This is a genomic window from Cryobacterium sp. N19 (assembly GCF_002929595.1).
GTDB classification, from domain to species: domain Bacteria; phylum Actinomycetota; class Actinomycetes; order Actinomycetales; family Microbacteriaceae; genus Cryobacterium; species Cryobacterium flavum.
In genome coordinates this window covers 1-112874 of record NZ_PJJR01000045.1, presented here as the reverse complement: position 1 = coordinate 112874, position 112874 = coordinate 1, and the positions used below count along the sequence as shown (strand labels likewise).

General features: G+C 65.4%; 114 protein-coding genes, 2 tRNA genes, 1 pseudogene and 1 riboswitch (1 of these 118 running past the window's edge). Of the genes and pseudogenes, 71 read left to right on the top strand and 46 right to left on the bottom strand.

Translation table 11 applies throughout. The features are described 5' to 3' along the window. Nucleotides 1-445, top strand: partial view of a signal recognition particle-docking protein FtsY gene (gene ftsY / locus CXY78_RS04500; RefSeq protein WP_104088250.1) — the 3' portion only. Its footprint begins 431 nt before the window's first position; the window shows 445 of its 876 coding nt (coding positions 432-876); its start codon lies off the left edge, out of view; it ends in the stop codon at nucleotides 443-445. Nucleotides 446-467: 22 nt separating this feature from the next. Continuing rightward, entirely contained in the window at nucleotides 468-971 is a 504-nt protein-coding gene (locus tag CXY78_RS04495; protein ID WP_092341209.1) for a DUF2004 domain-containing protein, read from the top strand. Nucleotides 972-1087: 116 nt separating this feature from the next. Here the strand turns inward: CXY78_RS04495 and CXY78_RS04490 are convergent, their stop codons facing one another. Then, nucleotides 1088-2581 (bottom strand): MFS transporter, encoded by a 1494-nt coding sequence (locus CXY78_RS04490; protein ID WP_104088249.1) that lies wholly within the window; start codon nucleotides 2579-2581, stop codon nucleotides 1088-1090. 70 nt (nucleotides 2582-2651) lie between these two features. On the opposite strand from CXY78_RS04490, the gene CXY78_RS04485 reads away from it, so the two are divergent. The 4 genes from CXY78_RS04485 to CXY78_RS04470 all read left to right on the top strand — a co-directional run bounded on the left by CXY78_RS04485 (nucleotide 2652) and on the right by CXY78_RS04470 (nucleotide 6783). Then, a complete protein-coding gene (locus CXY78_RS04485; protein WP_092341207.1) occupies nucleotides 2652-3251 on the top strand; it encodes a TetR family transcriptional regulator in 600 nt (199 codons plus the stop codon). Nucleotides 3252-3258: 7 nt separating this feature from the next. Further along, nucleotides 3259-4848 (top strand): signal recognition particle protein, encoded by a 1590-nt coding sequence (gene ffh / locus CXY78_RS04480; protein WP_092341206.1) that lies wholly within the window; start codon nucleotides 3259-3261, stop codon nucleotides 4846-4848. A gap of 155 nt (nucleotides 4849-5003) precedes the next feature. After that, nucleotides 5004-5801, top strand: coding sequence for an LLM class F420-dependent oxidoreductase (locus CXY78_RS04475; protein ID WP_104088247.1), 798 nt, complete (start codon nucleotides 5004-5006; stop codon nucleotides 5799-5801). Between the two features lie 163 nt (nucleotides 5802-5964). Then, entirely contained in the window at nucleotides 5965-6783 is an 819-nt protein-coding gene (locus CXY78_RS04470; protein WP_092341204.1) for an SDR family oxidoreductase, read from the top strand. 145 nt (nucleotides 6784-6928) lie between these two features. Here the strand turns inward: CXY78_RS04470 and CXY78_RS04465 are convergent, their stop codons facing one another. From CXY78_RS04465 to CXY78_RS04450, 4 genes are read right to left on the bottom strand one after another with little or no spacing between them, the layout of a single operon-like run. After that, nucleotides 6929-7246 (bottom strand): hypothetical protein, encoded by a 318-nt coding sequence (locus CXY78_RS04465; protein ID WP_104088246.1) that lies wholly within the window; start codon nucleotides 7244-7246, stop codon nucleotides 6929-6931. Further along, the gene (locus CXY78_RS04460; RefSeq protein WP_092341202.1) at nucleotides 7243-7509 is read right to left on the bottom strand and encodes an NmrA family NAD(P)-binding protein; all 267 of its coding nucleotides are present in this window, start codon (nucleotides 7507-7509) and stop codon (nucleotides 7243-7245) included. Before CXY78_RS04460 ends, CXY78_RS04465 begins: the two co-directional genes overlap by 4 nt. Nucleotides 7510-7560: 51 nt before the next feature. Continuing rightward, nucleotides 7561-7962: a DUF2256 and DUF3253 domain-containing protein gene (locus CXY78_RS04455; protein WP_199181886.1), complete on the bottom strand. Its 402-nt coding sequence runs from the start codon at nucleotides 7960-7962 to the stop codon at nucleotides 7561-7563. A gap of 4 nt (nucleotides 7963-7966) precedes the next feature. Further along, the gene (locus CXY78_RS04450) at nucleotides 7967-9103 is read right to left on the bottom strand and encodes a glutamate--cysteine ligase (protein ID WP_092341200.1); all 1137 of its coding nucleotides are present in this window, start codon (nucleotides 9101-9103) and stop codon (nucleotides 7967-7969) included. A gap of 201 nt (nucleotides 9104-9304) precedes the next feature. Here CXY78_RS04450 and rpsP point away from each other — a divergent pair, with 201 nt between their 5' ends. The 3 genes from rpsP to rimM are packed head-to-tail and all read left to right on the top strand — an operon-like array spanning nucleotide 9305 to nucleotide 10598. Further along, a complete protein-coding gene (gene rpsP, locus CXY78_RS04445) occupies nucleotides 9305-9709 on the top strand; it encodes a 30S ribosomal protein S16 (protein WP_092341199.1) in 405 nt (134 codons plus the stop codon). Nucleotides 9710-9712: 3 nt separating this feature from the next. Further along, a complete protein-coding gene (locus CXY78_RS04440; RefSeq protein WP_092108900.1) occupies nucleotides 9713-9949 on the top strand; it encodes an RNA-binding protein in 237 nt (78 codons plus the stop codon). Nucleotides 9950-9968: 19 nt separating this feature from the next. Then, complete coding sequence (gene rimM, locus CXY78_RS04435) at nucleotides 9969-10598, top strand: ribosome maturation factor RimM (RefSeq protein ID WP_233197231.1); 630 nt, start codon at nucleotides 9969-9971, stop codon at nucleotides 10596-10598. A gap of 75 nt (nucleotides 10599-10673) precedes the next feature. On the opposite strand, the gene CXY78_RS04430 is transcribed toward rimM, so the two are convergent. Genes CXY78_RS04430 through nirB form a run of 3 tightly spaced genes read right to left on the bottom strand, consistent with a single transcriptional unit; the run spans nucleotide 10674 to nucleotide 15353 of the window. Next, complete coding sequence (locus tag CXY78_RS04430) at nucleotides 10674-11870, bottom strand: uroporphyrinogen-III synthase (protein ID WP_092341197.1); 1197 nt, start codon at nucleotides 11868-11870, stop codon at nucleotides 10674-10676. Beyond that, complete coding sequence (gene cobA / locus CXY78_RS04425; protein WP_104088243.1) at nucleotides 11870-12709, bottom strand: uroporphyrinogen-III C-methyltransferase; 840 nt, start codon at nucleotides 12707-12709, stop codon at nucleotides 11870-11872. Before cobA ends, CXY78_RS04430 begins: the two co-directional genes overlap by 1 nt. Before the next feature lie 4 nt (nucleotides 12710-12713). Next, nucleotides 12714-15353 (bottom strand): nitrite reductase large subunit NirB, encoded by a 2640-nt coding sequence (gene nirB / locus CXY78_RS04420; RefSeq protein WP_092341195.1) that lies wholly within the window; start codon nucleotides 15351-15353, stop codon nucleotides 12714-12716. Between the two features lie 290 nt (nucleotides 15354-15643). On the opposite strand from nirB, the gene nirD reads away from it, so the two are divergent. The 9 genes from nirD to CXY78_RS04375 all read left to right on the top strand — a co-directional run bounded on the left by nirD (nucleotide 15644) and on the right by CXY78_RS04375 (nucleotide 22068). After that, the gene (nirD, locus tag CXY78_RS04415) at nucleotides 15644-16030 is read left to right on the top strand and encodes a nitrite reductase small subunit NirD (RefSeq protein ID WP_092341194.1); all 387 of its coding nucleotides are present in this window, start codon (nucleotides 15644-15646) and stop codon (nucleotides 16028-16030) included. Continuing rightward, nucleotides 16027-16824, top strand: a complete 798-nt coding sequence (locus tag CXY78_RS04410) for a sirohydrochlorin chelatase (RefSeq protein WP_104088242.1) — start codon at nucleotides 16027-16029, stop codon at nucleotides 16822-16824. The genes nirD and CXY78_RS04410 overlap by 4 nt, the downstream gene beginning before the upstream one ends. 9 nt (nucleotides 16825-16833) lie before the next feature. Then, the gene (gene trmD / locus CXY78_RS04405; protein ID WP_104088240.1) at nucleotides 16834-17571 is read left to right on the top strand and encodes a tRNA (guanosine(37)-N1)-methyltransferase TrmD; all 738 of its coding nucleotides are present in this window, start codon (nucleotides 16834-16836) and stop codon (nucleotides 17569-17571) included. Between the two features lie 66 nt (nucleotides 17572-17637). Then, on the top strand, nucleotides 17638-18174 hold the full coding sequence (locus CXY78_RS04400) for an MFS transporter (RefSeq protein WP_140425482.1): 537 nt from the start codon (nucleotides 17638-17640) through the stop codon (nucleotides 18172-18174). 174 nt (nucleotides 18175-18348) lie between these two features. Continuing rightward, nucleotides 18349-18690 (top strand): 50S ribosomal protein L19, encoded by a 342-nt coding sequence (gene rplS, locus CXY78_RS04395; RefSeq protein ID WP_092341190.1) that lies wholly within the window; start codon nucleotides 18349-18351, stop codon nucleotides 18688-18690. A gap of 80 nt (nucleotides 18691-18770) precedes the next feature. Then, complete coding sequence (gene lepB / locus CXY78_RS04390) at nucleotides 18771-19553, top strand: signal peptidase I (RefSeq protein WP_092341189.1); 783 nt, start codon at nucleotides 18771-18773, stop codon at nucleotides 19551-19553. Next, on the top strand, nucleotides 19553-20197 hold the full coding sequence (locus CXY78_RS04385; RefSeq protein ID WP_104088238.1) for a ribonuclease HII: 645 nt from the start codon (nucleotides 19553-19555) through the stop codon (nucleotides 20195-20197). Before lepB ends, CXY78_RS04385 begins: the two co-directional genes overlap by 1 nt. A 12-nt stretch (nucleotides 20198-20209) precedes the next feature. Next, complete coding sequence (locus CXY78_RS04380; RefSeq protein ID WP_022886464.1) at nucleotides 20210-20533, top strand: DUF2469 family protein; 324 nt, start codon at nucleotides 20210-20212, stop codon at nucleotides 20531-20533. Nucleotides 20534-20595: 62 nt separating this feature from the next. Continuing rightward, a complete protein-coding gene (locus CXY78_RS04375; RefSeq protein WP_092341187.1) occupies nucleotides 20596-22068 on the top strand; it encodes a glyceraldehyde-3-phosphate dehydrogenase in 1473 nt (490 codons plus the stop codon). Between the two features lie 38 nt (nucleotides 22069-22106). On the opposite strand, the gene CXY78_RS04370 is transcribed toward CXY78_RS04375, so the two are convergent. Next, nucleotides 22107-22550, bottom strand: coding sequence for a nitroreductase family deazaflavin-dependent oxidoreductase (locus CXY78_RS04370; protein ID WP_092341186.1), 444 nt, complete (start codon nucleotides 22548-22550; stop codon nucleotides 22107-22109). Nucleotides 22551-22589: 39 nt separating this feature from the next. Between CXY78_RS04370 and CXY78_RS04365 the strand changes: the two genes are divergently transcribed. The 4 genes from CXY78_RS04365 to dprA all read left to right on the top strand — a co-directional run bounded on the left by CXY78_RS04365 (nucleotide 22590) and on the right by dprA (nucleotide 27053). Then, nucleotides 22590-23729 (top strand): alcohol dehydrogenase catalytic domain-containing protein, encoded by a 1140-nt coding sequence (locus CXY78_RS04365; RefSeq protein WP_104088236.1) that lies wholly within the window; start codon nucleotides 22590-22592, stop codon nucleotides 23727-23729. Nucleotides 23730-23830: 101 nt separating this feature from the next. Continuing rightward, entirely contained in the window at nucleotides 23831-24187 is a 357-nt protein-coding gene (locus CXY78_RS04360) for a YraN family protein (protein WP_092341184.1), read from the top strand. Continuing rightward, the gene (locus CXY78_RS04355) at nucleotides 24187-25722 is read left to right on the top strand and encodes a YifB family Mg chelatase-like AAA ATPase (protein WP_092341183.1); all 1536 of its coding nucleotides are present in this window, start codon (nucleotides 24187-24189) and stop codon (nucleotides 25720-25722) included. Before CXY78_RS04360 ends, CXY78_RS04355 begins: the two co-directional genes overlap by 1 nt. Next, on the top strand, nucleotides 25719-27053 hold the full coding sequence (gene dprA / locus CXY78_RS04350) for a DNA-processing protein DprA (RefSeq protein WP_092341182.1): 1335 nt from the start codon (nucleotides 25719-25721) through the stop codon (nucleotides 27051-27053). The genes CXY78_RS04355 and dprA overlap by 4 nt, the downstream gene beginning before the upstream one ends. 3 nt (nucleotides 27054-27056) lie before the next feature. Here dprA and CXY78_RS04345 read toward each other — a convergent pair whose 3' ends face one another. Next, nucleotides 27057-28544: a pyridoxal-dependent decarboxylase gene (locus CXY78_RS04345; protein WP_104088235.1), complete on the bottom strand. Its 1488-nt coding sequence runs from the start codon at nucleotides 28542-28544 to the stop codon at nucleotides 27057-27059. A 121-nt stretch (nucleotides 28545-28665) separates the two neighbouring features. Here CXY78_RS04345 and CXY78_RS04340 point away from each other — a divergent pair, with 121 nt between their 5' ends. The 3 genes from CXY78_RS04340 to CXY78_RS04330 are packed head-to-tail and all read left to right on the top strand — an operon-like array spanning nucleotide 28666 to nucleotide 31911. Beyond that, nucleotides 28666-29988, top strand: coding sequence for a YncE family protein (locus tag CXY78_RS04340; RefSeq protein ID WP_140425654.1), 1323 nt, complete (start codon nucleotides 28666-28668; stop codon nucleotides 29986-29988). Nucleotides 29989-30038: 50 nt separating this feature from the next. Then, nucleotides 30039-30962, top strand: coding sequence for a phosphodiesterase (locus CXY78_RS04335; RefSeq protein WP_092341179.1), 924 nt, complete (start codon nucleotides 30039-30041; stop codon nucleotides 30960-30962). Nucleotides 30963-30975: 13 nt separating this feature from the next. After that, nucleotides 30976-31911, top strand: coding sequence for a tyrosine recombinase XerC (locus CXY78_RS04330; RefSeq protein WP_233197230.1), 936 nt, complete (start codon nucleotides 30976-30978; stop codon nucleotides 31909-31911). Between the two features lie 19 nt (nucleotides 31912-31930). Here CXY78_RS04330 and CXY78_RS04325 read toward each other — a convergent pair whose 3' ends face one another. Next, nucleotides 31931-32464 carry a M23 family metallopeptidase gene (locus CXY78_RS04325; RefSeq protein ID WP_104088230.1) on the bottom strand — a complete coding sequence of 178 codons (534 nt, stop codon included), beginning with the start codon at nucleotides 32462-32464 and terminating at the stop codon, nucleotides 31931-31933. A 325-nt stretch (nucleotides 32465-32789) separates the two neighbouring features. Here CXY78_RS04325 and rpsB point away from each other — a divergent pair, with 325 nt between their 5' ends. The 9 genes from rpsB to CXY78_RS04280 all read left to right on the top strand — a co-directional run bounded on the left by rpsB (nucleotide 32790) and on the right by CXY78_RS04280 (nucleotide 39682). Next, nucleotides 32790-33734: a 30S ribosomal protein S2 gene (gene rpsB / locus CXY78_RS04320; protein WP_092341176.1), complete on the top strand. Its 945-nt coding sequence runs from the start codon at nucleotides 32790-32792 to the stop codon at nucleotides 33732-33734. Between the two features lie 10 nt (nucleotides 33735-33744). Continuing rightward, nucleotides 33745-34572 (top strand): translation elongation factor Ts, encoded by an 828-nt coding sequence (gene tsf / locus CXY78_RS04315; RefSeq protein ID WP_092341175.1) that lies wholly within the window; start codon nucleotides 33745-33747, stop codon nucleotides 34570-34572. A 124-nt stretch (nucleotides 34573-34696) separates the two neighbouring features. Next, a complete protein-coding gene (gene pyrH / locus CXY78_RS04310) occupies nucleotides 34697-35452 on the top strand; it encodes a UMP kinase (protein ID WP_092341174.1) in 756 nt (251 codons plus the stop codon). A gap of 30 nt (nucleotides 35453-35482) precedes the next feature. Next, a complete protein-coding gene (frr, locus tag CXY78_RS04305; RefSeq protein ID WP_092108831.1) occupies nucleotides 35483-36037 on the top strand; it encodes a ribosome recycling factor in 555 nt (184 codons plus the stop codon). Nucleotides 36038-36046: 9 nt separating this feature from the next. Next, on the top strand, nucleotides 36047-37060 hold the full coding sequence (locus tag CXY78_RS04300; protein ID WP_104088228.1) for a phosphatidate cytidylyltransferase: 1014 nt from the start codon (nucleotides 36047-36049) through the stop codon (nucleotides 37058-37060). A 47-nt stretch (nucleotides 37061-37107) separates the two neighbouring features. Then, a complete protein-coding gene (locus tag CXY78_RS04295; RefSeq protein ID WP_104088227.1) occupies nucleotides 37108-37851 on the top strand; it encodes a DivIVA domain-containing protein in 744 nt (247 codons plus the stop codon). Between the two features lie 54 nt (nucleotides 37852-37905). Next, nucleotides 37906-38568: a lytic transglycosylase domain-containing protein gene (locus tag CXY78_RS21535; protein WP_233197229.1), complete on the top strand. Its 663-nt coding sequence runs from the start codon at nucleotides 37906-37908 to the stop codon at nucleotides 38566-38568. A gap of 50 nt (nucleotides 38569-38618) precedes the next feature. Then, nucleotides 38619-38924: a hypothetical protein gene (locus CXY78_RS04285; RefSeq protein WP_092341171.1), complete on the top strand. Its 306-nt coding sequence runs from the start codon at nucleotides 38619-38621 to the stop codon at nucleotides 38922-38924. Beyond that, a complete protein-coding gene (locus tag CXY78_RS04280; protein ID WP_104088225.1) occupies nucleotides 38921-39682 on the top strand; it encodes an alpha/beta hydrolase in 762 nt (253 codons plus the stop codon). The genes CXY78_RS04285 and CXY78_RS04280 overlap by 4 nt, the downstream gene beginning before the upstream one ends. Nucleotides 39683-39698: 16 nt before the next feature. Here CXY78_RS04280 and CXY78_RS04275 read toward each other — a convergent pair whose 3' ends face one another. Both CXY78_RS04275 and CXY78_RS04270 read right to left on the bottom strand, forming a co-directional pair. Continuing rightward, a complete protein-coding gene (locus CXY78_RS04275; protein ID WP_092341169.1) occupies nucleotides 39699-40748 on the bottom strand; it encodes an AI-2E family transporter in 1050 nt (349 codons plus the stop codon). A 22-nt stretch (nucleotides 40749-40770) separates the two neighbouring features. Continuing rightward, nucleotides 40771-42378, bottom strand: a complete 1608-nt coding sequence (locus tag CXY78_RS04270) for a hypothetical protein (RefSeq protein WP_092341168.1) — start codon at nucleotides 42376-42378, stop codon at nucleotides 40771-40773. 245 nt (nucleotides 42379-42623) lie between these two features. Between CXY78_RS04270 and CXY78_RS04265 the strand changes: the two genes are divergently transcribed. After that, nucleotides 42624-44465 carry a hypothetical protein gene (locus tag CXY78_RS04265; protein WP_104088224.1) on the top strand — a complete coding sequence of 614 codons (1842 nt, stop codon included), beginning with the start codon at nucleotides 42624-42626 and terminating at the stop codon, nucleotides 44463-44465. After that, on the top strand, nucleotides 44462-45454 hold the full coding sequence (locus tag CXY78_RS04260) for a tetratricopeptide repeat protein (RefSeq protein WP_092341166.1): 993 nt from the start codon (nucleotides 44462-44464) through the stop codon (nucleotides 45452-45454). Before CXY78_RS04265 ends, CXY78_RS04260 begins: the two co-directional genes overlap by 4 nt. Nucleotides 45455-45480: 26 nt before the next feature. On the opposite strand, the gene glgB is transcribed toward CXY78_RS04260, so the two are convergent. Continuing rightward, the gene (gene glgB, locus CXY78_RS04255) at nucleotides 45481-47799 is read right to left on the bottom strand and encodes a 1,4-alpha-glucan branching protein GlgB (RefSeq protein ID WP_104088222.1); all 2319 of its coding nucleotides are present in this window, start codon (nucleotides 47797-47799) and stop codon (nucleotides 45481-45483) included. Next, nucleotides 47796-49838 carry an alpha-1,4-glucan--maltose-1-phosphate maltosyltransferase gene (locus CXY78_RS04250; protein WP_199182587.1) on the bottom strand — a complete coding sequence of 681 codons (2043 nt, stop codon included), beginning with the start codon at nucleotides 49836-49838 and terminating at the stop codon, nucleotides 47796-47798. The genes glgB and CXY78_RS04250 overlap by 4 nt, the downstream gene beginning before the upstream one ends. Before the next feature lie 179 nt (nucleotides 49839-50017). Between CXY78_RS04250 and glgP the strand changes: the two genes are divergently transcribed. Beyond that, nucleotides 50018-52585, top strand: coding sequence for an alpha-glucan family phosphorylase (glgP, locus tag CXY78_RS04245; RefSeq protein ID WP_092341164.1), 2568 nt, complete (start codon nucleotides 50018-50020; stop codon nucleotides 52583-52585). A gap of 4 nt (nucleotides 52586-52589) precedes the next feature. On the opposite strand, the gene glgX is transcribed toward glgP, so the two are convergent. Next, a complete protein-coding gene (glgX, locus tag CXY78_RS04240) occupies nucleotides 52590-54668 on the bottom strand; it encodes a glycogen debranching protein GlgX (protein ID WP_092341163.1) in 2079 nt (692 codons plus the stop codon). A gap of 100 nt (nucleotides 54669-54768) precedes the next feature. Between glgX and CXY78_RS04235 the strand changes: the two genes are divergently transcribed. From CXY78_RS04235 to CXY78_RS04220, 4 genes are all read left to right on the top strand, one after another. After that, entirely contained in the window at nucleotides 54769-55962 is a 1194-nt protein-coding gene (locus CXY78_RS04235; RefSeq protein WP_092341162.1) for a cysteine desulfurase family protein, read from the top strand. A 37-nt stretch (nucleotides 55963-55999) separates the two neighbouring features. Further along, nucleotides 56000-57190, top strand: a complete 1191-nt coding sequence (gene mnmA, locus CXY78_RS04230) for a tRNA 2-thiouridine(34) synthase MnmA (RefSeq protein WP_194088293.1) — start codon at nucleotides 56000-56002, stop codon at nucleotides 57188-57190. Continuing rightward, nucleotides 57183-59444 (top strand): NAD-dependent DNA ligase LigA, encoded by a 2262-nt coding sequence (gene ligA / locus CXY78_RS04225; protein ID WP_104088219.1) that lies wholly within the window; start codon nucleotides 57183-57185, stop codon nucleotides 59442-59444. Before mnmA ends, ligA begins: the two co-directional genes overlap by 8 nt. Nucleotides 59445-59661: 217 nt before the next feature. Then, complete coding sequence (locus CXY78_RS04220; RefSeq protein ID WP_199181880.1) at nucleotides 59662-60174, top strand: hypothetical protein; 513 nt, start codon at nucleotides 59662-59664, stop codon at nucleotides 60172-60174. 180 nt (nucleotides 60175-60354) lie between these two features. Here the strand turns inward: CXY78_RS04220 and CXY78_RS04215 are convergent, their stop codons facing one another. The 4 genes from CXY78_RS04215 to CXY78_RS04205 all read right to left on the bottom strand — a co-directional run bounded on the left by CXY78_RS04215 (nucleotide 60355) and on the right by CXY78_RS04205 (nucleotide 63588). Next, nucleotides 60355-61497, bottom strand: coding sequence for a glutathione-independent formaldehyde dehydrogenase (locus CXY78_RS04215; RefSeq protein WP_104088217.1), 1143 nt, complete (start codon nucleotides 61495-61497; stop codon nucleotides 60355-60357). A 241-nt stretch (nucleotides 61498-61738) separates the two neighbouring features. Continuing rightward, nucleotides 61739-62560 (bottom strand): aldo/keto reductase, encoded by an 822-nt coding sequence (locus CXY78_RS04210; protein WP_104088216.1) that lies wholly within the window; start codon nucleotides 62558-62560, stop codon nucleotides 61739-61741. A 39-nt stretch (nucleotides 62561-62599) separates the two neighbouring features. Then, the gene (locus tag CXY78_RS22055; RefSeq protein WP_369827247.1) at nucleotides 62600-62689 is read right to left on the bottom strand and encodes a hypothetical protein; all 90 of its coding nucleotides are present in this window, start codon (nucleotides 62687-62689) and stop codon (nucleotides 62600-62602) included. After that, nucleotides 62653-63588, bottom strand: a complete 936-nt coding sequence (locus CXY78_RS04205; RefSeq protein ID WP_198412700.1) for a zinc-binding dehydrogenase — start codon at nucleotides 63586-63588, stop codon at nucleotides 62653-62655. The genes CXY78_RS22055 and CXY78_RS04205 overlap by 37 nt, the downstream gene beginning before the upstream one ends. Before the next feature lie 246 nt (nucleotides 63589-63834). On the opposite strand from CXY78_RS04205, the gene gatC reads away from it, so the two are divergent. From gatC to CXY78_RS04180, 5 genes are read left to right on the top strand one after another with little or no spacing between them, the layout of a single operon-like run. After that, a complete protein-coding gene (gatC, locus tag CXY78_RS04200; RefSeq protein ID WP_092341157.1) occupies nucleotides 63835-64131 on the top strand; it encodes an Asp-tRNA(Asn)/Glu-tRNA(Gln) amidotransferase subunit GatC in 297 nt (98 codons plus the stop codon). Nucleotides 64132-64133: 2 nt separating this feature from the next. Continuing rightward, nucleotides 64134-65681 carry an Asp-tRNA(Asn)/Glu-tRNA(Gln) amidotransferase subunit GatA gene (gene gatA, locus CXY78_RS04195; protein WP_092341156.1) on the top strand — a complete coding sequence of 516 codons (1548 nt, stop codon included), beginning with the start codon at nucleotides 64134-64136 and terminating at the stop codon, nucleotides 65679-65681. After that, nucleotides 65678-67183, top strand: a complete 1506-nt coding sequence (gatB, locus tag CXY78_RS04190) for an Asp-tRNA(Asn)/Glu-tRNA(Gln) amidotransferase subunit GatB (protein ID WP_199181884.1) — start codon at nucleotides 65678-65680, stop codon at nucleotides 67181-67183. The genes gatA and gatB overlap by 4 nt, the downstream gene beginning before the upstream one ends. A gap of 3 nt (nucleotides 67184-67186) precedes the next feature. Then, nucleotides 67187-67453 carry a hypothetical protein gene (locus tag CXY78_RS04185; protein ID WP_134344282.1) on the top strand — a complete coding sequence of 89 codons (267 nt, stop codon included), beginning with the start codon at nucleotides 67187-67189 and terminating at the stop codon, nucleotides 67451-67453. A 2-nt stretch (nucleotides 67454-67455) separates the two neighbouring features. After that, nucleotides 67456-68559, top strand: a complete 1104-nt coding sequence (locus CXY78_RS04180) for a VIT1/CCC1 transporter family protein (RefSeq protein WP_104088280.1) — start codon at nucleotides 67456-67458, stop codon at nucleotides 68557-68559. Here CXY78_RS04180 and CXY78_RS04175 read toward each other — a convergent pair. Then, nucleotides 68556-69350, bottom strand: a complete 795-nt coding sequence (locus CXY78_RS04175) for a cache domain-containing protein (protein WP_092341153.1) — start codon at nucleotides 69348-69350, stop codon at nucleotides 68556-68558. The genes CXY78_RS04180 and CXY78_RS04175 overlap by 4 nt on opposite strands. After that, nucleotides 69347-70168: a FadR/GntR family transcriptional regulator gene (locus tag CXY78_RS04170; RefSeq protein ID WP_092341152.1), complete on the bottom strand. Its 822-nt coding sequence runs from the start codon at nucleotides 70166-70168 to the stop codon at nucleotides 69347-69349. The genes CXY78_RS04175 and CXY78_RS04170 overlap by 4 nt, the downstream gene beginning before the upstream one ends. 119 nt (nucleotides 70169-70287) lie before the next feature. Here CXY78_RS04170 and CXY78_RS04165 point away from each other — a divergent pair, with 119 nt between their 5' ends. The 6 genes from CXY78_RS04165 to CXY78_RS04140 are packed head-to-tail and all read left to right on the top strand — an operon-like array spanning nucleotide 70288 to nucleotide 75944. After that, entirely contained in the window at nucleotides 70288-71334 is a 1047-nt protein-coding gene (locus CXY78_RS04165; RefSeq protein ID WP_092341151.1) for an ABC transporter ATP-binding protein, read from the top strand. Between the two features lie 39 nt (nucleotides 71335-71373). Next, nucleotides 71374-72573, top strand: coding sequence for an ABC transporter substrate-binding protein (locus CXY78_RS04160; protein ID WP_104088211.1), 1200 nt, complete (start codon nucleotides 71374-71376; stop codon nucleotides 72571-72573). A 33-nt stretch (nucleotides 72574-72606) separates the two neighbouring features. Then, on the top strand, nucleotides 72607-73533 hold the full coding sequence (locus CXY78_RS04155; RefSeq protein ID WP_092341149.1) for an ABC transporter permease: 927 nt from the start codon (nucleotides 72607-72609) through the stop codon (nucleotides 73531-73533). A gap of 10 nt (nucleotides 73534-73543) precedes the next feature. Continuing rightward, on the top strand, nucleotides 73544-74344 hold the full coding sequence (locus CXY78_RS04150) for an ABC transporter permease (RefSeq protein ID WP_092341148.1): 801 nt from the start codon (nucleotides 73544-73546) through the stop codon (nucleotides 74342-74344). A 33-nt stretch (nucleotides 74345-74377) separates the two neighbouring features. Beyond that, nucleotides 74378-75592 carry a DNA polymerase IV gene (gene dinB, locus CXY78_RS04145; protein ID WP_092341147.1) on the top strand — a complete coding sequence of 405 codons (1215 nt, stop codon included), beginning with the start codon at nucleotides 74378-74380 and terminating at the stop codon, nucleotides 75590-75592. A gap of 25 nt (nucleotides 75593-75617) precedes the next feature. Next, on the top strand, nucleotides 75618-75944 hold the full coding sequence (locus tag CXY78_RS04140) for a hypothetical protein (protein ID WP_092341146.1): 327 nt from the start codon (nucleotides 75618-75620) through the stop codon (nucleotides 75942-75944). 77 nt (nucleotides 75945-76021) lie between these two features. Here the strand turns inward: CXY78_RS04140 and CXY78_RS04135 are convergent, their stop codons facing one another. After that, entirely contained in the window at nucleotides 76022-76288 is a 267-nt protein-coding gene (locus CXY78_RS04135; protein WP_092341145.1) for a hypothetical protein, read from the bottom strand. A gap of 43 nt (nucleotides 76289-76331) precedes the next feature. Next, nucleotides 76332-76441, top strand: a riboswitch (TPP riboswitch). Nucleotides 76442-76473: 32 nt separating this feature from the next. Between CXY78_RS04135 and CXY78_RS04130 the strand changes: the two genes are divergently transcribed. From CXY78_RS04130 to CXY78_RS04110, 5 genes are read left to right on the top strand one after another with little or no spacing between them, the layout of a single operon-like run. Then, nucleotides 76474-77127, top strand: a complete 654-nt coding sequence (locus CXY78_RS04130) for an ECF transporter S component (protein WP_092341144.1) — start codon at nucleotides 76474-76476, stop codon at nucleotides 77125-77127. A 4-nt stretch (nucleotides 77128-77131) separates the two neighbouring features. After that, nucleotides 77132-78655, top strand: coding sequence for an ABC transporter ATP-binding protein (locus tag CXY78_RS04125; RefSeq protein ID WP_104088209.1), 1524 nt, complete (start codon nucleotides 77132-77134; stop codon nucleotides 78653-78655). A 5-nt stretch (nucleotides 78656-78660) separates the two neighbouring features. After that, entirely contained in the window at nucleotides 78661-79446 is a 786-nt protein-coding gene (locus tag CXY78_RS04120) for an energy-coupling factor transporter transmembrane protein EcfT (protein ID WP_174774944.1), read from the top strand. After that, the gene (locus CXY78_RS04115) at nucleotides 79439-80008 is read left to right on the top strand and encodes an AAA family ATPase (protein WP_233197226.1); all 570 of its coding nucleotides are present in this window, start codon (nucleotides 79439-79441) and stop codon (nucleotides 80006-80008) included. Before CXY78_RS04120 ends, CXY78_RS04115 begins: the two co-directional genes overlap by 8 nt. 10 nt (nucleotides 80009-80018) lie before the next feature. Then, nucleotides 80019-80279 carry a hypothetical protein gene (locus CXY78_RS04110; RefSeq protein WP_092341140.1) on the top strand — a complete coding sequence of 87 codons (261 nt, stop codon included), beginning with the start codon at nucleotides 80019-80021 and terminating at the stop codon, nucleotides 80277-80279. A gap of 2 nt (nucleotides 80280-80281) precedes the next feature. On the opposite strand, the gene CXY78_RS04105 is transcribed toward CXY78_RS04110, so the two are convergent. The 4 genes from CXY78_RS04105 to orn all read right to left on the bottom strand — a co-directional run bounded on the left by CXY78_RS04105 (nucleotide 80282) and on the right by orn (nucleotide 82779). After that, nucleotides 80282-81571: a hypothetical protein gene (locus CXY78_RS04105; protein ID WP_092341139.1), complete on the bottom strand. Its 1290-nt coding sequence runs from the start codon at nucleotides 81569-81571 to the stop codon at nucleotides 80282-80284. Nucleotides 81572-81595: 24 nt separating this feature from the next. Then, the gene (locus CXY78_RS04100; RefSeq protein ID WP_092341138.1) at nucleotides 81596-81946 is read right to left on the bottom strand and encodes a metallopeptidase family protein; all 351 of its coding nucleotides are present in this window, start codon (nucleotides 81944-81946) and stop codon (nucleotides 81596-81598) included. 39 nt (nucleotides 81947-81985) lie between these two features. Continuing rightward, nucleotides 81986-82061: transfer RNA gene (locus CXY78_RS04095), tRNA-His, on the bottom strand. Between the two features lie 43 nt (nucleotides 82062-82104). After that, entirely contained in the window at nucleotides 82105-82779 is a 675-nt protein-coding gene (orn, locus tag CXY78_RS04090) for an oligoribonuclease (protein WP_104088207.1), read from the bottom strand. Between the two features lie 124 nt (nucleotides 82780-82903). On the opposite strand from orn, the gene CXY78_RS04085 reads away from it, so the two are divergent. Continuing rightward, complete coding sequence (locus CXY78_RS04085) at nucleotides 82904-83122, top strand: thioredoxin (RefSeq protein WP_233206079.1); 219 nt, start codon at nucleotides 82904-82906, stop codon at nucleotides 83120-83122. A 17-nt stretch (nucleotides 83123-83139) separates the two neighbouring features. Here CXY78_RS04085 and CXY78_RS04080 read toward each other — a convergent pair whose 3' ends face one another. Continuing rightward, entirely contained in the window at nucleotides 83140-83898 is a 759-nt protein-coding gene (locus CXY78_RS04080) for a FadR/GntR family transcriptional regulator (protein WP_104088206.1), read from the bottom strand. Nucleotides 83899-84119: 221 nt separating this feature from the next. Here CXY78_RS04080 and CXY78_RS04075 point away from each other — a divergent pair, with 221 nt between their 5' ends. From CXY78_RS04075 to CXY78_RS04055, 5 genes are read left to right on the top strand one after another with little or no spacing between them, the layout of a single operon-like run. Then, complete coding sequence (locus CXY78_RS04075; protein ID WP_104088279.1) at nucleotides 84120-85631, top strand: ABC transporter substrate-binding protein; 1512 nt, start codon at nucleotides 84120-84122, stop codon at nucleotides 85629-85631. A gap of 52 nt (nucleotides 85632-85683) precedes the next feature. Further along, nucleotides 85684-86631 carry an ABC transporter permease gene (locus CXY78_RS04070; RefSeq protein WP_104088204.1) on the top strand — a complete coding sequence of 316 codons (948 nt, stop codon included), beginning with the start codon at nucleotides 85684-85686 and terminating at the stop codon, nucleotides 86629-86631. Further along, nucleotides 86628-87488, top strand: a complete 861-nt coding sequence (locus CXY78_RS04065; RefSeq protein WP_092341133.1) for an ABC transporter permease — start codon at nucleotides 86628-86630, stop codon at nucleotides 87486-87488. Before CXY78_RS04070 ends, CXY78_RS04065 begins: the two co-directional genes overlap by 4 nt. Then, nucleotides 87485-89254, top strand: coding sequence for an ABC transporter ATP-binding protein (locus CXY78_RS04060; protein WP_104088202.1), 1770 nt, complete (start codon nucleotides 87485-87487; stop codon nucleotides 89252-89254). Before CXY78_RS04065 ends, CXY78_RS04060 begins: the two co-directional genes overlap by 4 nt. Nucleotides 89255-89281: 27 nt before the next feature. Further along, entirely contained in the window at nucleotides 89282-90715 is a 1434-nt protein-coding gene (locus CXY78_RS04055; RefSeq protein WP_104088201.1) for an amidase, read from the top strand. A 46-nt stretch (nucleotides 90716-90761) separates the two neighbouring features. On the opposite strand, the gene CXY78_RS04050 is transcribed toward CXY78_RS04055, so the two are convergent. From CXY78_RS04050 to CXY78_RS04015, 8 genes are all read right to left on the bottom strand, one after another. Then, on the bottom strand, nucleotides 90762-91550 hold the full coding sequence (locus CXY78_RS04050; RefSeq protein ID WP_092341130.1) for an IclR family transcriptional regulator: 789 nt from the start codon (nucleotides 91548-91550) through the stop codon (nucleotides 90762-90764). 122 nt (nucleotides 91551-91672) lie between these two features. Continuing rightward, nucleotides 91673-92134 (bottom strand): RbsD/FucU family protein, encoded by a 462-nt coding sequence (locus CXY78_RS04045; protein ID WP_092341129.1) that lies wholly within the window; start codon nucleotides 92132-92134, stop codon nucleotides 91673-91675. An 11-nt stretch (nucleotides 92135-92145) separates the two neighbouring features. After that, a complete protein-coding gene (locus tag CXY78_RS04040) occupies nucleotides 92146-92904 on the bottom strand; it encodes an SDR family NAD(P)-dependent oxidoreductase (protein WP_092341128.1) in 759 nt (252 codons plus the stop codon). Nucleotides 92905-92942: 38 nt separating this feature from the next. Then, complete coding sequence (locus CXY78_RS04035) at nucleotides 92943-93875, bottom strand: carbohydrate ABC transporter permease (RefSeq protein ID WP_092341127.1); 933 nt, start codon at nucleotides 93873-93875, stop codon at nucleotides 92943-92945. After that, nucleotides 93872-94762 carry a carbohydrate ABC transporter permease gene (locus CXY78_RS04030; RefSeq protein WP_158252779.1) on the bottom strand — a complete coding sequence of 297 codons (891 nt, stop codon included), beginning with the start codon at nucleotides 94760-94762 and terminating at the stop codon, nucleotides 93872-93874. Before CXY78_RS04030 ends, CXY78_RS04035 begins: the two co-directional genes overlap by 4 nt. Before the next feature lie 71 nt (nucleotides 94763-94833). After that, a complete protein-coding gene (locus CXY78_RS04025; protein WP_104088199.1) occupies nucleotides 94834-96123 on the bottom strand; it encodes an ABC transporter substrate-binding protein in 1290 nt (429 codons plus the stop codon). A gap of 243 nt (nucleotides 96124-96366) precedes the next feature. After that, complete coding sequence (locus tag CXY78_RS04020; RefSeq protein WP_092341124.1) at nucleotides 96367-97140, bottom strand: SDR family NAD(P)-dependent oxidoreductase; 774 nt, start codon at nucleotides 97138-97140, stop codon at nucleotides 96367-96369. Between the two features lie 27 nt (nucleotides 97141-97167). Continuing rightward, a complete protein-coding gene (locus CXY78_RS04015) occupies nucleotides 97168-98616 on the bottom strand; it encodes an aldehyde dehydrogenase family protein (RefSeq protein WP_233206078.1) in 1449 nt (482 codons plus the stop codon). Nucleotides 98617-98750: 134 nt separating this feature from the next. Between CXY78_RS04015 and CXY78_RS04010 the strand changes: the two genes are divergently transcribed. Then, a complete protein-coding gene (locus CXY78_RS04010; RefSeq protein WP_092341123.1) occupies nucleotides 98751-99881 on the top strand; it encodes a 3-isopropylmalate dehydrogenase in 1131 nt (376 codons plus the stop codon). 31 nt (nucleotides 99882-99912) lie between these two features. On the opposite strand, the gene CXY78_RS04005 is transcribed toward CXY78_RS04010, so the two are convergent. Further along, nucleotides 99913-100299, bottom strand: a complete 387-nt coding sequence (locus CXY78_RS04005) for a hypothetical protein (RefSeq protein WP_092341122.1) — start codon at nucleotides 100297-100299, stop codon at nucleotides 99913-99915. Nucleotides 100300-100368: 69 nt separating this feature from the next. On the opposite strand from CXY78_RS04005, the gene CXY78_RS04000 reads away from it, so the two are divergent. Then, nucleotides 100369-100444 (top strand) — tRNA-Arg (locus CXY78_RS04000). Between the two features lie 196 nt (nucleotides 100445-100640). After that, nucleotides 100641-100745, top strand: a pseudogene (locus CXY78_RS22050) (helix-turn-helix domain-containing protein); the annotation flags it as partial. A gap of 276 nt (nucleotides 100746-101021) precedes the next feature. Here the strand turns inward: CXY78_RS22050 and CXY78_RS22045 are convergent. From CXY78_RS22045 to CXY78_RS03985, 3 genes are all read right to left on the bottom strand, one after another. Beyond that, a complete protein-coding gene (locus CXY78_RS22045) occupies nucleotides 101022-102455 on the bottom strand; it encodes a DDE-type integrase/transposase/recombinase (RefSeq protein WP_104088197.1) in 1434 nt (477 codons plus the stop codon). 49 nt (nucleotides 102456-102504) lie between these two features. After that, complete coding sequence (locus CXY78_RS03990) at nucleotides 102505-102891, bottom strand: hypothetical protein (RefSeq protein WP_104088196.1); 387 nt, start codon at nucleotides 102889-102891, stop codon at nucleotides 102505-102507. Nucleotides 102892-103243: 352 nt separating this feature from the next. Next, nucleotides 103244-103801, bottom strand: a complete 558-nt coding sequence (locus tag CXY78_RS03985; RefSeq protein WP_158253264.1) for a TetR family transcriptional regulator — start codon at nucleotides 103799-103801, stop codon at nucleotides 103244-103246. Nucleotides 103802-103838: 37 nt separating this feature from the next. Here CXY78_RS03985 and CXY78_RS03980 point away from each other — a divergent pair, with 37 nt between their 5' ends. From CXY78_RS03980 to CXY78_RS21200, 3 genes are all read left to right on the top strand, one after another. Next, nucleotides 103839-105023, top strand: coding sequence for an FAD-dependent oxidoreductase (locus CXY78_RS03980; protein ID WP_092341117.1), 1185 nt, complete (start codon nucleotides 103839-103841; stop codon nucleotides 105021-105023). A 358-nt stretch (nucleotides 105024-105381) separates the two neighbouring features. Further along, nucleotides 105382-105786, top strand: coding sequence for an NUDIX domain-containing protein (locus CXY78_RS03975; protein WP_104088193.1), 405 nt, complete (start codon nucleotides 105382-105384; stop codon nucleotides 105784-105786). 273 nt (nucleotides 105787-106059) lie between these two features. Next, nucleotides 106060-106317: an LOG family protein gene (locus CXY78_RS21200; RefSeq protein ID WP_199181878.1), complete on the top strand. Its 258-nt coding sequence runs from the start codon at nucleotides 106060-106062 to the stop codon at nucleotides 106315-106317. A gap of 162 nt (nucleotides 106318-106479) precedes the next feature. Here CXY78_RS21200 and CXY78_RS03965 read toward each other — a convergent pair whose 3' ends face one another. After that, nucleotides 106480-107379 carry an arginase family protein gene (locus tag CXY78_RS03965; RefSeq protein ID WP_104088191.1) on the bottom strand — a complete coding sequence of 300 codons (900 nt, stop codon included), beginning with the start codon at nucleotides 107377-107379 and terminating at the stop codon, nucleotides 106480-106482. Nucleotides 107380-107615: 236 nt separating this feature from the next. Here CXY78_RS03965 and CXY78_RS03960 point away from each other — a divergent pair, with 236 nt between their 5' ends. Continuing rightward, the gene (locus CXY78_RS03960) at nucleotides 107616-108158 is read left to right on the top strand and encodes a hypothetical protein (RefSeq protein WP_104088190.1); all 543 of its coding nucleotides are present in this window, start codon (nucleotides 107616-107618) and stop codon (nucleotides 108156-108158) included. Between the two features lie 467 nt (nucleotides 108159-108625). Here CXY78_RS03960 and CXY78_RS03950 read toward each other — a convergent pair whose 3' ends face one another. The 3 genes from CXY78_RS03950 to CXY78_RS03940 form a co-directional block, all read right to left on the bottom strand. Next, nucleotides 108626-109456, bottom strand: a complete 831-nt coding sequence (locus CXY78_RS03950) for an alpha/beta fold hydrolase (RefSeq protein WP_104088186.1) — start codon at nucleotides 109454-109456, stop codon at nucleotides 108626-108628. Next, complete coding sequence (locus tag CXY78_RS03945; protein WP_104088278.1) at nucleotides 109456-110610, bottom strand: RNA polymerase sigma factor; 1155 nt, start codon at nucleotides 110608-110610, stop codon at nucleotides 109456-109458. Before CXY78_RS03945 ends, CXY78_RS03950 begins: the two co-directional genes overlap by 1 nt. Nucleotides 110611-110672: 62 nt before the next feature. Then, nucleotides 110673-111005, bottom strand: coding sequence for a YciI family protein (locus CXY78_RS03940; RefSeq protein WP_092341111.1), 333 nt, complete (start codon nucleotides 111003-111005; stop codon nucleotides 110673-110675). A 145-nt stretch (nucleotides 111006-111150) separates the two neighbouring features. Here CXY78_RS03940 and CXY78_RS20955 point away from each other — a divergent pair, with 145 nt between their 5' ends. After that, nucleotides 111151-111489 carry a YciI family protein gene (locus CXY78_RS20955; RefSeq protein WP_233197237.1) on the top strand — a complete coding sequence of 113 codons (339 nt, stop codon included), beginning with the start codon at nucleotides 111151-111153 and terminating at the stop codon, nucleotides 111487-111489. Between the two features lie 28 nt (nucleotides 111490-111517). On the opposite strand, the gene CXY78_RS21845 is transcribed toward CXY78_RS20955, so the two are convergent. Both CXY78_RS21845 and CXY78_RS21520 read right to left on the bottom strand, forming a co-directional pair. Next, nucleotides 111518-111706 (bottom strand): DUF4913 domain-containing protein, encoded by a 189-nt coding sequence (locus CXY78_RS21845; protein ID WP_338061590.1) that lies wholly within the window; start codon nucleotides 111704-111706, stop codon nucleotides 111518-111520. A 201-nt stretch (nucleotides 111707-111907) separates the two neighbouring features. Next, entirely contained in the window at nucleotides 111908-112768 is an 861-nt protein-coding gene (locus CXY78_RS21520) for an SRPBCC domain-containing protein (RefSeq protein ID WP_233197222.1), read from the bottom strand. Nucleotides 112769-112874 lie beyond the last annotated feature (106 nt).

Genomic DNA, 112874 nt, shown 5'->3' with positions numbered 1-112874 from the left:
CGCCGGTGCGCAAATCGTCAAGCCGCAGATGACCGGGCAGGATCCGGCATCCGTCGCCTTTCAAACCGTCGAGAAGGCGAAGAATGAGGGCATCGAAATCGTGCTCATCGACACCGCCGGGCGGTTGCAGACCAAGGGCGGCCTGATGGACGAGCTCACCAAGATTCGCCGCGTCGTCGAGAAGCAGGGCTCGATCGCCGAGGTGCTGCTCGTGCTCGACGCCACGACCGGTCAGAACGGACTCGCCCAGGCCGAGGCGTTCATCGAACATGCCGGAGTGACCGGGCTCGTGCTGACCAAGCTTGACGGCTCAGCCCGCGGCGGCTTCGTGCTGGCCGTGCAGGAGAAAACGGGCATCCCGATCAAACTCGTCGGGCAGGGTGAGGGCATCAACGACCTCACCGGGTTCACCCCGCACGTCTTCGCGCAGAAACTCGTCGGCTGATGGATAATATTAAGGGAGCGATATGAGCATCGAACACGATTTCTTCGGAATTCTCGGCGACGAAGACGAGGGCGAGGTCTACTGGTCGGAGTCGGCGGAACTCGGTGACCAGAGCGTCGAAATCGATCTCAGCTCGCCCGATGAAGAATCGGTGACCGCCGAGGCTCTTGATATTGCCGCAGCCATGATCGGCGCCATGGAGGACCTCGACTCGCAGGTGCGCGAGTCCCTGGTAGCCGACCTGTCGGCTGAGGTGTCGGTGACCAGCCAATACATCGCCGAGCAGCTCGACGAGATGGACCAGGAGGCGATTGAGAACGCCATCATCTGGGATTCCGGCGACCAGCAGATCGACTTTCTGCGCTCACTGCGCCTGCAGCGCATCGGCTTTCACCCGCACCACAACGGCAGCGAGGCGCACTTCGCGGTGCTCGAGTACGCCATCAGCCCCGACGACACCGACGGCCTGCTGGTCGTGACGATCGACGTGCACGGCGACACGGTTCTGGTAGCCCTCGACAGCTGACCCTGCACGAGGTGCTTTATGGCCGGGTCCTTCAGGGACGGGGCCCGGGCCCCGTCCCTGGGCCCAGCTTATAAACTGGGCCCGTGGCTGGAAGGTGGGCCCGGAGCCCCGGACGGCTACCCCAGGTGCACCGCAGATCCCGCGCCGAGCAGGTCCTCCTTGCGCGGGCGCACCAGGAAGAACGCAATCGGCGCCGCCGCGAAGATGATGATGGCCGCCCACAGGAAGGCGGACTGGTATCCGCTCACGAGGGCGCCGAACTGCGCGGCCTGTGACGGTTCCTTATCGGCCAGATACGAGCTGACGGCTGCGGTGTACAGCGCGGTGAACAGGGCCGTTCCGAGCGATCCGCCGATCTGCTGCATGGCCGTCACTGCCGCGCTCGCAGCCCCGGCGTCGTGGTCGACGATTCCCGACAGTGCCACGTTCTGCAGTGGCACGAAGATCATCGCGAGGCCGGCACCGAGCAGGATCAGCCCGGGCAGCACCTCGAGTGTATAGTTGCCGCCCACCGTGATGCCGGTCAGCCAGAGCAACCCGGCCGCGCCGACGACCGGTCCGACGGTCATCGGAATGCGCACTCCGGTGCTGGCCAGAAACTTCGACAGCACGCCGGCACCGATCATGATCGTCACGGTCATCGGCAGCGAAGCAAGGCCCGACTGGATCGGGGTGTAGCCCAGCACGATCTGAAAGTAGAGCGTGAGAAAGAGCAGCCCGCCGAGCAGCGCCGCGCCCGAGAGCAGCGCGGTGAGAAAGGCGCCGCCGCGCACCTTGTTCGCCATAACGCGAAGCGGCAGCAGCGGATGATTAGACCGGCTTTCCACCAGCACGAACAGTCCCAGCAGCACGAGTCCCAGCGGGAGGCAGACGAGCACGGGCCACGTGCCCCACCCGTTCTCAGCCTGCGCGAAGCCGAAAACCAGGGATCCCAGGCCGAGTGCCACGAGAACAGCCCCCGGCACGTCATACCGCGTGTTGCCGTGCGCTTTGCTCTCGCCAATGACCGGGATCGCGGCCGCGATGGCCACGATGGCGATCGGTACGTTCACGTAGAGGCACCAGCGCCAGCTCGCATACTCGGTCAGCACGCCGCCGAGAATGAGGCCGACGGCCGCGCCGCCGCCGGCGATTGCGCCATAGACGGCGAATGCCTTGATGCGGTCCTTGCCGCCGGGAAAGTTCACCGTGAGCAGGGCGAGCGACGCCGGTGCGAGCAGCGCGGCGAACAGTCCCTGCAGACCGCGGGCGGCGAGTAGCTCCCAGGTGCTCTGGGCGGCACCGCCGAGGGCGGAGGCGATGGCGAACCCGGCCATGCCCACGATGAAGGAGCGCTTGCGTCCCCAGAAGTCGGCGATGCGCCCGCCGAGCAGCAGAAGGGCGCCGAACACGAGCGAGTACAGGGTGACGACCCAGGTGCGGTCGCCGTCGCTCATGCCGAGCGCTTCCTGCGCTTGGGGGAGCGCGATATTCACGATCGTGCCATCGAGCACCACGGTGAGCTGGGCGAGCGCCACGATGGCGAGCAGCAGCCACTTTCTGGGGTGGGGCGCGGTGGCCCTCGACGCGGGCGGAGCGGAACTGGACTGATTTGTGCTGATACCGGGCATGGGACCGACTCTATCGCGCAAACCGAACGAACCAGTTCGTTTTGAGTGAATATTTCGCTATGATCGAGATATGGCACGCGACGGAGCAGACCCCCAGACCCGGATTCTTGAGGCGGCACGCACGGAATTCGCCGCCTACGGCCTCGCCGGGGCGCGCATCGATCGCATCGCGAAGCGTGCGTCGGCGAGCAAGGAGCGCTTGTACGCCTACTACTCCAACAAGGAACGGTTGTTCCTCGAGGTGCTGGAACTGAACCTCCGTGAGTTCGCGAGCGACGCCGTACTCACCGACCACGATGTGCCGGCCTTCGCCGGCGCGCTCTTCGACCATGCGGTGCTGCACGGCGACCACCTGCGCATGATCGACTGGGCGCGGCTCGAATCCGACGGCACATGGCGGCCGGCCCTCGAAGTCATGCTCGGCTATCGCGACGAGCAGGTGCGCCGCATCCGCTTGGCGCAGGAGGCGGGACGGGTCGACGCTGCGTGGGACCCGGTTGAGCTCATGACGCTCATCTTCGGTATCGCCTCGGCCTGGGTGCACGAGCCTGGCGCTTCCCCGGCCCCCGGCGGCATTCCCGACCCGGCAGCCATGGCGGGCCGCCGCACCAACGTCATCCGCGCGGTCGAGCGCCTGATCGCACCGAGTGCAATTCGGCCGATAAACTGACACCATCATGGCAACTTTTGGAAACCTCTCAGATCGTCTTGCCGAGACGTTCAAAAACCTCCGCACCAAGGGCAAGCTCAGCGCAGCGGATGTCGATGGCACAGTCCGCGAGATCCGTCGCGCCCTGCTCGACGCCGACGTGGCCCTCGAGGTCGTCAAGGACTTCACCGGCAAGGTGCGCGAGCGCGCCCTCGGCGACGAGGTCAGCAAGGCCCTGAACCCGGCCCAGCAGGTCGTGCAGATCGTCAACGACGAGCTCATCACGATTCTCGGTGGCCAACAGCGTCGGCTCGAATTCGCCAAGAAGCCGCCGACCATCATCATGCTCGCGGGCCTGCAGGGTGCCGGTAAGACCACCCTCGCCGGCAAGCTCGCCAAGTGGCTCGCCAAAGACGGCCACACCCCGCTGCTCGTCGCCGCCGACCTGCAACGCCCCAACGCCGTCACGCAGCTGGAAGTCGTCGCGAAGCAGGCCGGCGTCGCCGTGTACGCGCCCGAGCCCGGCAACGGCGTCGGCGACCCGGTCAAGGTGGCCCGCGACGGCGTGAAGTACGCCCTGCAGAAGGTGCACGACGTGGTCATCGTGGACACCGCGGGACGCCTCGGCGTCGACGCCGAGCTCATGAAGCAGGCCGCAAATATCCGCAAGGCGATCGATCCCGACGAGGTGCTCTTCGTCATCGACGCCATGATCGGCCAGGACGCCGTCGCCACGGCGAAGGCCTTCCAGGACGGTGTCGACTTCACCGGTGTCGTGCTGACCAAGCTCGACGGTGACGCCCGCGGTGGCGCGGCCCTCTCGGTCGCGTCGCTCACCGGCCGCCCGATCATGTTCGCCTCGACCGGTGAGGGACTCGACGACTTCGAGCCGTTCCACCCCGACCGCATGGCCGGTCGTATCCTCGACCTCGGTGACATCCTCACCCTGATCGAGCAGGCGCAGGGCGCGTTCGACGAGGACGAGGCCCGCAAGGTCGCCGAGAAATTCGCGACCGACACCTTCACCCTCGACGACTTCCTCGGCCAGATGCAGCAGCTGCGCAACATGGGTTCGATCAAGAAGATGATGAGCATGCTCCCCGGCGCCGGTGCCATGAAGGCGCAGCTCGAAAACTTCGACGAGCGCGAGATCGTGCGCACCGAGGCCATCATCCAGTCGATGACCAAGCTCGAACGCACCACGCCGAAGCTGCTCAACGGCTCCCGCCGCCTGCGCATCGCGCGCGGATCGGGCTCGAGCGTCACCGAGGTCAACCAGCTCGTGCAGCGCTTCGAGCAGGCCGCCAAGATGATGAAAACCGTCGCCAGGGGCGGCATGCCCAACATTCCCGGAATGGGCCCGATCCCCGGCGCCGGCTACGGCGGCAAGCCCAAGCAGGTGGCCAAGAAGAAGGGCTCCAAGTCGGGCAACCCGGCCAAACGGGCCGCCGAGAACGCCGCGATCGCCTCGGGCGTCAAATCGACCGGAGAATCCGTCAAAGCGGATGCCGTCGGTTCCGGCTTCGGCCTCGGCTCCGGCGCCCAGCCCGGCAAGGGTAAAGCAGGCGGGCCGACGGAAGAGGAAATGGCCGCGCTTCAGAAAATGCTCGGCCGGTAGCATCCGCTCGTGGACGGGGCCCAGGCCCCGTCCACGGGCCCAGCTTATAAACTGGGCCCGTGGCCATAGGGTGGGCCCGCGAAAGGCTGGGAACCCGCGCTGAATTCGGCGCCGGGCGTCGCGACCAGCACTGGGCCCGGTCCTAGGCTTGAACCATGACTTCGACGACGAACCAGACGAACCGCAGCATGCGCCTGGGCGTACAGATCGCCCCGCAGCACGCCCAGTACTCCAAAATTCGTGACACGCTCACTGAAGTGGAGGCGCTCGGCGCCGACATCGCCTTCAACTGGGACCACTTCTTTCCGCTCACCGGCGAACCCGACGGCCTGCACTTCGAATCATGGACCATCCTTGCCGCCTGGGCCGAGCAGACCACGACCCTCGAATTCGGTGCCCTGGTCAACTGCAACAGCTATCGCAACGCCGACCTGCAGGCGGACATGGCCCGCACGATCGACCACATCAGCGGCGGACGCTTCATCTTCGGTACCGGCGCCGGCTGGTTCGAACGCGACTACCAGGAGTACGGCTACGAGTTCGGCACCCCAGGCACCCGCCTGAACGCGCTCGACGACAGCCTGAACCGCATCGAGGCCCGCTGGGCCAAGCTCAACCCATTGCCCACCCGCGATATCCCGGTGCTCATCGGCGGTGGCGGCGAGAAGAAAACCCTGCGCATCGTCGCCCAGCACGCCGACATCTGGCACTCGTTCTCGAACCCCGAAGTGCTCGAGCACAAGCTCGGCGTGCTCGGCGCCTGGTGCGACGAGGTCGGCCGCGATATCAGCGAAATCGAGATCTCCACGGAACTGCGGGGGCGCACGGTGGAAGACGCCAACGCGCTCTATGACCTCGGCACCCGCCTGTTCACGGTCGGCATCACCGGCCCCGACTACGACCTCGGCCCGGCGACCGACTGGCTGGCCTGGCGCGACAGCAAGAACGCCTGATTCGACTCGGCCCAGAAGCTGGACCAACGTCGGGCGTTGTAGGTTCGCAACCAGTAAAGCGGTCGGAGCGCGTGAGCGACAGCGGACGCCCCGTGCCGGCGGGAAGTCTTTGCCCTCGTCGAACGTTATCCGTGTAGGTCAGCCAATTGAAAGGAATATACCCATGAGCAAGACTTGGTTTATTACTGGCGCGTCCAAGGGGTTTGGCCGCCAGTGGACGGAAGCTGCGTTAGAACGTGGCGACAGCGTTGCAGGCACCGCACGAAAATTGGAAACTCTCGATGCTCTCGTTGAGAAGTACCCGAATACTTTTTTGCCGATGCGGCTCGACGTCACGGACCGGGACGCGGATTTCGCGGCCGTGCAAGAGGCGGCCGAGCACTTCGGCCAGCTCGATATCGTCGTCAATAACGCTGGGTTCGGTCACTTCGGCATGGTTGAAGAGTTGACCGAAGACGAGGCCCGAGCTCAAATCGAGACGAACCTGTTCGGCGCGCTCTGGATCACACAGGCGGCGGTGCCCGTCATGCGAAAGCAGGGTTCGGGTCACATCATCCAGGTCTCGAGTATCGGCGGTATTAGCGCCTTTCCCACCGTCGGTATCTACCATGCGTCGAAGTGGGCACTCGAGGGCTTTTCACAGTCGCTTTCCCAGGAGATCGCGGGCTTCGGCATTAACGTGACGTTGGTGGAACCCGGTAGCTTCTCGACCGATTGGTCGGGTCCCTCCGCCTCGCGCAGCGACGAGATGGCGGAGTACGCCGATGTGCGACAGGCGGCGGCGCGTCGTCCCTCTGCAAACGATCCCGGTGACCCGAAGGCTACCAGAGGTGCGATTCTCAAGGTCGTCGATGCACAGAAGCCGCCACTGCGCATCTTCTTCGGCAAGGCGCCCCTGGGCATCGCGACGAAGGACTACGAGTCACGACTGGCCACGTGGAACGAATGGCAGCCGGTGTCGATTGAGGCACACGGTGCCTGAGTCTCCAGGACCACCGCGCACTCAACGGTGAGCTGACGGAACCTTCAAGCGTATGAAATTTTCCCAGCCGCAGCGGGTGAATCAGCAAACTCTGCGTGCGGTTCCGGGATATTCGGCGACGAAACGAGGGCCAGAGTCGGGATTGTCAGGTGGTGGGCAGGGCGGCTGTCGTCTGTGCGGGATTCCAGACCGCGCGCTCGCGGTGGGCGAATTCGGCGAAGCGAATGGGCTCCCGGCCAAGGACCCCGCGCACCGTGTCGGTCAGCTCGCCCGCCATGCCGAGGCGGGCGGTGGTGTAGATCGCGGCAGTGACCAAAACCATTCCCCACGGCATGCCGAGGGTGCGGCGTGCGTGTTGGAGGTATCGCATGATGCCGGGCCGTGCATAGCGAATGGGGCGGCCGAGTTCGTCCGTCAAGATCTGGGCAACCTGCTGGTAGGTGAGGGCTTCACTCCCCGTCACCGTGTAGGCGGTGTCGGCGTGGGACGATGGTCGAGCAGGGCAGCCGCGGCGATCGCGCCGATGTCTTCCACATCGACGAATGCGGTCGCGCCCCGCCCGGCCGGAACCATGATCTCGTCGCGATCACGGATGTCGGTCAGGTGGGTGGTGGAGAGGCTCTGGTGGAAGAACGAGGCGCGAACGAACGTCCACGCGACCCCAGATGTGCGAAGCCAGGTTTCGATGGCGGCATGCGGTACGACCAGGATTGGATCGTTCGCCATTCAAAAACCTCTCGTATTGCTTCCCTACCCAAATTTTATCCGTCGTGATCGCTAGCGCACCCGCCGTAGCCGAATCGGGCCTTTCGCTGTCGACGGGTCGACCACGGCGCCGCCTTGGGTGATCTGCAGTTCACCGCGGGAGACCATGCGGCGGGCGGCTCGCCTGGCCGGTTCGATGAGATCGCGCCATTCCTCATTGCCGACAGCCTTCGCCGCGTCGGACGGACAGATCGTGGCGGTCTGTGCCCGGGCAGTGAGCAGGGTCGTGATCGATTCTTCCAACCGCAGATCGATCGCGGTGACCCCGCGGTTACGGCATGAGTCCGAGCAGTATTTCACCGAATCCCAGTCGCGCGCCCACTTCACGCGCCACTCGATCCGGCGTCCACACGACGCGCAGGTCTTCTCCGGGACGCGATCCGCAGGGGTCGAATCGGCCCGTCGATGGTGCATCATTCTAGCGGCCCAGCCCCTCGGCCAGCTCGTGGCTGAGCGCCGCAACGACCGCGGGCAGGCTGCCGCCGTGGGTGGCAGCCACGGCGAGCTGCCGCTGGTAGCTGCCGCCGTCGTCGATGATGCGGTGGAGGCCGAGCAGCTCCGGCAGGCAGCCGAGGCGCTCCGCGGTGGGGGAGAGCGTCTCGATGAGGCGACGCACGTCATCCGTTACCAGGCATTCGGCGCCCATTGCATCGAGGATGATCTCGGCGCCCAGCCCATAGCGGGCCGCCCGCCACTTGTTCTCACGCACGAACCACGGCTGCATGCGCGGTACGTCTTCGCCTTGGTCGAGGCGGGTGGACATCCACTCGACCAGGCACTGGATGAACGCGGCGATCGCGGCGAGTTCCACGGCGGTGGAGACTCCATCGCAGACGCGCACCTCGATCGTGCCCCAGCGCGGTGACGGGCGAATATCCCAGCGCACCTCGGTGACGTCCTCGATGATGCCGGTCACCGCCATGTCGTCGACGTAACGCTCCCAGGCGTCCCAGTCGGGCAGGTCCCACGGCAGGCCGGCGGTTGGAAGCTGCTGGAACATGAGCGAGCGATTGCTCGCGTAGCCGGTGTCGACGCCGGCCCAGAACGGGCTCGATGCGCTGAGCGCCTGCAGGTGCGGCACATAGGTGAGCAGGCCGTTCATGATCGGAATCACTTTGGCCTTGTTCTCGATGCCGACGTGCACGTGAATGCCCCAGATCATCATGTTGCGCCCCCACCACTGCGTGCGGTCGATGAGCTTGTGATAGCGAGCCTTGTCGGTGATGGTCTGGTCAAACCACTGCGCAAACGGATGCGAGCCGCTACAGATCACGTCCACCTCACGACCTTCCAGAACGCGACGTACCTCACCGAGCTGGCCGGCGACATCCGCTACCGCGTGGCCGACGGTGTCGTGCACGCCGGACACCAGCTCGACCGTGTTGAGCAGCAGCTCACCGGTGATCGTGGGGTGGACCGAACCGTCGGGACCGCGCAGGGCGTCGAGCACCTGGTCGGCGATATTTGCCAGATCGCCGGTCTCGCGGTCGACGAGGGCGACCTCCCACTCGATGCCCACGGTCGAGCGGGCGGATCGGGCGAAGTCGAGTGGCACGGGTGCTCCTTGGGTGGACCGGTGACGGCCGTTGAGGTTCGATTATCACAATGACAGCAATCTCTGACACAATGATTAGTCGCGATCCGTTGTGCCCGACCCTCTATCTCGGTGCAACGTGATCCTATAGAGCTTATGCCGAGTGTGCCCCCACGCTCACGGCCCAAGGTTCGCCAAACAACGAATTAACACTGGAGAATTGTGGCTGTCAAAATCCGTCTAAAGCGCATGGGCAAGATCCGTGCACCGTACTACCGCATTGTCGTTGCCGACGCGCGCACCAAGCGCGACGGTCGTGTCATCGAAGAAATCGGCATCTACCACCCCACGGAGGAGCCCTCTGTCATCGAGGTTAAGTCCGAGCGTGCGCAGTACTGGCTCAGCGTCGGCGCTCAGCCGACCGAGCAGGTTGCTGCACTCCTCAAGCTCACGGGCGACTGGGGCATCTTCAAGGGCGACAAGAACGCCAAGAGCACCGTCAAGGTGAAGGAACCGAAGGCTGCTTTCGTCGCTGACGAGAAGAAGAAGCCGGTTCTCAAGCCCAAGGCTGAGAAGCCGGTCGCCAAGGCCCCCGAGGTCGCTGCAGAAGCAACCGAAGAGGCGTAACTGTTGCTTGCTCCCGCGCTCGAACACCTTGTCAAGGGGATCGTTGATCACCCGGACGATGTGCACGTTGCAGAAAAGAATTCTGCAAGAGGCGAGGTGCTCGAGGTTCGTGTGAACCCCGAGGATCTCGGCCGGGTCATTGGTCGTGCGGGTCGCACCGCCAAGGCCCTGCGCACCCTCGTTGCAGCTCTGGCCGATGGTCGCCGCGTTCGCGTCGACGTCGTCGACACCGATTTCTAGTTCAGTGAACGATGCAACTGTGGACGACAGCGAGAAGGACCGCACCCAGCAGTTACGGGTGGGGCGCCTGACCAAGGCTCACGGGCTCAAGGGAGCAATCAAGCTCGAACTGTTCACGGATGACCCGGGACGACGTTTCGTCCCGGGCGCCGTGTTCACCCTGCAGGTTCCGACCGGTTCGGCCTGGCACGGCAAGACGATCGAACTCGTCGAGCTCCGCTGGTATAACCAGCACGCGGTCGGTTTTTTCAAGGATGTCGTCGATCGCAGCGCGGCGGAAACGCTCGCGAAGGCGATCCTCTGGATCGACGCGGACGTCGCCGAGCAGTCGGATGAAGAAGACGCCTGGTACGACCACCAGCTGGTCGGCCTCGCCGTCATGCGTGACGGTGTGCGCATCGGTACCATCGGTCGCCTCGAGCACATGCCCGCGCAAGACTTGTTGATCGTGAAAACGCCCACCGGCGACGTCATGATCCCGTTCGTGAAGGCCATCGTGCCGAGCGTCGACGTGAAAAACGGCGTAGTCACGATCACGCCGCCGCCCGGGCTGCTCGAAGAGTTGCCCGAGGACCCGGCTGACGCTGAGCCCACTCTCGAAACTGACTCTGACACGGATGCCGCGGCATCCGCTCTTAAGACAGACTAAGACTCAGACCGCACCCCTGCCGGACTGTACCGATGTGTTTCACACGGGAACAGCCCGGCATCTGTGCGCCGAGGGCTAGACGTTGAGGCGGTAGCCGCGCTTGACCACCGTCGCGACCAGCCCGGGAATGCCGAGCGTCTGCCGCAGCCGGCTGAGCGAGACCTCCATGGCATGGTCGTCGGAGTCGCCGGACAGGGCCAGCGTGAGGTCCTCACGGGAGACGACCGCCCCGCGTGCCCGCATGAGCGCCCGCAGAATGGCGAGGGCCGTCGGCGGCAGCTGCACACGTTCCTCGCCGACCTGCACGAGCGAACCGCGCAGCTGCACGAGCCCGTTCTGGGTCTCGACCCGCTCGATCATGTTCTGCTCGAGGTGTTCGCAGACCAGCCGAATCAGCGCGCCCATGCGAAAACGGGTCGGCTGAATGGGTGCGATCCCCGCGGCGATCAGCGGGGCACTGGTCACCGGGCCGACCGCTGCCGCGCAGACCTGAGTCTGCAGCGCCTTGAGTAGCTCGGGGTAGACCTCCATGCCTTCCGCCGCGGTGAACAGCGCGTGCACGGCCGGCGCACTCGTAAACGTGACGCAGTCCAGCTGGCGGGCACAGATTGCCTCGACCAGCTTGTACACCCGCTCGTCGGTGTCGTCGACGGCGATCCACCGGTACGGCGCGACGACGAGCACGCGCTCGTGCACCGCGCGCAGCCGGTCGAGCTGCTGTTCGTCCGTGGCTCCGTGCACCTGGATTCCGATCGTGAGCCCGGGCGGGTACTCGGCCAGAACCTTGTCAACGAGCGAGGCCGTCGTCTCCGAATCGCTCATCCCGGAGTCACCCAGCCCGGTCGCCCGAATGCCCCCACGCGCTTTCGGCCCGCGCACCAGGATGGTCGTCTCGGCCAGGGCGTCGGTCAGGTCGGAGCCGAGACCATCGGCCTCGGCCACCTCGAACCAGCGGCGCACTCCGTAACCGGTGGTCGCGAGCAGAATATCGGGCCGCGCGGCGATCATGGTGCGGGTGTCATCGAGCAGCGGGCCGTCCTGCTGCGAGTGCGCGATGCGCAGGGTCGGCGCGTGCACAACGCGCGCACCGCGCCGCTCAAAGGCGTCGATCAGGTCGCTGGAACGCCGATCGCTCGTCACTCCGATGCGAAACCCCACGAGCTGGTTCGGCTGCAGAAACGGTGCCGCGACCTCGATCGGCTCGACGGCACCCGGCAGGCGCACGTGGTGCACGTACAGATCGGGTGCGGGTACATCGTTCGTTTCCGTCATCAGTCGGTGCCCGCAAACTCGGCCGCTCGGGCCACGAGGTCCTCGGCGGCGGCGTCGCCGCTGTAGGCGAGGCGTACGACCTCGCCGACGACCAGCACGGCGGGGCTGCGCACGCTGGCGGCAGCGGCATCGGCCAGCACCGCCGACAGTGTGCTCACGGTGGTGCGCTGGGTGGCGCTGAACCCGCGTTCAATAATGGCCACGGGCATCTCGGCCGACATGCCGCGTCGGAGCAGCCCCTGACTGAGGGTCGGCAGGGTGCCGACGCCCATGAGTACCACGATGGTGCTGCCGAGCAGGGTGAGTCCTTCGAGTTCGTTGTCGGTGAGTGGTGCGTGGCCGCTGATCACGGTGAAGGCGTGGCTGATGCCGCGGTGGGTCAGCGGGATTCCGGCCGCGGCCGGCACCGCAAGCGCACTCGTGACGCCGGAGATGACGGTGACGGCGATGCCATTGCGGTGGCAGGCGAGCACTTCTTCACTCCCGCGACCGAAGACATAGGGGTCGCCGCCCTTGAGCCGCACGACGCGTTTGCCGGCGAGGGCATGCTCGACCATGAGTTCTTCGATTCCGGTCTGCGAGACCGGGTGGCTGCCGGCGCGTTTGCCGACGTCGATGAGCGTCGCCTGGGGTGCGAGGGAGGCGAGGTCGTCGCTCGGCGCGAGGCGGTCGAACAACACGACATCCGCTTGCGCGAGGGCGGTCACCGCGGCCACGGTCAGCAGTTCAGCGGCACCGGGGCCGCCACCCACCAGGGTGACGGGACCGGTGGTCACTGGGCCGGCGGCTACTGAACTGGAGCTGACTGACCCAGCCGTACGGGAACTCTGGGCTGTCATCTGCCTACTCTTTTCGAACGGGAATGCGGCTTCCACTTAGGAGAACAGTACTCGACGAGGCCCGTTCGGCCGGAGTCGCCGGCCTTATTTGGTCACGCTCCGTAACGAGCGCGATGCTCGGGTCGGGTTCGGCCGGAGCGTTCACGAAGGAACGAAACCGGCGCAGTCGTTCCGGGTCGGCGAGCGTCGCCGCCCACTCGTCTTCGTAGTTGTCGACGTGGGCGAGCATGGCCTGCTCGAGCTCCTCGGCCAGTCCAAGCGAGTCGTTGATGACGACGTCGCGCACGTGCTCGAGGCCTCCCTCGAGGTCCTCCATCCAGCGGGCGGTGCGCTGCATCCGATCGGCCGTGCGAATGTAGTACATCATGTAGCGGTCGATGTACTTGATCAGGGTTTCTTCGTCGAGGTCGGTCGCGAGCAGCTGCCCGTGCGCCGGCTGAAAACCGCCATTGCCGCCGACGTACATGTTCCAGCCGTTGTCGCTCGCGATAATGCCGACGTCCTTGGCCCGGGCTTCGGCGCACTCGCGGGCGCAGCCCGACACCCCGAACTTGAACTTGTGCGGCGCGCGCAGGCCGCGATAGCGCAATTCGAGCCGAATCGCGAGGCCGACGGCATCCTGCACGCCGAACCGGCACCAGGTGGAGCCGACGCAGGACTTCACGTTGCGCAGCGCTTTGCCGTAGGCCTGCCCCGACTCGAAGCCAGCGTCCACCAAAATGCGCCAGATGTCGGGCAGCTGTTCCAGCCGGGCGCCGAACAGGTCGATGCGCTGTCCGCCGGTGATCTTGGTATACAGGTCGAAGTCGAGCGCGACCTGGGCGATCACGGCCAGTTTGGTCGGGGTGATCTCGCCACCCGGAATGCGGGGGACCACCGAGTAGGTGCCGTCCTTCTGCATGTTGGCCATGGCGCGGTCGTTGGTGTCCTGCAGGGTGCCGCGGCCGGCATCAAGAATGTAGGAGGTGTTCTGGCTGGCCAGGATGGAGCCGACGGCTGGCTTGCAGACATCACAGCCACGACCGGTGCCGAAGCGGGAGAAGATCTCGTCGCTCGACGTGAGCCCCAGCACCCGCACCGATTCGAACAGCTCTTGGCGGCTCAGCTCGAAGTGCTCGCACAGGGCGTGCGAGACCGTTTGACCGGATGCCGTCAGCTCGGCCTCAAGGATCTTCTTGACCAGCGGCACGCACGAACCGCACTGGGTGCCGGCCCGGGTGCAGACTTTGAGCGCGCCGAGCTCGGTACAGGCATCGGTGTGGTCGTCGCCGCGAACGGCATTTCGCACCGCGCCGGCCGAGACCATGTTGCAGGAGCAGACCAGGGCGTCGTCGGGCAGTTCGTCGCCAGCCGGGGCCTCGGCGCCCGCGGCTGAGAGGTAGGCGGCGGGCTCGCTGCTGAGCTGTCGGCCCACCATCGGGCGGAGTGCCGAGTAGGGCGTGGCGTCACCGACGAAGATGCCGCCGAGCAGGGTTTTGGCGTCGTCGGTCATGACAAGCTTTTGGTACAGCCCACGGGCCGGGTCGGCGTAGACGATTTCCAGCGAGCCGGGCGTCGTCGCGAGGGCGTCGCCGAAGCTCGCGACGTCGACGCCGGACAGCTTGAGCTTGGTGGCATCGTCGACGGTCGTGAACTCGGCGATGCCGCCGAGCAGACGGTCGGCGACGACCTCGGCCATGGCGTTGGCCGGGGCGACGAGGCCCACGCAGCGATCGTTCCAGCTGGCGACCTCGCCGATCGCCCAGATGCTCGGGTCGCTGGTGCGGCAGTCGTTGCCGATCGTGACGCCGCCGCGGGTGCCCACGGTGAGCCCGGCATCGCGGGCCAGTTCGTCGCGAGGCGAGATGCCGATCGCGTAGACGACCATGTCGGCGGCGATGTCGCGGCCGTTGCCGAGCTGCAGGCCGGTCACGGCGGTGTTGTCGTCGTTGGTGAGGATGGTGCGGGCGCGGGTGCCGAGGTGCAGTTCGATGCCCTGGGCAACGATGAGCCGGCCGAGCGACTGTCCGCCGCCCTCGTCGAGCTGGGCGGACATGAGCCAGCCGCCGGAGTGCACGATGGCCGATTCGGCGCCGAGCTTGTGCAGTCCGCCGGCCGCTTCGAGGCCGAGCAGACCGCCGCCGGCCACGACGACCTTGGGGGTGCGGCCGAGTGAGGCGGTTAGAGCGGCGAGTTCGTCGACGAGGGCGTCGACGTCGTCGAGGGTGCGGTACACCCGAATATGTTCGCGGCCGGGCAGCTCCGGTACGGGGGCACTGGAACCGGTGGCGAGCACGAGGTCGTCGTACTGCAGCACCGCGCCGGTCGACGTCGTGACCGTGCGGGCGAGCCGGTCGATGCTTGTGGCCCGTTCGTTGATGCGCAGCGCGATGCGTTCGCTGTTCCACGGGGCCGTGGGCTCGAGGGTGAGGTCGATCAGGCCGGCCAGGCGCTGGCTCAGCGCGACCCGGTCGTAGGGTCGGTGGTTTTCTTCGGCCAGCACGGTGATCGAGAGGGCGTGCTCGGTGTCGCGGGAGTGCAGCGCGTCGGTGAGGCGGTGCGCGGCCGGGCCGCCGCCGATAACGATGACGCGGCGCGGGGCGTCTGGATCGGCGCTGGCGGCATCCGCTGGGGTCGTCGATGTGACGGCGTGCGTCAAATCCATAGCGGGAACCGCAGGGTCTGGGGCAGAATACGCGGAGGCGGTTTCACGAGAAGCTGGCATCAGCATCCTTTCAAAGCGGGGCGATCATGAGCGTAGTTCGGGGCAGTTTCACCCTCGTGTCGCACGTGTGTCCCGTACTGGTCGAAAGCCCCACAGTGCGGCGTTCCCGCTGTGAGGCGGGTTTCACTCGGGGGAAACATAGGGGGCGACTGGCCGAAATATGGCTCGCCTACCGTGGTACCAACGCACAAACGCGACAACCCCCGATAGAAACCCCCTGGGAGCGCACCATGACGATGACCGACATGACAACGACCATGACCCGCCCCACAGTGGTCTGGGAGCGCGCCTGCGCCGTGACCGATCTGGAACCCAGCTGGGGCGAAGCCGCACTGATCCGCATGAAGCAGATCGCCTTATTTCTGCTCTCGCCCACCGAGATCTACGCCGTCGACCACCGCGACCCGCACACCGAGGCCAACGTCATGGCCCGCGGCATCGTCGGGTCCAAGGGAGACCGCCCCACCATCGCTTCACCGCTGCACAAAGAGGTCTACGACCTCGGTACCGGCGAATGCTTCACCAACCCGACCCTCGTGCTGAACACCTACGAGACCCGCATTGTCGGCGGCTATATCGAGGTCGCGGTCGAGACTGAACTACTCGCTGCGGCATGACCCTGCTTGGGGAACGGCGCGACACTGAACGGCGCAGCACCTTCGGGCGCCGCGCTGCGATCAGCACGCCGCTGCCCGCCGCGCTCGTCGCCATCTCGCACGGCACCAACTCGCCTGACGGCCAGGCGGCCATCGCCGCTCTCGTCTCAGCCGTCTCCCTCGCCCGCCCCGATCTGGCTGTGACCGGGGGTTTCGTTGATGTGCAGCAACCGGATGTCGCGGCGAGCCTTGGCGCGGTACGCCCGGACTGCGCCGCTGTCGTGGTGCCCCTGCTGCTCTCGGCCGGGTACCACGTCCACGTCGACCTCCAGCGTGAAACCCGCGAGCACGACCGCGTGACGACGGTATCGCGCGCGCTCGGCCCGGACGACCGACTCATCGACGTGCTGGTGCAGCGCCTTCTGGCCGACGGGTTCGACAGGCGGGTACGCGGCCAGGAGATCGTGCTCGCCGCCGCCGGCTCGAGCGATGCACGCGCAGTGCACGACTGCCGCACGGTCGGCGCCCTGCTGGAACAGCGCCTCGGCGTGCGCGTCACCGTAGGCTTTCTCTCGGCCGCAACGCCGCGACTGGCCTGCGCCGTCACCGGGGCCCGGCTCCGGGGCGCCAACGTCACCGTCAGCACCTATCTCGTGGCTCCCGGATTCTTCTTCGACCTGACCCGCGCCCAGAGCGTCGGCGCCGACCTGGTCACCGCTCCGCTGCTCCTGCCGGGGGAATCCGCCCCCGCTCCGTTGGTTGATCTGGTCCTCGACCGGTACCTCGAGGCGAAAGAGAGCGCCGGACTCTTCTAGAATTTGACCATGCGCATCGATATTGTCACCATTTTTCCCGAATTCTTCGATGTGCTCGATCTGTCTCTGCTCGGCAAGGCCCGGCAGAGCGGACTGATTGATCTGGGCGTGCACAATCTGCGCGACTCCACCATTGACCGGCACCACTCGGTCGATGACACCCCCTACGGCGGCGGTGCCGGAATGGTCATGAAGGCGGAGCCGTGGGGCGCGGCCCTGGATGCCATTCTCGGTTCCGATGCGCCCGCTGCTGCGCCCGCTGCTGCGCCCGCTGCACAGGCCGAGGGCGGCCCCATCCTCATCTTTCCCTCACCGGCGGGCGACCAGTTCACCCAGGCGATGGCCCGCGAGCTGTCCCTCGAGCAGCACCTCGTCTTCGGCTGCGGCCGCTACGAGGGCATCGACCAGCGTGTGGTCGACCACTACTCACAGCGCGGCCGGGTGCGCCTGGTCAGCCTCGGCGACTACGTGCTCAACGGGGGAGAGGTCGCCGTCATGGCCATGATCGAAGCGATCGGCAGGCTCATTCCCGGTGTCGTCGGCAATCCCGCGAGCCTCGTCGAGGAATCCCACGAAGACGGCCTGCTCGAATACCCGAGTTACACCAAGCCGGCCAGCTGGCGCGGCCTCGAAGTGCCGCCGGTGTTGCTCAGCGGCAACCACGGCGCCATCAGCACCTGGCGGCGCCAGCAGCAGATCGAACGCACCGAACGGGTGCGCCCCGATCTATTGCCGCGCACAATCTAGAGCACAACCTTCTGCCTCCAGCGAACGCCAAGGTTAGTGTCAGTCCCCGTCGATAAACTCGGGGTCGTGATCATCCGCCGTGCCTTCTACCACTGGCAATTTATTGCCGCCGGAGCCCTGCCGCTCTGGCTTCTCGTCGGTTCCGCCATATTTGGCTCCGGTGCCTGGGCGGTCCTGGGCATCTTCTTCGGAGCCGTTCTGATCGGCCTCGGGCTACTGCTGGTGGCACTCGTCATCTACGCGCGCAAAGAGGTCCGCGAAACCCGGGCGGTCTCCTATGCCGATGTCGGCGTGCTTGCACTCTGGCACCTGCTCATCATCGCAATTCCCTTTTCAACGGATGCCGCCGGCTGGCTCAGTGTGCTCGTCATCATCGGCGGGCTGGCCGTGTTCTGGTTCGCCGTCTGGGAGCTGTTCGCCGCTGCCCGGCGTCGCATGCGCGCCATGGTCGACCTGGTGGAACAGCAGGCGCGCGGGCAGTCTGCGCCGGGCCGGCCTTCACCGGCCGGGCCGCAGCATCCACTGCCCGGCCGCGGCGCACCCTTCGGACGACCCGGCACCCCCGAGACCATCATTATCGAAGAAAAGCGCGACCGGCCCTAACCTGCCCGCCCCGCTTTGCAGTGCGCGCCAGTTCATGGCAGAATAGGCGATTGTGCCGCTGCAGGACTCTGCCACAGGGGAGCCTGCTTTGTGCGGCGCACATCCTCATACTGATTGCTTCGAATGAAGCACCTAGCGTAGTCGACCTGTGGCGGGTACAGAGAGCGAAACAACATGCATATTCTCGACGCGGTAGACGCCCCATCGCTGAAGACAGATCTTCCTGACTTCCGTGCCGGCGACACCGTCAAGGTTCACGTCAACATCATTGAGGGAACCCGCTCTCGTATCCAGGTCTTCCAGGGAGTCGTCATCGGCCGCTCCGGCGAAGGCGTGCGCGAAACGTTCTGCGTTCGCAAGGTCAGCTTTCAGATCGGCGTCGAGCGTACCTTCCCGGTGCACTCCCCGGTCATCGACCACATCGAGATCGTGACCCGCGGCGATGTTCGTCGCGCGAAGCTGTACTACCTGCGCGACCTGCGTGGCAAGAAGGCCAAGATCAAGGAAAAGCGCTAACTCTCGCGCCTACTAAGATCCAACCGGATTCTTCACTGAGCTCCCCATCACCTAAACTGATGGGGAGCTCAGGCGGTTAAATGACAGATGAAGTGCTCGCCTCCAGGTCCGATCATCGGGTGACAGGGTCGAAGAAGTCTCGCAGTAAGAAGGCGTCCAGCAAGAATCGCAGCGTCTTACTGTTCATCCGCGACCTCCTGATCATTTTCGTGGTCGCACTGCTCATCTCCTTCCTGATCAAGACCTTCCTGATCCGGTCGTTCTATATCCCCTCCGGGTCGATGGAGAACACCTTGCAGATCAACGACCGCATCATCGTGAACCAGCTCGAACCGGAGCTGATTCCGATCACTCGCGGCGACGTCATCGTGTTCAAGGATCCGGGCGGATGGTTGCTGCCCCAGGCGGACGTGGTGCAAAACCCGATCGTGGCCGGCGCCGACTGGCTGCTCTCGGTCGTTGGACTCTCAGCTCCCGACAGCAATGATCACCTCATCAAACGCGTCATCGGGCTGCCCGGCGACCACGTCGTGTGCTGTAACGCCCTCGGCCAGATGAGCGTCAACGATGTTCCCCTCGACGAGTCGGCCTACGTGCTGCTGCCGGCCGGCGAGACCACGGTGTCCAAGGACGACTTCGACGTCACCATCCCGGCGGACTCGCTCTGGATGATGGGCGACAACCGCTACAACTCCAAGGACTCCCGCTACAACGGTGACACCGCCGGCAAGGGCTACGTCCCCATCGAAAACGTGGTCGGTCGTGCCCTCGTCGTGAGCTGGCCGCTGGCCCGCTGGGCCTGGCTGGATGACTACCCCGATGTGTTCCGCGAGGTGGAACAAGCCGGCAAAGGCTCCGAGTAGTGGCCGTGTCCGACCCCACCCTCGAGGTGGAGTTCGACCTGCTGCGCACCGGCGCCAGCTTCGTGATCGGCTGTGACGAGGTGGGCCGCGGCGCTCTCGCCGGGCCAGTGGCCGTAGGATTTGCCGCGGTGAACGCATCCGTTCTGGCCATGCCGGTGGGACTACGCGATTCCAAGATGCTCAGCGAACCGCGCCGGGAACTTCTCGCCCCCCTCGCCTCGCAGTGGGCGACGCACTCGGCCGTCGGGCTCGCCTCGGCCGCCGAGGTCGATGAACTCGGCATCATCGCCTGCCTCGGGCTGGCCGGTAAGCGTGCCCTGTCCGATCTATACCTGCAGGGTGTCGATGTGGCCGGCAGCATCGTGCTGCTCGATGGCAGCGACGACTGGCTGAACAAGGCCCTGGCCACCCCGTTGAGCGTCGTGACCCGCATCAAAGCTGACCGGGATTGCGGGTCGGTGGCGGCGGCATCCGTTATTGCGAAGGTGCACCGCGACCGCCTGATGATCGCCGCACACGATGGCGCTCCCGGCTACGGCTGGGCGTCGAACAAGGGCTACGGCAGCTCGGCGCACATGAGCGCGATCGACCTGCTCGGGCCGAGCCCTCTACACCGAAAATCGTGGCTCAAAATCTCAGCGTAAGATGAGATCACCATGGAAGAAGACGAATTCGAGGACTACGACCGCGAGGTCGAGTTGGCCCTGTACCGGGAATATCGAGACGTCGTTGGTCAGTTCCAGTACGTCGTCGAAACCGAACGACGCTTCTACCTCGCGAACGAGGTCGAACTGGTGCGCCGTGACACGGAACACGATTTCTACTTCGAACTGACCATGAAGGACGTCTGGGTCTGGGACGTCTACCGCTCCGATCGATTCGTGAAATCGGTGCGCGTGCTGACCTTCAAGGACGTCAACGTGGAAGAGCTCGCGTCGAAAGACTTCGAACTTCCCAAGGAACTTGCGCTCGACGAGTGAGGAATGACTCCGGGGCCTCGGGTGGCCGGACAGGACCGACGAAGGTTTAGGAAGGCAACCCTGTGATCCAGGACGCTGATCGTGCCCGTGCTCTGTGGAGCAACCGCGAGGCTCTCGCCGAGGCGATGATTCCTCTGATCGGGCGCCTCTACCGGGACAACACCGTGGTGACGAGCGTCTACGGACGCGGTCTGGTCAACAAATCGGTCGTCGGCCTGCTCAAAGCACACCGCTTCGCCCGTCACATAGCGGATGTCGAGCTTCCGCTCGAAGAGACCCTCCCCATTTTGCAGGCCATCGATGGCCTCAATCTGGGGGCTGCGTCGATCGACCTCGCGCGCCTCGCGCTCGGTTTTCGCGAGCAAAACGGCCGCGTCACCCTGGAAGAATACCTCCGCGCTGAACTCGCCGACGTCGTCGGCCAGCACGGACTCGACGGTCGCACCAGCACCGACGTTGTGCTCTACGGTTTCGGCCGTATCGGGCGCCTGCTCGCGCGCATCCTGATCGAACACGCCGGCGGCGGGCAGGGCCTGCGCCTGCGCGCGATCGTCGTGCGCCGCGGTTCGGCCAACGACCTGGTCAAGCGGGCCAGCCTGCTGCGCCGCGACTCGGTGCACGGCCCGTTCGAGGGCACGATCACCATCGACGAGGAGAACAACACCATCCTCGCCAATGGCACACTCATCCAGGTGATCTACTCCGGCGACCCGGCCAGCGTCGACTACACGCAGTACGGCATCCACGATGCCATCGTCGTCGACAACACCGGCAAGTGGCGCGACGAGGAGGGCCTCTCCCAGCACCTGAAATGCCCCGGCGTTGCCCGGGTGCTGCTCACCGCGCCGGGCAAGGGCGCGCTCAAGAACATCGTGCACGGCATCAACCACGGGGACATTCTGCCGACCGACCGCATCATCACCGCGGCGTCCTGCACCACGAACGCGATCACCCCGGTCCTGAAGGCCGTCAACGATCGCTACGGAATCATCGACGGCCACGTCGAAACCGTGCACTCGTTCACGAATGACCAGAACCTCATCGACAACTTCCACTCCGGTGACCGTCGGGGCCGTTCAGCCGCGCTCAACATGGTGATCACCGAGACCGGTGCCGCCAAGGCCGTGGCCAAGGCCCTGCCGGAGCTGGCCGGTAAGCTCACCGGCAACGCGATCCGCGTTCCCACGCCCGACGTGTCGATGGCTATCCTCAACCTGAACCTGGCCAGCGCGACCGACAAGGAGGAGCTCAACACCTACTTGCGCACGATGTCCTTGCACTCCTCGCTGCACCGCCAGATCGACTTCATCGACTCGCCCGAGGTGGTCTCGAGCGACTTCCTCGGCTCGCGTCGCGCTGGCATCGTCGATGGCCTGGCCACCATCGTCACCGACCAGAAGGCCGTGCTCTACGTCTGGTACGACAACGAATACGGCTACAGCTGCCAGGTGATTCGGGTGCTCGAGGAGATGTCCGGCGTGCACGCGCCGATCTTCCCGCCCATCCTGGTCGAGGCGCTCGAGCCGGTCGCCTAGTGCTCTGAGTCGGACGGGGCCCAGGCCCCGTCCGTATTTTAGGGGCGGGGGTCGCAGATGACCACGGGGATGTCGCGGTCGGTTTTCGTCTGGTACTTCCGATAACCGGCGTAGGCGGCGACGATGCGCGGCCACAGCTCGGCTTTCTCGGTGGATGTCGCGGTGCGCGCCCGAAACGGCCGCGTCACTCCGCGAATGGTGAGCTCTACATTGGGCTGGGCCACGAGATTGCTGTACCAGAACGGATGCCGGTCGTCGCCGCCCTTGGACGCCACGAGCACATACCTTCCGCCCTCGTGCACCGGTGCTGTCAGCATCGTCGACCGACGCTGCCCGCTTGTGCGGCCGATCGTGTGCAGCTCGACGGCGGCCATGGTACCGATAGTCCAGCCGAGGCGTCCGCCGGAGACGAAAAGCAGCATCCGGTGTACGCCGTTCATCGCGCGCATGCCCAGATCGGTCAGCCGGTTGCCCACAGTCATAAGCCCAGCGTACGTCGCGTCGGGCGTTAGGTTGGAACAATGACTCCAGCAACGATGCTCAGTACGATTCTTCGCGAAGCCGGCACCTCGCGCCCCTATGCACAGAGCCGACCGCTGACGCTCGAACGGATTCCGGTGCCGACGCCGCGGACCGGCGAGGTGCTTGTGCGCATCGAACGCGCCAGCCTGTGCCACTCCGACCTTTCGGTCATCGATGGGTCGCGCCTACGCCCGCTGCCGATGGCGCTCGGCCACGAGGCCGCCGGCACAGTGACGGCACTCGGCGACGGCGTCGACGATCTGGCCATCGGCGACCGGGTCGTGCTGGTCTTCGTGCCGAGCTGCGGTGACTGTCGGGCCTGCCTGGCTGGGCGCCCGGCGCTGTGCCACCGCGGCGCCGAGGCCAACGGATCCGGCGACCTGTTGCACGGACCGGCCGTGCTGATCGGCGGCGAGGGCGAACGCGTCAACCACCACCTGGGGGTCTCGGCGTTCTCGCAGTACGCGGTCGTCGCCCGCGAATCGGTCGTGCCGATCGACCAGGATGTTCCGTTCGACATCGCCGCCATGTTCGGCTGCGCGGCCCTCACCGGCATCGGCGCCGTGCTCAATACCGGCGCCCTCACGTCCGGCCAGTCCGTGATCGTGTTCGGACTCGGCGCGGTCGGCCTGATGGCTGTCATGGCCGCCGCCCAGGTCGACGGCACCACCGTCATCGCGATCGATCCGCTGCCCGAAAAGCAGGCGCTGGCCATCCGCTGCGGCGCCGACCATGCCGGCTCGCCCCAACAGGCCGCCGAACTGGTGCGTGAATACGCGGGCGACGGCGTCGACCTCGCGATCGAGGCCGTCGGCAGCGCCCGGGTGATGGAGGCGAGCCTCGCCCTGCTCACCCGGGGCGGCGCGCTCGTCTCGGTGGGCCTGCCGCACCCCGAGCAGACCATCACCACCCCGGCGTTGCAGTTCGCCGGGCTAGGCCGCCGGCTGCTCGGCTCGTACATGGGCGACTCCGTGCCCAGCCGCGACGTCCCGGCCTACCTGCAGCTGTGGCGGGACGGCAAACTGCCGGTCGAACTGCTGCACACCGACACCCGACCGCTCACTGACCTCAACGAGAGCCTCGACGCGCTCGTTGCCGGCGACGTCGTGCGCCGCCTGTTCGTCATGCACGACGAATAGCCTCTCCTCCACAGGGGCCGGGCCGCGCGACTGTCCACGAATGTGGCGGCGGCCCACCCTCGGCCACGCGTGAGCGCGCACTCTGGTGTTCGGAGGCACTCGTGGCGCGCAAGGACGAACTCGGCAAACTCGGCGAAGAGCAGGCCGCGCTTTTTCTTCAGGGTGCCGGCTACACCATCCTCACCCGCAACTGGCGGTGTGCGGAGGGAGAGATCGACCTCGTCGTACAGCGCGGCGCGGCAGTCGTCTTCGTCGAGGTGAAGACGCGCAGTAGCCTGCGCTTCGGGCATCCGTTTGAGGCGGTCACCGTGAAAAAGCTGGCCCGGATGCGCCGACTCGCAGCCGCCTGGTGCGCGGCGGCCGAGCGCTGGCCGCGCCAGATTCGGCTCGACGTCATCGCTGTGATCGCGCCGAGGGGCCGTGAACCGGTCATCGAACACCTCGAGGGTGTGTTCTGATGGGAATCGCCCGCACCCACGCCGTCGCGATGCTCGGCCTGACCGGAGCACTCGTCGAGGTCGAGGCCGACATCTCCGCGCAACTACCGGGCATGATTTTGATCGGTCTGCCCGATGCCGCCCTGGCGCAGGCGACTCAGCGGGTGCGCGCCGCGGCGGCCAACAGCGGATGCCCCCTCACCGTTCACCGTCTCACCATCAATCTGTCGCCGGCCGCGTTGCCCAAGCACGGCGCCGGCTTCGACCTCGCGATCGCGTTGGCTTGCCTGGCGGCTGACAGCACCGTTTCGGGCGAATCGGTCGGTAAGGTCGTGCATTTCGGCGAACTCGCCCTCGATGGTCGGCTGCGGCCGACGCCGGGCATTCTTCCCGGGGTGATGACGGCCGCCCGCCTCGGTCACACCACTGTGATGGTGCCGATCGGCAACGAGGCCGAGGCCCGACTCGTGCCCGACGTTCGGGTGATCGGTGTCACGTCGCTGCGCGATGCGGCGATCTTTCACGGCGCCCAACTGCCCCCGATACCGGTTGAGCCGATTCTGGCCGCAACAGTGCCGACCGATCTGGTTGCCGAGCCCGACCTGGCCGACGTGATCGGCAACGACGACGCCATTTTGGCCCTGCAGATTGCCGCCGCCGGCGGTCATCACGTGTTTCTGCTCGGCCCGCCCGGAGCCGGAAAGACAATGCTTGCGGCCCGCCTGCCCGGGCTGTTGCCTGACCTCGACCCGGCGAGCTCGCTCGAGGTCAGCTCGCTGCGCTCGCTCAGCGGCCTCGGACTGGGCGACACCCTGATTACTCGGCCGCCGTGGGAAGCACCACATCACACCGCGACAGCCGCCGCCATGGTGGGCGGTGGCAACGGGCAGATTCGGCCGGGGGCCGCGTCGCAGGCCTCGCACGGCGTTCTGTTCCTCGACGAGGCTCCCGAATTCGCCTCACCGGTGCTTGACGCCCTGCGTCAGCCGCTGGAATCCGGCTGGATCAGCATTCACCGGGCCAATGCCGTCGCGCACTTTCCCGCCCGGTTTCAACTGGTCATGGCGGCCAACCCGTGCCCGTGCGGGCAGTATGGCGCTGGCGATCTGAGCTGCACCTGCCCGCCGAACGCCCGCCGCCGCTACCTCGCCCGCATCTCCGGGCCGTTGCTTGACCGCATCGACATTCAACTCAACGTCAAACGAATCACCGCCGCCCAGCTGCGCCTCGCCGCGGGCACCCTGCGGATGACGAGTGTCATCGCCCGAGAGCGGGTGGTCACCGCGCGGGCTGCCGCGGCCGAGCGGCTTCGCAGCACCGCCTGGAGTCTGAACTCCCAAGTTCCGGGCCCCTGGCTGCGCGGCGCGGCGGTGCGCCTGGCCCCGAGCACCACCGCCGGCCTCGACCGCGCGCTTGAACGTGGCGGAATCACCATGCGCGGCTACGACCGGGTGCTGCGAATCGCGTGGACCCTGGCCGACTACGACGGTCTTACCATTCCCGGCCCTGACCAGGTCGGCCAAGCCCTCTACCTACGCAAAGGAATGACATCATGACGCTGTTCGGGCTCGACGAAACCCGGGTGAGTCAGCTCACTGCCGGCGTACGCCGTGGAATGCCGGTTGACGCTGGCGACAACGCTGACTCCGCCGCGGCCGGCGAGGTCTTCGCCCGCGCGGCCTGGTCGGGCATTGCCGAACCCGGTGACGGTACGGCGGGCTTGCTCGTGGCGAGCCTTGGCGCGAGCGTGGCCCTGACCGCCATTCTCGAGTCGTGGAGCCCGGTGCGCATCGGCGCGCTCGTGCGAGACGCGCTCGGCGAAGACCCGGACGGGCCCGATCTCGTCTTTGCGGCCGGTCCCAGCGCCGATCCCACCGAAGCGGATGCTCACACCAGCGCCGAGCTGGAGCTGGCTCTCGACGCGGGACTGCAGCGCTGGCGGCCGCGGCTCAACTCGGGTGACGTCATCCGCTCGCTGCAGCAAGCGGCCCGCGTCGATGCACGGTTGCTGCTGGCCACGGATGCCCTGTGGCCGTCTTCGCTCGGCGACCTCGAACAGCATGCGCCGCTCGCGTTGTGGTGGCGCGGCGTACCCGGTGCCCTCGCCGCGCTGCCTAACTCGATCGCGCTGGTCGGGGCGCGGGCGGCCACCGGCTATGGCGAGCACATCGCCATGGAAGCCTCGGCCGGGTTGGTCGACCGCGGATTCGCGGTCGTCTCCGGTGCCGCCTATGGCATCGATGGGATGGCCCACCGGGCCGCACTGGCCAGCGACGGCGTGACCGTGGCCTTTCTGGCTGGGGGAGTCGACCGGTTCTACCCGAGTGGCCACGACTCCCTGCTCACCCGAATCGTCGCCTCCGGGGCGGTGATCTCCGAGCTGCCCTGCGGCGCCGCACCCACGAAGTGGCGCTTTCTGCAGAGAAACCGGTTGATCGCCGCAGCGAGCGCGGCGACGGTCGTACTGGAGGCGGGCTGGCGGTCGGGCTCCCTCAACACGGCCGGACACGCCTCCGCGCTGGGTCGGCCGCTCGGCGCCGTACCGGGTCCCATCACGAGCCCCACCTCGGCCGGCTGCCACCGTCTCATTCGCGAATTCGCCGCGGTCTGCGTGACCAGCCCGACCGAGATGGCCGAGCTCGTCGGGGAGCGGTCGATCCAGGTGCCCCTCGACTTTGCTGTCACCGATGCCGGGCCGGGTCCGATACCGCGCACGAGCGACCAGATCCGCGTGTTCGATGCCCTGAGCGGACGCTCGCCGCGCACGGTCGCCGACCTGTCCCGTCGGGCCGGGCTGTCAAGCGCGGCAGTGCGCGGTGCCCTCGGCGGGCTCGATCTCGACGGGGCTGCCCAGGAGCGGGAGGCCGGCTGGGTGCGGCGGGCCTAGGGCTCAGTCTTGATCGTCGGTCGCGTGGGGAGTGCTCGCTGCTGTCGGCTGGGGCGGGATCGCCTTCGCGTCCGCTGATCGTGCAGGGTTAGCATCCACTGCCGCGCAGGCCCGCGCCACTGCGGCGAGGGAGAGCGCGACGTCCGCGGCATCCGTCGACCAGTTGCTCACCGAGATGCGCAGGATGTCCCGGTCGTGCCAGCGCGACCCCGACATCCAGGCCGAACCGTCGGCAATGAGTTGCTGGGTCACTTGTCGGGTGCGATCGTCGCTGCCGAAGCTCACGCACACCTGCGTGAACAAGACCTCGTTGAGCACCTTAACGCCCGGCATGGCCCGAAGGCCGTCGGCCAGGGCCTTTGCGTTCGCGGCGAGACCGTCGACCAGAGCAATCGTGCCGGCGCGGCCGAGGGATCGAAGCGCCGCCCAGACCGGAACGCCCCGTGCCCGACGGGATAATTCGGGCACCTTCTCGAACGGGTCGCCGGGGCTGCGGTGTTCGCCTGCAGCGTCCGCGGCGATGAGGTAGCTGGTGTGCACGCCGAAGACCCGGCGCACCACCTCGGGCCGCGACACGATCGCCACCCCGCAGTCGTAGGGAACGTTGAGGGTTTTGTGGGCGTCGGTGGCCCAGGAATCAGCCCGTTCCAGACCGGTTAGCTGGTCGCGAAACCGCGGACTGGCCGCCGCCCACAGGCCGAACGCGCCGTCGACGTGCACCCAGGCTCCGTGCCGGCGGGCCACGTCGATCGCCGCACCCATCGGGTCAGACGCTCCGGAATGCACGTTGCCGGCCTGAAGGCAGACGATCGCCGGGCCGGAGCCGGCATTCAGTAGCTCGGCGAGGGCGTCGGGCCGTAACCGCCCCTCAGCGTCGACATCCACCACGATCGGCGCCCCGAGACCGAGGTAGCGCAGCGTGAGATCGATGACCTCGTGACGCTCGGCGCCCACAAAGACCCGCACCCGGGGACCGCCCGTCAGGCCGTCCCGGTCGATTTCCCACCCGGCCTGCTCGAGTACCCACTGTCGACCGGCGGCGAGACCGACGAAATTGGCCATGGTCGCGCCCGTTGTGAATCCGACATCCGCTCCCGGCGGAAGCCCCAGCAGGTCGAGGAGCCAGCCGGCGGCGGTCTCCTCGAGCACGGCGGTCGCGGGCGTGGCGAAGCGCATTCCGGCATTCTGATCCCATGCGGTGACCAGCCAATCGGCGGCGAGGGCCGCCGGCAGGGTTCCGCCAATGACCCAGCCGAAGAACCGGCCGGACGGCATCGCCATCAGGCCGGGTTCGGCAAACGAAGCGAGTTCATCGATGACGTCAGCCGCAGGGGTCGGGGCAGGGGGCAGCGGGCCAGCCGACAGCGCGGCCAGGGTATCGGCGTCGACGCGGGGGCCGACCGGGCGGGAAGGAAGCGACGCAAGCCAGGCCTGGGCGTGCAGCAGCGCACGATCCAGAGCCTCGAAATAGGCGTCCGGCTGGGCAGACATGGAGCCATGATAGCCCGCCCATGCGCCCTTGTCGCCGGTCGGTGACGGGGCTACTGTAACCCGCAACATCGCCAATTGCCCCACCCTGTCGACTGTCAGAATTTTCAGAGAAGTGGATGTCATGAGCGCACCAGTAGCCGTCCAACGTCGAGGCCTCGGCTTCGCACTCACCGTTCTCGCCGTTGGAGCGGCCGTCCTGGCCTCCGCTCCGGCGGCGCTCGCAAACCCCGCGACCAGCGCGCCCCGCACGATGAGCCAGCCGACCGCGATTCAGCCCGCAGCCAGCCAGTTGACCGCAACGCCGATTCCCACCATCAGCGGTGTACCGCAGGCCGGTCGGCGGCTGACCGCCTCGCCGGGCACCTGGAAACCGGCTCCGGTAACGCTGTCCTACCGCTGGAAGGTGAACGGTGTGGCGGTATCGGGCGCCACGGCATCCACTTTCACGCCCTCCAACACCCAGGTGGGCAAGCGCGTCACCGTGACCGTCACCGGCACCAAGACCGGGTATCAGACGGTCTCGAAGACGAGCGCGTCGACCAAGCCCGTCGCTCCGGCCACGATCGCCGTCGGTGCCAACCCGCGCGAGCTCATCGTGACGAAAAACGGCCGCTGGGCGTACGTCGCCAACGCCGGCGCGCGTACGGTCTCGGTGATCGACACGGCCACCGGCACAGTCATCGCCACCGTTCCGCTGGGCGGCACCCCCCGAGCTCTCGCAGTGTCTACCAACCAGAAACAGGTGTTCGTGAGCACCTGCAGCGACGAAAAGATCTACGCCCTCAACATTGCCACAAACACGGTCGCCTACTCCTTCCAGGCCGGCGCCTGCGGTGACCTCGTGGCCACCCCCGACGGCAAATCGCTCTACATCGGCGGTTCGCCCTCACTGTTCGATATCACTGTGGCGACCATCGCCACCCGCTCGCTCGCCGAGCCGATCTTCACCGGTGCCCCGGTCGGTGAACTCACTCCGAGCGCTGATCGAAAGAAGGTCTACCTGAGCAACGGCGACGACTACGGCGTGCTGATCATTGACACGGCCGCGCCCCAGGGACCGCTGCAGGAGTTCAACACCTCGCACCCGCCGATCGCGTCGGCACCATCACCCGACGGTAAGACGGTCTACGCCAGCCTCGGACGCGACCTGCTCACCGGGCCGTCCAATGCCGTGGAAGTCATCGACACCGCCACGAATCGGGTGCGGGCCAGCATCGCCATCACCGCCCCCGGCGCCCTGACGGTGAGTCCAGACGGAACGAAACTCTACGTGCTGTCGACCGAGAACAACACCATCGTCACGATCAGTACCGCCACCAACCGGGTGCTCAGTCGCATCCCGGTCGGGCATACCCCGACGAGCCTCGCGGTCACCCCCGACGGCAGCAAGGTGGGCATCACCAATTACGACGACAACACGGTGTCGGTGCTGCCGGTGTTCTGACACGGCTGTCGGTGGCTGCCCGTAGTCTGAAGACCGACGAAAGGTGATTCATGGCAGCCGTGCAGCTGGGTCAGTACGCGCCCGCCGAGAAAATTCTGGTGCATGTCAGTGACACCCATTTTCTGCGCGACGGCGCGACGCTCTACGGAGCCGTCGACACCGACCAGACCGTGCATCGTGCCTTCGAGCAGCTGCACCGCTCGGGCATTCGCCCCGACGCGTTCATCCTCACCGGTGACGTGGCCGATCGCGGCGAAGCGGATGCCTACCGCCGCATTCGCGGCATCGTTGAGGCTGCAGCCGCGCAATGGGGGGCGGCGATCGTCTGGGTGATGGGAAACCACGATCAGCGCGAACCGTTTCGTGCCGAGCTTCTCGGCGAGACGCAGTCGGGCGGCGTTGGGGAGCCCGTCGATCAGGCCCCCGTCGATCAAGTGCACGACCTCGATGGCCTGCGCATCATCGTCCTCGACACGAGCGTTCCGGGCTATCACCACGGCGAGATCACCGATGACCAGCTCGAATGGCTGCGCGCGATTCTGTCAACGCCGTCCCCGCGCGGGTCAATTCTGGCCCTGCACCACCCGCCGATACCCACCCCGCTGCCGTTGATGAGCGTGCTCGAACTGCAGGACCAGCCGCGACTGGCCGCCGTACTGGCGGGCAGTGATGTGCGGGCCATCCTCGGCGGGCACCTGCACTATTCCACCCAGGGTCTGTTCGCCGGTATCCCGGTATCGGTCGCGGCTGCGACCTGCTACACGATGGACCTCGGCGCCCCCGACCGTGAACTCACCGGGGTGAACGGCGCTCAGACGCTCAACCTCGTGCACGTCTACACCGACCAGATCACGCACTCCCAGCTGCCGATCGGAGAGTTCGTCGCCGTCACGCACTTTCCCGCTGCCTATGTCGATCAGCTGGCTGTGCTCACCCCCGAAGGCCGCCGGGAGGCCTTTTCTCGCCAGCAGTGAAGGGAACCACAGGGTGGAGCTGAACAACGACATCGACGAGTTTCTGCGCTACCTCAGCGCTGAGCGCGGCTACTCGGTGCACACGCTGCGGGCCTACCGCACCGACCTGAACCAACTGGCCGGGTTTGCCGGCGACCGGGGCGTCGAGGCATCCGCTGACCTCAGTCTCGAACTGCTGCGGGAATGGCTCTGGGCGGCCACCCAGGCCGGCCTGGCCCGGGCCACCCTGGCTCGCCGGTCGGCGTCGGCGCGCAGCTTCACCGCGTGGCTGGCGCGCAGCCATGACGACAGCGCCGACCCGGCGGCCCGCCTGCGCTCGCCGAAGCCGGGGCGCACCCTGCCGCGGGTCATCACCCACACCCAGATGACCGATCTGCTCGATCTCTTGGCGGCGCGCGCCAGTGGTGGAGAGGCGCTCGCACTGCGCGATCTCGCGATTGTCGAGCTGCTCTACGCCTCGGCGCTGCGCGTCTCCGAGCTCGTGGGTCTCGATCTGCCCGACGTTGACCTGGATCGGCTGACCGTGCGGGTCACCGGCAAGGGCGCCAAGGAACGCGTGGTTCCGTTCGGGGTGCCGGCAAAACGCGCCCTCGTCGAGTACCTGCGCCAAGCCCGGCCGGCGCTGCTTGCACAAGCTGGAGCGCCGCCCAACAGCGCGACGGCGCCCAATACCGTCGCGTTGTTCCTGGGCCGCAAAGGCCAGCGCCTCGGCGTGCGCGGGGTCTATCGCCTCGTTGCTGCCCTCCTCGACGCAATCGGCGGCACCGGCCCGGCCGGACCGCACGCCCTGCGCCACACCGCTGCCACCCACCTGCTCGACGGCGGAGCCGACCTGCGCGCCGTACAGGAACTGCTCGGTCACGTCAGCCTCGGTACCACCCAGATCTACACCCACGTCTCGGCGGAACGCCTCAAAGCCAGCTACGGACTCGCCCACCCCCGCGCCTGACCGCATGACCCAGTCGCGGTCATGGCACGGCGGGCAACAACACCGCGCGCGGCACAGTCCCCAGGAAGAGTAATGGCGACACGTACCAGCCGTGCTGACGAACACCGAAGTGCAGGCACCCGGGCGGGCAATGACCGCCGCTCGCGACGATGCCGATCAGCTGCCCGGCCCGAACATGATCGCCCACAGCGACTACGGCGTCCACCGGCTCGACCGTCGTGATCACATCGTTCGGCTGCATGATCGACAGCACCGACCGATCGACGACTCGGCCCGCAAAGGACACCACGCCATCGTGGGCCGCAAAGACCTTCTCGTTCGCCGCGGCCGCCAGATCGATCCCGCGATGGCCGCCCGCATACTGTGATTCCGGCGCCACAAACCCCCGGATCAACCGGTGGGGTTCCGCGAGCGGCCAACGCCAAGCATCCGTTGTGGTCGCTGCGGCTGACGACGAAGTCCCGGCTGACACGGCGTCCGACGCCGGCCCAGCACCAAACACGACGATCACAGTAACGAGAGCGGATGCCGCCAGCGCGCGCAGATTCTGCATGCCTCCACCCTGCCGCCGGGCTCCGGCAACCGCCGGGCCTCGGCTGCATTGGTGTACATCTCCAGAGGTCAGGTCCTGTGGAGGAGCCGGTCACACGGCACGGTCGCCCGAGCACTCCCGTCGGTGATACGCTATCCCCAGCAGCGCTTTGTGCGCTGACTACGCGTGCCCATTTGGCCGCCATGTCCAATCGGTCCCGTCTCACGAGTAACCAGCGTGAACAGGGCGGACATGTGCCGGGCACCAGGAGTGATGATCGACCGATCATCGCACAAACCGATTGGTGGGGCCTCTCGAGGCCTGCATCAGAACAGGAGTACGGCACATGGCCGTCGTAACAATCCGCCAGCTGCTCGACAGCGGCGTGCACTTCGGGCACCAGACCCGCCGTTGGAACCCGAAGATGAAGCGCTTCATCTTCACCGAGCGTTCCGGCATCTACATCATCGACCTGCAGCAGTCGCTCGGTTTCGTTGACAAGGCCTATGACTTCGTCAAGGAGACGGTTGCCCACGGCGGCACCATCCTCTTCGTCGGCACCAAGAAGCAGGCCCAGGAATCCATCTCGGAGCAGGCGCAGCGCGTGGGCCAGCCGTACGTCAACCAGCGTTGGCTCGGTGGACTTCTCACCAACTTCCAGACCGTTTCCAAGCGTCTGGCCCGCATGAAAGAACTCGAAGAGCTCGACTTCGAAGACACCGCCAAGAGCGGTTTCACGAAGAAGGAAATGCTCATCAAGAAGCGCGAACTCGTCAAGCTGCACAAGAGCCTCGGCGGAATCCGCAACCTCACGAAGACCCCGTCTGCCCTGTGGGTTGTCGACACCAACAAGGAGCACCTCGCCATTGACGAGGCGCGCAAGCTTGGCATCCCGGTTATCGCCATCCTCGACACCAACTGCGACCCCGACGACGTGCAGTACCCGATCCCGGGCAACGACGACGCCATTCGCTCCGTTGGGCTGCTGACCCGCATCATCGCGGACGCCGCAGCCGAGGGCCTGATCCAGCGCCACGCCAAGCCGGAGGCCGAAGTTGAGCCCCTCGCCGCGTGGGAAGCTGAACTGCTCCAGGCGTCCGACGTCGAGACCACCCCCGCGCAGTCCTCTGCCGAGACCGAGAAGGTTGCCGACGCTACCGTCGTGGCCGACGAGGCCGTCGTTGCAGAGCCCACCATCGCCGATGCAGTCGCCGACGCCGACGTTGCCGCCGTTCTGGCTGCCGTCGCTCCGGTTGCCGACGAGACCGTCCCAACCGACGAGACCAAGTAAGGAACCCGGTATGGCAAACTTCACACTCGAAAACGTCAAGGCTCTTCGCGAGAACCTCGGCACCGGAATGGTCGACACCAAAAATGCCCTCGTTGAAGCTGACGGCGACATGGACAAGGCCATCGAGATCCTGCGTCTCAAGGGTGCCAAGGGCAACGCCAAGCGCGCTGACCGTTCCACCTCTGAGGGACTCGTCGCCGCCAAGGAAATCGGCACGACCGCGTACATGATCGAACTCGCCTGCGAGACCGACTTTGTCGCTAAGGGCGACAAGTTCGTCGTTCTGGCCGACAAGGTTCTCGACGCGATCGCCGCCGCTGGCGCGACCACGGTTGAGGCCGGACTGGCAGCATCCGCTGGAACCCAGACCGTTGCCGAGCTCATCGACGGCGAAGCCGCAATCATCGGCGAGAAGTTCGAACTTCGCCGTGTTGCGGCCGTCACCGGCGAGTCGTTCTCGATCTACCTGCACAAGACCAGCAAGGACCTGCCCCCGCAGGTCGGCGTTGTTCTGGGCTTCTCCGGCACCGATGTGGAGACCGCGCGCAGCGTGGCCCAGCACATATCGTTTGCCAACCCCGAGTACCTCGCAGCGAGCGACGTTCCGGCCGATCTGGTGGAGACTGAGCGCAAGATCGTCACCGAGATCTCGAAGAACGAGGGCAAACCGGAAGCGGCACTGCCCAAGATCGTTGAGGGACGCGTCAAGGCGTATCTCAAGCAGGTCGCCCTGCTCGAACAGGACTACGCCAAGGACAACAAGGTGTCCGTTGCGAAGGTTCTGGACGATGCAAAACTGACAGTGTCGGGCTTCGCCCGGTTCAAGGTCGGCGCCTAACAATAAATGTCGGAGGTCGGATTGCGAAAGCAATCCGACCTCCGTTTGTGTGTGTGCCCCCGCTGGGGTACGCGCGTGCACTTGGTAGTTTGGTAACACTCCCTCTCGGAAGGCCCCGCACGACATGACTGACACGGCCAGCTCGCCCACGACCCACACCAGCCCGACCGCGGTCGTCAAGAAACGACGGGTGCTCCTCAAACTCTCCGGTGAGGCCTTCGGCGGTGGCGCCGTCGGCGTCAATCCGGATGTCGTGAGTTCGTTGGCCCGTGAAATCGCCGAGGGCGCCAAGCAGGTCGAGGTGGCCATCGTGGTCGGCGGCGGAAACTTCTTTCGCGGTGCCGAGCTCTCCCAGCGCGGCATGGACCGCGGCCGCGCCGACTACATGGGTATGCTCGGCACTGTCATGAACGCCCTGGCCCTGCAGGACTTTCTCGAACAGGCCGGCGCCGAAACGCGCGTACAGTCCGCCATCTCGATGACCCAGGTGGCCGAGCAGTACATTCCGCGGCGCGCCGAACGCCACCTGGAGAAGGGCCGCGTCGTCATCTTCGGTGCCGGCGCCGGACTGCCCTACTTCTCCACCGACACCGTCGCCGCGCAGCGCGCCCTCGAAATCGACGCCGACGTCGTGCTGGTGGCCAAGAACGGCGTTGACGGCGTCTATTCCGACGACCCCCGCACCAACCCCGACGCCCAAAAGATTCACCACATCACCTACCTGGAAGCCCTGCAGCGCGGCCTCAAAGTGGTCGACTCCACCGCCTTCAGCCTGTGCATGGACAACCACATGCCCATGCAGGTCTTCGGCATGGCGCCGGAGGGCAACGTGACCGCAGCCATCCTCGGCACCGATCTGGGCACTCGCGTCTCCAACTAGAATTGTTCCACCACCAATAAAGGAGTCACCGTGATCGCGGATGTTCTTTCCGACGCCACTGCGCGCATGAACCGGGCCCTCGAGGCCGCCAAAGACGACTTTGGTACCGTGCGCACCGGGCGAGCCAACCCGCAAATGTTCGCGAAAATTCTGGTGAGCTACTACGGCACCCTGACGCCGCTCGAACAGCTCGCGTCGCTGCAGAACCAGGAAGCACGCACCATGCTGATCGGCCCGTATGACAAGGCAGCGCTGCGCGACATCGAAATCGCCATTCGCGACACCCCGAACCTGGGTGCCAACGTCGGCAACGACGGCACCACCATTCGCGCCACCCTGCCCGAACTCACCACGGAACGCCGCAAGGAGTTCGTGAAGATCGTCAAGGCCAAAGCAGAGGATGCCCGCATCTCGGTGCGCAACATTCGCCGCAAGGCCAAGGATGAACTCGACGCCCTCAAGAGCGAGGTCGGCGACGACGAGGTCGGTCGTGCCGAGAAGGAACTCGAGCTGATCACCAAGAGCCACGTGGACGGCATCGACGACGCCTTCAAGCGCAAGGAAGCCGAACTCCTCGAAATCTAGGAGCTTCAGATGACCGAGAAACCGGAGAATGACCAGCCGCACAAACGCGGTCGCGGCGTCAGTCGCGCCGAGTTCCGGGCGCAAGTGAAAACCACGCGCGCTGATTTCGAACGCCAGGTGCAAACCACCAAGGCCGATTTTGAACGCCAGGTGCAGGCCACACGGGCTCAACTCGACCAGGCCAACGAACGCATCGAAGCGCGTACTGGGCGCAACCTCATTCTGGCCATCCTGATCGGACTGGTGCTCGGCGGCTCCATGCTGGTGAGCCTCATCATCATCAAACAGCTCTTCATGATCTTCGCCGTCGTGATCGTCGGTTTCTGTGCGTTCGAGCTGGCCCAGGCCCTGCGGCATGCCGGACGCAACGTTCCGCGCATCCCCGTGATCATCTCGGCCATCGCGATCGTTCCGGCCGCGTTCTATGGCGGGGCAACCGGCCAATGGCTGGTCATGCTCGGCGGCATCGTGCTGATCGGCCTGTGGCGTCTGGCACTGCTGGTCATTCCGTCACATCGCGCCTCGGCCCGATCCATCGTTGGCGACGTGGGCGGCGGCATCCTGATTCAGGTCTACGTGGTCTTTCTCGCGAGTTTCGCCGTGCTGCTCGTGGCCCAGGACCACGGACAGTGGTGGACGCTCGCCTTTCTGATCCTGGTTATCTCTGCCGACACGGGAGCCTACGTCAGCGGCCTCAACTTCGGCAAGCACCCGATGGCACCGTCGATCAGCCCCAAGAAGACCTGGGAAGGCTTCATCGGGGCCGGCCTGATCTGCATGATCGCTGGTGTGCTGCTGTCGATCTTCATGCTCCAGCAGCCGTGGTGGTTCGGACTGGTGTTCGGCGCTGTCATTCTGCTCACCGCCACCTTCGGCGACCTGGCCGAATCACTGATCAAGCGTGACCTCGGCATCAAAGACATGAGCTCGTGGCTGCCAGGGCACGGCGGCTTTCTGGACCGGCTCGACTCGATCCTGCCGTCGGCCGCTGCCGCCTACGCGCTCTACCTGGTCTTCGCATGAGCCGGGCCGATTCTTTTCCCACGAACTTCGTACGAGACAATGAGGCTATGAGCACCATATTTCCCCGAGTGGTCAAGAAGTCTCTCGGCTACAACGTCTCCCAGGTCGACGCGTTCCTGGCCGCAGCCCGACGCGCGTACGACCAGCCTGACCACCCGGGCGACGACCTCGATGCCGATACCGGTGTCGTGGAGTCCGTCGACGAGATCGCCGCCGGCACCGAGACTGCCGACACCGAGACCGTCACCACGCCGCCGCCGACCACGGACGACGAAGCCGGCGCCGCCGACGGGACCGAGGCCATCCACGCGATTGTCGCGGAGAAGGCCGAGGCGGAAGCTGCCCGCACCGGTGCAGCATTGACGGCCGAGGGGATCCGTCACACCGCCTTCGCCATGCACAAGGGCGGATACTCACCCGAACACGTCGACGCGGCGCTGGAGCGGCTCGAAGACGCCTTTGCGGCTCGGGAACGCGATCAGGCGACGCACGACCGGGGCGAGCAGGCCTGGATGGCTGACGCCGAGGGCACCGCCGACGTGATCGTGGCCCGACTCAGCCGCACCCCCGGGCACCGTTTCACCCGCACCAGTGTGCTTGCGGTTGGCTATAAACGAGTGGATGTCGACCGCCTCGCGAACAAATTGGTGAAGTATTTTCAAGACGGTCGCGAGCTCACCGTTGACGAGGTTCGCACCGCCGTTTTTCGCCCTGAACGGGGCGGATACCGGGAAGCGCAGGTGGACCTCGTGCTCGACAGCGTCGTCGACGTCATGCTCGCGGTCCGCTGATTTGACCGCCGTTACTTGGTCGTTACCTAATTTGTCAGCTAAGGTCGTCTACTAATGGGTAGGCATCTGCAAGTTATCGACACTGTCCCGGCCGCGGCCCGGCCGAAAGTTCGTCGTACCCGACGCCGGGTGAAGCCCGCGCACTTCATGTTCGGCTTCACCGCCGCCTGTGCGTTCGTGCTCGTCACCGTGGTCGACCCCTACTCCGGCGCTACGGCGTCACCGTATTTTCAGATAGCCGGCAGCACGACCGATACTGGGCCGGCCCAGGCCGTTCTCGTCGCCGGCAGCTACGCCAACACCATTACCCGCGACGGCTATGCCGTTACCGAGAAGCCCCAACCGGTGCCCGTTGTCGTCGCGGTCGAAAAGAAAACGCAGAGCTTCACCGCCCCCTCTGCCGCCGTGCCCGATCCCGGCTCGGCCCAGGCCTACGCCTACGACGCCGTTGCCGCTCGCGGCTGGGGCGAAGACCAGTACAACTGCCTCGTCTCGCTCTGGCAGAAGGAATCTGGCTGGCGCGTCAACGCCCAGAACGGTTCGAGCGGAGCCTATGGGATTCCGCAGGCGCTCCCCGGCTCCAAAATGGCCACGGCGGGCGAGGACTGGGCCACCAATGCCGGAACGCAGATCGAATGGGGCCTGGGTTACATCACCGGGCGCTACGGCACCCCCTGCGGCGCGTGGGCGAAGTCGCAGGCCTCGGGCTGGTACTAGCCGCACTTCGGCTGTCGAGCGGCGCCAGGTGCGCACTTTAGACTGGAATCATGGCGCGCAGCAATCGACCCCGAGGCCGCAAAGCCCAGCAGCCGGTCGATGACGATGAAGCCGTTGACCTGAATCATCTGCTCGCGGGGTGGCGGCGCAGTGAGGTGCGGCGGGACGGCCTTTGGCACGTGCAGCCGGTTCCCGCCAAGCAGGCGGTCAAAACGTATCTGTGCCCGGGATGCACCCAGGGAATCCTTCCCGGCACCGCTCATATCGTCACCTGGCGCGGGGATGGAGTGCTCGGCGACAACGCCGACCTCTCCAACCGGCGGCACTGGCACACCCACTGTTGGAAGATCAAATGACCCGCGAAAGTTCAGGAGAACCCGTGCTGGTTGATATTCGTGGTGGCATCGAACTGCCCGCCACCATCGAACACATCGAGCTGCGCACCAGCGACGGCCTCACCCTGGTGGGCGAGCTGGCGACCCCGGTGGATCGTGCGCCGGTAGCGACACTCGTGACGCTGCATCCGCTGCCCACCGCCGGCGGCTTCATGGACTCGCACATTCTGCGAAAGGCCGCCAACCGGCTGCCAGCCCTGGCCGATCTGGCCGTGCTGCGCTTCAACACCCGCGGCACGTCATCGCCGCGCGGCACCAGCGAGGGTGATTTCGGTCATGGCTTCACCGAACGGGCCGATGTCGCCGCGGCAATGACTTTCGTCGCCGAACGCCACCTTCCCAATCCCTGGCTGGTCGGCTGGTCCTTCGGCACCGAACTGGCCCTCAAGTACGGCCTGGAGCATCCCATCCGCGGGGCCATCCTGCTGTCACCGCCGCTGCACCGCACGACCAACGAAGAGCTGGCAGCGTGGGCCGGCAACGAACGCGAACTGGTCGCGTTGATCCCCGAGTTCGACGACTACCTGCGACCGGATGCCGCCCGCCTGCGGTTCGCCAGCGTGCCCGGTATGCGTCTGGTCGCCGTCGAGGGTGGCAAGCACCTCTGGGTGGGCGAGAATCTGACCCGTCGGGTGCTCACCGAGATCGTCGCCACCATCAACCCCGGCGCACTGCCGTTGCCGACCGAGTGGACCGCGCCGCTGCCCGCTGACTCCTGAGGCAGGTCGTCGGGCGTCAGAGTTCGTTCTGGCGGGGGATGACGACCTGTTTGACGATCATGATGACCGAAGCGGCCACCGGGATCGCGATCAGGGCACCGAGAATGCCGAGCAGGCTGCCGCCGGCCAGAGCCGCGATCACGACGACCGCGCCCGGCACAGAGACGGCCCGGTTCATGATGTTGGGGCTGAGTACGTATGCCTCGACCTGCATATAGATGAGGTAGTAGATCGCCGCGGCCAGCGCGGTCTGCGGAGAACTGCCGATCTCGGGAATCAGGCAGGTCAGCACGATGATGACCGAACCGGAGATCGTACCGACCAGCGGAATCAGCGAAAGCAGGAAGGCGATGAACGCCAGCAGCGCCGGGAACGGCGCGCCGATGATCGACAGAAAGATGAAGCTCAGCACGCCATTGACCGAGGCCAACGCCGCCTGGCCGACGATGTAGCGGCCGACGGCCGTGGTGATCTGTTCGCTGATGTCGGTGAACCGTTCCCGCTTGGACGCGGGAACCAGCTGGTAGGTGGCGCGTTTCATGTTGTTCAGCGAGGCCGTGAAGTAGAGCGTGAGAATCAGGATGATGAGCCCGCCGAACAGCCCGTTCACGAAGGCCAACCCCGACTGCACGACCGTCGCCGTGATGTTGGTGAGGTTTCCGCCGAGAAAATTAGTGATCGTCTTGGTGATCTCGGTGATGTCGAGACCGGGGAACTGCTTCTGCAGATCGCTCAGGAAAGTTGAGCTGTTCACGGCCGTGACGAGCTCGGGAATGAGCTTGGACAGCTTGGAGACCTGGTCGACGATGATTGGCACGATCGCAAAGATCACGCCGGTGAGTACGCCGAGGACGCCCGCGACGACGATGAGAATGGCCGCCCAGCGCGGGAACTTCTTCTTCTCCAGCCAGGAGACCGCCGGGTCGAGGCCGAGCGCAATGAACAGCGCGGCCCCGACATAGATGATGATCGTCTGCAGGGTGATCACCGAGGTGATGATCAGCAGGCCCAGGCCTACGCCCAGGGTTCCGACGAGTCCGAATCGAAAGGCGTTCTGAATTTTCACGTGTCGTCTCCAAGATAGGGAATTACTCGGCTGCGACCCGTTCTGCCTGGGTCAAAACGCTGCGTAGGCTTTCAAAATAACCGGCAACGGCGTCGCGCTCAATCCTAATCTGGGACAACCGGTCTTCGGCGTCGGCAACGAGGGTACGTGAGCGTGTCGTGGCGTCGGTGACGAGCGCGGTTGCCGTGGTGTGGGCGTCGCTGAGAATGCGCGCGGCGCTCTCTTCGGCCAGTTCCTTGTTGGCTTTGGCCTCTTCGCGAGCGCCAGCATCGAGCTGGTCGTTGAGCGTGCGCAGTTCCGCGGTACGCTCGGTCGTCTCGGTGAGCTGTTTGGCAGCATCGAGCTGGAACTTCTGCGCCTGCGCCACGGCTTCCTGGTGCCGGGCGAGGTGCTCCTGCTCGGCCTCGTCACGGCGGGCCTTCAGCTCCACGTCGAAGTCGGCTCGCGCCTGGTCGATCTCCCGGGCCAGACGGCTAGCTTCGTGCTCGCCCTTCTTGCGCGTGGCGGTGAGCTGGTTCTCCAGATCGATGCGGGCCTGCTCGGCCTCGGCCTCGGCGTCGATGCGGGCCTGCTGGTTCTCGCGGGCCAGGTCGGCGGCGGCCTGCTCCACCTCGGCGGCGAGGGCCGCGCGGCCCTGTTCGATCTCGCGGGACAGACCGGCACGCTTGCGATCAAGTTCGCGGGCCAGATCGGTCTGAGCCTGCTCGCGTTCGACCTCGGTCACTGCGTGTGCCTGTTCGATCTCGCGGGCCAGGTCAATGCGCCCCTGTTCGATCTCGGCGGCGAGCAGGGTGCGCGCCTGGTCTGCCTCGTGGGCGCCAGCCAGCCGGGCGAGCTCGGACTCCCGAGCCAGATCGACTCTGGCCTGGTCGGTCTCGGCGGCCAGATCGACGCGGGCCTGCTCGGTTTCGCGCTGCAGGTCAGCCCGCTGCTGGTCGAGTTCCAGGGCTACTTCGGCGCGGGTGAGTTCGGTCTCGTTTGTCAGACCGGCCGCGATCTCGCGGGCTTCGGTGGCTTCACGCTGAGCGACCACGCGTACTTCTGCCGCTTCACGATCGGCTTCAGAGCGGATGGCCGCAACCTCACGCTTGACCGTGGCACGGGCTTCCGCAGCCTCGGTGGCGACAGCGCCCCGAATCAGGGAGGCATCGCGAACCGCATCCTGAACGATCTGGGCCTGGTCGTCCTGGGCACGGGCGCGCACGTCATCCGCTTCGACCCTGACGTCATCGAGCACCCGACGCGCCTTGACTGCGGCGTCGGACAGGGTGCGTTCGGCCTGCTCGAGGGCATTGTGACGGAGCAGTTGCACCTCGTCAGTGGTAGCGGCCCGAAGCTTTTCGGCGTCGATATCGGCCTGGGCGATGACGCGAGTGGACTGCTCTTCGGCGACGCGAAGGGTGTTCTCCAACTTGGTTCCAAGTCCGGAGAAGGTGGGGCTTCCAACCTCTTCGATCTCGGCGTTGAGATCGTCGATGCGCGCCGCCAGGCGTTTGACCTCGCGGCCGGCCTCGGCGTTCTGGGTGTTCGCTTGAATCAGTTCGCGACGCAGCGACTGGATAGCCTTGGCCACCTCGTCCTTGTCGTAGCCGCGAAATACCTGGGTGAAATCAGCTTCGTCGTCAGACACTTTTACTCCTTACAGATGGGGCCCCGGCCCTCGATGGATCATGCATGACGGGGAACGCCCCCAATTTTAGTGTCTCGCCGCCGTCGCGAATACCCGATCATCGGCTGGCCGGGCCTCGGCTGCTATTAGGCACCTTTCAGGTGAACGCAGTAACGTAGAAGGTCCGTGTCTGAGGACTTTCAGTCACGTGAGTCAGCCAGAGTGACTGAACAGTACCAACCAGCTCAAATGCTGAAGGGTGATACGTGCGTTTTGTTCTTGCCATTGCGGCCTTCGTTCTTGCTGCCGTGATGATCGTTCTCGGCATCGCACAGCGCACGATCCTGCTCGAGCCCGCTTTCACGTCCCTGAGCTCGACCGTCACCGGAACGGCGAAGTACACCGTGATCGACCCGAGCGCCCTCGCAGCCTCTTCGGGCAGCCAGACCATCAACGTGCGCGGAGACGGGCCCATCTTCGTGGCCTACGGGCGGTCGGAAGACGTCGCGGCCTGGATCGGTGACGACTCATTTGCCACCGTCGGCCTGAGCGAGAAAACCGGTGAGCTCACCTCCACCATCACTGCGGCGGTCACGCCCGACGATTCTGAGGGGGCCACGGGCGGTGGCGCAGGGACGGATGCCGCCACAACGGATGCCGCCGCCGCGATCATGAATCCGGCCGGCTCCGACCTGTGGCTCGACGAATACTCCGGCACGAACTCCGTGACCACCACGCTGACCCTGCCGGAGGGCATCTCGGTGATCGTCGCGTCGGACGGAATCGAACCGGCGCCCGCCAGCATCCGTTTATCGTGGGCGTCCGACAATTCCACGCCGTGGGCGGGCCCGCTGCTGGCCGGTGGTGCCTTGCTGCTATTGGCCGGCCTGGTGTTGTACCTACTGGCCCTGCTGCATCTGCGTCGATCCCGTCGTCCGCGCCGCAATGTTCCGCGCGGTCCGCGTATGCCCAGGTTGCCGCGCGCGCCGCGTCCGAAGGCGATCAAGGCCAGTCAGATCACGTCACGGCGAGGAATCGCTCGCCGGGTCGCCATCCTTCCCATGATCGTGGTTTCCGGTCTGGCGTTGAGTGGCTGTTCGGCAGATCTGTGGCCGGATTTCAGCACGGCCAACACCGCCACAGCGACCCCAACGCCGACGCCCCAGTCCACCGATTCCGTCGAAGCTGCCGCCGAGCTGCCACCGCCCGCCGTGACCGTCTCCCAGCTTGAGACGATCATGAGCGAAATTTCGCTGCTCACTGCGGATGCCGATGCGAACCTGAATACCGAGACCCTCGCCACGCGATTCACCGGCCCGGCCCTGGAACAACGACTGGCCAACTACAAGATTCGCGCCGTGGATCCGGCCGTGGCGCCGCTCGTCGCTCTGGCGGGTGCTCCGCTCACCTTCACCTTGCCGCAGCAGACGAATTCCTGGCCGCGGGTGGTCATGACCGTCATCCAGGATGAAAACGACCCCAGCATTCCGACGATGGCGGTCATCCTCAAGCAGGAATCGCCCCGCACGAACTACCAAGTGGATTACCTGTTCGCGCTCGAGCAGTCGGCGCACGTTCCCAAGGTGGCTCCGGCCATCGTCGGTGCTCCGGCCATCGCTCCCGACAACAAGTTGCTGTTGCTGCCGCCGGATGAATTGGCCGCCGCGTACGCCGACATCCTGGTGCAGGGCGAAGCCAGCCCCTCCTTCGGGCTGTTCGAGAGCGAGGGCGATAATTTCCGGGTGCAGGTCGCCGACCTGAATGCGGCCAAGATCGCCGCCCTGCCGTCGACCGCGTCGATCGAGTTCGCGGCTGCCGCGGGCAGCGATGAAGCCGTCGCCCTCGCGACCAACGACTCGGGCAGCATCGTGGCGGTCAGCATGACCGAGACCGAAACGGTCAAGCCGGTGGATGCCGGTGCCACCGTGGGTCCGGCGGCCGATGCCCTCGCCACGAAGGCGCTCTCCGGCATCACCACCACGGCCAAGGGCTTCTCGAACACCTACCGCGACCAGCTGTTGTTCTATGTGCCCACGGCCGGTTCGAGCGACAAAATCGTGCTTCTGGGCTTTGCCCAGGGCCTCATCACATCGGCGGAGCTTCCATGACGAATATGCCCCCTTCCGGATCGAACCTGCGCGGAGCGGTCGACCTCTCCTCGCTCGTGAACCGTGCCCCGACGGGCGCGCCCCCGGTGGCCACGAACGGGGCGCCCGTGACCGGTGCACCCGTGGGGGGAGCGCCGGCGCCGTCCGGCCCCGTCATGGTTCCGAGTCTCGTCATCGACGGCACGGACGCCAATTTCGGTGAGCTGCTCGAGCTCTCGTCCCGCGTTCCCGTGATCGTCGGGCTGTGGGCACCCCGCAGCGAGCCTTCGACCCAGCTTCTGGCGGTGCTCGAGAAGCTCATCACCGGCCTCGACGGCCGGTTCGTGCTGGCCCGCGTTGACATTGACGCGAATCCGCAACTCGCTCAGGCGTTCCAGGTCCGGACGGTGCCCACGGTCGCCGCCGTCATCACCGGTCAGCCGGTACAGCTCTTCAACGGCCCGCTCGGCGAGGAGCAGATCGCGGAGCTGCTCGTTCGGGTGCTCGAGCTCGCCGCCCAGCAGGGCGTGACCGGCACGGCCGAGGCCGCCGACGCGAACGCCGGCACCGAGCCGGCCGTTGCCGTCGATGAGCCGTTGCCACCGCACCACCTGGAGGCGTACACCGCCATCGAGGCCGGCGACTACGCCACCGCCCAGAGCGAATACCGCACTGCACTGGCGCAGAACCCGAACGACACGATGGCCGTGGCCGGACTGGCCCAGGTTAGCCTGCTGGCGCGGCTGCAGGGCAAGACCATCGACCAGATTCGCAATGGGGCGGCATCCGCTCCCGACGATCTCGACGCCCAACTTCTGGTCGCCGACCTCGATCTGTCCGGCGGCCACATCGAGGACGCTTTCGATCGGTTGCTCGGCCTCTTTCCGGCCCAGCCAGCCCCCGGGCGCAACGCCATCCGCGAGCGCATCCTCGAGCTGTTCGAGGTCGTCGGCCAGGACGATCCCCGCGTCCCCCCGACACGCTCGCGCCTCACCGCCCTCCTCTACTAACTTTCCATTTCGCTCTCGCGGGATAGTTAGCGGCGGAGGCGCAACCAGAGACCGGCCAGAGGCGGCAGGGTCACGGTCGCCGAGGCCGGGCGACCGGCCCAGGGCTCGTTATACGCCTCCACACTGCCCTGATTTCCCACACCGGAGCCGCCGAAGTCGCCGGCATCCGTGTTGAGGATTTCCTCCCACTGCCCGGCGAACGGAAGGCCGACCCGGTAGTCGGTGTGCGGCTGGCCGGCGAAGTTGAAGAAGCACGCGACCGGAACGCCGTGGTTGTCCCAGCGCAGAAACGACACGACGTTCTGGCTGGCAGCGCCGCCGTCGAGCAGTTCGAAGCCGCCCGGGTCGTTGTCCCGGCTCCATAGGCTCGCGTTGTCGCGGTAGACCCGGTTGAGCTGGCCGACGAGATTGAACAGGCCGCGGTGTGCCGGCTGGTCGAGCATCCACCAGTCCAATCCGCGCTCTTCGCTCCACTCCGAACGCTGACCGAACTCGCTGCCCATGAACAATAGCTGCTTGCCGGGGTGCGCCCACATGAACGCGAGGTAGGCGCGCACATTGGCGAGTTGCTGCCAGGAGTCACCGGGCATCTTGGAGACCAGGGCGCCCTTGCCGTGCACGACCTCGTCGTGGCTGATCGGCAGCAGGAAGTTCTCGCTAAAGGCGTAGATGAACGAGAACGTGATGTCGTTGTGATGGTATGAGCGGTACATCGGGTCGACCTGCATGTACTCGAGCGAGTCGTGCATCCAGCCCATGTTCCACTTGAACCCGAAACCGAGGCCGCCACCGCTGGTCGGCGCCGTCACTCCGCCCCAGTTGGTGGATTCCTCGGCGATCATGATCGTGCCCGGATTGCGCTTGTACGCCGTCGCGGTGATCTCCTGCAGCAGGCTGATCGCCTCAAGGTTCTCGTTGCCGCCGTACTGGTTCGGCTCCCACTGGCCGTCTTCGCGCGAATAGTCGAGGTAGAGCATGGAGGCGACGGCGTCGACGCGCAGGGCGTCGATGTGGAATTCTTCGAGCCAGTACAGCGCGTTGGCGACGAGGAAGTTGCGCACCTGCATCTGCCCGAAGTCGAAAATGTAGGTGCCCCAGTCCAGCTGCTCACCGCGACGCGGGTCGGGGTGCTCGTACAGGGCCTGGCCGTCGAACCGGGCCAGGGCGAAGTCGTCCTTGGGAAAGTGACCGGGCACCCAGTCCATGATCACGCCGATGCCGGCCTGGTGCAGCTGGTCGATCAGGTAGCGCAGGTCGTCGGGGGAGCCGAACCGGCTGGTCGGTGCGTAATAGCCGCTGACCTGGTAGCCCCAGGAACCGCCAAACGGATGCTCCGCCAGGGGCATGAATTCCACGTGCGTGAAGCTCAGTTCCTGCAGGTAACCGACGAGCTCATCGGCCAGGTCTCGGTAGCCGAGGCCGGGGCGCCAAGAGCCGACGTGCATCTCGTAGACGCTCATGGCCTGGTTGTGCGGATCGTTGGCCTTGCGATTGAAGAGCCAGGCGTCATCCGCCCACTCGTAGTGGGACTCTGTGACGACCGACGCGGTCTGCGGTGGTACCTCGGCGAGACGGGCCATCGGGTCGGCCTTTTCCACCCAGGCGCCGGACTGCGCGAGCAGCTGAAACTTGTAGTTGGTGCCGAGTTCGAGGCCCGGAATGAACAGCTCCCAGACGCCGGTACTTCCCATGTTGCGCATGGCGTGGGTCACGCCGTTCCACCCGTTGAAGTCGCCGATCACCCGTGCGGCGCGGGCGTGCGGCGCCCACACCGCGAACGAAGTGCCGGTCGATGACGCCGTGATGCCCTGGTGCTGACGGTGGTGGGCGCCCAAAACGTCCCAGAGGCGCTCGTGGCGGCCTTCACCGATGAGGTGCAGGTCCAGCTCGCCGAGGGTCGGGATGAATCGGTACGGGTCATCGCAGATCCAGGTGGGGGCGTCCTCGTAGCGGGCCTCGATCGTGTAGTCGCTGAGTCCGAGGGTGCTTTCGCCCTGCCAGATGCCGTGCGCGAGGTGCGCCAGCTCCACGTGGGAGCCGTTGGCGAGAATGGCGAAGACCTCGGTTGCAAGCGGGCGTAGGGCGCGAATGATCACGAGCGGGTCGGAGACGCCAGTCTGGTGGGCGAGGTGCTGGCCGAGAATTTCGTGGGGGTTGTAGTAGCTGCCGGCGGCGACGGTCTCCAGGATGTGATCGTCGATCGCAGCCGGCTCGGGCGGGGCGACGTGCTTTTTCACAGACGGTGTCTTCGGGAACTGAGCCTTCTTAGCGTCGATTTTCTTTCCCTGACCCTTCTTGTCCGTGGACTTGTTCTTCTTCTTGTGTTTCTTCTTGCCGTCGCTCATGCGCGGCCCTGGCCAGGATCGTGGGGAGTGACGTGCAGAATGTGCACCGGTTCGGTGAAAGCATCGAGCCGCACGAAGTTATCGGCCGACCAGGTCCAGGTGGCACCCGAGACGAGGTCGTGCACGTCGAAGGTGTCGCCGCGCGCAATGCCGAACCGGGTCACGTCGAGGTGCACCACGGTCTGGCGCACCGAGTGCGGGTCGACGTTGGCGACGATGAGGAGGGCATCCGCTTGGCCGGTGCCGGTGAACGCCGCGTCGAGGTACTTGCTGTAGACGAGGATCGAATCGTCGTCGCTCGAGTGGATGTCGAGGTTGCGCAGTTGGCCGAGCGCCGGATGCTCGGAGCGGATGCGGTTCAGCAGCGTGAGGTACGGCGCAAGGGACTGACCGAGCTCCTCGGCCTTGCTCCAGTCACGCGGCCGGTACTCGTACTTCTCGTTGTCGATGCTCTCTTCGGCGCCCGGCCGTGCGACGTTCTCGAACAGATCGAAACCGGCGTAGACCCCCCAGCTCGGCGCCGCCGTCGCGGCCAGTGCCGCTCGAATCTTGAAGGCGGCCGGCCCGCCAAATTGCAGGTATTCGGTGAGAATATCGGGGGTGTTCACGAACAGGTTCGGGCGCAGAAAGTCGGGGGTGTCGGTGGCGAGGCCGTCGAAGAACTCCTCGAGCTCGATCTTCGTGTTGCGCCAGGTGAAGTAGGTGTACGACTGCTGGAAGCCGACCTTGCCGAGCGCCTGCATGAGGGCCGGGCGAGTGAACGCTTCGGCCAGAAACACCACGTCGGGGTCGGCCTGGTTGACTTCGGCGAGCAGCCATTCCCAGAAGTCGAGCGGTTTGGTGTGCGGGTTGTCCACCCGAAAGATACGCACGCCGAGGCTGATCCAGTAACGCAGCAGGCGCAGCGCCTCGGCGCGGATGCCGTCCGGATCACTGTCGAAATTGATCGGGTAGATATCCTGATATTTTTTCGGCGGGTTTTCGGCGTAGGCGATGCTGCCGTCGGGCAGCGTCGTGAACCACTCCGGGTGCTCCGTGACCCAGGGATGGTCGGGGGAAGCCTGCAGCGCAAAGTCGAGGGCGACCTCGATGCCGAGGGAGGCGGCCTTCTGCAGAAAGAACGTGAAGTCGGCTACCGTGCCGAGGTCTGGGTGGATGGCGTCGTGGCCGCCGTCTTTCGAGCCGATCGCCCAGGGCGAGCCCGGATCGCCGGGGGCGACCTCGAGCGAATTATTCGGCCCCTTGCGAAAGGCCTGCCCGATCGGGTGAATCGGCGGAAGGTAGAGCACGTCGAAGCCCATGGCGGCCACTTCGGGCAGTCGCTTGGCTGCGGTGCGGAACGTTCCGCTTTTCCAGCTGCCGTCGGCGCGCCGCACGGCGCCCTCCGAGCGTGGAAAGAATTCGTACCAGGAGCCGACCCCGGCTCTGGCCCGTTCGACGATAATCGTGCGCTCGGCCGATAGCGAGGCCAGTCCGGCGAGGGGGTGGGCACTGATGGCCTGCAGGAGGGCGGCATCTGCCACGGCGAGAAAACGCTCGGTGGCCGGCTTACCGGTGTCGGCGAGGGTCTTCGCGGCCGCTTGAAACAGACGGCGGGCGGCGAGCGGGCGGGCTTTGTCGACGCCGGCCTGGGTGAGGAGTTCGCCGCCGATGGTGAACATGAGTTCTACGTCAATGCCGGCCGGTATCTTGATCGCGGCATTGTGTTCCCAGGTGGCGAAGTCGTCGGCGTAGGCGCGCACCCGATAGGTCCAGTGGCCAGCAGCGCCGAGTTGGGCCTCGGTGCCGTAGCGGTCGGTGCCGTCGGCCTGCAACGCCATCGGATGCCGCGTGGTGCTGCCGTCGGGCGCCGTCAGCTGCAGATCGACGCCGATGAGGTCGTGTCCCTCACGAAAAGCGGTCGCGCCAAACGGTACCACTTCGCCCACGAAGGCGCGGGCCGGCCAGAGGTTGTCGTTCAGCTGGGGAGACAGGTCGAGAACGGGGATTCGACCAACGGATGCGGCGGCGCGGCTTCCCGCAGCCGCGCCCGCAGACACGCCCGCGGGGGCGCTGCTCGATGCTGTCGTCAGGATCGTTTTTTTTGCTGCTGTCTTGGCCACACCACGACCGTAGCGTGAAAGCGTGGCAATGGCTTCCGCGTTCTGCCCTCCTGGCGTGCGCGCGGTGAAGTTTGACTGTTGCGTGTTGGACACGTGGCACCCCTAAGGTTGACCTCGTGAAGGCCATCCGTAAATTTACCGTCCGTGCCGTTCTCCCCGAGCCGCTCGCGGCTCTGGAGGAGCTTGCCGGCAATCTCCGCTGGTCGTGGCATGAGCCCACACGGCAACTATTCGAGCACATTGCCCCCGAGCTCTGGCGCGAGATCGGCACCGACCCGGTCGCGCTGCTCGGTGCCGTCGCCCCGCGTCGCCTCGACGATCTCGCGCAGGATCACGACTACGTCGCCGAGGTCAACGCCACCCGTGACGGGTTGCGCGACTATCTCGAGCAGCCACGCTGGTACCAGGGGCTCGAGGGCGAGAAGCCGGCCGCCATCGCCTACTTCTCACCGGAGTTCGGCATCGCCGCTGCCCTGCCGCAGTATTCGGGGGGCCTCGGCATTCTCGCCGGTGACCACCTAAAGAGCGCTTCGGACCTTGGCCTGCCTTTGGTCGGCGTCGGCCTGTTCTATCGCGCCGGCTACTTCAGCCAGGCCATCTCTCCTGACGGCTGGCAGATGGAAAGCTATCCGCTGCTCGACCCCGACGGGCTTCCGCTCGCCGTGCTGCGCCGGGCCGACGGCTCCGCCGTACAGGTGTCGCTCGCGCTGCCCGACGACCGCACCCTGCATGCCCGGGTCTGGCAGGCCAAGGTGGGCCGAGTGCGTTTGCTGTTGCTCGACGCCGACATTCCGGAGAACGCCGACGACCTGCGCCTGGTCACCGACCGCCTGTATGGCGGCGGCGGCGAACACCGCCTGCTGCAGGAACTGCTGCTGGGCATCGGCGGTGCTCGCGCGGTGAAGCTGTGGAGCTCGCTGCACGGACTGCCGGAGCCCGAAGTGTTCCACACCAACGAGGGTCACGCCGGTTTCCTCGGCCTCGAGCGCATCTCCAGCCTGATCGGCGAGGGCCTCAGCTTTCAGGAAGCTCTGCAGGTGGCCCGCGCCGGCACCGTTTTCACCACCCACACTCCGGTCGCCGCCGGCATCGACCGCTTCGAGCGGTCGCTCGTGCGACGCTACTTCGGCACCGACCTGCTGCCCGGCGTCGATGTGGAAGATCTGCTCGCGCTCGGCGCTGAGAGCTACGATGGCGGTTCCAACGACGTGTTCAACATGGCCATTATGGGGTTGCGGCTCGGCCAGCACGCCAACGGTGTCTCGACCCTGCACGGCGAGGTCAGCCGTCGCATGTTCAACGGCCTGTGGCCTGGCTTTGATTCAGCGGATGTTCCGATCACGTCGATCACGAATGGCGTGCACGCGCAGAGTTGGACCGACCCGGCGCTGAAGAGCCTCGCCCACACCAAGCTCGGCACGAGCGACACCTCGACGGCCAACTGGGCCTCTGCGGATGTCTCCGACCAGGACCTGTGGTCGGTGCGCGGTCAGATGCGCCTGCAATTCGTCGAGGATGCCCGCCGCCGACTGCTGAACGCCTGGCGGGACCAGAACCCGGGCGGCATCCCCCCGACCTGGATCAATCGTGTCTTCGACCCGAACGTGCTGACCATCGGGTTCGCCCGCCGTGTTCCTACCTACAAGCGGCTCACCCTGATGTTGCACGACCCTGAACGTTTGCGCGCCCTGCTGCTGCACTCGGAGCATCCGATTCAGATCGTCATCGCCGGCAAGTCGCACCCCGCCGACGAAGAGGGCAAACGCCTGATCCAGAAGATCGTGCAGTTCGCGGCCGACCCGGCCCTGCGCACGCGCATCGCTTTTCTGCCCGACTACAACATCGCCATGGCCCAGCTGATGTACCCGGGAACGGATGTTTGGCTCAACAATCCGCTCCGTCCGCTCGAGGCCTGCGGAACGAGCGGCATGAAGGCTGCCCTCAACGGTGCCCTCAACCTGTCGATCCTCGACGGCTGGTGGCCCGAATACTACGACGGCAAGAACGGCTGGGCGATTCCGTCTGCCGATTCGGCCGGCGACTCCGCTGAACGCGACCGGCTCGAAGCCGAAGCGCTCTACGACCTGATCGAGCATCAGGTCGCCCCGACGTTCTACGAACGGAACGCCGATGACGTGCCCGAACGGTGGGTCTCGAATATTCGGCACACCCTCGCCACCCTCTCGCCGGCACTGTCCGCCGACCGTATGGTCAGCGAGTACGTGCAGCGGCTGTATCGCCCGGCCGGACACTACGAAGGGCTGATGTCGGCCAACAACTACCGCGCGGCCCGCGAACTGGCCGCGTGGAAGGGCCGGATCGTGTCGGCCTGGCCGCAGGTCGCGGTGACCCACGTGGAATCGGGCGGTGTCTCGTCGGTGCCCGAAGTGGGCGACGACCTGCACCTGCGCGCACACGTGCAGCTCGGCGGACTGGCGGCAGAGGACGTGACCGTCGAGGTCGTCTACGGCAAGAGCCTGGGCACCGACGAGCTGCGCGACGTGGCCATTCAGGCGCTCGAACCGGCACCGCTGAAAGAAGCATCGACCGGCGGCGCCACCCTGTTCACCGGAACGGTCGAGCTCGACCGGGCCGGAGCCTTTGGGTATACCGTGCGTGTCGTTCCCCGCAATGACCTGCTGATCAGCCCGGCCGAAATGGGTCTGGTCGCCATCGCGAACTAGCCGGTCAGGCGCGCCGTGCGCGGCGCGGAACGAACGCGCCGTGCGCCCGCATCAGCTGCATCGACGCACCGGACACGAACAGGGCAGTGCCGGGCGCGTGCTCGATCACCGAGTCGCGCAGGTCGTCGTGACCGGAATCCCAGAGCAGTGTGTAGGCATCCACTCCCTCGTGCGCTGGCAGGGTGACCGTCTCGTCCTGCTCGCGGGCGTTCACCACGAGCAAAATACGGTTGAAGGCTTCGTGTTCGGGGGTGGACGCTGCCATGTACTGCAGGGTGCGCTCGGTCGGCGAGTTCCAGGCCTCCCCGGTGAGCGCTTCACCGGCGATGTTGTACCAGTCCAGCTGGCTGGCGCTCGGCGTCGTCTCGCCGAAGCGACCGAAGTGCACGGGGCGCAGGGCCGGGTTTTCCCGGCGCAGCTGCAGAAGGCGGCGGGTGACCCGGTGCAGGTCCTGCTGCCAGTCGTCGAAGTCCCAGTTGAGCCAGGTCAGCTCGCTGTCCTGGCAGTAGGCGTTGTTGTTGCCGCGCTGGCTGCGGCCGAACTCGTCGCCGGCGGTGAGCATGGGAATGCCGGCCGAGAGCAGCAGTGTGCCGAGCAGGTTGCGCATGGCCTTCCGCCTGGTGGCCAGAATGGCCACGTCGCGGGTCGGACCCTCGACGCCGTGGTTGTAGGAGCTGTTGTTGTCGGTGCCGTCACGGTTCGACTCGCCGTTGCCGAGGTTGTGCTTCGTATCGTAGGCGGTGAGATCGGCGAGGGTGAAGCCGTCGTGCGCGGTGATGAAGTTGAGCGAGGCGAGCGGGCCGCGCGCTTCCGAAAAAGTGTTCGACGACCCGGCGACGCGGGTCGCAAAGCGTCCGATGCCGCTGCCGGCCGAGCCGGTCAGACGCAGACTCTTCATGTCGGAGAGCCAGAAGTCGCGCATCCGATCGCGGTAGCGGTCGTTCCACTCGGTCCACCCGGGCGGAAAATTGCCGGTCTGCCAGCCGCCCTGCCCGACATCCCACGGTTCGGCGATGAGTTTCACACCCGCCAGCTCCGGGTCGTCGCGAATCTCGGTGAGCAGCGGATGCTGCGGGTCGTAGACCACGCCGGCGTCCCGGCCGAGCGTAGCGGCCAGGTCGAAGCGGAACCCATCGACCTGCACCTCGTTGGCCCAGTACCGCAGGGAATCGAGCACGAGGCGCTTCGGCACGTCGTGGCTGAAATTGACCGTGTTGCCGCACCCGGTCACGTCGATATACGCCCCGGAATCGTCCTGACGGTAATATGCCGCGTTATCGATGCCGCGAAGGCTCGTGACCGGGCCGTTGCGACCCTCCTCGGCCGTGTGGTTGTAGACCACGTCCAAAATGACTTCGAGCCCGGCCTCGTGCAGCAGCTTGACCATGCCTTTGAACTCGCGCAGCACAGCGGCCGGACCGGCCGACTGCGCTGCCTGGGTGGCGTAGTCGGCGTGCGGCGAAAAAAAGTTGAGGGTGTTGTAACCCCAGTAGTTGATTAGGCCCTGTTTGATGAGACGCTGCTCCGACACGAACGCCTGCACCGGCAACAGCTCGACCGCGGTCACGCCGAGGTCTTTTAGGTAGGCGATGGTCGATTCGTGGGCGAGCCCGGCATAGGTGCCGCGCAGGACGGCCGGCACCAGCGGATTGAGCCGGCTGACGCCGCGCACGTGCGCCTCATAGACCACCGTGTGGTCGAGGGCGACTTTCGGTTTCGTGGCGCCGTTCCAGTCGAAATAGTCATCGACCACCGAGGACTGCCAAAGTCCGGCCCCGACCCGCACCAGACCACGAGAATACGGTTCGATCAGGGTTTTCTCCGGGTGAAACGAGTTCTTCGAGCTGGCCGGGCCGGAGACGCGGATACCGTAGCGGCGCCCAGGGGACAGCGTGCGCGATTTGCCGGACCACACGCCGTGCACGTCCTTGGTCATCGGCACGCTCTTGACGATCCAGTTCGGGTCGGTGTCGTCGAAAAGACACAGGTCCATGGCGTCGGCGTGTTCGGCCCACACCCGTAGTTCGCCGCCGGCGCTGGTTAGTCGCACACCGAGGTTGCGCAGGGGATCGGTGGAACTCATGGGTTCAAGAATAATCAGTGTGCGGGAAGCTGACGACCACCGGCATCCGCTCGACGGTAAATTTGGGGTGCGTAAAATTTGGGGGCGTAAAATAGGGGGCATGGTTGTCTATTTGGACCATGCGGCGACCACGCCCATGCTCCCCGCCGCTATTGCCGCCTACGCCGAAGCGATGGGTGTCGTCGGTAACCCCGCTTCGGTGCACAGCCAGGGGCAGAATGCCAAGCGGATGCTCGAAGAGTCGCGCGAAATCGTGGCCGCCAGCCTCGGCTGCGACCCGATCGAGGTTGTTTTCACCGGCAGCGGCACCGAGGCCATCAACCTCGGAATCAAGGGGCTGTACTGGGCGCGCGCCCCGCGCCGGCGCATTCTGGTGCCCGGCGGCGAACACCACGCCACCCTCGACACCGTCGAGTGGCTCGCCGAGCATGACGGTGCCGTGATCGAGTGGATTCCGCTCGACGACCAGGGCCGCGTCGACCTCGCCGCGCTCAAGGCTGCTATTGCCCGGGACCCGTTTGATATTGCGCTGGTCAGCGTGATCATGGCCAACAATGAGGTCGGCACCATCGAACCCGTCGCCGAGGTGGCGGCGCTCGCCGCGGTGCACGGCATTCCGGTGCACGTCGACGCCGTTGCGGCGTACGGCTATATTCCGGTGGACTTTCGCACGCTGGCCGCCGCCGGGGTGTCGGCGCTCAGCGTCTCGGCGCACAAGGTCGGCGGACCGGTCGGTATCGGCGCTCTCGTGCTCGGTCGCGCCACCACCGTCGAACCGCTCATCCACGGTGGCGGACAGCAGCGTAAGGTGCGCAGCGGCACGCAGGATGTCGCGGCAGCGGTGTCGTTCGCGGTGGCGGCATCCGCTCTGTCGGCTGAGCTGTCTGCGGCTGCCGGCGGCGAAACCGCGCGCCTGGCAGCCCTGCGCGACCGGGTGATCGCAGGCGTGGCGCGGGTCGCACCCGATGCTGTGCTCAATGGCGACCCGATCATTCGGCTGCCGGGTAACGCGCACTTCAGTTTTGCCGGCTGCGAGGGCGACTCGCTGCTGTTTCTGCTCGACGCCGCCGGGGTGTCGGTGTCGACCGGGTCGGCCTGCCAGGCCGGGGTGCCCGAACCCTCGCACGTGCTGCGGGCGATGGGGCGCAACGAGATCGAATCCCGCGGTGCTCTGCGGATCACCCTGGGCCACACGTCGACCGATGCCGACGTCGACGCGCTGCTCGCGGCGTTGCCGGCCGCGCACGCCCAGGCGCTCCGGGCCGGAATGGCCGATCGGGTGCCCGGGCGCTGACCTTGGCCGTGTCAGATACTCCGCGTACACTCGTTGGGTGAAGGTTTTAGCAGCAATGAGTGGCGGTGTTGATTCCGCCGTCGCAGCCGCGCGCGCGGTCGAAGCGGGGCACGAGGTGGTCGGCGTGCATCTCGCACTGAGCCGAATGCCGGGCACGTTGCGCACCGGCAGTCGCGGCTGTTGCACCGTTGAAGATTCAATGGATGCCCAGCGCGCCGCCAACATCATGGGCATCCCCTACTACGTCTGGGACTTCTCCGAACGGTTCAAGCTCGACGTCGTCGACGACTTTATCGCCGAATACGCCGCCGGCCGTACCCCGAACCCGTGCATGCGCTGCAACGAAAAGATCAAGTTCGCCGCCCTGCTCGAAAAGGCCATGGCCCTCGGCTTCGACGCCGTCTGCACCGGCCACTACGCGAGCATTCTGACGGATGCCGATGGCAACAAGGAGCTGCACCGCGCGGCCGCCTGGGCTAAAGACCAGTCCTACGTGCTCGGCGTGCTCACCGCTGACCAGATTAACCACTCCATGTTTCCGCTCGGCGCCACGCCGACCAAGGCCGAGGTGCGGAAAGAAGCCGCCGAACGCGGTTTCTCGGTGGCGAACAAGCCCGACTCCTACGACATCTGCTTTATTCCAGACGGCGATACCAAGGGCTGGCTCGGCGAACGCGTCGCCCCGGTAACCGGCGACATCCTTGACCGGGAGGGCAACACCCTCGGGCAGCACGACGGCGCCGTCGCGTTTACGGTCGGCCAGCGCAAGGGCCTCTCCATTGGCACTCCGGCCGCCGACGGCAAGCCGCGCTTCGTGCTTGAGGTGCGCCCGATCACCAACACGGTCGTCGTCGGTCCGAAGGAGGCGCTCGCCATCAAGGAGATCGCCGGCAACAAGTACACCTGGGCCGGGCTCGCCCCCGAGCATCCAGAGGTGGAATTCGCCTGTCATGTGCAGATTCGCGCCCACGCCGACCCGGAACCTGCCGTAGCCCAGGTCGTTTCAACCGCCGCCGTCACCGGCGTCGACGGCACGGTCGAATTGCGCATCATTCCGAACCAGCCGCTCGCCGGCGTCGCCCCCGGGCAGACCGCCGTCGTCTACGTCGGCACCCGGGTACTCGGCCAATGCACCATCGATCGCACGGTCAGCGCCGTACCGATTTCATCAGGCAGTTCCGTCTCAGCACCTACCGCTTCGGCCAGCCCCGTCCCGGTCAATGCCTGAGTCCGTCGCCGACACCACCCCTGACGACCTCGTCGCCGCAGCCGCCGAGGCTGCCGACATCACCACCCGCGTACTCGCCGCCCGGGACGCCTACTACGGGCAGGACACGGTCGTCATCTCCGACGCCGACTACGACCTGCTCGTGCGGCGCCTCGGCGAGCTGGAGCGGCTGCACCCCGAGCTGCAGAGCCAAGACAGCCCCACTCAGACCGTCGGCGGCCGCGCCGAGGTCACACTGTTCGACCCGGTCACCCACGCCGAACGGATGCTCAGCCTCGACAACGTCTTCTCCCTCGACGAGTTCGACGCCTGGGCCCGCAAGGCCGCGGAGAACTCGGGCCGCGCGGTGCACTATCTGTGCGAGCTCAAGATCGACGGCCTCGCCATCAATCTGCGCTACGCCGATGGAGTGCTCGTCTCCGCGGCCACCCGCGGTGACGGGGTCGTCGGCGAAGACGTCACCGAGAACATAGACCTCGTGCCCGGCATCCCGTCTCGCCTGGACGGCACCGGGCATCCGTCGTTGATGGAGGTGCGTGGCGAGGTGTTCTTTCCCACTGCCGCCTTCGACGAGCTGAATGCCGCACAGTCCGCAGCGGGCGAGCGAGTGTTCGCGAATGCCCGCAACGCGGCGGCCGGGTCGCTGCGCCAGAAGGCGGCCGGCAAGAACACCGACCAACTGCGCCTCATGAAGGCCCGCCTGGGGCGGCTGCGCATGCTCGTGCACGGCATCGGCGCCTGGGAGAACCCGCCCGTCAGCACGCAATCCGAGGTCTACGGCCTGCTCGACGGGTGGGGACTGCCGACCAGCAGCTACTTCAAGGTGGTCGAGTCGGTTGCCGAGGCTGCCGAGTTCATCGAGTACTACGGAGCCCACCGCGGCAGCGTGGTGCACGAACTCGACGGCATCGTCATCAAGATCGACGAACTGGCCCTGCACGCCGAACTCGGCGCCACCAATCGGGCCCCACGCTGGGCGATCGCCTACAAGTACCCGCCAGAGCAGGTCAACACGAAACTGCTCGACATTATCGTCAGTGTCGGCCGCACCGGCCGGGCGACCCCCTTCGCCGTGATGGAAAAGGTGCTCGTGGCCGGCAGTGAGGTGCGCCAGGCCACCCTGCACAACCAGGACGTCGTGAAGGCCAAGGGCGTGCTGATCGGCGACACGATCGTGCTGCGCAAGGCTGGCGACGTCATTCCCGAGGTGCTCGGCCCGGTCGTCGAGCTGCGCGACGGCACCGAACGCGAATTCGTCATGCCCCTGAACTGCCCGGAATGCGGCACTCCGCTGGCCCCGGCGAAGGAGGGCGATATCGATTTGCGCTGCCCGAACGCGCGCAGCTGCCCGGCCCAGGTACGCGGCCGGGTCGAGCACATCGGCAGTCGCGGCGGTCTCGACATCGAGGTTCTCGGCGAGGTTGCCGCCTCCGCGCTGACCCAGCCGATTGTGCCGGCCGACCCGCCGCTGCCCACCGAGGCGGGCCTGTTCGACCTCAAGCTGGCGGACCTGCTGCCGATCCAGGTGATCGTGCGCGACGCCGAAACCGGACTGCCGAAGGAAGACGACGACGGGGTCGCAAAAATCCGCATGCCGTTCTCGCGCAATCCGAACCCCGCCGAGAAGAAGGCGGGCCTGACCGGTTTGCAGCCCTCGGCGAGTGCCCTCAAACTGCTCGCCGAGATCGAGAAAGCCAAGACCAAGCCGCTCTGGCGCATCCTGGTATCGCTCAACATCCGTCACGTCGGCCCGGTCGCCGCCCGCGCACTGGCGAACCATTTCGGTTCGCTCGACGCCATTCGCGCGGCCAGCCGGGAGGAACTCGCCGAGGTCGACGGCGTCGGCGGCATTATCGCTGACGCGGTGCTCGCCTGGTTCCTGGTGGACTGGCACGTCGCAATCATCACCCAGTGGGCCGCGGCCGGCGTGCAATTCGCCACGCTGGGGCATTCAGGTCCTGGCGCGGCCGAGGCCGCCGGAGGAGTGCTCGCCGGGCTCACTGTCGTCGCTACCGGCTCGCTCGAGGGCTTCACGCGGGAGGGCGCCCAGGAGGCGATCATCGCCGCCGGCGGCAAGAGCGCGTCGAGCGTGTCGAAGAACACTGACTTCGTCGCCGCCGGGCCGGGCGCAGGATCCAAGCTCGGCAAGGCCGAAACCCTCGGCATCCGCATTCTCGACGCCGACGAGTTTCGTACCCTGCTCGCGGAGGGGCCGGCCGGGTTGGCGCCCGCGTCCTCACCTGCATCCACGTAGGCTGCCGCACAGGTTTCCTTGGTTTTGCGTGAAATTCCACCGGCCGCGCACCGAGCGTCCGACGTTGTTCGTAATGGGCCACTACAGCCAGTCCTCTTGAAATGCGGCTGCTGTCGGTGTAAGCCGAAATCAGGCCGATGCGTTGTCGCCTCTTTCGAAGGAGTGCCATGCCCAGCACATGCGATTACTATTTCTCCGCCGAACTCGTTCGTCGACCATGAGCCTGCTCCGTGGGTTCCTGGGCGGCGCGGCGGCTGGCGCGGCAGGCACCACCGCGCTCAACGCCGTGAGCTACCTCAGGATGGCGCTCAAAGGCAGACCGGCCAGCTCCACTCCGCAGGCCACCGTCGAGAAACTTGCCGACGTCGCCCAGCTCACAATCCCCGGATCTGACGTGGTGAGAAAAAATCGGATCGCGGGCATCGGGCCGATGACCGGTGTGATCGTGGGCGTGGGTGTTGGTGCACTGCTCGGACTCTTCCGCTCTGCCGGTTGGCGACCCGCGCCGGTGATGAGCGGACTGGCGGCCACGGTTGGCGCGCTGATTGGCGGCAACGTGCCGATGACGGTTCTCGGGGTGACCGACCCCCGCACCTGGACCGCCAAAGACTGGGCCAGCGACATCGCCCCGCACTGGCATATGGGGTTGTTGTCGCCGCTACCCTGTGGGGCTTCGGGCGGCAAGCGCCGTCCCGCTGAACGCGCCGTCCCGGTGAACGGGTCCCGGTGAACGGGTCGTCCGGCTGATCAGGGGCGGCACCCGCGAATGCCGCCCCGCCGAACTCGGCGACCATGTCGGTGCCTGTGATGGTTGCGCTTTCGGTTGGATCATTGGACGAACTCGTGTTCACTCCTTCCACGTTCGAGTCCGAGCGGTGAACGCGCCGCGGCGAGTTAGTTCGACAGTGGTCTACTCGGGCTTGAGGATGACTTTGGTCCACCCGTTATTGCGGTCGCCGAAGTTCTTGTAGGCGTCCACGGCTTTGCTGAGGGGGATCTCGTGGGAAACGATCCACGATGGCTTGGCCTTGCCCACGGCAATCAGGTCGCGCAATTGCCGGTTGTATTTCTTCACCGGGCATTGGCCGCTGCCCATGCTTTGCCCCTTGAGCCACTGCAGGCCATAGTCAATGGCCAGCTTGCCCTGCTTAGCGTTCTCGTCGAAGCCGCCGGGATCTGCCGGCAGAAAGACGCCGACAACGCCAATGCCCCCGGTGATGCGCACGGACTGAATCAGCCGATTCAGAGTCATAGCGGGATCTTCGGTGCCCTGTGGATCGTGGGCCTGATAGCCCACGCATTCACAACCCCGATCCGCGCCTTTACCCTTGGTCTGGTCCAGTACGAACTGAACCGGGTCCGTTTTTGAGTCATCAACGGCGATTGCACCGATCTGCTCGGCGAGGGCCAGCCGGTCCGGGCGTCGGTCCACAACCCAGACTTTACTCGCGCCCTTGATCGTCGCGGACAGGGCGGCCATGAGCCCGACCGGACCCGCACCGTAGATCACCACGGTGTCACCGGGGATCACGCCGGCCATCTCGGTAGCGTGATAACCCGTCGGAAAGATGTCCGACAGCATCACGTAATCGTTTTGCTTTTCTATCGCGTCTTCACCCAAGCGCAGGCAGTTATTGTCGCCGTAGGGCACACGCAGCATTTGGGCCTGCCCGCCGGGATACGGACCCATTCCCGCGAAGCCGTAAGCGGCGCCCGCGCCGACCGGGTCCGGTTGAGTGGTCATGCAATAGTTGGTGAAACCGCGTTCGCAATTCTTGCAAAACCCGCAGGAAATATTGAACGGCAGCACGACCCGATCGCCGATCTTGACGGCGTCGACGCCGTTACCGATCTCGATGACCTCGCCCATATTTTCGTGGCCAAACGTGCGTCCCACCTCGAAATCGGTACGCCCCTCGTACATGTGCAAATCTGAACCGCAGATATTTGTTGCCGTAATGCGAACCAAAACATCAGTGGGACGTTCGATCTTGGCGTCCGGAACGTCTTCAACACTGACTTCATTTGGGCCCTTGTAAACGACTGCCTTCATTTCTTTTCACTCCTTGACTTTTTTGAATGTGGCTGCGGAAGATCCGTCTTCACTTTCGGAGGTATTGAATGGATGAATGTCCCGACAGTTCTAGACTGTGCGGAAAATGAGCATGCCTCAGTTTTATCACGATCGGACATGATCTGCCACTGCGCACCTCGTGGAGGTGGCTGTCCGGACGGTGACCAAATTCAGAGAACCCGACCTGACCGGAGTGCGCTTCAGGAACGAGCGGACGCCGTCACAGAATATCGAGCGGTTGCTTTCCGCGAGGCACCGGAAATGCGTTATCGAGAGCCAGACAATCTTCAGCATCGAGAACCACCGCGCCCGCGCCGACATTCTGGCGCACGTGCTCGAGAGACGAAGCCTTGGGGATCGCGATGATGCCCGGTTGCCGGATAACCCAGGCCAGGGCGATCTGGGCAGCAGTCACCCCGTGCCATCTTCCCAGTTCGGCCAGCAGCGGATGTTCCAACAGGGACGGTCCCTGCCCGAGCGGCGAATAGGCCATAAGCGGCATACGCTGGTGTTGCTGCCAAAGCAGCAGATCGAACTCGATGCCCCGACTGCCGAGGTTGTAGAGCACCTGGTTGGTGGCACATCCCTCGGGTACTGGCTCCAGATCATCCAGGTCGAAATTCGATAACCCCCAACTCCGAATCTTGCCAGCGGCACGGAGGTGTTCGAACCCGTCGACGGTCTCGGAGAGTGGAATACTGCCGGACCAATGCAGTAAGTAGACATCGAGTCGATCGGTTCCGAGCCGGCGCAGGCTGCGCTCGCACGCAGCGACGACACCGCTGCGGCTCGCATTATGTGGGTAGACCTTGCTGACCAGCACGACCTCATCGCGTCGCCCTCGAATGGCCTCGCCGACGAGTTCTTCCGAGGCACCGTCGCCATACATTTCGGCGGTGTCGATCACGGTCAGGCCGGCGTCGATCCCGGCGCCCAGGGCCGCCACCTCGGTCTTTCGCTTCGCGGGGTCTTCACCGAGATGCCAGGTTCCCTGCCCAATGACGGGTACCCGAACGCCGTTAAAGAAGTCGGTTTCGCGCATGCGGTTCCTTGCGTCGTGTGCATATCCAGACGGTCTGGCTTACGTAGTCTCAAGACTCAGAACGATCTTGCCCAGGTGGGAGTTCCCGGCCATCAGGTCCTGCGCTTGTTGGACTTCGGTCCAGGGCAGAATCCGATCAATCGATGGGCGTAGTGCTTCGAAAGCCGGGTCGACCTCGGCGCGCAGCGCGGCGACGATCTCGGCTTTTTTTCCGCAGCGTCGCGGGTGCGAAAGGTGACCCCAATGATGCTCAATCGTTTAAACGCCAGTGCTTCCAAATCAAGAACACCGTGGGCACCGCCGAGGCGCCCCACACCGACCAGGCGTCCCAGGAGTGCGGCGCAGCGAATATTGTCCGCAAGATACGGGCCACCAACATGGTCGATGATGACGTCGACCCCGCGGCCATCCGTCAGTTCCAAAACCCGATCAGCGAAACCGGCCTCGTTAACGTCGACCACGTGATCGGCACCCTGGGAACGGAGCAGGTCAGTTGCCCGGTCCGTGCGAACGGTTGCGATAACCGCTCCAGCGCCCAGGTATTTTGCCAACTGTACGTACTGAAGACGCACCGATGAGGCAGCCGCATGAATCAGCACCGTTTCGCCCGGCCTGAGGCCACCCGCGGTGCGGAGCGCGTTGTGCTCGGTCATCAACCCGAGGATGGCAGCGGCACCCTCCGCGTAGGACCACGCCCGCGGAATCGGTACGACCAGCGCAGCGTCGACAACGATTTCCTCGCTCAAACCGCCGCTGACGGTGGCCATGACACGGTCCCCGAACTGTACTCCCTTGACCTCGCATCCCACCGTGACGACATCGCCCGCGGCATCCAGCCCCACAACGACCGGTGCGCTGCCCGGGCTGACCGGTTGGTGGGTTCCGGCGCGCTGGGCAAGGTCGGCACGATTCAACGACGCAGTCCGCACACGGATCTTCACCTGACGCGGGCCCGGTTCAGGGCTCGGCAGATCGCGCATCGAAAGCACGGAACCACCCAGGTTCTGCTCAACAACAAGTGCTCTCATATCTAAAGTGTGCTCCTACGCGGTTAGTTCCCGCTGAAATTCTGGCTCCAGGAGACTTTTTTCTCCTCGTTGGCGATGCCAGGCTTCACAGGATCAAAGCGAATGGCCCACCGGTGCCGGTGCCGGTCCAGGCAACGGACACGGACGCCAGGGGCGCGGGTGCGCACCTGGTGCGGTCGGCGGATCGGGCTCGCGGCGGCTGGCGAATAGGATTGGGGTATCCACCCCAATGCGTATCGGAGTTCCATGTCGGAAATCACGGCTGAGCAGGTTGCCCATTTGGCATACCTTGCTCGGATCGACCTCAGCCCCCTCGAGATCACCAATCTCACCCACGACCTCGGCCAGATCGTCGACTCGATTGCCAAGGTCTCTGAGGTAGCCACCGCTGACACCCCGGCCACGAGCCACCCGATGCCGCTGACCAACGTCTACCGTGAAGACGTCGTCGTGCCATCACTGACCGTCGAGCAGGCCCTGTCCGGCGCCCCCGACCGCGCCGGTGACAAATTCCGCGTGCCCGCCATTCTGGACGAGGAGTAACCATGACCTATCTCACCAAGCTCTCCGCCGCAGCGCTCAGCGAGCTGCTGGTCAGCAAGCAGGTCAGCGCCGTCGAAGCGACCAGCGCGCACCTCGACCACATCACGGCCGTCGACACCGACCTGCACGCCTTTCTGCACGTGGCGGGCGAGGCCGCCCTGGCGACCGCCGCCCAGATTGACGCCCGCCGCGCTGCCGGCGAGGTGCTGAACCCGCTCGCCGGGGTTCCGATCGCGATCAAAGACGTGCTGGCCACCCAAGACATGCCCACCACCGCCGGGTCGAAAATTCTTGAAGGCTGGGTTCCGCCCTACGACGCGACCGTCGTTGCCCGACTGCGTGCGGCCGGCCTCGTGCCGCTCGGCAAGACCAACATGGACGAATTTGCCATGGGGTCCTCCACCGAACACTCCGCCTACGGAATTACTCGCAACCCCTGGGACCGCGACCGTATCCCCGGTGGCTCCGGTGGCGGCTCGGCCGCGGCCGTCGCTTCTTTCCAGGCGCCGCTCGCCCTCGGCAGCGACACCGGCGGATCCATCCGCCAGCCCGCCGCCGTCACCGGCTCGGTCGGCGTCAAGCCCACCTACGGCGGAGTCTCCCGCTACGGGGCGATCGCCCTGGCCTCCAGCCTCGACCAGGTCGGACCGGTCTCCCGCACGGTCTATGACGCTGCCCTGCTGCATGACGTCATCGGCGGCCACGACCCCCTCGACTCCACCTCGCTGACCGACAGCTGGCCGTCGATGGCCGCCGCCGCGCGCGACGGTCTCAAGGACGGCGCCCTCACGGGCGTGCGCATCGGCGTCATCAAGGAACTCTCCGGCGACGGATTCCAGGCTGGCGTCACCCAGCGCTTCAACGAAACCCTCGCGCTGCTCGTCGCCGCTGGCGCCGAGATCATCGAGGTCTCCGCACCGAACTTCGAGTATGCCGTCGCGGCGTATTACCTGATTCTGCCCGCCGAAGCGTCGAGTAACCTGGCCCGCTTCGACTCGGTGCGATTCGGCATCCGCGTCAACCCGGAAAGCGGTTCGCTCACGAGCGAGCACGTGATGAGCGCCACCCGAGAGGCCGGTTTCGGTCCCGAAGTCAAGCGCCGTATCATCCTCGGCACCTACGCCCTGAGCGCCGGTTACTACGACGCGTACTACGGCAGCGCGCAGAAGGTGCGCACGCTCATTCAGCGTGACTTCGCCGCCGCGTTCGGCCAGGTCGACGTTCTGATGTCGCCGAGCGCCCCAACCACGGCGTTCAAGTTTGGTGAGAAGCTCGCCGATCCGATGGCTATGTACATCAACGACGTGACCACCATCCCGGCGAACCTGGCTGGTGTGCCCGGAATGAGCATCCCGATCGGGCTCGCGCCCGAAGACGGCCTGCCCGTCGGCCTGCAGATCATGGCCCCCGCCAAAGCGGATGCCCGCCTCTACACCGTCGGCGCCGCGATCGAGCAGCTGCTCGAAGCGAGCTGGGGGCACACCATGCTCAGCCAGGCTCCAGCCCTGACCCCGACCGAAATGTTTGCCAGCGAAGAGGGAGCCGTCTGATGAAGGCTGAATTGATGGACTTCGATAAGGCACTCGAACTGTTCGAGCCGGTGCTCGGCTTCGAGGTGCACGTCGAACTCAACACCAAGACCAAGATGTTCTGCGGCTGCGCCAACGAGTTCGGCTCCGGCGCCAACACGAACACCTGCCCGACCTGCCTCGGCCTGCCCGGCGGACTGCCGCAGGTGAACAAGAAGGCGCTGGAATCCAGCATCCGTTTGGGGCTGGCTTTGGGGTGTGAGATCGCCGAACACTCGCGGTTCGCCCGCAAGAACTACTTCTACCCCGACACGGCGAAGAACTTTCAGACCAGCCAGTACGACGACCCGATCTGCCACGACGGATCGATCACGATCGAACTCGAGAGCGGCCGCCTGGTCACCGTCGAGATCGAACGTGCGCACATGGAAGACGACGCCGGCAAGCTCACCCACATGGGTGGCGCGACCGGACGCATCCAGGGCGCCGACTACTCGCTCGTCGACTATAACCGTGGCGGTGTGCCACTGGTCGAGATCGTCACCCAGATGATCGAGGGCGCCGAACACGACGCCCCCGAGATCGGCAAGACCTACGTCGCCGCCATTCGCGAGATCGCCAAGGCGCTCGGCGTCTCCAACGCTCGCATGGAAGAGGGCAACGTGCGTTGCGACGCCAACGTCTCCCTGCGCCCGCGCGGGTCGAACGTGCTCGGCACCCGCACCGAGACCAAGAACGTCAACTCCCTGAGAAGCGTCGAGCGCGCGGTGCGCTACGAAATCCAGCGTCAGGCGGCCGTGCTTTCCGGCGGAGGCACCATTACGCAGGAGACCCGGCACTGGCACGAGGACACCGGAATCACGAGCGCCGGTCGGCCTAAGAGCGACGCCGACGACTACCGGTACTTTCCGGAGCCCGACCTGCTGCCGATGGCACCGTCGCGCGAATGGGTCGAAGAGCTGCGCCTGACCCTGCCCGAGCCGCCCGCGGCCCGTCGCAAGCGCTTGCAGGCGGCCTGGGGTTTTGTGAACCTCGAGTTCCAGGACGTCGTGAACTCCGACCTGCTCGACGCCGTCGAGGCGACCGTCGCCGCCGGGGCATCCGCTCAGGCATCGCGCAAGTGGTGGACCGGCGAAATCGCCCGGCTCGCCAACGTGGCCAACGTCGCCGCCGACTCGCTCGTGACGCCGGTGCAGCTCGCCGCGCTCATCGCACTGGTCGAAGCCGGAAGCCTCACCGACCGCCTGGCCCGCCAGGTGCTCGAAGGTGTCATCGCCGGCGAAGGAACCCCGGCCGAGGTCGTCGAAAGCCGGGGACTGGCCGTGGTCTCCGACGACGGCGCGCTCATCGCGGCGATCGACGCCGCACTGCTCGGCCAGCCCGACGTGCTCGCCAAGATTCGTGACGGCAAGGTGCAGGCCGCCGGCGCCGTCATCGGGGCCGTTATGAAGGCCATGCGCGGGCAAGCGGATGCCGCGCGCGTGCGCGAACTCGTGCTCGAACGCGCCGCCGCAATCGAGTAGCCGGTGACAACTCAGGCTTTCGGAGTGGGCGTGCAGGTCGTGGTGCACCTCGACCGCACCCGCTTTCCCGACTCCCTCATCGACGACCCGATCGGCGTGATCGTCGCGCCGGGGGAGTCGGAGGGCTCCGGGCTCTACGCACCGACCGTGCAGCGCGAGAAGTTCTGGGTCGTGGCCTTCGAGGAGCCGTTCGTCGGCCTCGACGGGTCGGGTCCGCACGACTCCGCGCGCATTCCGCAGAGCTTCCTGGAAGCGGCGCCGGAGGCGTGAACGTGACTGCTCCGGAGCAGGACGGACGCGCGCCGTCGACCCGCGACATCCGTCGGTGGCGGCAATACCTCGCCGACGAACAGGCCGAGGCCGCGGTCTACCGCGACCTCGCCAATCGTCGCGCCGGCGAAGAGCGGCAAATTCTGCTCGCCCTCGCCGACGCCGAAGGCCGGCACGAAGAACACTGGCGGAACCTGCTCGGCAGCGACGTCGGTTCACCGCGGCGCGGTGCTTTGCGCACCCGATTTCTTGGTCTGCTGGCCCGCCGGTTCGGTTCGGTGTTCGTGCTTGCCCTCGCCCAGCGGGCCGAGGGACGCTCGCCCTATCAAGCGGATGCCGACGCGACCAGCGCCATGGCCGCCGACGAAACCGTGCACGAAGAGGTCGTGCGCGGTCTCGCCGCCCGCGGCCGCAAACGCCTCTCCGGCACCTTTCGGGCCGCCGTGTTCGGCGTCAACGACGGGCTGGTGAGTAACCTCGCCCTCGTGCTCGGTATCGGCGCCACCGGTGTGCCGGCCGCGACCATTCTGTTCACCGGCATTGCCGGGCTGCTGGCCGGGGCGCTGTCGATGGGGGCCGGCGAATACGTCTCGGTGCGGTCCCAGCGAGAACTGCTCGAGGCATCCAGCCCCGCGGCTCCCGCCAAGAGCGTGCTCTCCCACCTCGACCTCGCCGCCAACGAGCTGACCCTGGTCTATCGCGCCCGTGGCATGTCCGAGGAGAAAGCTGAAACCTACGCCCGCGGCGTGCTGGCCACCGCGTACGCGGCAACCGGACCGATTGCCGCGGTCACCAAAGCGGCGCCGGAGCCCGACGAGCACGAGGCCATCGGAACGGGCACCGGCGCCGCCCTGTCGAGCTTCTGCTTCTTCGCCTCCGGCGCACTGCTGCCGGTGCTGCCCTACCTGTTCGGTCTGAGCGGCTACGCGGCCATCATCGTCGCGACTGTAATGGTGGGCGTGGCCCTGCTCGCCACCGGGGCTGTCGTGGGGCTGCTCTCCGGTGGTCCGCCGCTGAAACGAGCGTTGCGGCAGCTCGTCATCGGCCTCGGCGCGGCCGCCGTCACGTACCTGCTCGGGCTGGTGTTCGGCACCTCGATCGGCTAGCTCGGCGCCGGCCCGGCCACGATGGCCAGTCCAGTCTGTCCGCACCACTGGAACGTATGACCGGCCGGCAGGCCTGGTGCCCCGCCGGACTGGTCGTTGAGGTGTTCCGATAGACCGGGCAGGCGCAGCAGCGCGCCGGTCGCGAGGTGAGTGTCGGTCGAGACCACCACCCGGCCACTGGAGTTGATGACCGTGACCGAGACGCCGTCTGCGCCGAGGCGCGGTATGAGGCCGCGTTCGATCTCGTCGACCGAGAGGTCGATGCCGACAACCCCGATCAGCTCGGCGGCTCGATACACCGGAAGCGTCAGAGTGAGCGTGTACTCATCCGTGCACAGGTAGTCGACGTAGGGGCCGGTAATGTGTCGGCGTCCCGTCTGTTCTGGAACCCGCCACCATTCCAGCGCGGTGTAGTCCCGAAAACTCTCATCGAGAGGGTCTTCGACCGTTTCCAGATGGCGGATGCCGGTGGCGGGCAGCCCCGACACGGCCGGGTTCTGGCCGCCCAGCCACCAGGCCAGGTGCCAGCCCAGAAAGTTCGGCGCGGACACAAAACCGGCTCCGATGACGCACCCCTCGGAGTCGGTGAACTCGCGGCGCACCAGAGATTCCATCAGGGGATCCAGGTCGGCCCGGTCGGCGATACGATCCGGCCGCGCGGCATAGCGTTCCACCAGGTCTGCCCAGTGTTCCAGCCGAGCGAAGACCGGGTCGAAGACGGCGGCAACGGATGAAAAACCGGCCGCGGTCTGCGGCCCATCGTGCTCGGGAGTGAGCGTTTCGGGCGTCATGCGGGTGCACCCGTGGGAAGTACCGCGGTGGTGCTCACTGTCGCTGTGCTGTCGGTCATCGTTGACCTGCCCTTCAGTTCCAGGAGTGATTTCGCCTCGATAAGCCACTCGATGGACTCGATGATCTGCGTCACGGTCAGCTGTCGGGCGCGAGCGCCGTCCTCGGCGATGAGGGCCGCGACCGTCGCGCGCTGCACGGCCTGGCAGCGTTCGCGGCGGCTCGCGTCCCGCAGGCTGAGCCAGAGCAGGGAACCGAACTCGGCCTGCAGACGCAATTCTTCGCGCACGAGCCGGGCGGATTGGCTGAGCGCGGCCACCTCGAGACGGAAGGTACCCTGACCGCGGCGCGCGGCATCCGCTGTGCCGGCATCGGCGCGGTCGAGGATACGCTCGAGGTTCTCGATATCGGCCGCGCTGGCCCGGTCGGCGGCGAGCTCGGCAGCGAGACCTGCGATCGCGGAATAATGCACGCCCAGGTCGCGAACCTGCACCCGGGACCAGGCCACCAGGCGTTCATCCTGCAGGTCGGTCGCACCCCGCCCGGCGAACGTGACGAAACTGCCGCCGTCGCGGCCGCGCTTGGTGTGCACGAGCTTGTTCCGGCGCAGAATTTCCAGGGCTTCGCGGGCGGTGACCGTGGCCACGCCCAGCTGGCGGGCCAGCTCGGCCTCACTCGGCAGGCGTTCGCCGTCGTGCAGCACCCCGAGCACAATCGCATCGGTCAGCCGCTGCAACACCAGCTCGGCCCGGCCAGCGCCGTCAAGCGGGGCGAAAATGGCCGCGCGCGTTCCCGATCCGGCTCGGATGGACTGCGGCATCGGCGGCTCATTTCAGGTTGTGACACGACCGTAACATCCCGGCGCACATTTATGACATCTAACTCCATATGATTAGCCTGTGAGTGAGCAGGGAGTCGTTGAATGAGTGAGGAGATCTCGTGACCGGTGTGCAGCCCGCCATCCGTCTGACCGGTCTGACCAAGAGTTTCGGAAGCGTCCATGCCGTCGACGGCGTCGACCTGGATATCATCGAGGGGGAGTTCTTCTCCATGCTCGGCCCGTCGGGATCCGGAAAGACCACGGTTCTGCGCCTGATTGCCGGTTTCGAGCAGCCGACCAGCGGAACGATTTCGCTGCTCGGGCAGGACGTCACCGACCGGGCGCCGTTCGACCGCGACGTGAACACGGTGTTTCAGGACTACGCGTTGTTTCCGCACATGAGCGTGCTCGACAACGTGGCCTACGGGTTGCGGGTGCGCGGCGTCGCCAAGCGCGCCAGGCACGAACAGGCCCGTCAAGCCCTCGATACCGTGCGTTTGGGCAGTTTCGCCGATCGAAAGCCCAGCCAGCTCTCCGGCGGGCAGCGCCAGCGGGTGGCCCTGGCCCGGGCTACCGTCGTGCAGCCCAAGGTGCTGCTGCTCGACGAACCACTCGGCGCACTCGACCTCAAACTGCGCGAGCAGATGCAGGTCGAACTCAAGGAACTGCAGCGCACCCTGGGTATCACCTTCATTTTTGTCACCCACGACCAGCAGGAAGCCCTGACGCTCAGCGACCGCATCGCCGTGTTCAACGAGGGCAAAATCGAACAGCTCGGCACCCCGGCCGAGATCTACGAGCGCCCAGCTTCACCGTTCGTCGCGGCGTTCGTGGGCACCTCCAACATTTTCGATGACACCGTGTCGCAGACGCTTCTCGGTCGCGCTGGCACCCACTCGGTGCGCCCGGAGAAGGTTAGCGTGACCACCGAGAACCGGCCGCTTTCAGCCGATCGAACGGCCGCCGGCGTTCTCGCCGAGGTGATCTATGTCGGCAGCAGCACCCAGCTCATCGTCGACCTCGACGCCGGCACGCGGGTCGTCGTGCTCGAACAGAACGATGCGCACCGCGTGGCGACCAACGGGCGCGGCGCACGCGTCACCGTTGGCTGGAACGACTCCGACATCGTCACCCTCGCCCCACCAGTACTCACTTCCCACCCCTGACCGCACATCCCTGACCGCACCTCACGAATGGAGAAAGTCATGAAACGCAGTTCTACCCGTACCCGCTTCACCGCTGGCGCCCTCAGCGGCGTCGCGATCGTGTCGGTTGCCCTTCTTCTCACCGCCTGCGGTACCAGCCAGGGCGGCGGCACCGCTGCGCCGACCGAGGCTCAGGCCGAGCTCGGCGAGATGGAAGGCAGCGTCTCGCTGCTGGCCTGGCCCGGCTACGTCGAAGACGGCAGCAACGATCCAACGGTCGACTGGGTCAGCGCCTTCGAAGAGAAGACCGGCTGCACGGTCACCAGCAAGACCTACGGCACCTCCGACGAAGCGTTCAGCCTCATGAAGACCGGTGACTACGACGTCGTCGCGGCCTCCGGTGATGCCTCCCTGCGGCTTGTCGCCTCGGGGGACGTGGCGCCGGTCAACACCGACCTCATTCCCAACTACGCGGGCATCTTCGACTTTCTGAAGATGCAGTCCTGGAACAGCGTCGACGGTGTCTCCTACGGCATTCCGCACGGCTATGGTGCCAACCTGCTCATGTACAACACGGAGGTCGTGACCCCGGCACCCACGTCGTGGAATGTCGTCTTCGACAAGTCGTCCGACTACAAGGGTGCGGTGACCGCCTACGATTCGCCGATTTCGATAGCGGATGCCGCGGTCTACCTCATGGCGCACCAGCCGGAACTGGGAATTAAGAACCCGTACGCGCTCGACGAAACGCAGCTGGCGGCATCCGTTGAGCTGTTCAAGAACCAGCGCATCAACGTGGGCGAATACTGGTCGGACTACCTCAAGGAGGTGCAGGCCTTCGAAACCGGCGACACCGTGGTCGGTACCACCTGGCAGGTCATTCGCAACTCGCTCGCTGAGGGTACCCCGGCCGAAGTCGTGCTGCCCGTGGAAGGCGCGACCGGCTGGTCGGACACCTGGATGATCGCCGCAGGCGCGAAGAGCCCCAACTGCGCCTACGCCTGGCTGGACTACATCGCGAGCCCCGAAGCCAACGCGCAAGCCACCGAGTACTTCGGTGAGGCACCGTCCAACGCCGGAGCCTGCGACTTCACGGTCAACCCCGACCACTGTGCCAGCTACCACGCCGGCGACGCCGACTACGCGGCGCAGATCTGGTACTGGTCGACACCGATCGCGGAGTGCCTCGACGGGCGCACCGACGTGCAGTGCACCGATTACTCCGACTGGACCACCGCCTGGCAAGAAATCAAGGGCTAATCCGCCTGCTCGAGTCAGACAGAAGGAAGAATCATGACGGTTGACGCTCCCGCGCCACCCACCCGTCGGGCGGTGGTGCCCCAGCACCGTCGCACCATCGCCCGGCGGGGCTCGGTCTTTCTCAGCCGGCACCCACGACTGCGGCTGTCACTGCTGCTGAGTGCCCCCCTGTTCTGGCTCGGCCTGGTCTACGTCGCGGCCCTCGCCGCACTGCTGATCACCGCCCTGTGGACGGTGGACTCGTTCACCGGGCAGATTTCGCAAACCTGGACCCTCGACAACATCGTGGCGGTGCTCACAGGTTCGCTTTACCAAACCGTCACGCTGCGCACGGTCGGCGTGGCGCTGCTGGTCACGATCATCGACATTGTGATCGCGCTTCCAATCGCGTTCTACATGGCCAAGGTGGCGAGCCCTGGCGCCCAGCGGATTCTTGTGATCGCCATTCTGATGCCGCTCTGGGCGAGCTACCTGGTGAAGGCGTACGCCTGGCGATCGGTGCTCTCCCAGGGTGGAATTTTCGAATGGCTGGTGTCGCCGTTTGGCGGGCACAGTCCCGGTTACGGTCTGCCGGCAACGATCATCACCCTGTCCTACCTGTGGTTGCCGTACGTCATTCTGCCGATCTATGCGGGACTGGAGCGGGTGCCGGATTCACTGCTGGAGGCATCCGGTGATCTTGGCGGGGGTACCTGGGCGACGCTGCGCCTGGTAGTACTGCCCATGATCTGGCCGGCGATCATTGCCGGGTCGATTTTCAGTTTCTCACTGTCGCTCGGTGACTACATCACCGTAAATATCGTCGGCGGGGCCAACCAGATGCTCGGCAACCTCGTCTACACCAACGTGGGGGCCGCGAACAACCTGCCGCTCGCGGCCGCGATCGCGCTCATTCCCATTTTGATCATCTTCGCCTACCTCGCCGCCGTGCGGCGCACGGGCGCACTCAACAACCTGTAGGAGCCCTGCCATGCGTCTGAGTCGCCCCGCCCGTGGTCTGCTCGCGGCCATCACGGCCGTGGTGCTGGCCCTTATTTATCTGCCCCTGCTCGTGGTCTTCGTGAACTCCTTCAGCACCAGCCAGAACCTCACCTGGCCGCCGCCGGGCTTTACCTTGGAATGGTGGGCCAAGGCGTTTCAGAGCGACGGTGCCCTTGACGCGGTGCTGACCAGCCTGCAAGTGGCCCTGGCCTCGACGGCGGTGGCGCTCGTGCTCGGCACGCTCATCTCGCTCGGGCTGCAACGCTTCGAATTCTTCGGCCGGGATGCCATCAGCCTGCTGGTCATCCTGCCGATCGCGCTGCCCGGCATCGTCACCGGCATCGCCCTGAACAATGCCTTCCGCACCGGACTCGGCGTGCAACTGTCGATTCTGACGCTCATCATCGCCCACGCCACGTTTTGTATCGTGACCGTGTTCAACAACGTGATCGCCCGGCTGCGGCGCCTCGGCACGAGCCTCGAAGATGCCTCGTCGGATCTCGGCGCCGGAATCTGGACCACGTTTCGCCTGGTGACCTTTCCCCAGTTGCGGTCAGCCCTGTTCGCCGGCGGCCTGCTCGCCTTCGCCCTGAGCTTTGACGAGATCATCGTGACGACGTTCACCGCCGGATCGAGTGTGAAGACCCTGCCGTTGTGGATTCTGGACAACCTGTTCCGGCCCCACCAGGCGCCGGTCGTCAATGTCATCGCCGTGGTGCTCGTGCTGGTTTCGATCATTCCCATCTACTTCGCGCAGCGCATTGCCGGCGCCGAAAAGGTTGTGCGCTAGCCGTTCGTGACCGGAACGGGTTAGGGTTTTTCGGTGGGCAGACAGGACGGCAGTGGGCGGCAGATTTCGGCGGACGACGTCGATGACCGTTCAGCGACGGTGCTGCACGTTGACCTCGATGCGTTCTTCGTGTCGGTCGAGCTGCTGTCGCACCCCGAATACGTACGCCTGCCGGTGATCGTGGGCCACCGCGGGGGTCGGTCGGTCGTCACGGCGGCCAACTATATTGCGCGGCGCTACGGCGTGAACTCAGCGATGCCGATGGCACTCGCCCTGCGGCAGTGCCCGAACGCGATCGTGCTCGAGCCGCACATGGGCCTCTACCGGGACTATTCCACCCGGGTGATGAGCATTTTCGACGACGTCACCCCGCTCGTGGAACGGCTCGGCATCGACGAAGCCTTCCTCGACGTGGCCGGCGCAACCAATCTGTTCGGCTCCCCGGCCGTGATCGGCGAACTCATCCGCGCGCGGGTGCTCGCCGAGACCGGGCTGGTCTGCTCGGTGGGCGCGGCGTCGACCAAGTTTGTCGCCAAGCTTGCCTCCGGCCTGTCCAAACCCAACGGGCTGCTCGTCGTTCCGGCCGACGAAACGATCGAGTTCCTGCATCCGCTGCCCGTGACGGCCCTGTGGGGCGTAGGGGCGGCCACCGAGCAGACCCTGACCCGCCTCGGCCTGAAACTCATCGGCGACATCGCGCACGCGCCGCTGGACGTGCTGAAAAGGACGCTCGGGGAGGCATCCGGTCACAAGCTGTTCGAGCTGTCCTGGGGGCGTGACCCGCGTTCGGTGACGCTCGAGCGGGAGGAGAAGAGCGTCGGCCACGAGGTCACGTTTGAGCACGACGTGACCGACATTGACCGACTGCGCAGCGAGTTGCTGCGGCAGTGTGACCTCGTTGCGGCACGGCTGCGGAGGGGCGATCTGGTTGCCAGGCGCGTGTCACTCAAGCTGCGCTACACCGATTTCAGCACGGTCACCCGTTCGCGCACCCTCGCCGAGCCCAGCAATGTCGGGCGGCGCATCTACGAGGAGGCCGTGGCCGCGTTCGACCTACTGGCCGCGGCGGGCATCCGCGTGCGCCTGATCGGGGTGCGGGCCGAGCAGCTGGGTACGGCGTCGGGATCGGTGGGGCTGTGGGATCCCGACGAGGATTGGCGGGGCGCCGAGCTGGCGGTCGACTCCGTGACCGAGCGATTCGGGGCGGGAATCGTGCGTCCGGCCTCGTTCTTCAAACCTCGCCCATAAGGCACGAGTCGACTACCCTGTTGGAATGACCAGCCTCCCGGAAAAACTCGCAGAAACGTTCCGTTCCGCCGGTGTGAAATCGGCGTACGGTGACCCCGTGCAAATCGACGGCGTCACCCTCGTACCCGTTGCGCTCACCTATTACGGCTTCGGCGGCGGCGACGCCGGTGAGGGCGGTGCCGGATCCGGCGGAGGCGGGGGCGGAGTGTCGCTGCCGATCGGCGCCTACGTGAAGTCGGGTGGTACCGCCCGGTTCGAGCCGAATGTCATCGCGCTGCTCGCCGTCGGCGCGCCGTTCCTGCTCGTGGCCGGCCGCGCCCTGGCCCGGGTGATCCGTGCCCTGAAGAAGTAGCCGCCCCTGCTGATGCTGCCCGTGGACGGGGCCCGGGCCCCGTCCACGGGCCCAGTTTATAGACTGGGCCCGTGGTCCTAAGGTGGGCCCGGGCGAGTGCCGCGCGGCTTGCGCGCAGAGCGGATGCGGCGCGGCCAGCGCGGCCGACGCGCGAACCGACCCGCGAACCCGCCCTGCGTGAACCGACGGCGCAGCCAGCGTGGCAGCCGACGCCGCAGCCAAGCCGGAAAGTGCCACGGGCCGCTCACCGGTAGGCCCGCAGCGATACGACGGCGGCGCAGAATGAAGCGGCGCATCAATACGAGGTATAGCCCTGCCAGAACGAGCAGAATGCCGATGCTCATCTCGTGATCCCCATGCCACAAGTCTAAGCGGGGCACTAGAATTGAACACGATCACGGGAGTCCGGTACACCGGGCTGAGAGGAAGCTGACCAAGCTTCGACCGTCGAACCTGATCTGGATCATGCCAGCGCAGGGAGGCTTCTCGATCCCGTGCCCTGTATTCACCTACGGAAAGGGCACGAACAGTGCACGCTACAACGACATCATTCAATCAGTCCAGCCGCGACGCATCGACGGCGAAAAAGCCGCGCAACTTTCGCTGGCGCGTCGTCGACATCGTCGTCGCGAGCGTCATTGGCGTGGCGAGCGGCGTCATCTTCTGGGCCTGGGGCCTCGCCTGGTCGCCGCTCAGCGCGATCCTCACGTTCACGCCCGGCCTCGAAGGCCTGTTGGCCGGCGGCTGGTTGTTTGCCGGAGTGCTCGGCGGCCTCATCATTCGCAAGCCCGGTGCGGCCCTCTACACCGAGGTCATCGCGGCCGTCGTGTCGATGCTGATCGGCACCCAGTGGGGCTTCTCCACGCTCATCTGGGGCATCGTCGAGGGCCTCGGCGCGGAGATCGTGCTGGCCCTGTTCTTGTACGCCAACTGGCGTCTCGGCGTCGCCCTCCTCGCCGGCGCCGGCGCCGGCGTGGCCGTTGGGCTGCTCGACACGACCGTCAGCTATGCGGCACTGGATATCGGTTTCAAGGCCGTCTACTTCGTATCCGCCGTCGTATCGGGCACTGTGCTCGCCGGGCTGCTGTCCTGGCTCGCCGTGCGCGGCCTGGCCCGCACCGGCGCGCTCAACCGATTCGCCGCCGGCCGGGAAGGTTCGCGCGCACCCGCCGCGATCAGTTAAGCGGATGCCAGCCCCTTCGTCGCACGCGTCCGCTCGCGGCCCGCAGATTCGGCCCGTGCAGATCGAAGCCCGAGGCTGGGGCTGGCGCCATGCCGGACGCCACAACCAAGCGGTGTCGAGGCTCGACCTGCGGATCGAGCCCGGCGAACGGGTCTTGCTGCTCGGGGCCAGCGGCGCCGGCAAGAGCACCCTGGTGCACGCGTTGGCCGGAGTGCTCGGCGACGCCGAGGACGGCGACGAGACGGGCAGTCTGCTCATTGACGGCAGGCGCGCGGCCGCGGCGCGGGGTCGGGTCGGACTCGTGCTGCAGGACCCGGACTCCCAGGTGGTACTCGCCCGGGTCGGCGACGACGTGGCGTTCGGCTGCGAGAACCTGGCTGTTCCGCGGGCAGAGATCTGGCCGCGCGTGCGGCGTGCCCTTGCCGAGGTCGGTCTGAACCTGCCGCTCGACCATCCCACGTCGAGCCTGAGTGGCGGCCAGAAACAGCGCCTGGCCCTGGCCGGTGTGCTGGCCATGCAGCCCGGACTACTGCTGCTCGACGAACCGACCGCGAACCTCGACCCGGTCGGGGTCATCGAGGTGCGTGACGCCGTCGTGCGCTCTCTCGACCATTCCGGGGCCACCCTCGTCGTCATCGAACACCGCGTTGAGGTCTGGCAGGACGTCGTCGACCGCGTCATCGTGCTCGACCCGACCGGCGGTGCGCTGGCCGACGGGCCGACGCGCGAGATTCTCGCCATCCAGGGCGAGCGGCTGGCTCAGGCCGGCGTCTGGGTGCCAGCCCTGCCACCCCGGTTTCCGGTGCGGCACCCGATCAGCAATCCTCAGAGCCTGTTGCGGGCCGAGGGACTCGCGGTCGGGCGTGTTCCGTTTGGCCGACGCGCGGCATCCGTTGTCGCTGACGGAATCACCCTCTCCGTCGACGCCGGCAGGGCCACCGTCGTGACAGGGCCGAACGGCGCCGGCAAGTCCACCCTCGCCCTGACCCTGGCCGGTCTGTTGAAACCGGCCGGCGGAACGCTGCGCGCGAGCGACAGCCTGGCGGCTGGCATCCCGGCTGAGCCGCACCGGTGGCGCTCCCGGCAGCTGCTCACCCGCATCGGTGCCGTCTTCCAAGACCCCGAGCACCAGTTTCTGGCCGCCACGGTGCGCGGCGACCTGACTATCGGCCCGCACGCCCTCGGACTGAGCCCGGCTGAGCAGACCAGCCGCGTCGACGAGCTCATGCACCGGCTGCGGCTCGACTACCTCACCGACGCCAACCCGTTCACCCTGTCCGGCGGCGAAAAGAGACGGATGTCCGTCGCCACCGTTCTCGCCACCCGCCCTCGCCTGCTCGTGCTCGATGAGCCGACGTTCGGGCAGGATTCCCGCACCTGGCAGGAACTCGTGGGCCTGCTCGCCGAGCTGCTCGACGAAGGCACCGCAATCGTTGCGGTCACCCACGACGCCCAGTTCGTCAGCGCTCTCGCAGATGAGGAGTATCGACTCGGCACGCCGATCACTCTGGGGGTGGCCAAGCCGTGAGCCTGATGACCCCCAGCATCCGCCCCAGCGTGGTTGCCCGCCTCAACCCGGTGGCCAAGCTCGCCGTTGCCCTCATCGTGAGCTGTGCGCTGCTGCTGTCGATCGACTGGGTGTCGGCGGGCGTGGCCCTGCTGCTCGAGGCCGTGCTACTCGCCTGGTGCGGCCTGAGCGCCCGCCATTTCTGGCTGCGCACGGCGCCGGTCTGGATCGCAGCGCCCATGGCATCGATCACGACGATTCTTTACGGTGAAGACTCCGGCGCGCTGCTCTGGCAGTTCGGCTTCATCTCGGTGACCGAGGGCTCCGCCCAGCTGGGTCTGGCCATCGGGCTGAGAGTGCTCGCGATCGGCCTGCCCGGCATCGTTCTGCTTGCCACGACCGACCCGACCGATCTCGCCGACGGCCTGGCCCAGGTACTGCGCCTGCCAGCTCGGTTCGTACTCGGCGGACTGGCCGGGCTGCGACTCGTGGGCATGTTCATCGACGACTGGCATTCGCTCGGACTTGCCCGGCGAGCCCGCGGGGTCGGCGATGGCGGCGGTCTGCGCGGCGCCGCCCGCCGGTTCTTCGGCCCGGCCTTCTCCCTGCTCGTCATCTCGGTGCGACGCGGCAGTAAGCTCGCCACGGCCATGGAAGCCCGCGGCTTCGGCAGCGACGAGCCCCGTACGTGGGCGAGGCCATCGCGCGTTCGGGCAGCGGATGCCGCTCTCGTCGCCATTGGATTTGCCATCGCCGGCATCGCCATCGGCGTCGCGGTGTGGGCAGAGACCTGGAGCTTTATTCTTGCCTGAAGCCAGCCCCAATATCAACTCGTTGCTGGCACCGCTGCTGCGAGCCCTGGCCGCGGCCGGACCGAACCCGGTCGTGCTCCTCGACGGGCCGAGCGGCGCCGGCAAGAGCACCCTCGCCGAGGCCCTCGTGGCCCACTGGCCGGGCGCGAACACGCCGCAGCTGGTGCGGATGGACGACATCTACCCAGGCTGGGACGGCCTCGACGCGGCGGTCGAGCACCTGCACCGGTGCATTCTCCTACCCCGATACAGCGGAAGCCCCGCGGCCTGGCAGCGTTACGACTGGGCCGTGAACGAGCCGGCGGAGTGGCATCCGCTTGACGCCGCCCGACCGCTGATCGTGGAGGGCTGCGGAACCCTCGCCGCCCGGCACGAAGCGCTCAGCGACGTGCGTGTCTGGCTTGCGGCGGACGACGAGCTGCGCAAACGGCGCGCGCTGGGTCGCGACGGCGAAGCCTTTCGAAGCCACTGGGACCAGTGGCAGCAGGAATGGGCCAGCTACCTCTCGCGGGAAACGCCCGAGATTCGGGCAACGGTTCGCCTGCAGGCCACACGGGACTAGATTGGCTTCCATGAGCCCAGACAGTGACACCCCGACCCTGTACATCGCCGAGTTCATCGACGGCCCGCTTGAGGGTCAGATCGATTCCCGCGCGCTCGTGCGGGGAAAACACGCGCCCCGCATCAGCATGGTTGCCGCCGTCGGCGGCCTCGAGTCGGTGTTCTGGTACGACGAGGTCGACGAACGTGACGTGAGCGGGCAACTCCGCGTACGGTACGCCTTCGACCAGGGCGACAGCGACCCCATCGACACCGAGGTTGAGCCGCTGTAGAACTACTGGTCGAGCAGGGCCGTGATCATCACGATCGGATGCAGCAGCCGCCAGCCCGGCCCCGGGTCGGCGATGCCCTGGTCCAGTTTCAGCGCCGCCGAGAGTTTCTCCCCGGCAACGGTGAGCCGCACCTGGCCCACGTTCGCGCCGGTGCGGGCCGTGGCGAAGTCCTTGAGCTCGACCGTTGCGGCCTCGGGAGTCGTGGCCTGCCAGGCGTAGCGGGTGCGCGACACCCCGACCACGGCCGAGGCCTCATCGCCCCACGCCGATTCGAACGTGGCATAGGCATCGCCGGCGGCCAGAACCGGCAGCGGTCCCACGCCAGCCCGCGCGCTCGCCATGAGGGCGGTCAGGTCTGCCGTGAGCGCATCATAGGTCGGCTCACCGATAAACGCACCGGAGAACGTGAAACTTGAGGCGCCGTCACTGACCGTGGCGGTGAACAGAAAGCAGACCCCGGCGGCATCCGTATAGCTGCGCGAAACGCCCGTGATGCCCTCCTCGGGCAAGTACGACGTCGTATTCTGCACTCCGCGACGGTTCGCCAAAGCGGTTGCAGGACTGGCCAGCATCGAAGACACGATCGGGTCGGTCGCGGCCAGGCCGGCGAGGTGGGCCAGATCGGTGGCGGTTCCGGCGCTCGCATCGTGCAGCCCGGTGGCGTCGACGACGGAGGTGCCGGTCAGCCCGTTGTCGGACAGCCAGGCGTTGGCAGCCACTACGTAGGCGTCGACCGAACCGAACGCCCAGCGGGCCACGGTATCGGCGTGATTGTTGCTCGATCCGAGCAGCAGCGCCTGCAGTAGCTCGAGTTCGGCCCACTGCTCGTCGGCGAAGACAGCGACCGAGCGCGCTCCGGCCTTGTCGTAGTCGAGGTAGCTCTGAAAATCGGCGGCCGTGAGCGTCACGATCGGGCCAGACTCGCCCGCCACAATCGGTTTCGCGTCGAGAACGACGAGGGCGGTCACCACTTTGGCAATGGAGGCCAGGGGAAGCGCCTCGGCCGTGCCCGCGACCGCGATCGGCGCCGAAGGTTGCGAACCCTCCGCGCGGGTTGACGTCGTGCCGGACGCGTCGCTGGTCGTGGCGGCGAGAACGGTGATTGCGCTCGCGCCGTTGGCGGGAAGCACCGGGGGAGTGGGTGCCGTGGCCGTGGCGGCGGGCGTGACCGTGAAGGCGGTGACCGGTGGCAGGGGCCCCAGCAGCGTCGCGGGGCCGTAGACGCCGAAACCGAGGATCACCACGGTTCCGACCAGAATGCCAACGAGACGGCCGGGACGGAAGGAGCTCATTCTTCAAGGCTAGACCGCTCGGAGTCAGCCCCAGCCGAGTTCGTGCAGCCTGTCGTCATCAATGCCGTAGAAATGGGCGATTTCATGCACCAGGGTGATGTGAATTTCATCGTGCAGGTCGTCCAGGGTTTCGCAGATCGCCAAAAGCGGCTCACGATACAGCACAATACGATCGGGCATCTCACCAAAGCCGTACTGGCCGCGCTCGGTGAGGGCGACCCCGTCATACAGGCCCAGGATGTTGAGGGTGCCGTCTTCGGGACGGTCTTCGACCACGAAGATTACGTTGTCGAGCCCGTCGACCATGTCGTCGGGCAGAAGATCGAGTTCGTCAACGACGAGGCGCTCGAATGCGGACGCGTCAAGTTGTAACATCGCGGCCTGCCTTCGACGCCCGACAAGCCAGTGTTTCATTGGGGTGAGTAACGGGGATTGAACCCGCGACCTCCTGGACCACAACCAGGCGCTCTGCCAACTGAGCTATACCCACCATGCGTCCCCACGATTTCACGCGGGGCAACTCAGCAATCCTATTACACCTCGGAGGCGAATAAGTGCACAACTTCGGCCGCGTGCGACTTGGCCTCGTCACTGGTCGGGCCCGGGTCGGCCACGAACACCGTCTGACGGTAGTACGCGAGCTCGCGAATTGATTCAAGAATGTCGGCGAGGGCGCGGTGGCCCCCGTCTTTCGCCGGGGCGTTGAAGTACACCCGCGGGTACCAGCGTCGGGCGAGCTCCTTGATTGAGGACACGTCGACGTTGCGGTAGTGCAGCTGGTTGTCAAGGCGCGGCATGTAACGGGTGAGGAAGGCCCGGTCGGTGCCGATGGAGTTGCCGGCCAGCGGAGCCTTTTGCTCGGACGGGATGAACTTCAAGACATATTCGAGAACCTGGAACTCGGCCTCGGCGGCGCTGACGCCGCCCGGAATCTCGGTGATCAGACCAGAGGAGGTGTGCATATTGCGCACGAAGTCGCCCATGTTTTCGAGGGCGGAGTCATTGGGCTTGATGATGATGTCAAGGCCGGGGTCAAGCACATTGAGGTCGTAGTCGGTGATGACGACGGCAATCTCGACGAGTTCGTCGCGGTCCAGGTCGAGCCCGGTCATCTCGCAATCGATCCAAACCAGTCGGTCGGGACTTTTCGACGTCGGGGAGATCGCGGGGGATGGTGTCGGTGCTGTACCAGTCGTGCTGTTCGTCATTCGTCGAGTCTACCGGTGGCCTGCGACAGGGCCTGTAAACTTGAGGGCTACCGATGTTCAACGCACCACCTGCGAGGCCCTGATGGAATTCACACTGTATTCGTCGTCATTTTGCGAACCGTGCATGCAAACGCGAGCGGTCCTCGCCGAGGCGAAACGGCTGGTTCCCGGGGCGACGATGCGCGAGATCGACGTGGCCGGTGAACCCGAGCAGGCCGAGGCGCTGCTCATTCGCAACACTCCCACGGTCATCATCACCAACGGTGCCGGTGCCGAGGTTTTTCGTGCGGCGGGTGTTCCCACCCTCGCGCAGGTGCTCGTCGCGGCCGCCAAGGCGCTCTGACGTTTACGGCTCGTTGGTCACGCTCCCGCTACGCCGCCCTGCACTGCCCGGCCCTCCGGAGAGATCACATCGCCGTAGTACTCGATCACGAATGACCGCGCCAGCCGGCCGGCCATGGGCCCGTCACCCGCGGAGATCGCGGCCAGAATTTCCCGGTCGTGGGCCAGCGACAATTCCATCTTGGCCGCCGAGTCGGGTGAACGATCGAGTCCGCCGGTGACCATGTCGATGAGCGCTCCGCGGGTTGCCTCCCCACAGATCTGCATGAGCTGGTTGTCACTGGCGGCCCACACGCTGGCGTGGAACGCGACATCCGCTCGGCTGAAGGCGACCGGACCGTGCGCGATCTCTGCCTGCATGGCGTCTACGGCGGCGCGCATCGCCTCCAGCTGCTCCTCGGTGCGGTGCTGCGCGGCCAGGGTGCAGGCGGCGTCCTCCAGCATGATGCGAAACTCCACGAGCTCCGACAGTGCGATGGTTTCCAGGCGCACCAAACGGTTCACGGTCTTGGTGAGAATGGCCGGAGACGCTTGCAGAACCTCCGGTCCGCGCGGGTCGCCGGGCCGCGAGCGCACCAGCCCTGTGCTCTCGAGTACGCGCAGCGCCTCCCGGATGGTCGACCGGCTCACTTCGAAGGTGAGCATCAGTTCGCGCTCGCTTGGCAGGCGATCGCCGGGGCGGAGGTCGCGTGTGCTGATGGCTGACTCGATCTGCTCGACGACGCGTTCGTAGGCTTTGACAGTTTTCACGGCGGTAAATGCGGCTTTGCGAGTCATTGGCACTCCCTCGAGGTTGCGACCGGCGTCATAGAACTGGCGCCAATTGAAGCGGTGTCAATATCGGGGTCGATCTTGACGATCTGAGATCTACATGTAAAGCTGACTTTGGTACAGAGTGTACTGGTCTGACCATGTATTTCTCCGGTATGGACAGCACATTTCCACAGTATTTCTGGCCGCTCGTTTTCGGGCCAGCCGAACCAGAGGGGCACGTTCGAATGAGGGCACACACCCGGCGAAGCCTGTTCGCCAGCATTGCCACGGTCATGGTTGCGTCGATGGCCCTGGTCGGTTGTTCCACCGGTTCGACGACCGCCGAGGGGGAGCCGGACACATCGTTGACCGTTGGTCTGCTGGCCACGCCCGGCAACCTCGACTACACCACGACCGCCGGTGCCGCCATTCCACAAGCACTGCTCTACAACGTCTACGAGGGACTGGTGAAACTCGACAACGACGGCACCATCATCCCCTTGCTCGCCACATCCTGGACCGTCAGCGACGACGGCCTGGTCTATGACTTTCTGCTGCACGAGGGCGTGACCTTTTCCGACGGGTCGCCGTTCACGGCCGAGAGCGTCAAGTTCAGCCTGGAACGGGTCAAGGACAACTGGACCGCCAACGGGCCGGCCTACCTTGATCCGATCGCCAGCATCGAGGCCGTCAGCGACACCGAGGCCCGCATCACCCTGTCAAAGCCGAGCAACAGCTGGCTCTTCAATATGACTGGTCCGGTCGGCACGATGTTCACCGAATCCGGAATCGCTGACCTGGCCACGGCCCCGGTAGGCACCGGGCCGTACACGGTCAGCTCGTTCAAAACCGGGGACAGCCTCGTGCTTGCCGCCAACACCGACTACTGGGGCGAGGCCCCCTATATGACCGACGTCACCCTGCGCTACTTCACGGACGCAACAGCGCAGACCAATGCCCTGCTGAGCGGCGACATCAACCTCATCTCGGGCATCTCGCAGTTTCAGCTGGTCGACCAGTTCAAGGCCAACGCCGACTTCCAGGTGCTCGAGGGCGCCAGCACGGGCGAGGTTACCCTGTCGATGAACAACGCGAGCGACGCATTCAGTGACGTTCGGGTGCGGCAGGCGGTCGTGTATGCGATCGACCGTCAGGCCGTCATGGACACGGCGAACAGCGGTTACGGCCTGCTGATCGGCTCCATGGTGCCGCCGACCGACCCCTGGTACGACAAGGGTCTGGCCGATCTGTACCCCTACGACCCCGAGAAAGCCACCGAACTGCTCGACGAAGCCGGAGTCAGCGACCTGACTGTGGCTTTCAAGATTCCCAACCTTCCGTACGCCGTGGCCGGGGCGCAGGTCGTCAAGGACCAGCTCGCCAAGGTGGGCATCACCGCCAACGTGACGGCCCTCGAATTTCCCGCCGTGTGGCTCGATGACGTCTTCTCGGGCCACGACTACGACATGTCGCTCATCATGCACAGTGAACCGCGTGACGTGACGGTCTTCGCCGCCCCCACTTACTACGCGGGGTACAACTCGCCCGAGGTGATGACCAAATTTGCCGAAGCGGATGCCGCCGACCCGGCCACCTACATCGAACTGATGAAGGAGGCCACGACCACCATGGCCGAGGAAGCCGCCGCAGATTGGCTCTATCTGCAGCCGGCCATCTCCCTCGCCGACGCTGACCTGCTCGGGGTGCCCAAGAACACGCCGAGCCTCGCGCTGGACCTGTCGACCATCGCACGATAGGGCGAGGTTGCCGGAACGCGTACGGTTGGTGTGAAACAGTCAGAGGAAAGTTATGGTTCTTGTGGTTCTGCGCCGCATCGGCGTGTTCGCCACCACGGTCGTCGTGGCCTCAATCGTGACGTTTTTGATGCTGTCGATTCTGCCCGGCAACGCCGCACGCATCGCCCTGGGCGTGCAGGCGAGTGAAGCGGATGTTGCAGCGCAAGCCACACTCATGGGTCTCGACCGCCCCGCGATCGTGCGCTACCTGGACTGGTTCGGGCACGTGCTCATCGGCGACTTCGGCACCTCCACTGTGTCGCGTCAGCCGATCGGGCCCGAAATAGCGGATGCCCTCGGCATCACCGTGATCCTGGTGCTGACCAGCGTCGTGCTCGCCCTGCTGTTTGCGATCCCGTTCGGAATCCTGACCGCAGTCAGGCAGCGAAAGCCCGACGGAGCGATTCTCTCCGGCATCAGCCAGATCGGCGTCGCCGTGCCGGGGTTTCTGGCCGGGATGCTGCTCGTCACCGTCTTCGCCGTGACGCTCCGCTGGCTACCGGCGGGCGGCTGGGTTGACCCCGGCGAGGACTTCGGTGGATTCCTCGAGCACCTGATCCTCCCCGCGATCGCCCTCGGCAGTGTGCAGGGTGCCGTGCTCAGCCGCTACGTGCGCTCATCCGTTTTGGAGGTCATGCGGGAAGACTTCATCCGCACCGCCAGGGCCAAAGGCCTCGGCGCGGGGCGGGCACTGTTTCGGCACGGGCTGCGGAACGCTGCCGTTCCGGTGATGACCGTGCTCGGCCTGCAGATTGCCACCCTTTTGGTCGGCGCCGTCGTGATCGAGCGGGTGTTCAGCATTCCCGGCCTCGGCAGCCTGCTGCTCGACAAGGTCGCCCTGCGCGACCTGCCCGCCGTTCAGGGCATCGTGCTCGTACTGGTCGTGTTCGTGCTGGCGCTGAACTTTCTGGTCGACCTCGCCTTCACCGTGATCGATCCCCGACTCCGGAGCGCCACATGACCGCCATCAAGCCAAGGACGCCGACGCGACGTGCTGCCGGTCACAGCGGCCGAGCCACGCTCTGGGCCGGACTCGTGCTCATCGGCCTCGTCGTGCTGGCCGCCGTCGTCTCGGCTTTCTGGACCCCGTTCGATCCCGAAGGCGTCTTCTCCGATTCCATCCTGCGCCCGCCCGGCGCCGAACATCTGCTGGGCACCGACAGTTTCGGGCGAGACGTCTTCAGCTCCATTCTGCGCGGCGCACAGATCTCACTGCTCGTGGGTACGGTCGCGGTCGGGATCGCGGCCGTGCTCGGCGTGCCGTTCGGTATCGTGGCCGGCATGAATCCGGGCCGACTCGACCAGTTCATGATGCGCGGCAACGACATCTCGCTCGCCTTCCCGGCCCTGCTGCTCGCAATCATCTTCGGTGCCATCTTCGGCGCCGGCACCGTCACGGCCATGGTGGCCCTCGGCATCGGCACGGCACCGGCGTTCGCCCTCATCGCCCGCAGCGGCACCATGCAGATCATGAGCCGTGAATACGTGCAGGCCGCCCGCGCCTCGGGCAAGAGCGGCCTCTTCATCGGCATGCGGCACATTCTGCCCAATATCAGCGGCATGCTCATCGTGCAGGCGTCGGTCTCCTTCGGCATCGCCGTTCTCGCCGAAGCAGCCCTCTCCTATCTGGGGCTCGGCACCCCGCCGCCGACCCCGTCGTGGGGCCGCATGCTGCAGGATGCCCAGGGTTATCTGTTCATTGAACCGCTGCTCATCGTCTGGCCGGGAATCGCCATCGCCATCGCGGTGCTCGGCTTCAACCTGCTCGGGGATGGCCTCCGCGATCGCTTCGACCCCAGAATGCAGGTGAATCGATGACCGTGCCTACCCTCAGCGTAAACGACCTACGGGTTGCCTCGCCCTTCGCCGACCTGCTGCACGGCATCAGCTTCGACATCTCCGCCGGCGAACGGGTCGGCCTGATCGGGGAATCCGGGTCGGGAAAGTCGCTCACCGCGACCTCCGTCATGGGGCTGCTGCCGGAAACCCTCACGGCCACCGGCACGATCCGGCTGAACGGGGTCGACGCCGACCTGCTCACCGCGCCCGAACGCCGCCTGAACCAATTGCGCGGCACCACCATGGCCATGGTTTTTCAGGAACCGATGACCGCCCTGAACCCGCTCATGCGGGTCGGCACCCAGGTTGCCGAGATCATGACGGTGCACCACACGGAAACCGGGCGGCGCCAGGCTCGGCAGCGGGCCGTTGAGCTTCTGGCCCTGGTCAAACTACCCAACCCTGCCGAGGCGGCCCTCGCCTTTCCGCACCAGCTCTCCGGCGGGCAACGCCAACGGGTGATGCTAGCGATGGCCATGGCCAACGACCCGCTTTTGTTGCTCTGCGACGAACCGACCACGGCCCTCGACGTCACGGTGCAGGCCGAGGTGCTGAAGCTCATCGGCAACCTCGTCACCGAGCGCGGCACCGCGCTGCTGCTGATCACCCACGACATCGCCGTGGTCGCCGAAGTCTGCCAGCGGGTGCTCGTGATGTACCGGGGCGAGATCGTCGAAGACGGGCCGGTGGGGCGCGTGTTGACCGCGCCGCAGCATCCGTACACGCAAAAACTGATCGCGGCCTCCGACCTCTCCTCGGTCGATGACCGCGGCCGCCTGCACACCATGTCGATGCCGGTCGTCGGCAGGCCACCCGCGGCAGTATCCGCGCCCCGTCAGATTCACACGGATGCCGCCGCCGCGGTAATCCGGCCGCCGCACCGCGCCGTCCACCAGCGCCTCGAGCCGGGCGATCCTCCGGTGATCTTCAACGAGGTGACCGGTGCGCCCGCCATCTCGGTGCGCGACCTCAGCCGGCAGTACCGACGACGCGGCGGCGGACTGTTCGCAACGGCACCCATCGTGCATGGTCTGCGCGACGTGTCCTTCGACGTGGCCGAGGGTCAGCGATTCGGCATCGTGGGGGAGTCCGGCTCCGGCAAATCCACCCTCATGCGCATCCTCTGCGCCCTCGACCAACCGACGACCGGCACGGTCGACGTGCTCGGGCAACCCATCGCGGGAGCCTCCGAACGGCACCTGCGCGACTTTCGCAGCCAGGTGCAGATCGTGTTCCAGGACCCGATGGGGTCCCTCGATCCGCGCATGAAGGTGCGTGACATCGTCGCCGAACCCCTGCGCAATGTCAATCGGGCCGAGGCCCTTGCCCGGGTGGAGGCCCAGCTCAATGCGGTCGGGCTCGACGCCGATGTGATGAACCGGCATCCGCACCAGTTCTCCGGCGGCCAGCGGCAACGCATTTCCATTGCACGGGCCCTCATCACCAGGCCCCGGGTTCTGGTGGCCGACGAGGCGGTCAGCGCCCTCGACGTGTCGGTGCGCGCCCAGGTGCTGAACCTGCTCGCCGACCTGGTCGACGAATACCAGCTCACGCTCGTGTTCGTCTCGCACGACCTCGGTGTTATTCGCCACCTCTGCGACACCGTGGCCGTCATCTCCGACGGTCGCATCGTCGAATGCGGGCCCACCGCCGACGTCTACGACAGTCCGTTGCACCCGTACACGCGCCAACTGGTCAGCGCCACGCCATCCATGGACGAGCTGGCCCGCCGCGTCGCCCCCTGAAGCCGCACCTGACCCATTGGAGATGCCATGACCGAGACCGCGCCAATCGAATGCCTGTCGGCGACCGAGCTCGTAGCGCGCTACCGCAGCGGCGACCTCTCTCCGGTGGAGGTGACGCTTGCGGTAGTCGACAAAGCCGAGCGGCTGCAGCCCGAGTTGAACTGCTTTTGGGGCCTCGATCGGGTCGGAGCGCTCGATGCGGCCGCGGCCAGCGAACGGCGCTGGGCCGCTGGGCATCCGCTCGGCACCATCGACGGCGTACCCACCAGTATCAAGGAAAATGTGGCCGTGCGCGGCTTCAGCCAGCCGTCCGGCACCGCCGCCAAGTTCGACGCCGTCGTCGCGACCAAAGACGGGCCGAGCGCCGCGCGCATCCGCGAGGCCGGCGGGGTCATCTTCGGCGTCACGGTCATGCCCGACTACGGCATGCTCTCCTCCGGCGTGTCGAGCCTGCACGGAATCACCCGCAGCCCTTGGAACCCGGCCTGGACCGTCGGCGGGTCAAGCGCCGGCGCGGGCGCTGCGGCCGCGGCCGGAATCGGTCCGCTACACACCGGCTCCGACATCGGCGGCTCCCTGCGACTGCCGGCCACCTGGCTGGGGCTCGTGACCCTGAAACCGAGTTTCGGCCGTATCGCCGTTGACCCGCCGTACATGGGCCGGGTGGCCGGGCCGCTGACCAGAACAGTGGATGACGCCGCCCTGCTCATGGGCGTGCTCACCCAGCCAGACCCGCGCGACTACACCAGTCTCGGCGAGCAGAACCTGGACTGGACCGACGTGCACTGCGGCGGCGACGGGGTCGCGGGACTGCGGGTCGGGTACCACCTGGCCGGCGGAGCGGGTATGGCGACCGACCCGGAGGTGGCGGCATCCGTTTTGCAGGCAGTGGAACGCTTCGCAGCGGCCGGCGCGATCGTGGAGGAGATCGCCCCGCCGATGACCGAGAAGTACCTCGCCGACCTCGACCTGTTTCTGCGGGTGCGTTCCCTCGCCGACTATGAGGTGCTCCAACCGGCCCGGCAGGCGATGGTTCTCGACTTCATTCGGGACTGGGTGCTGGGTGGCGCTGGCGTGTCGGGCACCGAGGTGGTGCGGTGTTACCAGAGCATTCAGGACCTGCGCGCGGCGACCGTCGCGGCCACGGCGCCGTATGACGTCGTGCTGTCGCCGGTGTCACCGGTCGCGGCGTTTCCGGCGGAGTGGCCGATGCCGACCAATGATGCGGCCACCTCGCTCGACCACATCGCGTTTACCGCGCCGTACAACTTCTCCGAGCAGCCGGCCAGCTCGGTGAACTGCGGATTCACGGCCGACGGTCGCCCGATCGGGCTGCACCTTGCCGGGCGCCGGTTCGAAGATCTGGCGGTTCTGCGGGCCACCCACTGGTACGAGCAGGCGCGGCCCGAGTCGGCCGAGCCGGTCTGGCCGTTTCACACCGTTCACGAGCCGGCTCATTAACCGACCGGCTCCCTTCGGCTGGCCTCGAGGAGCCCCGCCCACGGGGCTATTCGTCGGTCAGGGGGTGGCCGCTGGTCTCCTCGGTTTCTCCGGGTGGGCGCCACCCGAGTTCCTTGGAGATTGTCGTTGTCGTCGCGAGGAGTTCTGGCAGTAGCTTTCTGAGTTGAGTCAGATCTGCCTTGTTCTTGAACGCCGTGACGGAAATGCCACCAACGACGGCGTTCGCATGGTCCCAAACCGGCGCTGCGATGCAATTGGTGAAGGATTCAAACTCGCCGTCGTCCGTTGCCCATCCCTGCTCCCGCACAGTTTCCAGGAGGACGAGGAAATCCTTCCTCGCCGTGATAGTGGTCGGGGTGAACTTCTCAAAGGTCGCTTGAGCGATGATGGCGTCACGCTGTTCGGGCGGGAGGTTGGCGAGCGTTGCCTTACTCACGCCTGCGGTGTGGATGACGACGAAATCGCCAATCCGGGTGTTGAGACTGATCGCCTGCGCCGGTTCGATCTTGTCGACGTAGATGATGTGGTCGCCTTGCGGGACGGCGAATTGGATGGTGTGACCGAGCCGATCGCCCAGTGCAACAATGTGCGGATGAACGACGCTGCGCAGATCGAATTGGTCGAGGGCACGTTGTGCGAGTCCTGCCAATCGAAAGCCCACGCCGTACCGCCCGAGTTCATCACGGCGCACGAAACCGCCCGCGGTCAGGGTTTGCACTAAACGCAGCGCCGTGGTGCGATGAACACCCATTTCCGCAGCGACCTCTTTGAGTTCACGTGGGTGCACGCTGCAGAATTCGAGAATTTCGATAGCGCGCCTGACTGTTTGGCTCATCCGTCCATCTCCCGATTCAACTCCGCCGACAGCCCGGATCACTGATGGCTATTGCCTTCACCGGGCGTGCCCGGTGCGGGTACGACGATCGTGCCGCTCCACCTCATGTTACCGATTCACCGTCACCGCGTCGGTGCCCCTGTTTCGGGCCGCCACCGGGGAGTCGATCCCAGTACGCCGACAGTCAGGAGCACGTTCGCGAACCGTCGGACGTCGCCGGTGACGATGCACAGGGCCAGGTCGGGTGATCGCGCAACAGTGTAGAACGTGAAGCGATCCACGAAATCGGCGGTGACCATCCCCGCGATGGTTTCGACGACCTCGTCCTGGACCTGGCTCGGAATGGCGTCGGGCGCAGGACGAATCATGGTGATTTTCTCCACCGGGATCGACTCTAGAATCAGGCATAGGACATCGGGAACGGTGGGCACTCCCGCCTCCAGATTGAGGTGGACCGTCGTGGCGTTGGGACCGACGGCCGTGCGCGCCGGATAATGCCCGTCCGTGATCAGCACGGTTGATCCGTGGCCTGCTCCAGCCAGCGCGCCAAGAATCTGTGGATGAATAAGTCGCGACGTGATCATCAGGCCGTCGCCTAGGCGAAGTACGCTCCGCCGTTGATGTTCACGGTCGTGCCAGTCACGAACGCTGACAGCTCAGACGCGAGCCAAAGAGCTGGACCAGCCACATCCGCTGGAATGCCGGCGCGCTGCAGCGGAATTGTGCTGAGGGTGACCCGTTTCGATTCCGCGGTCGTGAACGTGTCGTGGAAGGGGGTCGCCTCGATGAAGCCGGGGGCCAGTGCGTTGACAGTGATGTTCCGTGGCGCCACCTCCTTGGCTAATCCGCGGGTGAATCCGAACATGGCTGCCTTGGACGCCGCATAAGCCGTTGCACCGCTGTGTGCACCGTTGATTCCCGCGAGAGAGGCGACGTTGATGATGCGCCCGCCATCTCGGATGAACGGCATCGCGTAGTGGGTCGCCAGAAAGGTGCTGTCGAGGTTGGTTGCCATAACCGTTCGCCACAGTTCGAAGCTCATCTCGCCAATGCTGGAACGCTGCACGAGACCGCCGACATTATTTACGAGAATATCGAGGCCACCCAGATCGCGATTAATCGTAGCGAAGGCTGCCTGCACCGCGCCTTCGTCGGTTGCCTCGAGGCCGACGGCCACGAGCGGCGAGCCGGTCGCAGCCTCGATCCGATTGACGAAATCATCGTCTGGCGCGTGCGTACGGTATGTTACGGCGATCCGGGCACCGGAATCGGCAAACTGTAGGGCGATCTCTCGACCGATTCCGACACCCCCACCGGTGATCAGGGCGGTCTTGTTTTCGAGAAGCTGCGTCATAGTGTTCCTTTTGTCTGTTGGTTGGAAAATGTGGGTGGCTATTTCATGCCGCTCATCGCGACACCCTTGACGAGGTACCGCTGCAGGGTGATGAACAGAATGATCGTCGGAATCATGCTGATCATGGTCGCGGCGTTGATCAGGTTCCACTGGTTGAACTCGCCCCCGGCAAAGTTGACGAGTCCAACAGTGACGGTATACATCGACTCGTTCTGGGCCACGAGCATCGGCCAGAGAAAGGTATTCCAGGTGAACATGAACTTGATGATGATGAACACCACGATTGCCGGCGCCACCATCGGTGTGATGATCCGGATCAGAATTCGTAGGTCGCTCGCACCGTCAACCCGGGCCGCCTCGACATAGCTGTAGGGAATACCCTCCATGAATTGGCGCAGAAGGTACAGCCCGAGAACAGTGAACAGATCGGGAAAGGCCAACCCGACATAGGTGTTGGTCAGGCCTGCGCCGGAGATCATCAGGTACATCGGAATCACGAGTGCTTCCTGCGGAACCATGAACAGCGCGAGCACCACGAGAAACAGCGGTTCTTTGAATGGAAAGGTGAAGTAGGCGAAGGCATACGCACCGAGGAGCGCGATAACCAAGCTCGTGACGATTCCGATCCCGGTGACCACGAACGAGTTGACGATGTATCGACCGAAGTCGTATTGCGCAAAGAGTTGCACGTAATTGCTGAAATTGAAGAAGTTGTCCGGAAGCCACTTCACTGGAAGCTGAAGGATCTCGTCGGGAGCCTTGAGCGACGACAGGGCCACCCATGCCAGAGGCAGGAGCATGACGAAGCTGCCAAGGAGCAGGGCGGAAAAGAGGCCGACCTGTTTGATGGATCCCTTGGTGCGGCGCCGAGGCCGGCGGGGAGCGTTGACGGCGCGTTTTTCTGCTCCGGCACTAGTGCTGCGACCTTCTGCTGTCGGAGAAGCGGATGCGAGATCGGTCGGGGTGGTCACTCTGAGATGTCCTTCGTAAAGACCTTGCGGATGATGCCGGTGACGAGCACGAGGAAGACGAACAGCGCGACAACGTAGACGGCCGACTCACCCCAACGATCGAGGCGAAAGGCGAGCTCGTAAATTTCCATCACCATGGACCGGCTGGAGCCGACCGGCCCACCGCTCGTCGCTACGAAAGGAAGTTCGAACAGCTTTAACGCATTCATCACCTCGACGCTCGCGACCAGGACCAGCTGCCGGTTGAGCAGTGGCAGGGTCACGGACCACAGCAATCTGATGGGTCCCGCGCCATCCAGGCGGGCTGCTTCGTAGTACGAACGATCAATCGCGTTCAACCCGGCGAGCAGAATGATGACGTTGAATCCAAGCCGTGCCCACACATACATGACGGCGAGGGAGGGGATAGATTGGGCTTCTGACGTGAGCCATTCCTGTCCGGAGATACCCAGACCGCCCAGGATGTCGTTTGCCAGGCCGTAGGCGGGATTGAAGATCCACAGCCAGACGAAGGCGACGGCGGTGAGGGAGGCGACGACCGGAGCAAAGTAGAGCGCGCGCACCAGGCTTGCTCCCCTCGTGATCGTCAGGGCGTTGAAACCCAACGCGACGACGAGCGAGAGGACTATTCCGATTGGTACCGTCAGAAATGTGAAGTAGACGGTGTTCCCGGCTGCGTTGAGAAAACGATCACTCGTGAGGACGGACGTGTAATTGTCCAGCCAGATGAAATCGCGCCGGCCGATAACCGACCAGTCGTAGAAGCTGATCAAAATGTTGTAACCGAGCGGGATGATGAACAACAAGACGACGAAGAAGAGAGTCGGCGCCAGGAAGGCATAGGCACGGATAGTACTTCGACGTGACTTGGCTGATCTGGACTTCACCGCTGGACGGGTCGAAGGCGGTGCCACGGAGGGTTCTGTCGTGGGGGAGATCGTCGTGACCACGACGCACCCTACCGCTCGCCGCGTTCCAGAAGTGAATCCACCTCGGCTACGGCACCGTCGAGGCTCTCTCGCACGTCGGCCCCCTGCAGAGCGGATTCGATGGCGGCTCCGATCGTCACGGCGATCTGGTTTGTGTACGGGGCATCGTAGGTCGGGCCGGCGCCCTCACTGATCTGTCTTTCGACCGCATTGAAATCACTGCGCTCCGTCACCCACGGGTCGGAAAAATTTTCAGTCCACACCGGCATGTAGCCCTCGAGTTGGGCGAGCTCCAGGTCGAGCTCCGGATCGGAGACTGTGCGCATCCAGTCCCAGGCGATGTCTTTGTTGGGGCTGTTGTCGTTGACCATCCAGGCCCAGTTGAAGAGCAGGCTCACCTGCGGGTAGCCTGCTTCACCATCCGGATAGGGAACGACGGCAAAGTTCACCTGCGGCGCATTTTGTTCCAGCCAGCCCTCGTACCACCCTTCGCGAAAGGTCATGGACGAGAGCCCCTGGGCGAAGGTGTCGTCCGGCACGCCGAGTTCAAGGCTGGACACCTGATCCTTCTCAACGAGGTCTTGCATGTACTGAATTCCGGCGACGGTCTCATCGCTGTTAAGGAAGCCTTCTGCGGTTGACTGGTCCTCGGCATAGAGGCGGCCTCCAAAAGCGTGAATGTACGGGAGGGCTTTGTCAACGATTCCGGTCGGGTTGCCCGAATAACGAAGCGCCATGCCGTTGCGTGTGACCTTGTCGCCGTCCCGGATGGCCAGCGCCTGCGCATACTCGCGCAGTTCCTCAAAAGTCTGGGGCGGCTCGGCCGGGTCCAGCCCTACCTCGACGAACTGGTCCTGGTTGTAGTAAAGCTGCATGCCCAAGTCGGTGCTGACTGGGTAGCCGTGCCAGGCTCCGTCGATCTGAAAGTTCTTGCTCGTGACGGGAGTGAGCTTGTCGTCCCACAGCGTTTGAAGGTCGTCGGGGGCTTCGGCGGCGATGCCCAGGGCGCCGCCGTAGTACGACACTTGCCCCATGAAAATATCGGGTGCGTCCCGTCCGCTGGCAAAACCAGCCGTATACCGGGCCTCGTACTGTCCGTAGGGGATATCGACGTACTCGACGGTCACGTTCGGGTACTTCTTCTCAAAGTCGGCGACGTTGTCCTGGTAGAAGGACGTCGTCTTGCGCCACTGATCCTGAGGATTCCACACCCGAATCGTGGCCTCACGCTCAGCATCGGTCGGCGCTGGAGTGCACGCCGTCATCGACACCGCGATGAGGGCTGTGGCCACTGCTGTCGCTATCCGCTTGTTCCGCATAAGTCCTCCTTGACTTATTCAGGAGTGAGCGTTCTTCGCACACCCTGTGCAACATTCGCACATAGTAGAAAAATAGTGGATGCGCCGGCGCCTGTCAAGAGACGGGGGCGCGAAGTTGCGAATGTTTCGACACTGCTGTGGCGCGCCTTTTCGGCGCGAACAATCCACCCGTGCTGCCCGCAGTGCGGCACGGTCGTCGTCCACGGGCGTACTGATTCGGGTGGCCGTGGGTCAGCTGGCGCGCTAAGCGTTCGGCGGGTCGAAGCGGCCGTCGACCGCGGTCCAGCCGCCGTCGACGGTGAGCACCGACCCGGTGACAAACCGCGACGCGTCCGAGGCGAGATAGACCACGGCACCGGCCAACTCGCCCGGGCTCGACCAGCGGCCGAGCGCGCTCTTGGCGGCGTAGGCGTTGTACCAGTCGGGATTGTTCTTGATCTGCGCTGTCAGCGGGGTTTCCACGACGCCGGGGGAGATCGCGTTCACGCGCACCCCGGCCGGTCCGTATTCGGCCGCGGCCGTGCGAAGCAACTGCACCAGCCCGGCCTTGGTCGCAGCGTAGACGCCCTGGCCCGGCTCAACCGTGACCGCCCGAATCGAGGCGAAGCCGATGATGCTGCCGCAGCCCCGGGTGGCCATGGCCGGTGCAAAGGCCTGGATGAGCACGAAGGCGGCTCGCAGGTTGAGGTTCACCACGCGGTCGAATTCATCGAGGGTGTAGTCCGCGATGCGTTTGCGCACGTTGGTCGCGGCGGTGAAGACGAGGGCGGCGAGATCGGGCAGGTCTCGAGCAACGGCCTGAACGGCCGCCTGGTCGAGCACGTCGAGTTGCAGCGAGCTCGAACCGTCGCCAAGGCTGGCCGCGGTGGCCGCCGCGCTGTGCGCATCGCGGTCGGCGCAGATGACCGTGGCTCCGTGCGCGTGCAGGGCAAGGGCGCTCTCCCGTCCGATGCCGCTGCCGGCCCCGATCACGAGAACGCGGCGACCGGAAAACTGGAACAGTTGGGTGTAGTCCACGGTAATTCCTTCTGAATGGGTTGCGGGTTACGGGCGGATCATTGCCATGCGGGTGACGGTGAACTCCTCGATGGCGAATCGCGGTCCTTCCCGGCCCGTGCCGGAGTCTTTTACGCCGCCATAAGGCATGATGTCGGAGCGAAATCCGGGAATCTCGTTGACCACGACGCCGCCGACATCGAGCTCATTGATGGCGCGAAACGCTCGTTGCAGTGAACTCGTGTAGATCGCGGCCTGCAGGCCGTAGCGCGAGCGGTTGACCAGTTCGATCGCCGACCCGAGGTCGGAGACGCGCTGCAGAATGACGACCGGTCCGAAGATCTCTTCGCACCAGGCCTGGGCATCCGGCGAAACGTCGGCCAGCACGGTCGGCGCAATGCTGCGCTCGACCAGGTGACCGCCGGCCAGCACTCGGCCCCCGCCGGCCAGAACGGCTGCGATCCAGGCCAGAATGCGCCGGGTGGCGGCCTCATTGATGACCGGCGCCACCCGCGTGCTGTCCTCGCGCGGGTCACCAACCAGCACTTCGGGGAGGCGGGCCAGCAGCATCCGCTCGAATTCGTCGGCGATCGCATCGTGCACCATAATGCGCTGCACCGAAATGCAGGCCTGGCCGTTGGCATAGAAACCACCGCGAATCACCGCGTCGACGGCCTTCTCGATGTCGGCATCGCTCGCCACGATCAGGGCGGTGTTGGCGCCGAGCTCCAGCACGACCTTGCGCGGTGCCGCCGAGCGGGCGATCTGGTGCCCGACGGCGGCCGATCCGGTGAAGGACACCACGGCCACCCGCGGATCGCGCACAAGCGCCTCGCCGACATCGATGCCCCCGGTGACGAGCTGAACGGCAGCGGACGACACTCCGTGTTCGCGCAGTACGCCGCGGATCAGGTCGACCGCCCACAGCGTCGACAGCGGGGTGTTCGGTGCCGGCTTGATGATGATCGGGCAGCCCGCCGCAATCGCCGGGGCCAGTTTGTGGCTGGCCAGCAGTAGCGGATAGTTGAAGCCGGTGATGCCCACGACGATTCCGGCCGGCCGCCGCGTCCAGTAGCCGATCATTCCCACACCGCTCGGCTGCAGGTCAAGGGGAACGGTCTCGCCGTGCTGGTGCGCGACTTCTTCGACGCTCGCCGACCATGTTGTGAGGGCGCGGGCCACCTCGGTGCGGCAGTCCACGAGCGGTTTGCCGGTCTCGAGCACGAGCAGCTGCTCGAATTCTGCCGTGCGCTCGGCGAGCGCGTCATGAATACCGACGAGCAGGGTACGACGGATGCCCGTGCTCAGCCCGGCCAGTTCCGCGCGCACCGAGGCGGCAGCGTCCACTGCGAGCGAGGCTTGCGCCGCAGTGCCGACCGGCGACAGCGCGACGGGAGAGCCGTCGAATGGGAACACGATTTCCGCCTGCTCGGGGCAATCCACCCAGCGCTCGCCGATGGGGAGCCCGGCAGGGTAGGGAATCGAGAACAAAGTCACGGGACCGCTTTCTGTCATTGCGACGGGAGGTACTGGTCTTCCTACTGGTCTGACCAGTAACCTAACTAGAGTATCGAGCGCCGATGATCAGGTCAATGACCTGCCTCGGCACGAATCTATCAATGGGAGAAACGATGACCAGCACAGCGAGAGTCCACCGGCTGGCCGTGATTCGCGGTGACGGCATCGGCCCCGAGGTCATTGATGCTTCCCTCGACGTGCTCGTGGCAGCAGAGTCGGTGTTCGGTTTTAGCACCGAACTCATCGAGATCTCAGCCGGCGCCCGGCACTACCTGGCCACCGGCGAACTCTGGACTCCGGCCCTGCGGGAGCAGCTCCGCGCACAGGACGCCATTCTGTTCGGCGCGATGGGCGATCCCGCCGTCGCGCCCGGCATTCTGGAACGCGGGTTCATTCTCGAGATGCGACGCACTTTTCAGCAGGCCGTGAACCTGCGCCCGGTCAAGCTTTATCCGGGTGTGGTTACACCGATCGCCGGCCTTACCCCGGAACGCTGCGACCTCGTGATCGTGCGAGAGAACACCGAGGGCTCCTACGTGGGGCGGGGATCGACCGTGCACGCCGGTACCCCGCACGCCGTGGCCGTGCAGGAATCCGTCAATACCCGCATGGGCGTTGAGCGCGTGGTCGAGTTCGCATTTCGCCTGGCCGAGCGTCGGGGTGGCACGCTGACCCTGTGCCACAAGAAGAACATCCTGGTCGAGGCCGGTACCCTCTGGCAGTCGACGGTCGACGACCTCAGCGGGCGCTTTCCGACCGTTCCCGTGGACTACGTACACGTCGACGCTTTCTGCTTTTACCTGCCGACCACTCCGGAACGGTTCAACGTGGTCGTCACCGACAATCTGTTCGGCGACATCATTACCGATCTCGGCGCGGCCATCCAGGGTGGCCTCGGCGTCGCCGCGAGCGCGAACCTGAACCTCGACGGGTCCGGACCAAGCATGTTCGAGGCCATTCACGGCTCCGCGCCCGACATAGCCGGTCGCGGCTGGGCGAACCCGATCGGCGCGATACTGTCTACCGCCATGTGCCTCGCCCACCTCGGCGAGGCCGACGCTGCGCGGGCCATCGAGGCCGCCGCCGTCTACGTTCTGGCCCAGTTGCCGGCGACCGCCGGCCCGGGTATGGGCTTCTCGACCGCCGAGCTGGGCCGCGATATCGCGTCGCTCGTGCGCAGCAGTGCGCCCGTGCCGATCGTGCCCGGCTACTCCGTCATGGACGACCTGGCCGCCCTGCGCTGAGGAGGGGAACGCCGAGTGGTTGAGCGGTCCGTCAGCCGATGGTCATGAATACGACCGTGCCACCAAGAACCGTCATGAGCACAGCCACGACCATGCCGATGATCGGAACCCAGAACGCACGGCGCCGCTGAACCATCCGAACGATCGAGATCACGATGCTGATGAGAACAACTGACGCTGGGCCGAAGGTAGCGATGCCCGAGCCGATTGTCAGCCCGGTACAGTCGGCGGCTGAGCAGTTTGTCACAGCCAGAAAGATTCCCATGACGCCGAGCACCCACGCGAGTCCGACACTGAGCAGCAGGAGTGCGCTGGTGCCGAGAACCGACCCGAGTGTGCTCGATGGCCCCGCCGGTTTCCCTGGCGGTTTCTCCGCCGGTTGACCGTCAACGGACTTTCGGTGTGCCTGATTGGTCATGGTGCTCCTGGAGTGGATAGGACGGTTGGTGTGAGCTCAGCCTAGGGGTTGATAACCTTGACCAGTCCCGCCCCCGTAGCTCAGTGGATAGAGCACCGGCCTTCTAATCCGATTGTCGTAGGTTCGATTCCTACCGGGGGCACCAAAAAAAGATCTGACCAGGGTTTCTTGTCCTCACTGAAGGGGCAAGACTTGATTCACTCAACGCTTATTCAACGTTTATTCCCCGGCGCCCGACCCCTGTGGGTGCTCGGAAAGAAGGTACGCGACCCAGTTCGATTCACCTAGTGTGACCTTGGGCACCTACGGGTTATGGATGCTACAAGTCTCTCGGGCTCGGTTTGGAGCCCGTACTCACGACGAGCGAGCTCGCCAAGTATCTCGGCGTGCACGTGCAGGCGATCTACGACCTGCGTACCGATGGCCGCGGGCCATCCGGCATTCGAGTTGGACGGTCTTCACGAGCCCGTCCCGTCCATGGGCGGCCGCGGGGGCGAGCGCTGATGGCCGGCCGACCCCGACTGCCGATCAGCACGTTCGGCGCGATAAAGACAACCGAGGTCGGTGCAGGGCGTTTCCGGGCGATGGCTCGTTTTCGCGACTGGGACGGTCAGTCGAGGCAAGTCACCGCTACCGGCTCGAGTCGCAACGCGGCGGAGACCGCGCTCAAGGTCGAGCTGGCCACGCGGATGCGCGTCGGTAACGTCGGTAACGTCGGCGACTCAGCGAACGCACGCTCGCCGTTCAGAATGCTGGCCGAGGCCTGGCTGGAGGACCTGATGCTCGACGTCGACCGCGCGAACGGTACAAAAACCGTCTACGAGTACGAGCTTCGCGGGCTTGTGCTTCCCTTTTTCGAGCACTTCACGGTTCGGGAAGTGACCGTCGGCCGCATTGAGCTTTTCCTGAAGGTGCAGCGCGCGATCTCGTACGCGCGGGCCAAGCACTCCCGCACGATCCTCAGCATGGTGCTGGGGTTTGCCGTGCGGCGGGGAATCATCGCGCGCAATCCGGTGAAGGAAACCTCGCGGATGAAGAGGCCCCAGCACACCCCGAAGGCGCTTACGCCGGATCAGGTAGCCGCAATCCGCCTCGCGGCCCGCGACTGGCGCACAGCAGAGGGCAGGATGGGGCCCAAACCCGACGGGCAGGTGCGGGACCTGATCGAGGTGATGCTCGGCCCGGCGACGCGCATCGGCGAGACGCTTGCGCTTCGAAAGTGCGACATAGATATGACCGCCGACCCGCCTTGGGCGCACATCCGCGGAACGCTCGTCGTGCAAAGTGGCGCCGGCGTGCTTCGTCGTCAGGCGCATCCCAAAACGCATGAGTCGAACCGGGTCGTCGCCGTGCCGCAATTCGCGGCAGAGGTGATCGATACCCGAATGACGATGTTCGCCGTTGTACCAGTCGTAGAATTCGGTGCAGAATGAGCGTGCTTCGGCGAGGCTGTAGAATCGGTCGGGGAACTCGGGCCGATACTTCAAAATCTTGAAATGCGACTCCGAAAATGGATTGTCGTTACTCGTATGTGGGTGGGAGTGTGACTTGGTCACGCCCAGGTCGGCGAGCAGGAATGCGACGGGTTTTGACGCCATCGAGGACCCGTTGTCGGAGTGGATTGTCAGCTGGTCTCGACGAATGTTTTGCTTCTCGATGGTGTCGAACAGGAGCCGCGCGGCGAGTTGGTGAGATTCCCGGGTCGCGACCATCCAGCCGACGACGTACCGCGAGTAAATGTCGATGATCGCATACAGATGGAAGTACGACCATTTGGCCGGCCCCTTGAGCTTGGATATATCCCACGACCAGGTCGTGTTGGGTCCGGTGGCGATGAGTTCGGGCTTGATGCGTGCCGGGTGCTCGGCTGAGCGCGACGTTCCCCGGTCTCGCCGTGAGCGCGGAGGAGGCGATACATCGTCGCCACCGAGCACAGGTAGGTGCCCTCGTCGAGGAGGATCGCCTGAATCTCCGCCGGCGCTTTGTCCACGAACCGGCTCGACCGCAGGACGTCCAGAACGACGTTGCGCTCCGGCTCGGTCAGTGCCCGAGGCTGCTTCATCGGCTCCGGCCGGGGCCGCGGGGATGAGGGCGGCCGCGGTGCGCGGGGGTGCTGCCGGTAGTGCGTAGCCCGGGATCGTCGCACGGCTCGGCATGCGTGCCTGGTGCCGACGAGCGGGACAAGTGTGGTGATGGTGGCGTCGATTACTTCTCGGTGTTCGTCCCGCTGCTGTTGGTCGAGAGTTGATCCAACAGAGCCGAGAGTTTTCCCTGGATCACGATCACCTGCCTCGCCGTATCCAACTCACCCGACAGTCGGAGATTCTCTTTCAGCAGCCGGACCGCATCCTTCTCCGCGATGCTGGCAGGTGGCGCGCCCGTCGGCCGTGCCAGCGCAACCAGCACTCCTTTATCTCGCTGGTCACGCCACGAGCTGACCAAGGAGGTATACAGCTTTTCTCGTCGGAGCAGCGCCCCGCGGCCCTGCCGATCGAGGCGGTCATACTCGGTCAGAATGTCGCGTTTGTACTTGGCTGTGTAGGTCCGCCGCCGTGCACGCTCGGGAACTTGGGGATCGGGAACATCTTCCATCCCTTTCCATCCCGACAGCCTGCCCGCTCGAGCTGGGTCCTGTCATTACTGCGTTCGTCAAGGGAACCCTTTCCCGCCTTCTACGACACTATTCGGGACGGTCCCGGTGCCTCAAACAAGGTTGACAGAGAGGGGCGCGTGCCGCTGCAGCGGCACTGTCGCGTGCGCTGCACAGCCCTCGATAATTACCCAAGGCGAACTAACCCCAACGGGACGCAGTACTTGGACAGCCAGCAGCCTGCAGCAACTATCCCTCGAACGTGCGTTGCTTCTAGCGGATCCTCAGGCGGAGCTCTGGCTGACAAGTAGGTCGACTGCTTGAGTCTCCAGTCGCGCACGAGGCGACTATCGTTCAGCGCATCATCGACAGCAAATGTGTCGCGGCCTGCCCTTCGGTCATCGCAGTCATCGATGGCAATGTGAGTACGTAGCGTGAGAAGATCACACCGATGAGCGCTGTGGCTATGCGACGGGCGCGCTGCTGGCCGAATTCCGCCGTCAGCGTTTCAAATACGGTGTGCTGGAGGTATGACGACAGCGCTTGTGCGTGTGGGCCACCAGCGATGAGTTGGCGGGCGAACCTGGTGAGCTGCTCGCCTTGCTCAGGATGCTCCCATACAGCTATCAGCCCGCGCGCGAGGCGTGCGAGATCAATTTTCCCGTCGGGCATTATTGCCGCGGCGATCACGTGGTGAGGGGCTACGCGCAACGAAACGGCCGCCGCAATGAGGTCATCCCTTGACCCGAAATAATAATTGACCAGAGTATGGCTGACGCCGACTTCATTCGCCAGGTTACGGGAAGAGATCTCGGTCAGGTCGCCGACCTCAAAGTGGCGCTGTGCGGCATCGAGCAGGCGTTTTCTGGCGAAGGCTCCACCGAGGGGTCGTCCGCGTACGTTATTGACCACACTCGCATGATTGCATGTTGAGGAGGATTCTGTACGCATGAATAAAAATTTCGAGACCGACTGTGTGATTGTCGGCGGCGGTCCAGCCGGAATGACGACGGCACTATTGCTGCTCCGTAATGGTGTGAAGGTCACTGTGATTGAGAAGCACGCAGACTTCCTCCGCGACTTTCGCGGTGACACGATTCACCCGTCCACCCAGGAACTACTCGAGGAACTCGGTCTTCTCAACGAGTTCCTCGCCCGACCTCACTCCGACATGGAACGCGTGACTCTCAGCTGGTACAGTACCGAGCTCGTGCTGGCCGACTTCAGTCATCTTCCCACCCGCCGCAAAACCATGACGTTCATGCCGCAGTGGGACTTCCTCGACCTGCTCGCTGACGCGTGCTCGAGGCATCCTGGGTTCCGCCTTCTCCGATCGACTCGTATCGACGCATTATCCAGCGAGGAAGGTCGGATCGTCGGGGTCACCGGCACTGCGCCCGACGGCGACGTGAGTGTCCGTGGTCGCCTCGTCATCGACGCCTCCGGTCGTGACTCGGTTGTCCGTGCCCAGGCCGGTCTAACTCCGGTCGGTGTCGCGGCGGCAATGGATGTGCTCTGGTTTCGACTGTCGAAGCGGCCCGATGAGCATTACCCGTTCATCCAAGCGGGCGCCGGAATGATCATCACTATCGACCGTGACGATTTCTTCCAGATCGCTCATGTGATCCCGGCCGGCAGCTGGAACGGCTCGGAAGACGACATCGCTCAGATGAAACAGCGCATAGCTTTCATCGCCCCGAGGATGCAGGAAGCCGTTGCAGCCATCTCCGCCGCCGACGTGCAAGTGCTGAACGTACGGCTAGAACGCCTGCGCCACTGGAGTGTCGATGGGCTCCTCTGCATAGGGGACGCAGCTCACGCTATGTCGCCGGCCGGTGGCGTCGGCATCAACCTCGCGATTCAGGATGCCGTCGCGACCGCTCGCATCCTAGGACCCGGGCTGCGCAGCGGAACGCCCAGCCGCGCCGACCTCCGTCGCGTACAGCGTCGGCGATCCTGGCCGGCGCGCATCACTCAGATGGTTCAACGCCGACTACAGGAACCGCTGCTATCCACGCACGCGCCCGGGACCCCGTTGCCACTACCGCTACAACTCCTCCGGGACCACCCTTCCTCCGCCCGGCTTACCGGGCGATTCGTCGGACTGGGCGCGAGGCCAGAGCACATCCATTAAACGTGTGAGACCAAGTCTCGTTGTCCTGAAACGCAAGATCTGTGCTCGTAGTGCCCGACGGTTCCGGACTGAGTGCGGACGGAGCTATCACTAAGCTGGGCAAGTCATTTCGAGCAGGATTACAGATCGAATGGGAGGCGTCACGGGAAAGGCGCCAACCGGGGCAAAGGACGGCTCGAAATCCGACTACTTCTGGGTCGGCTAGCGCCACACTCTTAATCCCAAATTTCATTTCACGGACGGTGAGCGACGCAGTTCGGGCACGAAACCGGCCACCGCTTCAAGAAGCTGGAATTGTGTCACAAGGGAACCCTCTGCGGGGCGCGCCTTGAGGGTAGAGGATTGATAGCTTGACGGGATGATTACTCAAACGCTCATTGTCGCTGCGGTGTGCTTTCGCGACGGCGCCGGCAGGATACTCACCGTCCGTAAGCGTGGTACAAGTTTTTTCATGCTGCCCGGTGGCAAATCCGAGCCCGGGGAAACTTCCGGTGCGGCCGCTCTCCGGGAAGTTTATGAGGAGCTGGGCGTAACGGTCGCGAAGGAAGACCTCGCCCTGCTGGGCAGCTGGACTGCCGCCGCCGCAAACGAGTTGGACACAATCGTCGACGCGACCAATCATCGTAGCGATGTCGTCATAGCGCCGGTAGCGTCGGCGGAAATTGTTGAGCTGAGATGGGTAGATCCCACCGTCACGACCGAACTGGACTTTCCACTCGCGCCGCTGCTCCTTGAATTCGTGTTTCCCGCTCTGGCTGCCTAATGCAGGTCGCAATCTTCACTGGATCCGCGTCTGGTCACCGCCCAGTGTCTGCTGAAGGTGCAGCCCGGCTCGCTCGCACGTTGGCTGAGCCGGAATCGGGATCGTTTATGGCGGCGGCAATGTTGGCTTGATGGGCGTCATCGCGATCGAGGCCGTCAGCCACGGTGGTTCCGTCATCGGCGTTATGCCGGGCTCTCTCGTCGACCGAGAATTGGCCCATCCGGGCCTCACCCGACTGGAAATCGTTGAGTCCATGCAGAGCGCAAAGCCCACATGGCAGAGTTGTCCGACGCCTTCATCGCTCTTCCGGGCGGGACCGAGACCCTGGAGGAATTCTTCGAGGTCTGGACCTGGCAGCAGCTAGGAATCCACAACAAACCAGTCGCTCTGTACAACATCGATGGCTTCTGGGGTCCCCTCATCGCGACGATCGATGCCGGCGTGGACGCAGGATTTCTCCGGAGGACCTACCGGGACTCGCTGATCATTTCCGACAACGCTCAAGACTTGCTCAGCCAGCTCACGATCTGAGGAGCCAGCACCGCATAAATGGAATGAACGAGGCACACCACCCGTGGTTCCTCTGCAGTAAAGTCTTACCAAACGGCCGAACGACAGCCGAGAGCGATAAGGCGACCGTGGCGCCCATGCAGGCGTTCAATATCTGTCTCGGCGACCCCGTAAGCCGAACCTTCATCGCTTCACTTGATGCCCCAGGTCAGCCATGCCCACTGCGATGATTTCGGCCAAAAGCGTGGCGTAGCGTCCGTTGGGATCAAGATCGGGATCGAATACTGTGACTTGGCCTCCGATCGCTCCGGGGGCGAGCGCCTTAAGGAGTTCGACGAGTTGTTCCGGGTTGAGCCCGCCAGGATCGGGGCTGTCAACGGCCGGCATGAAGATGGGGTCGAGCACGTCGACATCGAGGTGCAGCCAGTAGCCGGCGCTCCCAATGGTGGTTCGAGCGGCTCTCGCCGTCTCGGTCATTCCGATCTCGTTCGATCGGCGGGCGGGTAGGACGAGGCCGAGGAAGCGTCGGACCTCGTCGACATGTTGGTCGTCCTCGCGGCATCCAATGTGAACGGTGTTGGCGGGCGAGAAGTACGGTTTGCGGCCGTCGATGTTGGCGACTGCCGGCCAGTGCAGACCAACGGCCGCGGCGAGATCCTCTCCGGCGACGCTGGCGCACTGATCCGAGTTTCCGGGATGACGGAAGTCTGTGTGCCCATCGATGTGAACGAGGCCCGCGTTGTTCTGGAGCGCGAGCCCAGCCGCCACGAGAAGGCTGCAGTCACCTCCGATCACCAGCGGTGCCCGGCCGTTGGCGATGACTCCAGCGATCCGGCGCGCGAGGCGACGCGCGTGGGAGATCAACTGAGCTTCGTTTCGCACGTGGCCGGCGGCGCGAGTGATGTCGTCATCGACGTACCGACCGGGAAGGACAGCTCCTCCGTCGACAGCGCCGTCTACTCTCAAACGACGGAACAGACCCGCTTCTCGAAGTGCCTCAGGCGCCTTGGACGTGCCCGGCACGCTTCCCGGCTCGGGAGGTCGAAGCCCCAGGTTGGACGGTGCAGATAGTAGCGTGATCACGCCCCCAGACTGTCAGGTCCTCATACCGACGTCGACTATTCCCGACGGCCGTACCTGTATAAAAGTCCGCCGAAGCAGAAGTGCCCGTCAACCGAACCCACTACGAGACGAGTGATTTGTCGCGAGAGGTCCGCAAGCGCCCAGGCGACGTGCGCGAAAGTCTCGCCGCCAATGCGATCGGATTTTATAGACGAATCTTCCAAGGTGAAGCCAGGGACGACGAAGCGAATGGACCCATGAACAAGCACCTCGTTGTTGGAGCGGGCCTGATCGGCTGTCCGCTCGCCGAACGCCTCGCGGCGCGCGGCTACACGGTGACCATCGCGACCCGCTCAGGCTCTACCGCCGTCGGCCCTACCACCCTGGTACTGGATGCCAGTGATCCGGCCACCTTTGTGCAAGCTGCAACGGATGCCTCGACCATCTTTGTCTGCACGAATCCGCCATACACCGACTGGGCCGCACAATGGCCGCCCATCTTCGATGCGGCCATCGCCGCCGCATCCGCCATGGGCGCCCGGAACGTCGTGATGGGCAACCTGTACCCGTATGGGTCGCCGACCGGCGCAATGTCCGAACACTCTCCCGCGACGACCACCGAAGTCAAGGGACTGATTCGCCGGGCCGGATGGGCGAAGATACGCACCGCCCACGACACCGGCTACATCAGCGCCGTCGAGGTGCGCGCCAGCGACTACGTCGCGCGGCATACAGCTCTCCGCGACTCAAAACGAAATCCAGTAGACACCGAGCGAACCCACTGCGAAGCGGGCGACTAGGAGCAAGACGATGACCGCTATTGCGATGGTCAGCCAGAGCCGCCATCGGCGGCCGGTATTCGCGATGGCCAACGCGATGAGGATGGGAACGGAGAGATACATCATGGACACGACCAGTAGGGGAGCGGCGAATCCAAGGGAAGATACGCCACTTACTGAGGCGATGACGGCCACCGAAGGGATCAAGGAAATGGCTGTGGTAATGGTTCCAACTACTCCGACCGCCCAAGCGAGCACGAATTGGATAGTGCGTGTGAGTCGCGGTTTCTCGGCTATCACTTCGTTGTTACCTTCCGCGTGCTGGTTGTTGGTTCGAGTAAGGATGCACAAAATGATGGGGTCAGCGTCGACTTGCCAGAGGATGCCGGCGTCGTTGACGATGCCATAACTTCCTGCACCGGTCTTATCCGCGAGCTCGTATGCGCCGGTCAGTCCCGCGCGCGTACGGGTGGGCGCAAGGGGGCACCTCAGTGCATTTCGGCCTGTTGCCGTAACCAGTCCATGGCCAAAGTGCTTGCGTTCAGAATTGAGACGTGGCCGTCTCGTGGTCGGGTCCAGAGTTCGGCGTTGGGGAGGTGCTCGAGGAGCCACTGGGAGTGGGAGGGAGGGACGATGCGGTCGTCGCCACCGTGTGCGAGGAGTACGGGTATCCGGACGCGTGACAGATCAACGCCCCATGGTTTCACGAAGGCAAGGTCGTCAGCGATCAGCCCCTCGGGGCCAGCTGCCGTCGCGGTCCCCGCGTCTGCGTTGAGTGATGTCCACTCCGATTTCAGCGCGGCGTAGTCTCGCGAATTGAAACTTTCTTCATCGAAGTTGGAAGTTCGTTCGTAGATTACGCGGGCATCTTCTCCGTGTTGCGCCGCGCGCAGGGACGGCCCACCGCCGGCCATTCCGACGAACCAGTTGAAGTCTGTCGTGAAGGGCGCGAGACTCGCGAACGTTGCTACAGCCCACACCCGGTCACCCGGAATCGCGGCGCAGGCGAGGGCGTGTGGTGCGCCCCCGGAAGCGCCCATGACGGCGATCTGGTCGATGCCCATCGCATTGATGAGTTGCTCGACGTCGGCTGCGGCGTTAATGACGGTGCGACCGGGTTGAGTTGTCGAGTCTCCGTAGCTTGGTCGTGCGTATGAGATCCAGCGGATGCCGCGCAGCGCCGCGGCTCGCAGGTGCGGTTCGAGGGCTGCTCCGGTTTGTGGCGAGCCGTGGTGCCAGACAACGGTTTGGGCAGCGTGAACTCCGTTGGTGCTGTCGTGAACGTCTAGTGTTCGCCCGTCGGTCAGGGTGATGCGCATCAGCGTCTCGTTTCTGCCAGGCGTTTGCCCAGGTAGCGTTTCTCGGCCTCTGATGGGGCCAGTTGAAGTGCTTTCTCGTATTCGGTTGCGGCTTCGGTCCTTCGACCCATCCTGCGCAACAGATCGGCGCGTGTCGCCGGGAGTAGGTAGTAGTCGTCCATACCCCGAGTGGTTACGAGCGCGTCGATAAGGGCTAGGCCGACTACTGGTCCCTGGGACATGGCCACCGCGACCGCGCGATTGAGTTCCACGATCGGTGAGGCATCGATGACGGCGAGAGCGTCGTACAGTTCAGCGATGCGCGCGAAGTTAGTGCTTGCAGCATCCGGAGCCTCGAGGTGGCAGGCGGCAATGCGGGCCTGCAGCCCATACCGGCCTGCGCGCGGTACAAGCGACCGAAGGATGGTGAGGGCCTCGGTGATGGCATCCCGGTCCCACAACGATCTGTCTTGCTCTTCGAGGGTGACGATATCTCCGACAGCGTCGGTGCGAGCTGCGGTACGCGCGTGATGCAGCAGCATCAGGGCAAGGAGCGCGCGAACTTCATCGTCGTCGGGCATCAGCTCAACGAGCAGCCGGGTGAGCCGGATTGCTTCACGAAGGAGAGGAACTCGGATGAGAACCGCCCCGCCGGTAGCGGAGTATCCCTCGGTGAACAACAAGTACAGCACCGCCAGCACACCGTCGCGCCGTTCCGGCATGAGGTGGGGCGGTGGCACACGGTAGGGGATACCGGCGTGCTTGATCTTTGCCCTGGCACGCACCAGTCTTTTTTCCATCGCCGGTTCGGTCACGAGAAAGGCACGCGCGATCTGCGCGGGAGTGAGGCCCGCTACCGTTCGCAGCGTCAAGGCAACGCGGGCATCCATCGGAAGTGCGGGGTGGCAGCAGGTGAAAATGAGACGAAGACGATCATCGAAATCTCCACTAATGTCCGGATCGGGCTCGACCGGTTCGTACTCTTCGACGGCAACCCGCCGAAGCGCGCGATCTTCCGCGCCCGCATGCCGAAGCAGGTCGATCGCCCGCCTCTTGGCCACCGTGGTCAGCCACGCGCCAGGATTGTCCGGAATACCACCTTTGCGCCAGTCAGAGAACGCCCTTACAAACGCATCCTGTGCACAATCCTCGGCAAGGGCGAAGTCGCCGGTCATTCGAATCACAGTGGAGATGATGCGCGCAGTTTCCTCGGCAGAGGCACGCGCGATAGCATCCGCTACTCGATCGGCCACATCGGCCTGATCTCGATCTGACCGAGCTGGGCCATCGGATGCCTCGCCGCGATCTCAATCGCCGCGTCGAGGTCGCCGCACTCGATCACGTCATATCCAGCGATCCACTCCGTCGTTTCAGCGAACGGCCCAGCAGTGACGCTGAGCCGCCCACCACGCAGTTTTACCGTGGTCGCATCATTCGCCGGGCGCAGACGGTCGCCGTGACGCCTGGTGCCCCCATCAGTGGTTTCGGCTACCCATTCCTCGATGGTGTGGACAGTCGGTTCGGTCGTCGGCGCCGTCGAGTCTGTGCAGATGAATAGCATGTATTCCATAAGTCGGTCCTTTGCTTGTCGTTGTGTGAATTCGACGTACGGGATGAGCACCTCAGGACAACGCGTCAAAACGCGGTGTCCTCATAGTCTTTCGCTATACGTCGCAGTAAGAAACACATCACTGAAGGAGTTCCCATTGAAGTACATGATTCTGATCCACGCGAGTGCAGCCAGCGAACTTGCCATCCAAAGCGAAGCCCTCGCTGAGTTCGAAGCCGCCCACGGCGCAGTTATCGGCGAGCTCTCAACCACCGGCGAGTTGATCGACACGCACGAGCTGGAAGTCCCCGGCGCGAAAGTGGTTCGCACTAACGGCGGTCTTTCTGTAACCAACGGACCATTCGCGGAAACCACCGAATGGGTGGGCGGGTACTACATCATCGACGTCGCAAGCGAAGATCGCGCGATCGAGATTGCTGCACGCTTCGTTGAAGCCCGCTACGCGGCGGTCGAAGTGCGCGCCCTCGGTTTGCCACCGCTCTAGCGACTTGAAATCGTTCAGTAGGAAGTCATTAAATCAGCTGACCAGCGTGCGGACGCTGGCGAACATGCCGGCGGAAGTGATGGGCGGGCGGGAGCGGGTTACCGTCGCTCTTCCGGTTCCGAGAGGTCGCGAACGGTCCTTCCGGGGACAGGAGCATCCGCATGTGGTGGTCTGCGTGGTGGCGCCACCACACGCTCATGCCGAAGGTTGGTTCCAGGCGTAGTGCTTCCCTCTCCTGCGAGAACGCGACATCCGAGATTGCAGGACTTTACGAAAGTGGGAACGGCCGGGAGTGCCAGCAGGCGGTCATCGCCTGTGAAGAGACCCTTTGGTTTCTAGTCTGGAAGCGGGAAGTCTCCGTGTTTAAAAGCAATCAAACAAGAGCTTTCATCAGGTCCCACGCGCGCTGTATCGGTCCTTACGATCGGGGACAGCTCGTTAGGTCGTCGAATGAAATGTCATGAGGAACCTTATCGATGAAACCAAGAGTGATGGGCGCGGAACCCGGGAGGCACGTAGAGCGCTGGCATGATGCCTCAGACAATGCGTGTTCGCCACGGCTCGTGATCGTGCGCGAGTCAGACCAGCTCGGGGCCGAGCGCGCGCACCCGCAGCTGGCCTTCAGCGTGCGGCTCGTCGAGCTCCCGACGCTGGACGTAGACCGGTTTACCGGCGAAAAGGTGGTTGCCGCCGCGGTGGTGGTTGATTTGTGAGTCACTAGGACCTCTAGTGACTCCTCCATTTTGGTCAAGCGCCGACGGCTTTCCAAGGGGATCGTGTGCGCAGCCGGAACGCCGGTTCTGAGTGCGTGAGGTGCGTCAGCGAGGTAGTTGCCCAGAGCCTCGAGCAGGCCCCGGGTGACTTCCTTTCGGCCCGGCCCATCGGCCCAGAACTGGTCGAAGAAGACGCCGTGCTCGACGTGCGTGAACCGGGTGCCCGCGTTGAGCGTCTCGAACTCCAACGACGCCACCGACGTCGACATGTGGACCCCGTCGAGCCACATGTTGTAGGTCGTGATGATGCGGACGTGCTTGACGATGTTGGTGTACGTGGCCTCGTACCGCGAGACCAGACCGTCGTGAAATGTCCCCTCGTCGACGTCGCGTCCGCCGACGCGAAAGTCTAACGCCCACTCACCGGGCTCAATGGTGTCGCCGGCGCCGTACCAGCCCCGCTTCTGGTCCTCTTCGGCGAACGCGTCCCAGACGCGCTTGAGAGGAACGGGGTAGTCGCGGGTCAGGGTGAACCCGGCGCGGGCGAGTCGGCGTTCGATCGTCATGAGTACGTCCTATCGTGCGAAATTAACGTGGATCGTGCCACTCTCGGCCACTTCCGTTGTTACCGTGTGGGTGAGGTCGAGGCTGGGCAGGTCGTCCCACAGTCGA

Coding starts and splice junctions, on each gene's coding strand:
- CXY78_RS04050 (WP_092341130.1), bottom strand. CDS start 91,550: ATGAGCCAAACAGTCAGGCGCGCTATCGAAATTCTCGAATTCTGCAGC.
- CXY78_RS04160 (WP_104088211.1), top strand. CDS start 71,374: ATGAAACGCAGTTCTACCCGTACCCGCTTCACCGCTGGCGCCCTCAGC.
- CXY78_RS04125 (WP_104088209.1), top strand. CDS start 77,132: ATGCCAGCCCCTTCGTCGCACGCGTCCGCTCGCGGCCCGCAGATTCGG.
- CXY78_RS21200 (WP_199181878.1), top strand. CDS start 106,060: ATGGCAGAGTTGTCCGACGCCTTCATCGCTCTTCCGGGCGGGACCGAG.
- CXY78_RS21535 (WP_233197229.1), top strand. CDS start 37,906: ATGGGTAGGCATCTGCAAGTTATCGACACTGTCCCGGCCGCGGCCCGG.
- orn (WP_104088207.1), bottom strand. CDS start 82,779: ATGACGAACAGCACGACTGGTACAGCACCGACACCATCCCCCGCGATC.
- CXY78_RS04155 (WP_092341149.1), top strand. CDS start 72,607: ATGACGGTTGACGCTCCCGCGCCACCCACCCGTCGGGCGGTGGTGCCC.
- rpsB (WP_092341176.1), top strand. CDS start 32,790: ATGGCCGTCGTAACAATCCGCCAGCTGCTCGACAGCGGCGTGCACTTC.
- CXY78_RS04135 (WP_092341145.1), bottom strand. CDS start 76,288: ATGAGCATCGGCATTCTGCTCGTTCTGGCAGGGCTATACCTCGTATTG.
- CXY78_RS04175 (WP_092341153.1), bottom strand. CDS start 69,350: ATGACGCCCGAAACGCTCACTCCCGAGCACGATGGGCCGCAGACCGCG.
- CXY78_RS04235 (WP_092341162.1), top strand. CDS start 54,769: ATGGTTGTCTATTTGGACCATGCGGCGACCACGCCCATGCTCCCCGCC.
- gatA (WP_092341156.1), top strand. CDS start 64,134: ATGACCTATCTCACCAAGCTCTCCGCCGCAGCGCTCAGCGAGCTGCTG.
- CXY78_RS04285 (WP_092341171.1), top strand. CDS start 38,619: ATGGCGCGCAGCAATCGACCCCGAGGCCGCAAAGCCCAGCAGCCGGTC.
- CXY78_RS22045 (WP_104088197.1), bottom strand. CDS start 102,455: ATGCCGAGCCGTGCGACGATCCCGGGCTACGCACTACCGGCAGCACCC.
- CXY78_RS04370 (WP_092341186.1), bottom strand. CDS start 22,550: ATGACTGTGGGCAACCGGCTGACCGATCTGGGCATGCGCGCGATGAAC.
- CXY78_RS04055 (WP_104088201.1), top strand. CDS start 89,282: ATGACCGAGACCGCGCCAATCGAATGCCTGTCGGCGACCGAGCTCGTA.
- CXY78_RS04170 (WP_092341152.1), bottom strand. CDS start 70,168: ATGCCGCAGTCCATCCGAGCCGGATCGGGAACGCGCGCGGCCATTTTC.
- CXY78_RS04080 (WP_104088206.1), bottom strand. CDS start 83,898: ATGACTCGCAAAGCCGCATTTACCGCCGTGAAAACTGTCAAAGCCTAC.
- CXY78_RS04070 (WP_104088204.1), top strand. CDS start 85,684: ATGGTTCTTGTGGTTCTGCGCCGCATCGGCGTGTTCGCCACCACGGTC.
- CXY78_RS03945 (WP_104088278.1), bottom strand. CDS start 110,610: ATGACCGGCGACTTCGCCCTTGCCGAGGATTGTGCACAGGATGCGTTT.
- CXY78_RS04150 (WP_092341148.1), top strand. CDS start 73,544: ATGCGTCTGAGTCGCCCCGCCCGTGGTCTGCTCGCGGCCATCACGGCC.
- lepB (WP_092341189.1), top strand. CDS start 18,771: ATGACAGATGAAGTGCTCGCCTCCAGGTCCGATCATCGGGTGACAGGG.
- CXY78_RS04220 (WP_199181880.1), top strand. CDS start 59,662: ATGAGCCTGCTCCGTGGGTTCCTGGGCGGCGCGGCGGCTGGCGCGGCA.
- CXY78_RS04045 (WP_092341129.1), bottom strand. CDS start 92,134: ATGATCACGTCGCGACTTATTCATCCACAGATTCTTGGCGCGCTGGCT.
- CXY78_RS03940 (WP_092341111.1), bottom strand. CDS start 111,005: ATGGAATACATGCTATTCATCTGCACAGACTCGACGGCGCCGACGACC.
- CXY78_RS04335 (WP_092341179.1), top strand. CDS start 30,039: ATGGCAGCCGTGCAGCTGGGTCAGTACGCGCCCGCCGAGAAAATTCTG.
- CXY78_RS04010 (WP_092341123.1), top strand. CDS start 98,751: ATGACCAGCACAGCGAGAGTCCACCGGCTGGCCGTGATTCGCGGTGAC.
- CXY78_RS03960 (WP_104088190.1), top strand. CDS start 107,616: ATGAACAAGCACCTCGTTGTTGGAGCGGGCCTGATCGGCTGTCCGCTC.
- CXY78_RS04210 (WP_104088216.1), bottom strand. CDS start 62,560: ATGCGCGAAACCGACTTCTTTAACGGCGTTCGGGTACCCGTCATTGGG.
- CXY78_RS04110 (WP_092341140.1), top strand. CDS start 80,019: ATGAGCCCAGACAGTGACACCCCGACCCTGTACATCGCCGAGTTCATC.
- CXY78_RS04120 (WP_174774944.1), top strand. CDS start 78,661: ATGACCCCCAGCATCCGCCCCAGCGTGGTTGCCCGCCTCAACCCGGTG.
- CXY78_RS04495 (WP_092341209.1), top strand. CDS start 468: ATGAGCATCGAACACGATTTCTTCGGAATTCTCGGCGACGAAGACGAG.
- CXY78_RS04005 (WP_092341122.1), bottom strand. CDS start 100,299: ATGACCAATCAGGCACACCGAAAGTCCGTTGACGGTCAACCGGCGGAG.
- pyrH (WP_092341174.1), top strand. CDS start 34,697: ATGACTGACACGGCCAGCTCGCCCACGACCCACACCAGCCCGACCGCG.
- CXY78_RS04340 (WP_140425654.1), top strand. CDS start 28,666: ATGAGCGCACCAGTAGCCGTCCAACGTCGAGGCCTCGGCTTCGCACTC.
- CXY78_RS04065 (WP_092341133.1), top strand. CDS start 86,628: ATGACCGCCATCAAGCCAAGGACGCCGACGCGACGTGCTGCCGGTCAC.
- CXY78_RS04215 (WP_104088217.1), bottom strand. CDS start 61,497: ATGAAGGCAGTCGTTTACAAGGGCCCAAATGAAGTCAGTGTTGAAGAC.
- CXY78_RS04345 (WP_104088235.1), bottom strand. CDS start 28,544: ATGTCTGCCCAGCCGGACGCCTATTTCGAGGCTCTGGATCGTGCGCTG.
- CXY78_RS04355 (WP_092341183.1), top strand. CDS start 24,187: ATGGGAATCGCCCGCACCCACGCCGTCGCGATGCTCGGCCTGACCGGA.
- CXY78_RS04040 (WP_092341128.1), bottom strand. CDS start 92,904: ATGACGCAGCTTCTCGAAAACAAGACCGCCCTGATCACCGGTGGGGGT.
- CXY78_RS03990 (WP_104088196.1), bottom strand. CDS start 102,891: ATGGAAGATGTTCCCGATCCCCAAGTTCCCGAGCGTGCACGGCGGCGG.
- CXY78_RS04380 (WP_022886464.1), top strand. CDS start 20,210: ATGGAAGAAGACGAATTCGAGGACTACGACCGCGAGGTCGAGTTGGCC.
- ligA (WP_104088219.1), top strand. CDS start 57,183: ATGCCTGAGTCCGTCGCCGACACCACCCCTGACGACCTCGTCGCCGCA.
- gatC (WP_092341157.1), top strand. CDS start 63,835: ATGTCGGAAATCACGGCTGAGCAGGTTGCCCATTTGGCATACCTTGCT.
- glgX (WP_092341163.1), bottom strand. CDS start 54,668: ATGAGTTCCACCGATCCCCTGCGCAACCTCGGTGTGCGACTAACCAGC.
- nirB (WP_092341195.1), bottom strand. CDS start 15,353: ATGGATTTGACGCACGCCGTCACATCGACGACCCCAGCGGATGCCGCC.
- CXY78_RS03980 (WP_092341117.1), top strand. CDS start 103,839: ATGAATAAAAATTTCGAGACCGACTGTGTGATTGTCGGCGGCGGTCCA.
- CXY78_RS04100 (WP_092341138.1), bottom strand. CDS start 81,946: ATGTTACAACTTGACGCGTCCGCATTCGAGCGCCTCGTCGTTGACGAA.
- CXY78_RS04280 (WP_104088225.1), top strand. CDS start 38,921: ATGACCCGCGAAAGTTCAGGAGAACCCGTGCTGGTTGATATTCGTGGT.
- CXY78_RS04430 (WP_092341197.1), bottom strand. CDS start 11,870: ATGACGGAAACGAACGATGTACCCGCACCCGATCTGTACGTGCACCAC.
- CXY78_RS04025 (WP_104088199.1), bottom strand. CDS start 96,123: ATGCGGAACAAGCGGATAGCGACAGCAGTGGCCACAGCCCTCATCGCG.
- CXY78_RS04325 (WP_104088230.1), bottom strand. CDS start 32,464: ATGCAGAATCTGCGCGCGCTGGCGGCATCCGCTCTCGTTACTGTGATC.
- CXY78_RS04460 (WP_092341202.1), bottom strand. CDS start 7,509: ATGGCGAACGATCCAATCCTGGTCGTACCGCATGCCGCCATCGAAACC.
- CXY78_RS04410 (WP_104088242.1), top strand. CDS start 16,027: ATGACCCTGCTTGGGGAACGGCGCGACACTGAACGGCGCAGCACCTTC.
- glgB (WP_104088222.1), bottom strand. CDS start 47,799: ATGAGCGACGGCAAGAAGAAACACAAGAAGAAGAACAAGTCCACGGAC.
- CXY78_RS04365 (WP_104088236.1), top strand. CDS start 22,590: ATGACTCCAGCAACGATGCTCAGTACGATTCTTCGCGAAGCCGGCACC.
- CXY78_RS21520 (WP_233197222.1), bottom strand. CDS start 112,768: ATGACGATCGAACGCCGACTCGCCCGCGCCGGGTTCACCCTGACCCGC.
- CXY78_RS20955 (WP_233197237.1), top strand. CDS start 111,151: ATGATTCTGATCCACGCGAGTGCAGCCAGCGAACTTGCCATCCAAAGC.
- rplS (WP_092341190.1), top strand. CDS start 18,349: ATGCATATTCTCGACGCGGTAGACGCCCCATCGCTGAAGACAGATCTT.
- CXY78_RS04295 (WP_104088227.1), top strand. CDS start 37,108: ATGAGCACCATATTTCCCCGAGTGGTCAAGAAGTCTCTCGGCTACAAC.
- CXY78_RS04205 (WP_198412700.1), bottom strand. CDS start 63,588: ATGAGAGCACTTGTTGTTGAGCAGAACCTGGGTGGTTCCGTGCTTTCG.
- CXY78_RS04485 (WP_092341207.1), top strand. CDS start 2,652: ATGGCACGCGACGGAGCAGACCCCCAGACCCGGATTCTTGAGGCGGCA.
- CXY78_RS04455 (WP_199181886.1), bottom strand. CDS start 7,962: ATGCACCATCGACGGGCCGATTCGACCCCTGCGGATCGCGTCCCGGAG.
- CXY78_RS04075 (WP_104088279.1), top strand. CDS start 84,120: ATGAGGGCACACACCCGGCGAAGCCTGTTCGCCAGCATTGCCACGGTC.
- nirD (WP_092341194.1), top strand. CDS start 15,644: ATGACGATGACCGACATGACAACGACCATGACCCGCCCCACAGTGGTC.
- CXY78_RS04140 (WP_092341146.1), top strand. CDS start 75,618: ATGACCAGCCTCCCGGAAAAACTCGCAGAAACGTTCCGTTCCGCCGGT.
- CXY78_RS04475 (WP_104088247.1), top strand. CDS start 5,004: ATGACTTCGACGACGAACCAGACGAACCGCAGCATGCGCCTGGGCGTA.
- CXY78_RS04470 (WP_092341204.1), top strand. CDS start 5,965: ATGAGCAAGACTTGGTTTATTACTGGCGCGTCCAAGGGGTTTGGCCGC.
- cobA (WP_104088243.1), bottom strand. CDS start 12,709: ATGACAGCCCAGAGTTCCCGTACGGCTGGGTCAGTCAGCTCCAGTTCA.
- CXY78_RS04260 (WP_092341166.1), top strand. CDS start 44,462: ATGACGAATATGCCCCCTTCCGGATCGAACCTGCGCGGAGCGGTCGAC.
- CXY78_RS04490 (WP_104088249.1), bottom strand. CDS start 2,581: ATGCCCGGTATCAGCACAAATCAGTCCAGTTCCGCTCCGCCCGCGTCG.
- CXY78_RS04105 (WP_092341139.1), bottom strand. CDS start 81,571: ATGAGCTCCTTCCGTCCCGGCCGTCTCGTTGGCATTCTGGTCGGAACC.
- CXY78_RS04060 (WP_104088202.1), top strand. CDS start 87,485: ATGACCGTGCCTACCCTCAGCGTAAACGACCTACGGGTTGCCTCGCCC.
- dprA (WP_092341182.1), top strand. CDS start 25,719: ATGACGCTGTTCGGGCTCGACGAAACCCGGGTGAGTCAGCTCACTGCC.
- tsf (WP_092341175.1), top strand. CDS start 33,745: ATGGCAAACTTCACACTCGAAAACGTCAAGGCTCTTCGCGAGAACCTC.
- CXY78_RS03950 (WP_104088186.1), bottom strand. CDS start 109,456: ATGCGCATCACCCTGACCGACGGGCGAACACTAGACGTTCACGACAGC.
- CXY78_RS03975 (WP_104088193.1), top strand. CDS start 105,382: ATGATTACTCAAACGCTCATTGTCGCTGCGGTGTGCTTTCGCGACGGC.
- CXY78_RS04085 (WP_233206079.1), top strand. CDS start 82,904: ATGCAAACGCGAGCGGTCCTCGCCGAGGCGAAACGGCTGGTTCCCGGG.
- ffh (WP_092341206.1), top strand. CDS start 3,259: ATGGCAACTTTTGGAAACCTCTCAGATCGTCTTGCCGAGACGTTCAAA.
- trmD (WP_104088240.1), top strand. CDS start 16,834: ATGCGCATCGATATTGTCACCATTTTTCCCGAATTCTTCGATGTGCTC.
- CXY78_RS04300 (WP_104088228.1), top strand. CDS start 36,047: ATGACCGAGAAACCGGAGAATGACCAGCCGCACAAACGCGGTCGCGGC.